Consider the following 110,285-nt stretch of genomic DNA (forward strand, 5'->3'; position numbering starts at 1 on the left):
CGACACCGCGATGCGGGTGCTGTCCTACCTGCCGTTCTCGTCGCCCACGGCCATGCCGCTGCGACTGTTCACCGGTGACGCGGCCGGTTGGGAACCGATCGTCTCGCTGGTCATCCTGCTGCTCGCCGCCGGCGCGTTCGTGGTCGCCGGGGCCCGGGTGTACGAGGGGTCGCTGCTGCGCACCAACGGCCGAACCTCCCTGCGTACCGCCTGGCGGGAACGGGAGACCATCGGCTGAGCAGTACGGTTCGCCGGTGCGGGCGTCGGTGTCCTGATCGGATGCCGGCGCCCGTCGCCGTGCGACACCGGCCTGACCGGCCGGGCGGGCCGCTCAGTGCGCGGGTGGCACCCGGTCCCAGCCGGCGGGCAGCCGCGGGGCCGACCAGGCGGGGTCGGGCTGCCACCTGGCCCACGCCGGGTCCCACCAGCGCTCACCCGTGTCGAGCAGGGCGGCGATCCGGTCACCCTCGGCCTGGATGGCGTCCCCCATGCCCGGGTAGCGCCCCTCGACGAGGCGCTGGGCGAACATCTCCACGTCCTTCCAGACGTACCGGTCGGCGTCCGCGGCCCACCACAGGTCCAACTCGTGGTCCAGGGTGTCCACCCCGATCGGCGTACGCCGCACCGGGTCCTGAAGGTTGAAGTACCAGCCGGCGAAGTCGCGCCCCGGGCCCGACCAGAACACGTCGATCGAGTGCGCCTCACCGGGGCGTTGCAGCATCAGCTTGCCGTGCCCCGACCAGGAGTGGTGCCCGGCGGCCTCCCACGGGTGCCGCCCGCACGGGAACACCCCGTCGGCCGGGAAGCCGAACTCGGCCCCCGGCGGGAGATAGAGGACGAGCAGGTCGGCGGAGTCCTCGACGCAGATCGTCGGGCAGCCGAACCAGACCTCCCCGCGCAGCACCTCACGCCGGATGACCGTGTCGCCGGCCGCGAACCGCTGCACCACCACGGCACCTCCTCACCGCCCACCAACCCCACCGCGATCGTGCACTCTGGATCAGCGATCTGTCCTGTCCGGCCCGGTCGGGGCAGACAGTGCCCGATCGCGGCGGGCGGAGGCGGGCTCAGGCGTCGACCGCCGCCATCACGTCGTCACTGACGTCGAAGTTGGCGTAGACGTTCTGGACGTCGTCGCAGTCCTCCAGCACGTCGATCAGCTTGAAGATCTTGCGCGCGCCCTCTTCGTCAAGTGGCACGTTGACGCTGGGGATCAGGGAGGACTCGGCCGACTCGTACTCGATGCCGGCGTCCTGCAGGGCCGTCCGCACCGGGATCAGGTCGGTCGGCTCGGAGACCACCTCGTACGCCTCGCCGATGTCGTTGACCTCTTCGGCACCGGCGTCCAGGACGGCGAGCATCACGTCGTCCTCGGTGGTGCCCTCCTTGGGGACGATCACCACGCCCTTGCGGGAGAACATGTACGACACCGAACCGGCGTCGGCGAGCGAGCCGCCGTTGCGGGTCAGCGCGGTCCGTACCTCGGTGGCCGCCCGGTTGCGGTTGTCGGTGAGGCACTCGATGAGCATGGCCACGCCGTTCGGGCCGTACCCCTCATACATGATCGTCTGCCAGTCGGCGCCGCCGGCCTCCAGGCCGGAGCCGCGCTTGACGGCGCGATCGATGTTGTCGTTCGGCACCGAACTCTTCTTCGCCTTCTGGATGGCGTCGAAGAGCGTCGGGTTACCCGAGGGGTCACCGCCGCCGGTGCGCGCGGCCACCTCGACGTTCTTGATCAGCTTGGCGAACATCTTGCCGCGCTTGGCGTCGATGACGGCCTTCTTGTGCTTGGTCGTCGCCCACTTTGAGTGGCCGGACATCTTCTACCTCCGTCTGTCATTGCACGCCTGCGTCGACTGCCGCACCGATTCCGCGCCGCATCCGGCGATCCGGCGGCCGATCGGCCCCGCGGGAAGTGCCCGCGCCGGGCGACGGCCCTGCCGAACCGCGGCAATCTTACCGAGGCCACACCCCGCCATGTCACACCCGGGACTGCCCGGGGCACCGGGTGCGCCTCCAGCGGGGGATGACGACCGGTGCAGACCCCACGCCCAAGATCTTGCTCGAACCAGGAAGTAGTGGCCTCCCCGGCACGCCGACACCACTACATCCATGTTCAAGCACGATCTTGGGATGGGTGCCGGGCGCGCCGGGCGAGGATCCGCTCGGGTTCCGGGAAAGGGCGGGGAAGGGCCGCCGCCCCGGCCGCGGGTCGGCCGCTCAGGCGGTGCGCGCCAGCTCCACGAAGTACGCGTGGACGCGCGGGTCACCCGTCAGCTCGGGGTGGAACGAGGTGGCCAGCAGGTTGCCCTGCCGGACCGCCACGATCCGCTCGGCGGCCGGGCCACCGGTCACCGTGCCGATCACCTCGACGCCCGCGCCGACCCGTTCGACCCACGGCGCGCGAATGAACACCGCGTGGAATCCCCCGCCCGGCACGCCGGTGATCTCCACGGGCGCCTCGAACGAGTCGACCTGCCGGCCGAACGCGTTGCGCCGTACCGTCATGTCGATGCCGGCGAAACCGCGCTGGTCGGCGCGGCCGTCCAGCACCTCGGTGGCCAGCATGATCATGCCGGCGCACGAGCCGTAGACGGGCATGCCGTCGGCGATCCGCTTGTCGATCGGCTCGCGCAGCTCGAAGATGTCGACGAGCTTGCTGATGGTGGTGGACTCCCCGCCGGGGATGACCAGGCCGTCGACCGCGTCCAACTCGCCCGGACGGCGGACCGGGCGGGCGTCCGCGCCCGCCCCGGTCAGCGCCGCCAGATGCTCCCGGACGTCCCCCTGAAGGGCGAGGACACCGATGGTGGGCCGGCTCATCGGCACCGTTCCTTCCGTGGCTGTCGGGCTCGCGGGAGCGCGCTCACCAACCCGTCCTTCCCTCGCGACTGCGGGGCTCGCAAGAACGGCTCACTCCTCGCGCTCACCAACCGCGCTCGGCCAGGCGGTGCGGCTGCGGGATCTCGTCGACGTTGATGCCGACCATCGCCTCGCCGAGCCCCCGGGAGACCTTGGCCAGCACGTCCGGGTCGTCGTGGAAGGTGGTCGCCTTGACGATCGCGGCGGCCCGCTGGGCCGGGTTGCCGGCCTTGAAGATGCCGGAGCCGACGAAGACACCCTCCGCGCCGAGCTGCATCATCATCGCCGCGTCGGCCGGAGTGGCGATCCCGCCCGCGGTGAACAGCACCACCGGCAGCTTGCCGCTCTCGGCGACCTCCTTGACCAGCTCGTACGGGGCCTGCAGCTCCTTGGCCGCGACGTACAGCTCGTCGGCCGGCAGCGAGGAGAGCCGGCGGATCTCCTGGCGGATCTTCCGCATGTGGGTGGTGGCGTTGGAGACGTCACCGGTGCCCGCCTCGCCCTTGGAACGGATCATGGCCGCACCCTCGGTGATCCGGCGCAGCGCCTCGCCCAGGTTCGTCGCGCCACAGACGAAGGGCACCGTGAACGCCCACTTGTCGATGTGGTTCGCGTAGTCGGCCGGGGTCAGCACCTCGGACTCGTCGACGTAGTCCACACCCAGCGACTGGAGGATCTGCGCCTCCACGAAGTGACCGATGCGGGCCTTGGCCATCACCGGGATGGAGACCGCCTCGATGATCCCGTCGATCATGTCGGGGTCGCTCATCCGGGACACCCCGCCCTGCGCGCGGATGTCGGCGGGCACCCGCTCCAGGGCCATCACCGCCACGGCACCGGCGTCCTCAGCGATCTTGGCCTGCTCGGCGTTGACGACATCCATGATCACGCCGCCCTTGAGCATCTCGGCCATGCCGCGCTTCACGCGGGCGGTGCCGACGACGGGGGCGGAACCGGTGTTCGAGGCGGTGTTTTCGGGCACGGGTCATCGCTCCTTGGACCTGCGGTGGGGGTGGCAGCGAAAATGCTACGCGCGGTGCAACGCCGTACCGACAGCCAATCAGACCCCCGGTGGCCTGCACTGTGGCAGTGGTCACCGGGCCGTCGGGGAGCGGCCGACGCCCGCCGGGGATCAGGCGGCGGGGACGTCCGCCGGGACGACGAGGGTCGGGTCGTCGATGTCGAAGTAGCGCGGCCACTCCCGGCCCCGGCCCATCCGCAACAGGCGCACCAGCGGCCGGCTTCGCGCCGAGCGGGCGTCCCGGACCAGGTCGGTGTGCACCTGCCGGGACAACGCGAGCCGACGGCTGGCGGCGATGACCGCGGCGCAGCTCGGATCGTTCGGGTCCAACTGGACGCTCCGCAACTGCCGGGTGAGGTCGTTCTCCGCCGCCTCCCGCTCGTCCGGGCTGGCGTCCAGGGCGATCCGGGCCGCCGCGTACAGCTCGACCCCGAAACGCCGCTCAGCCAGGACCGCGGCTGCCGCCGCGCGGCGCAGCAGGTGGGCGTCGAGGGCCCGGGCCGCCAGCTCCGCCCGGCCCTGCAGCCGCTCGACCCGGCCGGCGGTCCAGATGAGGTACGCCGCGACCAGTCCCACGACCACGCTTCCGGCCACCACCCACCACATGTGCGGCATCGTAGTGCTGCTCCGTTTCGTCCGATTGGGCGCGGCCGGACCGGTCCCACCGGTCACCACCGCACCATCCGTCACACCGGCTCAGCCCAGCCCCACCCACTCCTGGTCGATGACCCGCCCGTCGGTTGCCTCGATCGCCGCTGCGTATACCTCCACAACGCGCCGAGCAACCACCGGCCAGTCGAAATTCGCGACCACCTGATCGCCGCAGGCACTCAGCGTGGCCCGCCCGGCCGGGTCGTCCAGCAGCTCACTCAGCACGTCACGCAGCCCCACCGGGTCGCCCGTGGGGAAGAGGCGACCGGCCCGCCCACCGTCGAGGACCCGCCGGAACGCGTCCAGGTCACTGGCGACCACAGTCGTACCCGCCGCGAGGGCCTCGGTGAGGATCATGCCGAACGACTCGCCGCCGGTGTTCGGTGCGACGTAGAGGTGCGCGCTGCGCAGCATCCGCGCCTTGTCCGCTTCGCTGACCAGGCCGAGGAACGTGATCCGCTCGTGCAGCTCGGCGGGGAACTGGTCGTACAGGTCGTCGGGGTCACCGGGACCGGCGACGAGCAACCGCAGGCCGGGCCGGGTGGCGGCCAACGCCACGAACGCGTCGCGCAGCACCGGGAAGCCCTTGCGAGCCTCGGTGAACCGGCCCAGGAAGCCGAGCGTGCCCCCGGTGCCGGCCGCGCACTCCCCCGGCCAGCCCGGCAACGGCTCGGCGTCGGCGAACTTGGCCACCGCCACCCCGTTGGGAATCTCCACCGCGCCGCCGTCCATGTGCTCGACCTGCACCTTGCGGGCCAACGCGCTCACCGCGATCCGGGCGGTGATCCGCTCCAACACGATCTGGAGCACGCCCTGCGCGGCGGCGAGCACCCGGGAACGGGTCATCGCGGTGTGGAACGTGGCCACCACCGGGCCACGGGCAGAGAGCACGGCCAGCAGCGACAGGCTCAGCGTGAGCGGCTCGTGCACGTGCAACACGTCGAAGTCACCGTTGGTGATCCACCGCCGCACCCGGGCGGTCGACACCGGGCCGAACGCGATCCGGGCCACCGAACCGTTGTACGGCAGCGGAACAGCACGCCCGGCGGACACCACGTACTCCGGCAGCGGCGAATCGTCGTCAGCCGGCGCGAGCACGCTGACCTCGTGGCCCAGCGCGATCAGCGCCTCGGCGAGGTCCATGACATGGTTCTGCACCCCACCGGGCACGTCGAAGGAGTACGGGCACACGATGCCGATCCGCATGTGTCAGCCCACCTCCTCAGGCCTGGCCGGAGGCCGACGAGGGCAGCGCCGCGCCCTCCCCCGACCTTCCCTGGTCCAGCCACATCCGCTGCAACATGTGCCAGTCTTCCGGATGCCGGGCGATACCCGCCGCCAGACGGTCAGCGATCAACTGGGTCAGCGACCGGACCCGCTGGTCCAGGGGACCCACCTCGGGCCCGGGCACCGGCAGCGGGCCATCCAGCGACGCACACGCGGCGTCCGGCTCGTACCACATCGAGGCCACGTAGAGCGGCGCGCCGGTGTGCAGCGCGAGCAGCGCCGGCCCGGCGGGCATCCGGGTCTTCCCGCCGAAGAAGTCCACCTCCACCCCCCGGGCGGAGAGGTCCCGGTCGGCCAGCAACGGCACCACCGCACCGGCGCGGAGCCGGTCCAGCAGCACGTCGAAGGCCGGGCGCGGCCCACCGTGGGTCGGCAGGATCTCCATCCCGAGGACCTTTCGGAAGGCCAGGAAACGCTTGTACACGCCCTCCGGCTTGAGCCGCTCCATCACCGTGGCGAGCGGCCAACCGGTGGCCGCCACCCAGGCGCCGGCGGCATCCCAGTTGCCGGCGTGCGGCAGCGCCACCACCGCGCCCCGGCCGGCCGCCACGTCGGCGGCGAGCAGTTCCGCGCCGTCCAGCCGGAAGGTGGACAGGATCTGCGACCGGCTCAGGCTGGGCAGCCGGAACGCCTCCATCCAGTACCTGGCGTACGAGCGCAGCCCGCGCTTGACGAGATCGTCCAGCTCGGCGTCGGGCACCTCCGGGCCGACCACCCGGCGCAGGTTCGCGCGCAGTCGGGCCGTACCCCCGCTGCCGGTGCGATGGGCGCGGTCCGCGCCCGCCTGGAACGCCGCCGCCACCAACGGCCGGGGTAGCGCGCGGATCACCCGCCAACCGGCGATGTAGCCCAGCTCGGTGAGGTTCACGCGACTCGGCCGCCGGTCTTCCGACGGCGGGTCGCCGGCAGGCCACTCACGCCTGACCGTCCGGCTGGAGCTGCTGGGCCTGGCGGTAGACGTGCGTCATCCGCTGGCCCACCGTGAAGATCGACACGGCGGCGAGCAGCCAGAGCGCGATCTCCAGCGCCGGCTTCACGTTCAGGCCGGTGAGGATCCCGCCGACGCCGACGATCAGCAGCCGCTCGGTGCGTTCGGCGATGCCCACGTTGCAGGTCATGCCCAGCCCCTCGGCGCGGGCCTTCACGTAGGAGACCAGGCTGCCGGCGGCCAGGCAGACCAACGCGGCGGCCACCCCGGAGTAGTTGCCCTGCGTGGCCAGCCAGTACGCGACAGCGCCGAAGACGGCGCTGTCGGCGACCCGGTCCATGCTTGAGTCGAGGAACGCGCCGAACCGGGTGGAGCCACCACTCATCCGGGCCATCGTCCCGTCGAGCAGGTCGGTGAGCGCGAACAGGGTGACGATCAACGCGCCCGCGACCAGATGGCCGCGAGCACCGAAGCCGAGCGCGCCGACGAGCACACCAACGGTGCCCGCGACGGTGACGGCATTGGGGGTGACGCCCGCGCGCAGCAGGGCGCGGGCAATCGGCTCGACGACGCGGGTCATCCCCGCGCGGGCCGACACTTGGAAGATCTTCGCCATGGCGGTCCCCACGATAACGGTCCGCCCAGCTCTGCCGATACGGACGGTACCGCCGACCCGCCCGGGGGAGGCTTGTGCCTGTCCGGCAACGGGTGTGAGATCGAGCCGGGAGGTGAGCCAGCTCACCCGTCCGCCCGTTGAGTTCCCGCTGTGCAGCAGACCACCGGAGGATATCGCCGCGCACTCGCCCCGGGCCGCTTCCCGTCGCGCGGCGGTCGCCACCACCACCGGCTGAGGGAGGTGCGCCCCATGGCGCAGAAGAGTCACGACAAGGGTTCCACCGGCGGCACGCCACTGGTGACCGAGCCCGAGCGGGTTCGCAACGTGGTGCTCGTCGGCCACTCCGGGGCGGGCAAGACCACCCTGGTCGAGGCGCTGCTCGCGGCGACCGGCACGATCGGTCGCGCCGGCACCGTGGTCGACGGCACCACTGTCGGCGACCACGACCCCGCCGCCGTACGCCAGCAACGCTCGGTCAGCCTGTCCTGCGCGCCGCTGCTGCACAACGGCATCAAGGTCAACCTGCTGGACACCCCCGGGTACGCCGACTTCGTCGGTGAGCTGCGCGCCGGGCTGCGGGCCGCCGACGCCGCGCTGTTCGTGGTCTCCGCCGCGGGCGGCATGGACGCGGCCACCGTCGCCCTGTGGGAGGAGTGCGCCGCCGTCGACATGCCCCGGGCTGTCGCGGTGGCCCGACTGGACCAGCCCCGCGCCGACGTCGACGAGACGGTGGCGCTCTGCCAGCGCCTCTTCGGCGACAACGTGATGCCGCTCTACCTGCCGATGCTCGGCGACGACGGGGTGTCCACCGAAGGTCTGCTCGGCCTGATCACCCGCCGGGTCTTCGACTACAGCGCCGGGCTGCCCGCCGACGTCCGCGACCCGGACCCGGAGCACCAGCGGGCCATCGACGAGTCCCGCGACGAGCTGATCGAGGGGATCATCGCCGAGAGCGAGGACGAGACCCTGATGGACCGCTACCTCGACGGCGAGGAGATCAGCGACGAGGTGCTCATCGACGACCTGGAGAAGGCCGTCGCCCGGGGCCACTTCTACCCGGTGGTGCCGGTCTGCGCCCAGACCGGCGTCGGGCTGGACGTGCTGCTGGAGGTGCTGACCGCCGCGTTCCCCTCCCCGCTGGAGCACGAGCTGCCGGCGGTGACCGGCGTGGACGGCTCACCGCGTCCGCCGCTGAGCTGCGATCCGGCCGGGCCGCTCGTCGCCGAGGTCGTCAAGACCACCGTCGACCGCCACGTCGGTCGGGTCTCGCTGGTCCGGGTCTTCTCCGGCACGCTGCGCCCCGACCAGACGGTGCACGTCTCCGGCCACGGCCTGGCCGAACGCGGACACCCCGACCACGACGCCGACGAGCGGGTCGGGCACATCTACACCCCGCTGGGCGCCACCCTGCGGGAGGTGTCGTTCTGCGTGGCCGGTGACATCTGCGCGATCACCAAGTCGGGTAGCGCCGAGACCGGCGACACCATCTCCACCAGGGACGAGCCGCTGCTGATCGCCCCCTGGGAGATGCCGGAGCCGCTGCTGCCGGTGGCGATCGTCGCCCGCAGCCGCGCCGACGAGGACGCCCTGGCCCGCAACCTCGCCCGACTGGTCGCCGGCGACCCCACCCTGCGGCTGGAGCGCAACCCGGAGACCCACCAGCTGGTGCTCTGGTGCATGGGCGAGGCACACGCGGACGTGGTGCTCGACCGGCTGCGTGCCGGCGGCGTCGAGCTGGACACCGAGCCGGTCAGGGTGTCGCTGCGCGAGACGCTGACAGTGCCCGCGAAGGGGCACGGCCGCCACGTCAAGCAGTCCGGCGGCCACGGCCAGTACGCGGTCTGCGACATCGAGGTCGAGCCGCTGCCGCGCGGCAGCGGCTTCGAGTTCGTCGACCGGATCGTCGGCGGCGCGGTGCCGCACAACTACATCCCGTCGGTGGAGAAGGGCGTCCGTGCCCAGCTGGAGCGCGGGCTGGTCGCCGGCCACCCGGTGGTGGACCTGCGGGTGACACTGGTCGACGGCAAGGCACACAGCGTCGACTCCTCCGACGCGGCCTTCCAGACCGCCGGCGCGCTGGCGCTGCGCGACGCCGCCGAGCGTGGTCAGCCGGCCCTGCTGGAGCCGATCGACGAGGTGAGCATCCGGGTTCCGGACGGCTCGGTGGGCACGGTGCTGGGCGACCTGTCCGGCCGGCGCGGCCGGGTGCTCGGCACCGAACCGGACCCGGACTCCGAGGGCCGCACCCTCGTCCGCGCCGAGGTGCCGGCCACCGAACTGCTCCGCTACGCCGTCGAGCTGCGCTCCATGACGGCCGGCACCGGCACCTTCCGCCGGCACTTCGTCCGCCACGACCCCATGCCCACCCACCTGGCCGACCAGGCCCGCAAGGAACAACCCGCGTAACCCGACCCTGCCCCGCCCCGCCCCGGCCCCGGCCCTGCCCCGCCCTGCCCTGCCCTGCCCTGCCCTGCCCTGCGGTGATCTTGCGCTTTCTGTCGTCCTTATGTCGCTGTCGCGGCATATGTCACCGCAGAAAGTGCAAGATCGACGAGGCCAGGGCCAGGACCAGGGCGGGGTGGGGTGGGGTGAGGGTGGGTGGGGTGGGGTTAGGGATGGACTGTGGGGTAGGCCGGGCGGGGCCAGTGAGGGCGGTCGGCGTCGCGTAGGGCGGCCGTGCGCAGGGCCGCCAACTGGCGCTCCACCTCGGCGAACTGGTCGCCCGGCAGCGGGCCCCGGTGCAGGGCGGCGGCGTTCTCCTCGACCTGGGCGACAGTACGGCAGCCCGGGATCGGGATGGTGCGACCGCTGCGCGCCCAGATCCACCCCAGCGCACCCTGGGCGAGGGTGCGCCCGTCAGCGGTGAGCGCGGCGCGGACCGCGCCGACCCGGCGCAGCCACTCGGGCGCCGGCCGGCCACCCCGGAACCACCCCAACCAGCCCGGCGCCAACCCTCGCACGTCGTCGCGGGGCAGCGTCGACGAAGCCGTGTACTTGCCGGTGAGCAGCCCCATCCCGAGCGGCCCCTGGTTGATGCTGGCCAGGTCGTACTTGTCGCACACGGCCAGCAACTCGGGGGCGTCACGCAGCACCGACAGGGCGTGCTGCAGAGCGGTGGCACCGGCGGCGGCCTGCCCGAACGCGGCGGCCCGGTCGGGGCGGTCGGTGCTCCACCCGTACGCCCGGATCAGGCCCTCGGCCACCAGGTCCTCGCAGGTCCCGATCAGCGCCTGCGCCCTCGGCACCGACAGGTCGGCCAGGTGCAGCTGATACAGGTCGATCCGGTCGGTGCCCAACCGGCGCAGCGAGGCGGTCACCGCGCCGCGCAGGTACGCGGGCGACGCGTCCTCACCGGTGGCCTGCCGACTCGCCTCGTCGAACGTGTAACCCCACTTGGTGGCGATCACGGCCTCGTCGCGGCGGCCGGCGAGTGCCCGGCCGAGTACCCGTTCGCCGTGCCCGGCCCCGTACGCGTCGGCGGTGTCGAACAGGGTGACGCCGAGGTCGAGTGCCCGACGGACGGCCCGCACCGACTCGTCGTCGTCGACCGCGCCCCAGCCCAGCGGCTGACTGCCCTCCGCCCAGGGTCCGCCGATCGCCCAGCACCCCATGCCGAGGGCGCTGACCTCGATGCCGCTGCGCCCCAACATCCGTGTCGTGACTGCCATCGGCCGATCGTGCCACCTTCGCCGGGTCGGGGCGTAGCAGATCCGGCGGGCGGACACGCGGGCGCACGGAGACGGTCACCGTACGGCATGATCGCCCGCACGCGACGGGCTGGCCGGAGCCGACCTCGCTGCTGCGCGCCGACCAGTTGGGCCGACGCGGACGCCACCGAGCCAGCCCGACGCGGACGCCACCGAGCCAGCCCGACGCGGCCGGCGACGGTCAGGACGGCCAGGCGCGGGCGAGCAGGTCGCGGGTGTCGCCGAGCAGCTGCGGCAGCACCTTGGTGCGGCCGATCACCGGCATGAAGTTCGCGTCGCCACCCCAGCGCGGCACCACGTGCTGGTGCAGGTGCGCGGCGATGCCGGCGCCGGCCACCCCGCCCTGGTTCATACCCAGGTTGAAGCCGTGGGCGTTGCTGACCTTGCGGATCACCCGCATGGCGGTCTGGGTGTACGAGGCCAGCTCGGCGGTCTCCGGCACGTCCAGGTCGGTGTAGTCGGCGACGTGCCGGTAGGGGCAGACCAGCAGGTGCCCCGGGTTGTACGGGTAGAGGTTGAGCACCACGAACACGTGCTCGCCACGGGCCACCACCAGGCTCTGCTCCGGGGGGAGTTGCGGCCCTCGGCAGAACGGACAGCCGGTGGGCTTCTCGTAGCCCTCGGCCGGGCGGTCCTCGCCGGAGATGTAGGTCATCCGGTGCGGCGTCCAGAGCCGTTCCAGGCCGTCCGCCATGCCGTCGGTGTCCGTGTGCCGCTCCGCCCCTGTCACGAGCCGATCCTACGGAGCCCGGTGGACACGCCGCGACACCGCCGTCGGGAAACCGGGCATTGCAAGTTCTTGACGGATCAACGGCAAGGCATGAAACTTCCATGCACTCAGATACTTCCATGCATTGATGGAGGGCTTCATGTTCCGACGGCTCGGCAGGTTCCTCGCGGCACTTGCGCTGACCGCCACCACCACAGTGGTCGGCGTCACCCTCACCGCCGGCGCGGCCCAGGCGGACGGCTGCTACACCTGGGGCCGCACCCTGGCCCAGGGTGCGTCCGGCGAGGACGTCCGGCAGCTCCAGATCCGGGTCGCCGGCTACCCCGGCTACGGCGCGGTGCTCACCCTGGACGGCGCGTACGGCCCAGCCACCCGATCGGCGGTGATCCGCTTCCAGCAGGCGTACGGGCTGCCCGCCGACGGGATCGCCGGCCCACAGACCTTCAACCGGCTCTACGCCCTCCAGGACGACGACTGCACCCCGGCCAACTTCAGCTACGCCGAGCTGAACAAGTGCAACAGCGACTGGTCCGGCGGTGCGGTGTCGGCGAGCACCGCCCGGTTCAACGCGCTCGTGTCGATGTGGAAACTCCAGGCCATGCGGCACGCACTCGGCGACGTGTCCATCGCGATCAGCAGCAGCTTCCGCAGCTACGCCTGCAACAGCGCGGTCGGTGGCGCGTCGAACAGCCGACACCTGTACGGCGACGGGGTGGACCTGGTCGGGTCCCCGTCGTTCTGCCGACTGGCCCAGCAGGCCCGCTACCACGGCTTCGGGCAGATCCTCGGCCCCGGCTACCCGGACCACAACGACCACACCCACGTGGCGGCGGTCGGCGGCTGGTCGGCGCCGAACTGCGGCATCTGACACCCGAAACCGCCCCCGGCCTCGCACGCCGGCCCCCGGCCTCCGGCCTCCGACCCATGATCGGCGGCCCCCGGCCTCCGGGCCCATGATCGCCGGCCCCGGCCGCCATCCCATGATCGCGCTCGAACAGTGAAGTAGTGGCCTCCCGCACCGGGGAGGCCACTACTTCCTGGATCGAGCACGATCATGCGACGAGCCAGCACCACAAGCGCGGCGAGCCAGCACCCGCGAGCGGGCACCACGAGCGCGGCGAGCGGGCAGGCGCGGCGCACACCGGCGGCACACCGGCCGCGCGGCGGTTGCGCTACTCCGCGGCGGCGGAGGGGCCGATGTTGGTCCGCGAGCTGACCACGTCCAGCACGTGGGTCACCGCCTCGGCGATCGGCACCCCGTTGCGCTGCGAGCCGTCGCGGTAGCGGAAGGAGACCGTGCCGGCGGCCACGTCGTCGTCGCCAGCGATCACCATGAACGGGACCTTCTGCTGCTGGGCCGTCCGGATCTTCTTCTGCATCCGGTCGTCACCCGCGTCCACCTGGGCCCGGATGCCCTCCGCGCGCAGCGCGGCGACGAAGCCGTGCAGGTAGTCCGTGTGGTCCTCGCGGATCGGGATGCCCACCACCTGCACCGGCGCCAGCCAGGCCGGGAAGGCACCCGCGTAGTGCTCGGTGAGCACCCCGAAGAACCGCTCGATCGACCCGAACAGCGCCCGGTGGATCATCACGGGCCGCTGCCGGCTGCCGTCGGCGGCCTGGTACTCCAGCCCGAACCGCTCCGGCTGGTTGAAGTCGACCTGGATGGTGGACATCTGCCAGGTCCGGCCGATCGCGTCGCGGGCCTGCACGGAGATCTTCGGCCCGTAGAACGCCGCGCCGCCCGGGTCGGGCACCAGTTCCAGGCCGGAGGTCGCGGCGGCGGTACGCAGCGCCTCGGTCGCCTCCGCCCAGTCCTCGTCCGCGCCGATGAACTTCGGCGAGTCGTCGCGGGTCGACAGTTCCAGGTAGAAGTCGTCGAGGCCATAGTCGCGCAGCAGGTCGAGCACGAAGCTGAGCAGCGTGGACAGCTCGCCGGCCATCTGCTCGCGGGTGCAGTAGATGTGCGAGTCGTCCTGGGTCAGGCCCCGGACCCGGGTCAGGCCGTGCACCACGCCGGACTTCTCGTACCGGTAGACGGTGCCGAACTCGAACATCCGCAGCGGCAGCTCACGGTACGACCGCCCGCGCGACCTGAAGATCAGGTTGTGCATCGGGCAGTTCATCGCCTTGAGGTAGTAGTCCGCGCCCTCGAGCTGCATGGGCGGGAACATGGTGTCCGCGTAGTACGGCAGGTGACCGGAGGTCTGGAACAGCTGCGCCTTGGTGATGTGCGGGGTGTTGACGAACTCGTACCCGGCGGCCTCGTGCCGCTGCCGGGAGTAGTTCTCCATCTCCCGGCGGATGATGCCGCCCTTGGGGTGGAAGACCGCCAGGCCGGAACCGATCTCGTCGGGGAAGCTGAACAGGTCGAGGTCCGCACCGAGCTTGCGGTGGTCGCGCCGGGCGGCCTCCTCCAACAGCTTCAGGTACGCCTTGAGCTCGTCGCGGGTCGGCCACGCGGTGCCGTACACCCGCTGCAGTTGGGGGTTTTTCTCCGACCCCCGCCAGTACGCGGCGGCGGAGCGCATCAGCTTGAACGCGCCGATCAGCCGGGTGGTCGGCAGGTGCGGGCCACGACACAGGTCCGACCAGCAGACCTTGTCCTCCTTGGCGTCGAGGTTGTCGTAGATGGTCAGCTCGCCGCCGCCCACCTCCATCACCTCGTCGGTGTCCAGGCCCTCGCCCTTGACCTCGATCAACTCCAGCTTGAACGGCTCGTCGGCCAACTCGGAGCGGGCCTCGTCCAGGCTGCCGAAGCGGCGGCGACGGAACCGCTGCCCGGACTTGATGATCTCCTGCATGCGCTTCTCGAGCTTGCTGAGGTCATCGGGCTGGAACGGCTTGTCGACGTCGAAGTCGTAGTAGAAGCCGTTCTCGATGGGCGGGCCGATGCCCAGCTTCGCCTCGGGGAAGACGTCCTGCACGGCCTGGGCGAGCACGTGCGCGGTGGAGTGGCGCAGCACGTTGAGCCCGTCCGGCGAGTCCAGGCTGACCGGCTCGACGACGGTCTCCTCGGCCGGCGACCAGTCCAGGTCGCGCAACTGGCCCTGCGGGTCGCGGACCACGACGATCGCCTTGGGGCCGTTCGCGGGCAGTCCGGCCGCGGCCACCGCGTCGGCCGCCGTGGTCCCGGCGGCGACGACGACGGGGTCGGCCACGGCGGGGGTACGGGGTGCGGACACGGTGACTCCTCCAAGCGGTACGAAACGGTGCCGATCCTCGGCTCCTGCCGATGCTATCGGTCGCCGTGTCCCCGACCGGGAACGGCACCTTCCTTACCGCCGCCGTTGAACCTTTCGCGCCTCGCAGCCGAACTAGAAGGTGTGGCCGGAACCGGTGCCGGCTGCGTCGACACGGATGGGGGCACGAGATGGGGAGCACGCACGGCGACGGCCGTCGGCGGCGGATCGTGGCGGCGACCGCGGTGACCGCCGCCGGGCTGCTGCTCTGGCCTGGCACGGCGTACGCGGCGGACGTGACGATCACCCCGACCGAGGCCCGGCAGGGCGACGCGGTACGGCTGGAGTTCACCGTCCCGGCGGAGCGGGCCGGCACCACCACCAAGCAGATCGAGGTCCGACTGCCGGCCGACGCGCCGGTCGCCGAGGTCTACCCCATGTCGGTGGACGGCTGGGCGCCCCGGATCAGCTCCCGCACCCTGGACAAGCCGCTGGCCGGTATCCACTCCTCCGGGGTGAGCACTGTGACGACGGCGGTGACCTGGGTCCGGGTCGGTGCGGGCGACGCCGGCCCGGCCCGGTTGGCGCTCTCCATGGGGCCGATGCCGCAGGCCGAGCGGCTCACCTTCGAGGTCGTCCAGACGTACGCCGACGGGACCGTGGTCCGGTGGGCGGACGCCGCAGGCGCGCAGCGGGCCCCGGCGCTCACCCTGCTCCCGGCGGCCCCGGGCGCCGCCGGACCGGCCGCGCATGGTGGCGGTCACGGCGCGCCGGCGGCCGGCGCGCCAGCCGCTGGGGGCAACGGTGCCGACGGCGAACCGGGCGGCGACGGCGACCCGGCCACCCGCGCGGGTGGCGCCGGCGAGGAGTCCGGCAACGCCGACGGGATGCTGGCCGCCGGCCTGCTGGCCGGGTTGGGCGGCGGCGCGGCGATCGGCTGGCTGGTCAGCCGGTGGCGCCGACGCGGGCCGGACGAGGCCACCGCGCTCGCCGAGGTGACCGGCGACCCGGACCAGGGCACGAAGCGCGACGAGGCCGCGACCCTGGCCGAGATAACCGGCCGCGCGGAGCCCACCGCGACACGTGGCAGCGCCGAACCCACCGCGACGCGCGGCAGCGCCGAACCCACCGCGACACGTGGCAGCGCGAGCGACGCCACGACGCCCGCCGAGACACCCGGCCACGCAGCCGAGCCCGCAGAGCCCGCCGACCCGACGCGGACCAACCCGCAGCCCGCCGACCCCCAGCCCGCCGTTTCCGCGGCATCGCGGTGATCCACTCGGGTTCCCGGAAACCGCGGCATCCCGACCGCCCGGACAGCCCGATTTGGCGGTGATCCACTCGGCTTTCCGAAAACCGCGGCAACCGGGCCGCGCGGACACCCCGATATACAGGAAGCCGAGTTGATCTTGCGCAGGGCAGCCCGCGCGGGCACGCAGCCCCGGTAAGCAGGGGGCACCGCCCTCGTCAGGGCAACGCCGGTGGGCAGGCAGCCCGCGTCGTCAGAGCGGCCCGCGCGGGCAAGGCGGCCTCGGGTCAGGGGAGCCAGGTGGGTAATGGCTCGCGGGCGGCCAGCCACGACTCGGGCACCCCGCCCGGGGTGCCGACGCCGGTGTACGCCGCCACCACCGATCCCGCGATGGCGGCTGTGGTGTCCATGTCCCCACCGGCCCGGATGCACGTCTCGATGGCCGCCGGATAGTCGTCGAGGTGGGTGGCGGCCACCCAGAGGGTGAACCCGACGGTGTCCTGGGCGGTCACCCGGGAGCCGTTGCCGAGCGCCGCCACCACCCGGGACAGCGGCCGTCCGAGCAGCTCGGCCGCCCGGTGTACGCCCCGATGCACGGCGGTGCCCGGGTCGAGCGCGGCACCGATCCCGGCGAGCAGCCGCTCCGGGGCCGGCCGGTGCCCGTCGAGGCGGGCCCGGGCGGCCAGCGCGGCGGCCACGGCGACGGCGACCGCGCCGGCGATCCCCTCCGGGTGGGCGTGCGTCACCTCCGCACCGGCGCGGGCCTGCGCCGCGGCGCGGGCGCTCGAATCGGCGAAGTACGCGCCGAGCGGGCCGACCCGCATCGCCGCACCGTTGCCGCAGGAGCCCTGCCCGTCGAAGGCCGAGGCGGCGGCGAGCGGCCACGGGGTGCCGGTACGGATCAGCTCCAGGATCAGCATCGCGCCAGCACCGTAGCCTCGGCGCGGGGTGCACCGCTCGGCGAAGGAGAGCGCCAGCCGGTCCCGGTCGATGCCGCCGGAGTCGGCCAACTGGGCGAGGACCGAGCAGGCCATCTCGGTGTCGTCGGTCCATTCCCAGGGCGCCGGCGGCAGGGCGTCGGCGGCGACATCCACCGGCGCCGACCCCGGCAGGAAGTACTGCGCGCCGAGGGCGTCGCCGGTGGAGAGACCGGCGAGGCTGTCCCGGGCGAGGGCCAGGCGGGCATCGGCGAACAGGGTGAACGACATCGTCGTACCAGCTTGCCCGGTCGCCAGGCACGTCGCAACGCGATCAACTTGCCAGGCCAAGTACGGTCTTGTCGTGGCCTCCGTGCTCCTGGTCGAAGACGATCACGTCGTACGCGGCGCGATGCTGCGGTCCCTCACCGACCGGGGGCATGCCGTGCACGCCGTGGGTACGGCGTTGGACGCGCTGCGTCGGGTCGCCGCGGAGACACCCGACCTGGTGGTGCTCGACCTCGGCCTGCCCGACCTGGACGGCTCGGACGCGCTGCGGATGCTGCGCGGCATCACCGACATTCCGATCATCATCGCCACCGCCCGTGACGACGAGCAGTCGGTGGTGAAGCTGCTGCGCGCCGGCGCCGACGACTACATGGTCAAGCCGTTCACCGGGGCGCACCTGGACGCGCGGATCACCACGGTGCTGCGCCGGGCCGGCCGGGCCAGTCGGTCCGTGCAGCCGGCGGTGCACAGCGTCGGCGGGCTGCGGGTGGACGTGGGCGAGCGCAGCGCCCAGCTCGACGGGGAGCCGCTGGCGCTGACCCGTAAGGAATTCGACCTGTTGGCGTATCTCGCCGCACGACCTGGGCGGGTAGTGTCCCGCCGGGAACTCTTGGAGGAGGTATGGCGGCAGCCATCGGTCGGCGAGGATCAGACCATCGACGTTCACCTGTACTGGCTCCGCAGAAAGATGGGCGAGTCCGCGGCGAAGCCGCGCTACCTGCGCACCGTGCGGGGGGTCGGATTCCGGCTGGTGGCACCGGACTGAGGACGGCGCTGGCGGTGCTCACCGCCGGCATGTGCAGCCTGGTGGCGCTCGCGTTCCTGATCCCGCTCGGGCTCAGTCTGCGGGAGCAGAGTCGGGACGAGGCGATCGCCGACGCGGCCCGGCGCAGCGCGCTGGTGACCGGCGCGCTGGCGGTGAGCACCGACCCGGTGGTCGTCGAGCGCGCCGTCGTGGCCAGCGCCGAGGGCGCACCCACCCGACCCGTGGTGCACGGGTTGGGGCTGGACGAGTCCGCCGGCCGGGCCAGCGGCGGTGACCTGGAGCGGGCCCGCTCCGAGCGCCAGTCGGTGGTCGTCGACGTCGACGGCGGGGTGGCCCGGCTCGACCCGGTGGTCCTCGGTGACCGGACGGCAGTGGTCGAGGTGTTCCTTCCGGAGTCCGCGCTGGGCGAGGGCGCCGGTGGCACCTGGCTGCTGCTGTTCGCCGTCGGTGCGGCGATGGTCGGCGCGGCGGTGCTGGTGGTCGACCGGGTCGCCGCCCGCGCGGTGGACTCGACCCGCGGCCTGGTCAAGGCGGCACTCTCCATCGGCGACGGCGACCTCGGCGTCCGCGTCGAGCCGACCGGTCCGCGCGAGCTGGCCGAGGCCGGGTACGCCTTCAACCGGATGGCGGACCGGCTGGACGCCGCCCGCACCGACGAGCGGGAGCTGGTGGCCGACCTGTCGCACCGGCTGCGTACCCCGTTGACGGTGCTGCGGTTGGACGCGGAGGCGTTGGAGTCCGACGACACCAGCGTGGGTTCGTTCAGCCAGGCCGAGTTGGACCGGCTGCGCGGGATCCGGCGGATCCGGCAGGCGATCGTCACCCTGGAGGGTGAGATCGACGTATTGATCAAGACGACCCGCAAGGCGGTGGCGCACGAGGCCGGGCCGGCGATGTGCGACGTCAGCGAGGTGGTCCGGGACCGGATGGTGTTCTGGGCGGCGTTGGCCGGTGACCAGAACCGGCCGCACCGGGTCACCGGCGCGCAGCTGCGCATCCCGGCGCCGGTGCCGCGCGCCGAGCTGGCCGCGGCGCTGGACGCGGTCATCGGCAATGTCTTCCGTTACACGCCGCAGGGCACCGCGTTCGAGGTGGCGGTGTCCCGGCGCGACGGTTACGTGGCGATCCGGATCGACGACGCCGGCCCCGGCATCGCCAACCCGGACCGGGCACTGCGCCGGGGCGCCAGTGACCAGGGCTCGACCGGGCTCGGCCTGGACATCGCCAAGCGGGTGGCGTTGCAGGCCAACGGCTCGGTGAGCATCGACCGCGCCCGGCTGGGCGGGGCCAGCGTGGTGATGCTGCTCGCCGACCCGGAGGCGACACCCCGGCAGGTCAGCCGCTTCGGTCTGGTCGGCCGGATGGCCCGCGACGCGCGGGACACGAAGGCCAGCGGACGCCGGTGGCCCCGCCAGCGCCCCACCGACGACTGACCCGGGCGGCACCCGGGCTGTGCGCCGGTGCAAGTCTTCCTTAGATCGCGGTTAACGACGGCCTCACGTCGGTCGCGGGCTGACAGGATCACAGCACGAACCCACCAGTTCCACCGGCCGAGCGCAGCACGCACCCACTGCCGGTGGAGCCGCGCGCGCGGCGGGAGCCACAGGTCCCCCCACACCCACGCTCCCGCCGCGCGCCCTGCTCGCCACCGCCGGCCCGGCCGGCCACCGAGTGGCGACCGGGTCAGCCGGCGGTGACGAGGTACGCGTCGATCTCGGCGAGGATCCGCTGCTTACCGGCGGGGTCGAGGAAGGACGCGGTGACCGCGTTGCGGGCCAGCCCGGCCAGGCCCTCGGCGCCGATCCCGAGCAGCCGGGCCGCCACCGCGTACTCGTCGTTGAGGGTGGTGCCGAACATCGGCGGGTCGTCGGAGTTGATGGTGACCAGCAGCCCGGCCTCGACCAGTTGGGGCAGCGGGTGCTCGTCGAGGGTGGCCACCGCCCGGGTACGGACGTTGGACGTCGGGCAGACCTCCATGCCGATCTGCCGTTCGGCCAGGTACGCCAGCAGCTGTGGGTCCTGGGCGGCGGAGATGCCGTGCCCGATGCGCTCGGCGCCCAGCTCGTTCAGCGCGTCCCAGACGGTCTGCGGTCCGGTGGTCTCCCCGGCGTGCGGCACCGAGCGCAACCCGGCGGCGCGGGCCTGGTCGAAGTACGGCCGGAACTGCGGTCGGGGCACGCCGATCTCCGGGCCGCCCAGGCCGAAACTGACCAGCCCGTCCGGGCGCTCGTCCAGCGCGATGCGCAGCGTCTCCTCGGCTGCCGGCAGGCCGGCCTCGCCGGGGATGTCGAAGCACCACTGCAGCTCGATGCCGAAGTCGGCCTGGGCGCGCTTGCGGGCGTCCTCGATGGCCTCGCAGAACGCCGGGGCGGGAATGCCCCGCCGGACGTGCGAGTACGGGGTGATGGTCAGCTCCGCGTACCGGACCTGTTGGCGGGCCAGCTCCCGGGCCACCTCGTGGGTGAGGATCCAGACGTCCTCCGGGTCCCGGATGAGGTCCACGACGCTCAGGTACACCTCGATGAAGTGCGCGAAGTCGCGGAACTCGAAGTAGGCGGCCAGCGCGTCCGGGTCGGTCGGCACGGGGGTGCGTCCCTCGTGGCGGGCGGCCAGCTCGGCGACGATCCGGGGCGAGGCGGAGCCGACGTGGTGCACGTGCAGCTCCGCCTTGGGCAGGCCGGCGATGAAGGTGGGCAGGTCGGTCACGAGTTCTCCTGAACATGGTCGCCGGTGCGGGCGACGACGAAGACGCGGCGGAACGGGAAGTACACCTGACCCTGCCGCACCGGGTACGCCGCGGCGAGCCGTACCCCCAGCTCGGCCCGGAAGGCGGACCAGCCGGCGGCGTCCAGCGCGGCCCGGACCGGGCGCAGCGCGGTGCCCTCCATCCAGACCAGCACCGGGTGCTCGGCCGCGGGTCGGGCCGGTAGCAGGTGCACGTAGGTAGTCTCCCAGGCGTCCACGGCGCAGCCGGCGGCGGTCAGCAGCGCCGCGTAGTCGGCCGGATCGTCGACCGGGTCGGCGCGCAGCAGCGGGGCGACGACGGCCCGCCAGGTCGGCCGGTCGGCGACCTCCCGCAGGGCGCGATGCGAGTCGGCGTCGAAGTTGCCGGGGACCTGCATGGCGAGCCACGCCCCGGCGGGCAGCTCGGCGGCCCACCGGCGCAGCAGCTCCTGGTGGCCGGGGACCCACTGCAGCGCCGCGTTGCTGACCACCACGTCCTCGTCGCCGGCCGGACGCCAGTCGCGCAGGTCGGCCACCGCGAAGTCGACCGGCGCGCCGAGGGCCGCGGCCCGTTCGATCATGTCGGGTGAGGAGTCCAGGCCGAGCACGCGGCTCGTCGGCCAGCGCTCGGCGAGGGTGGCGGTGAGCTGGCCGGGGCCGCAGCCGAGGTCGACCACCGCCCGGGGTCGCCCGGCCGGGATCCGGGCGACGAGGTCGTGAAACGGCCGCGACCGCTCGTCGCCGAAGCGCAGGTAGGCCGTCGGATCCCACATGATCGCCTCCTAAACCGTACGTTCGTACTGTTTACGGTACGGCTCGCCTGGCACCGTGGCAACCCGATCACTAGGCTCGGGGCATGGAACAGCGCAGCTTCAACCGGCTCGGCCGGACCGTTGGCGCGGTCGGCCTGGGCGCGTGGCAACTCGGGGCCGACTGGGGCACCGTCAGCGAGGACGACGCGATGGCGGTGCTCGCCGCCGCCGTGGACGCCGGGGTCACCTTCCTCGACACCGCCGACGTGTACGGCGACGGCCGCAGCGAGCAGCTGATCGGCCGCTTCCTGCGCACCCGACCCGACGCCGGGCTGACCGTCGCCACCAAGATGGGCCGCCGCGTCGAGCAGCGGCCCGAGGCGTACACCCTGGCCAACTTCCGGCAGTGGACCGACCGCTCCCGGGCCAACCTGGGCATGGACACCCTCGACCTGGTCCAGTTGCACTGCCCGCCCACCGCGGTCTTCTCCTCCGACGAGGTCTTCGACGGCCTGGACACCCTGGTCGCCGAGAAGGCCATCGCCGGGTACGGGGTCAGCGTCGAGACCTGCGACCAGGCCCTCACCGCGATCGCCCGACCGGGGGTGGCGAGCGTCCAGATCATCCTCAACGCGGTCCGCCACAAGCCCCTGGAGCGGGTGCTGCCCGCCGCGGCGGCAGCCGGCGTCGGCATCATCGCCCGCGTGCCGCTCGCCAGCGGCCTGCTCTCCGGCCGCTACGACGAGCACACCGAGTTCCCCGCCGACGACCACCGCAACTTCAACCGGCACGGCGCGGCCTTCGACGTCGGGGAGACGTTCTCCGGAGTCGACTTCGACCGGGGTCTGGCCGCCGTACGCCGGCTGGCCCCGCTGGTCGACGCGGACCGCACGATGGCGCAGTTCGCACTGCGCTGGGTGCTGGACCAGGCGGGCGTCACAGTGGTCATCCCCGGTGCCCGCGACGCCGACCAGGCCCGACGCAACGCCGCGGCGGCCGCCCTGTCCCCGCTCACCGACGAGCAGTTGACAGCCGTCCGCGAGACCTACGACGAGCTGATCCGCCCGCAGGTGCACGACCGGTGGTGACCCGCGCGCCCGGGATGCTCGCGTCGCACCGTCCGGCCGGCGATGCTGGACGGCGGCGTGCCGCCCCGGGCGGCGGAGAGGGGACGCGATGAGGGGCTGGCTTCCGCTCACCCTCGGCCTGCTGGCCGTGGTGATCGGCGCGGTGTGGACGGTCCAGGGCCTCGGCTACGTCGACGGCAGCGTGATGACCGACCAGAAGATCTGGGCGGTGGTCGGTCCGCTCGTGGCGTTGGCCGGGCTGGTGGTGCTCTGGCTCGGTCTGCGCTCGCGTCGACGCTGAGCGCCCGCTCCACTGGGGAGCCCGAACACGTGTGCAGCCCCGCATCCCGATGGGATGCGGGGCTGCACAGTTACCCTTGGGCCGGATCGTCCCACTGGCCGGCGGGGCCGGCCATCCTACTCAGATGGGACGGACCTGCTCGGCCTGCGGGCCCTTCTGACCCTGCGCGATCTCGAACTCCACCCGCTGGTTCTCCTCCAGCGAGCGGTAGCCGCTGGTCTGGATGGCCGAGAAGTGGACGAACACGTCAGCACCCCCACCATCGACGGTGATGAAGCCGAAGCCCTTGTCAGCGTTGAACCACTTCACGGTTCCCTGAGCCATGTGTATCTCCCTCTAAAAACTGGCGGCCGTGCACGCCGTCCGGCCGATTGGCCGTTTTTGAGCAGCGGTGCCTGAGGCGGCCCCACGAAGGAGACTTCTCTCAACCCACGCCATCTCGCAACAGCGGGGACCAGCAAATCACGGACGCAAAAAGTCTGTCACGACCTCTCCGACGAATTTCTCCGACATGTGACCTGACGGATGCCTCAGGCGTGCCGGGTGGCGGGTGATGCCATGCGAAAGCCCCCTTCCCATCGATGCGGGAAGGGGGCTGACGTCGCTGTCTGGTCAGTCCGGCCAGCTGCCGGTCATCCGGCGTACGCCGACCGCGCCGCCCCGGTCCACGGCGGCCCGGACGACCGCGAAGATGGCGCCCTGCAATGCCGCGGCCGCCAGGATCTCGCCCCAGCCGCGATCCTCGTCGGTCGCGTTGGGCGCCTCACCGTCGCCCGCGGTGACCTTCCAGACCTGCCGGAAGATCGCCCCGGCCACCGCCCCCGCGGCGATGCCCATCAACACGCCGACCGGCCGGTACGCGACCCTGCCGATGCTCTTACTCACCTACGCCTCCCCCGCACGATCATCAACACCACAACGGTGGCCACCGCACCGGCCGCGATGGCCGCCCACGGCATCGGGTTGCGGCGCACCAACTCGCCCTTGTCGTACGCCTGTGCGCGTACCAACTCGCTTTTCTCGTGGGCCCGCGCCCGCGCCATCCCCGCGCCCCGCACGGCCTGCCCGCGGACCCGGGCGACGGTCTGTGCCGCCTGCTCACGCATCCGCTCCTTGGCCTGCTCGGCGGACTCCCTGAGACGCGCCTTGACGTCGGCCTTGGCGGCCAACGCCTCCATCGTCTCGCCCAGCTCGACCCTGGTGCGACGAATCTCCTCGCGCAGCGCCTCCGTGTCGCCGGTCCCGTTGCCGGTCATTGCCGCCCCCTGTCCTTCACCGCGGCGGTGACGGTGTCCATGTCTGCCCGGAGGCTGCGGACCGTGGCCGCCGGGACCGGCGGGACGGCACGACTGACCTGCTTCTTGCCCACCAGGGCGAGGATGCCGGCCACCAGGAAGCAGGCCACCGCCACGATCAGCGCCGCGGCCCAGGCGGGCAACACCAGGTCGAGCAGCAGGATCGCCGTGGCGACCAGCGCACCCAGGCCGAAGAACGCGAGCGCGCCGCCGCCGCCGAACAGGCCGATCCCGATGCCCGCGTGCTTACCCTTCTGGGTCAACTCCGCTCGGGCCAGCGTCAGTTCGTCCCGCACGAGGCGGGAGATCTGCTCGGTGGCTCGTTGCACCAACTCGGCGGTGGAGGGCTCGCTCCCATTCTGGGATGTGCGGGCTTTCGCCACGTCAGCCATGCTGTCCTCCTTTCCTCATCACCGCGCTGTATGCCCGGAGTCGCCGCTCGTCAATCCTAAAGCGCGCCAAGTGGCGCACCGTCGGTGTTGTCCGCACGCCGCGCCGCCGATACGCGGCCACAGCCGCCGCGATCACGCCAGAGACGTCCGGCAGCACATCCCCCACCCAAGCCCGACCAAACCTCCCCGAACGGACCCCTCACCCGGCGCGCTCCCCGCCCCCGCCCCGCCCCCGCACCGCCCCGGCCCCGCCCCCGCCCCCGCCCCGCAGCGGCGATCATGAGGTTGGCGGGGACAAATCAGGCGTACGCACCCGTCAGTCCCATGATCGTCGGGGTCTGCCGGGCAAGATCGCGCTTGATCCTGGTTGTAGGGGCCTCGACCGCTGTGGAGGCCACTACAACCAGGAAGTTGCACGATCTTCCGGGGCGCGCGGGGCGCGGGCGGGGCGCGCGGGCGGGGCGGGGTGCTACTGGCGGGATTCGTCGGGGCCCACGAAGGCTTCGCTGCGGGCGTCGCCGTCGTCGCTGCCGCCGAAGACCCGGGCGTCGTCGGGCGCCTCGGTATCGGAGGGACGCCGGGCCGGGCGCCGCGGCTGCACCCACTGCCAGGACAGGTTGCTGGTGGAGTCGCCCAGCTCGGTGCGCAGCCGGGGCATCGCGGTCGGGCGGTTGTCCCGGATCCAGGCGACCAGGTGCTCCCGCACGAGGCAGCGCAGGTCCCACAGACTGCCCGCGTCGGCGGCGCTGACCAGCGCGCGCAACCGCACCGTCCCGCCGGTGGCGTCGGTGACCTGGAGGACGCAGACCCGCCCGTCCCACAGCTCGGTGCCCTCGACGAGTCGGCGCAGCTCCTCACGCATGGTCTGCACCGGCACCGCCCAGTCCACGTCGAACTCGGCGGTGCCGAGCACCGCCGCCTCGGTCCGGGTCCAGTTCTGGAACGGCTTGCTGGTGAAGTACGAGGTGGGCAGGATCAACCGTCGGTCGTCCCAGATCTGCACCACCACGTAGCTGAGGGTCAGCTCCTCGATGCGCCCCCACTCCCCCTCCACGACGACCACGTCGTCGAGCCGGACGGCGTCGCTGAAGGCGAGCTGGAGGCCGGCGAAGACGTTGCCGAGCAGGCTCTGTGCGGCGAGCGCGGCCACCACACCGACCACACCGGCGGAGGTCAGCACACCGGCGCCGATGCCCCGCACGCTGGGGAAGGTCATCAGCATCACGCCGACGGTCAGGATGACGATCACCGCGATGGTCAGTCGGCGCAGCATCACCACCTGGGTCCGTACCCGCCGGGCGTGCCGGTTGTCGGGCACGTCGACCCGGAACCGGGCCAGCGCGGTGTCCTCCACGACGACCAGCAGGCAGGCGACCAGCCAGGCCAGTGTGGCGATGACACCGAGGATGAGCAGGTGCAGCAGGAGCCGCCGCCAGCCCTCGCCCACCGCGTACCCCGTGGTGAAGCGGACGGCGAACTGCACGGCGAGGACCGTCGCGGCGACCTGGAACGGGCGGTGCGCGTGCTCGGTCAACTCGGTCAACAGCAGTGACCGGCGACCGAAACGCCGGGTCAACCGGTGGACGACCTCGACCAGGAACAGGGCGACCGCCGCCGCGACGAGCGCGGCGACGGCCGTTTCGAGATAGTTCTGCACGGCTTCGGTGCTCCCCTTCAACCAGACGTCGGGCACTCCGGGCAAAAGCCCAAGAGTGCCCGACGGCCTAGGAATCGACCAGTTCAGACCTTGCGGTACCGGGACTGGAGGAAGCAGTAGACGCCGAAGGCGGCGATGCCCAGGGCGACCAGGGTCAGCAGGAACGTGCCGTACGACTGCTCACGCAGGGTGTGCAGCGCGGCGTCCAGACCACGGGCCTTCTCCGGGTCGTAGTTCACCGCGGCCACGATGACCAGCAGACCGGCGATGCCGTACGCGACACCCTTGGCCACATACCCGGCCATGCCCAGCCGGCGGGCCAGCTGGCGGGTCTTCGGGTTCATCTCGCCGGTCTTCAGGTGCTTCTCGAACTTCTTGAGCGCGCCGTAGATCACCAGGCCGACACCGATCGCGGCGAGCACCAGCCCGGCCAGGCCGACGAGCCAGCGGCCACCGCTGGAGGTCATCAGTTTGCCGGTCAGCGCCTCCTGCTGGTCGGCGCTGTTCGACCCGGCGTCGGAGAAGACCTTGAAGGCGGTCCAGGCGAAGTAGAGGTAGACGATGGTCCGGCCGGCCGACGCGAGCCGTTCCATGACCCGTTCCTTGCCGCGCTCGGCGCGGTGCCCGACCGCCGCCTCCAGCCCCTGCCAGATCGCCATCGCGAGCAGGCCGATCGCGACGGCGATGACGAGGAACTTGCCGAGGGGCTGTTGGGAGAGGGTACGCAGCGCGCCGGACTGGTCGCCGTCGTCGGACGACGTGCCGAACGCGATCTGCAACGCCAGCCAGGCGAAGAGCAGGTGCACGATGCCGTAGCCGATGAAGCCGGCCCGGGCGAGGAGTTCCAGCCACCGGCTGTCCGCCGTACGGGAGGCGGTGGCTTCGGCGTTACGGGTAAGTGACATGGCGCCACAATCTCCGTTTACGAAGATTTCCAAACGTCGGCCACCGCCGCCCGCCCGGGTCAGCTCCCCGGGTTACGCGATACGCGGATCTTGATCTGCTGGTCGGTGACGCTGTCCAGGGTCACCGCGAAGCCGCCGGCCTCGGTGGCCTGCTGCCCGGTGGTGAGGGTGAGCTGCTCGCCGGCGACCTCGACGGTCACCTGGTCGCCCTCGGCGCCGACCAGCTTGGCCTCGACACCGAGGATGGTGGCGCTCGCGTCGACACCCCGCTCGAAGGTGACGGTGCAGGCGTCCAGCCCGCAGTCGGTGGAGGCGCCCTGGGAGCTGCACCCGGCGAGCACGGCGAGGCCGAGCGCCACACCGGCGAAGAGACCGGCGGCGCGGCGGACGGAGGGCATGGGCATGGTGGCGGGTTGGTTCGTCACCTCGCCAAGAGTACGAGACGCCCGCGATGTCACAGTCGATCGGTGATCACCCGGTGGCCGGACGGTGTCGCGGGAGCACCGGCTAGGGTCCGGGACATGCCGTTCGACATCGCCCGTACCCGGGCCGCGTACCCCGCCCTGACCGAGGGCTTCGTCCACTTCGACGGTGCCGGCGGCACCCAGACCGCGGCCGGTGTGATCGACGCGGTCACCGCTGCCATGCGGATGGCGGTCGGCAACCGCAGCGCCGCCAACGTGGCTGGCCGCCGGTCGTTGGAGCTGGTGGCCGAGGCCCGTTCGGCGGTGGCCGACCTGCTCGGCGCCGACCCGGCCGGGGTGGTGCTCGGCCCGAGTGCCACAGCGTTGACGTACACCATGGCCCGCACGCTCGGCGCGACCTGGCGCCGGGGTGACGAGGTGGTGGTCTCCCGGCTCGACCACGACGCGAACGTGCGGCCGTGGGTGCAGGCGGCCGAGGCGGCCGGCGCGACGGTGCGCTGGGCGGAGATCGACCGGCAGACCGGCGAGCTGCCCGCCGCCCAGTACGCCGACCTGGTCGGCGAGCGGACCCGGCTGGTGGCGGTGACCGCCGCCAGCAACGCCATCGGCACCATGCCGGACGTGCCGGCGATCGCCAAGACCGCGCACGCGGTCGGCGCGTTGGTCTACGTCGACGGGGTGCACTCGGTGCCGCACGTCCCGACCGACCTGACCTCGCTCGGTGCCGATGTGCTGGTCACCAGCGCGTACAAGTGGTCCGGGCCGCACCTGGCGGCGATGGTGGCGGACCCCGCTCTCTGGGCGACGCTGCGCCCGGCGAAGCTGCTGCCGTCCTCCGACGCGGTGCCGGAGCGCTTCGAGTACGGCACGCCGAGCTTCCCGCTGCTGGCCGGGGTGGCCGCCGCGGTGGATCACCTGGCCGGGCTGGATCCGGACGCGGTCGGGGACCGGCGGGCCCGGCTGCGGGCCGGGCTGGCCGCCGCCCAGGCCCACGAGGAGGCGCTGCTGGACCGGCTGCTCGCCGGGCTGGCGCAGCGCCCGGCAATCACCGTCTACGGCTCGCCGGCCCGGCGCTGCCCGACGGTCTCGTTCCGGGTCGCCGGGATGTCACCAGCGGCCGTCCAGGAGGCGTTGGGCGCCGCCGGGCTCTGTCTCTCCGTCGGCGACTACTACGCCTACGAGTACTTCCAGCTGATGGGTCTGCGCGACAGCGGCGGCGCGGTGCGGGCCAGCATCTACCACTACAACACCGCCGACGAGGTGGACCGGTTGCTGGGCGAACTCGACGTGCTGGCCGACGCGGCGGGGAGAATGGCCGGATGAGCACCCTGGTCGAGGACAACCCGGCGAAGCACCGTTTCGAGATCCTGGTCGACGACGCGCTGGCCGGCTACACCGCGTACCTGATGCGCGGTGAGGTCCTGGTCTTCACCCACACCGAGGTGGACCGGGGCTTTCAGGGCAAGGGGGTCGGCGGCGCGCTGATCCGCGGCACGCTGGACCAGCTCCGGGCGCGCGGTGCCACGGTGGTGCCGCAGTGCCCCTTCATGGCCGCGTTCATCGACAAGCACCCCGAGTACGCCGACCTGGTCGCCGACCTCCCGTAGCCGGGCGGGTCAGCGGGCGCCGCTGAGCACCTCGGCGGCGGCCCGTCCGCTGGCCCGGGTGGCGCTGTGGGTGGCCAGGTGCACCGCCCCGGTGACCAGCTCGGGCACGCCCAACTCGACCACCACCGCGTCCGGGCGGACGGCCAACGCGCGGTGCACGGCGGCGCGCATCCAGTCGTGGCGGTGCAGGTCCCGGACGACCAGGACCAGCGGCCGGGTGCCCGCCCCGGCGCCCGGGTCCGCCGGCACGTCGGGTTCGGCGTAGCGGACGGTGCTGGTGCCGGGCAGCAGCTCGCCCAGCGGCCCGCCGATGCCCCAGGGGGTCTCGGCGCCGATGGCGATGTTGCGCAGCGGCTCGAACTCGACGACGTGTGCGGCGCTGGTCAGTGGCAGCGCGCCCGTCGCGCCCGGGGCGGCGGTGACCCGGACGGCCCGGCGGGCGGCGACCAGCCCGACGTCGGCAGCGCGCGCCGCGGCGGAGCCGGTGCCCCGGGCGGCCACCGTCCAGGCGGCGAGTTGACCGACGCGCTTGGCGGCCTCGGCGAGCCGTTCCTCGGGCAACTCGCCGGAGATGACGGCGGCCACGATGGCGTCGCGCAGCTCGCGGGCGGCCTGCTCGTCGGCCCGTTCGCCACCGATGCAGATCGCGTCGGCACCGGCGGCGAGGGCGCGGACCGTCGCACCGGCGAAGCCGTACCGGTCGGCGACCGCGCGCATCTCCATCGCGTCGGTGACCACCACGCCGGAGAAGCCCAGCTCGTCGCGGAGCAGGCCACCGAGGATGCGCTGACTCAGCGTCGCCGGCAGCTGCGGGTCGAGCGCGGGCACCAGCAGGTGACCGGTCATCACCGCCTGCACACCGGCGGCCACGGCGGCGCGGAACGGGGCCAGTTCGCAGGCGTCCAGCCGGGCCCGGTCGGCGGTGATCCGGGGCAGGTCGTGGTGTGAGTCGACGCGGGTGTCGCCGTGCCCGGGGAAGTGCTTGGCGCAGGCCGCGACGCCGCCGGCCTGGAGCCCGCGGACCCAGGCGGCGGTGTGTCGCGCGACCAGCGTCGGGTCGGTGCCGAAGGAGCGGACACCGATCACCGGGTTCGCCGGATTGGAGTTGACGTCGGCGTCCGGGGCGTAGTTGAGGGTGACACCGGCCGCGGCCAGTTCGACGCCGAGGTCCCGGGCGACGGCCTCGGTCAGCGCCGGGTCGTCGACAGCGCCGAGGGCGAAGTTGCCGGGCCGGGAGCTGCCGTGGACCGACTCCAGCCGGGTGACGTCGCCGGCCTCCTCGTCGATCGCCACGATGACGTCCGGCCGTTCCGCGCGCAGCGTCGCGGTGAGCGCGGCCACCTGCTCGGTGTCGACGACGTTGCGGGCGAAGAGCACCACCGAGCCGAGGCCGTCGCCGAGCCAGCGGCACACCCACGGCGGCGGGGTCGTGCCGACGAAGCCGGGTTGCAGGACGGCGGCGGCGAGCGCCCGGAGGTGCCCGGTGGTCGTGGTCACCGCGCCCCCTCGCAGTGGCCGACGTCGATCGCCGACGACGGTGCGCCCCCGTCGACCCGCTGGTTGCGCTCGCTCATGCGGCCCCCGTACCCCATCTCTCACGCGCCCTCGGCGCACCGCCACCGGCAGGCGGTCCTGCCATGGTCACACTGAGCGATTCAATAGTCAATAAACCTTACAGTTGCCTGGCGGCCCGCTCCCCGGGGAGAGTGCGGGGATGGATCCCGTCCCGCTGGCCGACGCGACAAGCCCGGCCGACATCCCCGGCGTACGCCTGCTCGGCCTGGTGGTCGGCGCTCTGCTGCTGCTCGCCGCGATCCGGGCGATGTTCGGTCGACGCTGACCCGACCCACGGCGAGCACCGGTGTGACCCGGCCCCACCGGGGTACGGCTCTGCCCATCAGCAGTCCGCGCGCCGAAGGGGTAGGCCATGAAGATCGGATATTTTCTGTCCAGTGAGGAGCTCACGCCAGCCGAGTTGCTGGAGCAGGCACGCGGTGCCGAACGGGCCGGCTTCGAGGCGCTGTGGATCTCCGACCACTACCACCCCTGGGTGGACGCCCAGGGCCAGAGCCCGTTCGTCTGGTCGATGATCGGGGCGCTCAGCCAGGTCTGCTCGCTGCCGGTGACCACGGCGGTGACCTGCCCGACGGTGCGGATCCACCCGGCCGTGATCGCCCAGGCGGCGGCGACCAGCGCGGTGCTGCACGGCGGACGGTTCGTACTCGGCGTCGGCACCGGCGAGGCACTCAACGAACACATCTTCGGCGACGCCTGGCCGCAGGCCGACGTCCGGCTGGAGATGCTGGAGGAGGCCGTCGAGGTGCTGCGCGCGCTGTGGGGCGGCGACTTCGTCAGCCACCACGGCAAGCACTACACAGTGGAACAGGCCCGGATCTACACGCTGCCCGACACTCCCCCGCCGATCTACGTCTCCGGCTTTGGACCGAAGGCCATCGACCTGGCCGCCCGGATCGGCGACGGCTACGTGAGCACCATGCCCGACGGCGAGATGGTCCGGCGCTTCCGCGAGAACGGCGGCGGCGACAAGCCGTGCCAGGCCGGCTTCAAGGCGGCGTACGCCGACAGCGAGGACGAGGGGATGCGGATCGCGTACGAGCGCTGGCCCAACGCCGGGGTGCCGGGTGAGCTGTCCCAGGTGCTGCCCTCGCCGCGGCACTTCGAGCAGGCCAGCGAGCTGGTCAGGCCGGAGATGCTGAAGGAGGCGTTCGTCTGCGGCAACAGCGCCGACGCGCACCTCGAAATGATCGACAAGTACGCCAAGGCCGGCTTCGACGAGGTCTACGTGGCCAACACCGGCCCGCACCACCAGGGACTGTTCGACCTCTACGAGCGCGAGGTCCTGCCCCGGCTGCGCTGAGCTGCGGGAGGCAGCCGAGCCCATGATCGCCCGAAGGCGTTTCGGCGGTCAGGGGCTCGGGTACCTCCGGCCCTCGATGAAACTGTCCACGCACTCGATGACGTTGCGCCGCGCGGCCCGCAGTCTTTTCGGCTGGAAGGCGCTGCGGCCCAACCAACTGGCCGCCATGCGCGCGGTGATGAAGCGGCGCGACGCCCTGGTGGTGTTGCCCACCGGCGCCGGCAAGTCGGCGATCTACCAGATCCCGGCCAGCCTGATCCCCGGCCCCACGGTGGTGATCTCCCCCCTGCTGGCCCTCCAACAGGACCAGATCGCCTCCCTCAACGAGCGGCAACGCCCGGAGCTGCGGGCGGTGCGGATCAGCTCGAACGAGTCGCCCACCCAGCAGGCGGAGGCGATCACCGAGGTCCGCGAGGGCCGGGCGGAGTTCCTCTTCATCACCCCGGAACAGCTCAGCAACCCGGAACGAATGGCCGAGGTCGCGGCGCTGAAGCCGGCGCTGGTGGCGATCGACGAGGCGCACTGCATCTCGGCGTGGGGCCACGACTTCCGCCCCGACTACCTGGCGCTCGGGCACCTCATCGACGGCATCGGCCGACCGCCGGTGGTCGCGTTGACCGCCACCGCCTCCCCTCCGGTCCGCGACGACATCATCGCCCGGCTGCGGCTGCGCGAGCCGGAGGTGGTGGTCTCCGGGCTGGACCGGCCGAACCTGTTCGTCGAGGTCGCGCACTGCCCCACCGAGGACTACCGGTGGCGGCGGCTGATCGCGCTGCTCCAGGACGACGAGCGGCCCGGGATCATCTACGTGCCGACCCGTCGCGCCGCCGAGGAGTTGGCCACCCGGTTGACCGACGCCGGCTTCCCGGCGCAGTTCTACCACGGTGGGATGGCGGCCGGCGCGCGCGCCGAACTGCACGAGGCGTTCCTCGCCGACCAGGTCCCCATCATGGTGGCGACGTCGGCGTTCGGCATGGGCATCGACAAGCCGAACATCGCCTGGGTGGTGCACATGGCGCTGCCGGACTCACCGGACAGCTACTTCCAGGAGATCGGCCGGGCCGGGCGCGACGGGCAACCGGCCCGGGTGCTGCTGCTGTGGCAGGCCGAGGACGTGGGCCTGCAACGGTTCTTCAGCGGCGGCCTGCCCGACGTCGACGAGCTGCGCGACCTCGCCGCGCTGCTGCGCAAGAAGGCGGCCACCAAGACCGAACTGCGCGAGAGCACCGGCCTCGGGCCGCGCAAGCTGGGCCAGTACCTCTCCCTGCTGGAGCAGATCGGCGCGGCCGAGCCCCGCGCCCGGCAGCGCATCGGCGCGCCCCGGTACTCCCCCACCCCGGCCGACGCCGCGGCGGCGGCGCTGGCCGAGGCGGAGCGCCAGCAGACGGTGACCCGGTCCCGCACCGACATGATGCGCGCCTTCGCCGAGACCCTGGCCTGCCGCGGGCAGACCCTGCTGGCGTACTTCGGTGAGCAGATGACGCAGGTCTGCGGGCACTGCGACAACTGCCACAACGGCACCAGCGTGGCCGACCAGGGCGCGGTCGGGCCGTTCCCGGTGCACAGCCAGGTGCGTCACCCCGAGTGGGGCCCCGGCCTGGTGCTCTCCTACGAGGACGACAAGATGACGGTTCTCTTCGATGAGGTCGGGTACAAGACGTTGTCGGTGCGCGTGGTGTCCGAACAGGGCCTGCTGACCCTGGACTAGCCTGACCCGGGCACCGGTGTCGGGCCCGGTGGATCGACCAAGCAGAGCACCGATTGATCAAGCAGAGCAGGGCGGAAGGGGCGTTGCCGTGATCGAGCAGCCGGCGTACACCGGGTTCGGGTTCTCCGACGAGGAGTGGGGGCTGCTGGTCGGCCTCCCGCAGTCGGTGCTGACCGCGGCGAGCGCCGCCGAGTCCGACGGCACCCGCCGGACCATGGCGGAGAACGCGGCCGGGCTGGAGACCATCGCCGCCGGCCGGGAGTCGGCCAGCCCGCTGGTCGCCGCCGTGGCCGGTGAGATCGTCACCCGGGTCGGCGACCCGGAGACCGGTGAGGAGCTGCCGGTCATCGCGCCCGCCGACCCCGGGGCCTACCTCGACGACGTGCTGCTGCGGGCCGGCCAGGCGGCCGAACTGCTGGCCGCGCGGGTCGACGAGGGTGAGGCCGGCGCGTACAAGCACTGGCTCGTGAAGATCGCCGAGCAGGTGGTGGGCGCCGCGTCCAGCGGTGGGTTGCTGGGCATCGGCGGCGAGTCGGTCAGCGACTCCGAGCGGCGTTTCCGCGACCGGCTCGCGCACGTGCTCATCGACTGACCGACGACAACGAGGTGTCGGCCGGACCGGTCGGCTCGGCGGCCAACGCCGCGGAGTCGGCCGGTCGGACGCCGCGCAGCGCGGCCAGCGCGGTGACGGCGCCCAGCAGCATCACCGCCATGGCGGCGTACGCGGCCAGGTGCAATCCGTCGGTGAACGCGACCCGGGCGGCGTGCAGCAGCGCGTCGGCCAGTTCCGCCGGCAACCCCTGGGCGACCGCGAGCGCACCGCCCAGGGTCTCCTGGGCCGCGTCGCCGGCGTCGGTGGGCAGCCCGGCGGGCAGGCCGTCGACGATCTCGCGGCGGTAGACTGCCGCGCCGACGCTGCCCAGGATCGCCATTCCCAGCGCGCCGCCCAGCTCACTGCTGGACTCGGTCAGCGCCGACGCGACACCGGCCTGCTCGGGCGGCGCCGCGCCGAGGACCAGCTCGGTGACGAGAGACATCACCATCACCAGGCCGCCCGCGTAGACGCTGGCGCCGACGAGCAGCAGCCACAGCGGCGTCTCCGGCGTGACCCGGGTCAGCACCACGAAGCCGACCACGGCGATGCCGAAGCCCGCGCCGATCAGGTACGCCCGCTCGACGCGCTGGGCGAGGGCTGCGGCTGCCGGCGCGACCCCGCCCACCGCGAGCGACGGCACCAGGCTCCACAGTGCCGCCCGCAGCGGGCTCAGGCCGAGCACCAACTGGAGGTGCTGGGTGGTGAAGATGGCGAATCCGACCAGGGCGAACATCGCCAGCAGGTTGACCGCGAGCGACCCGGCGAAGCCGCGTCGGCGGAACAACGCGAGGTCGACCATCGGGTACGCCCGGGTCCGCTGCCGGTGCAGGAAGAGCGCGCCCACCAGCACACCGCCGACGATGGCGAGCACCCGCAGCGGGCTGACGCCGTCGCGGGCCATCTCCTTGATGCCGTAGATCACCGGCAGCAGCGCGCCGAGCGACAGCGCCGCGCTGATCAGGTCGAACCGCCCGGTCGCCGGGTTGCGGAACTCGGGCACCAGCAGCGGGGCGAGCAGGAGCAGCATCAGCATCGCCGGGATGTTGATCAGGAAGATCGAGCCCCACCAGAAGTGCTCCAGCAGGATGCCGCTGAGCACCGGGCCGAGGGCGATGCCGCCGGTCAGGGTGGCGGTCCAGACGCCGATGGCGGTGCCGCGCTGCTTGGCGTCGTGGAACATGTTGCGCACCAGGGCCAGCGTCGAGGGCATCAGGGTGGCGCCACCGACGCCGAGGAGGGCGCGGGCGGCGATCAGCGTCGCGGTGCTGTCGGCGTACGCGGCCAGCAGCGACGCCGCCCCGAACGCGGTGGCACCGATCAGCAGGAGCCGGCGTCGGCCGATCCGGTCACCCAGAGCGCCCATCGTGATCAGCAGCCCGGCCAGCACGAAACCGTAGATGTCGAAGATCCAGAGCTGCTCGGTGGCGCTGGGGCGCAGCTCCGCGCTGATGAACGGGACGGCGAAGTAGAGCACCGACACGTCCATCGAGACCAGGAGCAGCGCCAGCATCAGCACCGCGAACCCGATCCACTCCCTCCGGCCGGCGCGCGCTGCCGGTGTGGTGGTGGTCTTCATGATCATCCTTCTTTCTGCGTATGCCATACGCTGTTATGCGTAGACCATACGCAGAACTAGGATGGCGAGGCAAGGGAGGAAATGTGGCGGCGAAGACAGACGACAGCGGGCCCGTACTCCCGCCGGCCATCGAGAGCGCCTGGGGGCTGCGGGAGCGACCACCCAAGGGGCCCCGGCCGGGAATGAGCGTGCCCACCATCGTGGACGCCGCGGTCCGGGTGGCCGACGCCGACGGCCTGGCCGCCGTGTCGATGAGCCGGGTGGCCAAGGAGCTGGGCGCCGCGACCATGGCCCTCTACCGGTACGTCGGCTCGAAGGACGAACTGCTGATGCTCATGGTGGACTCCGGGTACGGCCCCTCCCCCGGCCCGCCCGGCCCGCGCGACGACTGGCGTACCGGCCTCACCCGGTGGGCCTGGGCCGAACACGAGGTGCTGCGGCGACGGTCCTGGCTGCTGCACGTCCCGATCAGCGGCCCACCGATCACCCCGCAGCAGCTCGGCTGGATGGAGGACGGGCTGCGCTGCCTCGACGGCACCGCGCTCGGCGAGAACGAGAAGATGTCGGTGCTGCTGCTGATCACCGGGTACGTCCGCAACGAGGCAACCCTCACGTCGCAGATCGCCGAGGGCAGCCGGGCGGCCGGCGTCGAGCCCGCCGAGATGATGCCCGGGTACGCCCGGCTGGTGGGCCGGCTCATCGACCCGGCCCGCTTCCCCGCGCTGCACCGGGTGCTCAGCGCCGGCGTGCTCAGCCAGGACGACCACCCCGACGACGAGTTCGCCTTCGGTCTGGACCGGATCCTCGACGGCGTCGAGGCGCTGATCCAGCGCCGAGCGGGCTAGGGCGCCCGATGCTGGCGAGAGACACCATCGACACCACGGTTCTGCCGCCGCGCGAACGGTTCGGCATGTGGCTGGACCTGGTGGCGCGCACCTCAGCGCCGCTGCGCATCCGGTCCGCGCACAGCGACGACTTCGCCGCCCGCGCCGACTTCACCGACCTCGGCCCGGTCCAGCTGGTGCAGTACGAATACCCGTCGCTGGACGCCACCCGGACCCGCAAGCTGGTCCGCCAGTCCGACCCGGAGCTGTACATCCTCGCCCTCACCACCGGCGGCATCGGCACCTCCAGCCAGGACGGTCGCCGCAGCGAGATCCTGGCCGGCGAGTTCACCTTCTACGACGGGTCCCGGCCGCACGACGTCTGCCACCACGCCACCGAGCCCGAGCGGGACCAGGCCACCTCGATCATCACGCTGATCCCGCACGCCGCCCTGCCGCTACCGCCACAGCGGATGGCCGCGCTCTACGGCGGCCGGATGTCCGGCAGCGAGGGGATCGGGGCGCTGCTGGCGCAGTTCCTGCTCCAGGTGACCGGGCACCCCGAGCAGTACCACGCCGCCGACGCCGGACGGCTCGGCGCGGTCGGGCTCGACCTGGCCACCACCATGCTCGGCCGGCACCTCGTCGCCGAGGACGCCGTGCCCACCGAGGTCCGCCGCCGGGCGCTGCTCACCCAGGTGCAGGCGTACATCCACCGCCACCTCGGCGAGGTGACCCTCGACCCCCAGGTCGTCGCCGACGCCCACCACATCTCGGTGCGGTCCCTGCACCGCCTGTTCGAGGGCGAGGACGCCACAGTGGCGTCGTACATCAGGGACCTGCGACTGGCCCGGTGCCAACGCGACCTGACCGACCCGGCGCTGCGCAACCAGCCCGTGCAGACCATCGCGGCGCGGTGGGGGTTTCCCCACAAGGCCCACTTCAGCCGGGCGTTCAAGGCCGCCTACGGAACGACCCCGCAGGAACACCGCGACAACGCCTCGGATCTGGCGCGGATCGTCAACCGTCAGGCGTCCACCGTCAACTCGGGACCGGCAGACTGACACCGGCGCGGCCGACCATCGCCTGGTGGGCCGCAACGGGGGCCGTGGCGAGGCGCCCGCCGCGCGAGCGGCGGGCGGCCGCCCGGTGGCACCCTGCTCAAGCCCGAGGCTCCGACCCCGTCGCGCCTCCCCAGAATCGCCGGCGGGGCCGGTCAGGCCCCCTCCAGCAGCTTCAGGACGACCCGCTCCGCCTCCTCGCGAGGCGCCAGCGGATCCACCGCCGCCACCACCCCCTCGTGGTAGAGGTCGACCACCCGAGGGTCCACGTACGACGCCCGCGCCACCGTCGGCGTGTTGCCCAGCAGCTCCGCCACCTCCCGCATCACGGCGACCACCGCCTTGCGCCGGGCCGTCACCGAACGGGCCGGGCCGGCGGTGGCCAACTCGGTGGCCGCCAGCACCGTGGCGTGCCAGGTGCGGAAGTCCTTCGCGGTCATCTCCCCACCGCTGGCGTCGCGCAGGTAACCGTTGACCTCGTCGCTGCGCACGTCGCGCCACTCCCGGCCGTCCCAGTAGCCGAACAGCCGCTCCGCCCGGCGCCGGCGACGGCGCAGATTGACGAGCACCTGGCACAGCTCCGGGTCCTCGATCCGGCGTACCTGCTCGATGCCCCCCTTCGCGGGGAACACGAACACCACGCAGCCGCGCCGGGACCGGGCGTGCTCGGGGCGCAGGGTGGACACCCCGTAGGTCGGGTCGTCGCCGTTCGCGTACTGGTCGCTGCCGACCCGGAACATCCCCATGTCGAGCAGCCGGGCCACCGTCGCCAGCACCCGGTCCCGGCCCAGTCCACGGCCGTCCAGGTCGCGCCCCACCCGCTCCCGCAGCGCCGGCAACCGCCGGGCCACCTCCAGCATGTGGTCGAACTTCGCCTCGTCCTGCTTCTCCCGCCACCGGGGGTGGTAGACGTACTGCTTGCGCCCGGCCGCGTCGATCCCGATCGCCTGGATGTGCCCGTTGGGATGCGGCGCGATCCAGACGTCCTGCCAGGCCGGCGGGATGACCAGCTCCCGCAGCCGGGCCAGCACCTCCGGATCCCGCACCGGCGCCCCGGACGGATCGACGAACAGCCAGCCCCGTCCGCGACGACGCCGTCCGTACCCCGGTCGACCCGGGTCGCTACGCCGCAACCGCACCGGAGACCCGCACCACCCTCTCCACCTCGGCCACCGCGGCCAGCACCTCGTCGAGGTGCAGAGCCGCCATCGTCGGGTGGCTTCCTACCCCGTCCCACCTGGGCCAATCCCCCGCACCGGCCCACAACACCCGGTGCCGTGGCCGGTCCGGTGGTGGCCCCCAGTGCGCCGGTGGCACCGGCCCGAAGAGAATCACCGACGCGGTGCCGTACCCGGTGGCCAGATGGGCGACGCCGGTGTCCCCGCTGACCACCAACCGGGCGTCGGCCACCAGCGCGGCGAGCCCGCCGAGGTCGGTCCGGCCGGCCAGAACCGCGTCCGAGGTCAGGCCGGCCGCCTCGGCCACCCGGGTTGCCAACTCCCGTTCGTCGGCCGAGCCGGTGAGCAGCACCCGGTGCCCCTGGTCGGTGAGCGTCCGGGCCAGCGCGGCGAACCGCTCGGCCGGCCACCGTTTGGCCGGGATCTTGCTGCCCGGGTGCAGCACCGTGGCACCGCTGGGCAGCCCCGCCGACCCGGGCCGGCGCAGGCTGAGGTCGGCCCGGTCGGCCGGGATGTCGTACCAGGACAGCAGCCGGCACCACCGGTCCACCTCGTGCTCGTCGGCGGCCCAACGCGGGCCGTCGGCACAGCCGGCGTCCGCGTTGGCGAAGGCGAGCAGCCGACCGGGTCGGGTGGCCGCGAGCAGCCGGTGCGACTGCGGACCGCGGCCGTGCAGGTTGACCGCGACCCGCGGGGCCGACCCGACCCGCAGGGGTCGGTCCAGCCCGGTGGTGTCCACCAGCCGGTCCACCCCGCCGACCAGGTCGACCAGCGGAGCCAGCCCGGCCGGCGCGGCGAGCGCCAGCTCCCGCGAGGGGTACGCGGCCCGCAGCGCCCGCAGCGCGGGCACCGCGGTCACCAGATCGCCGACGCCGAGGGCGCGCAGCACGAGGATCACGGGTACGAGGTCTCCTGCTCGGCGCAGACCACCATCTCGCGCACCGCGCAACCGGCCGGCTGGCTGAGCGCGAACATGATCGCGGCGGCGGTGTCGGCGGGCTCGTTGAGGATCGCGTCCGGCCCCGGCTTGTACTGCGGGTCACGTTCGTCGAAGAACGCGGTGCGCATCCCACCCGGGATGAGCAGGGTGACGCCGACCTGACCGGCCAGCTCGGCGGCGAGGGCTCGGGTGAACCCCACCACCCCGAACTTCGCCGCGCAGTACGCGGTGGCGTCGCTGACCGCCTTGACGCCCAGGGTGGAGGCGACGGTGACGACGCGCCCCCGAGAGGTCAGCAGGAACGGCAGCGCGGCCCGGATCACCGCCGCGGTGGCCAGCAGGTCCACGGCGACGATCCGGTCCCAGGTCTCGCCCGGCAGGTCGGCGAGCCGGCCCGGCACGTCGGTGCCGGCGGCGGTGACCACGGCGTCCAGGCCACCGGCCTGCTCGGCGAGATGCCGGGTGGCCGCCTCGGCGGCGCGCGTGTCGGCCAGGTCGCACTCGGTCCAGGACACCCCGTCGACCGGCGGCTGCCGGTCCAGCACGAGCGGTCGGCCACCGGAGGCGGCCACCGCGGCGACCACGGCGGCACCGAGCCCGCTGGACCCGCCGGTGACCAGGACGGTGGGCCCGGCACCGGGCCGCGTGCCGGTCATCGGGTCCGCTCCGCGAGGGTGCGGACGATCAGGTCGGTGGTGGACCGACCGTCCAGGTAGGGCACCACCACCGTGTTCCCACCCCACCGGCGTACGACCTGCGCCTCGGGCAGGACGGCGGAGGCGTCCCCACCACCGGTGGCGTAGTCGCCGCCCTTGACCCAGACGTCGGGGCGTATCCAGGACAGCGCCGCGTCCGGGGTCGGCTCGTCGAAGATGAGGACCGCGTCGACGCAGCTCAGCGCGGCCAGCAGCCGGCCGCGGTCACCTTCGGACTGCACCGGCCGGTCCGGCCCCTTCAACCCGGTCACGCTGGCGTCGGAGTTCAGGCAGACGATCAGGCAGTCACCGAGCTGCCGGGCGGCCTCCAGGGTGGCCACGTGCCCGGCGTGCAGCAGGTCGAAGCACCCGCCGGTGGCCACCACGGTGCCGCCAGCGGCGCGTACCTCGTTGAGGAGCGTGGCGACGGCGGCGACCCCCACCCGGTCAGCCACCGCACCACCTCGTGGTCCGCTCTGGAGAACGCGCGGCCCCGACGTGCTCCCGGCCCGCACCTCGGGCCCCGACGGCGGCAGCGCCGCCGCCACTCCCCCACCCGCCACGTACGCGGACGCCTCGGCGACCGCCACCTGCACCGCCTCGGAGACCAGCGCCCCCTGGGCCAACGCGAGGCTGGCGGCCGCCGCGAACCGGTCGCCGGCACCGCAGGTGTCCCCCTCGGCGCTACCCGGCGTCGGCACCACCAGCGGCGTCGACCCCGCGTGGCAGAGCAGCGCGCCGTCACCGCCCAACGTCACCGCGACCGCGCCGGCCCGCCAGCGTCGCCGCAGCCCCTGTGCGCCGCGCGACGCGGTGGCCAGTCGGGAGGCGCCGGGCAGCGCGGGGACCAGCTCGCGCACCTCGGACTCGTTCGGGGTGGCCAGGTGGACGCCGGGCACCGCCGCCGGGCCGCGCGGATGCGGGTCCCACACCACCGGCGCGCGGGTGGCGGCCAACGCGTCGCGCAAGGCGAGCTGCCGGGCCACCCCCCGGCCGTAGTCGCTGACCAGCACCGCCGACGCCGACGCGATCACCCGCAGCACCTCGTCGGAGGGCTGACCCGGCTCCCCGGACGTGCCGCCCCGGTCGTGACGCAGCAGCACCCGTCCCCGGGCCCGCAGCCGGATCTTCTCCGGCGTCGCGCCGGAGAGGGCCAGGGGGTACACCTGCACGCCGGCGGCGGTGAGCAGAGCGCTCAGCCGAGCCCCACCGGCGTCGTCGGCGAGCGCGGTCACCAGCACCACCTCGGCGCCCTGCGCGGCGGCGAACACCGCCGCCAGCCCGGCGCCCCCCGGCCGGTCGGTGGCCGCTGTCTCGTCGAGCACCGGCACCGGGGAGTCCGGGCAGAGCCGGTTCACCACGCCTTCCACGTCCCGGTCGAGCAGGGTGTCCCCCAGCACCACCACCGGTCCCCTCACGCCTGCCTCCTCATCCTCACGCGTCGACCTGCTGTCCGGTTCCGCCGTCGAGCACCACCTCGACCCCGGTACGCACGGGCGCCGGCGCCCCGGGCCCGGGGTGCACGACCGCCGGGTCGCCGGCTGCGGCCAGCGCGGCCGGCAACTCCTGTTCGAGGTACTCGCAGAGCAGATGACTGGTCACGAGGTGCAGCTCCTGGACGACCTGGGTGTCCGGGGACGCGACGGCCAGCACGTCGTCGCAGGCGTCGGCGAGCGGATTGGGAGCGACGCCGGTGAGCGCCCAGGAGGTCACCCCGACGTCGCGGGCGGCCCGCGCGGCGGCCACCAGGTTGGCGCTGGTCCCACTGGTGCTCAGCAGCAGCAGGATGTCGCCGGGGCGGCCGTGGGCGCGCACCTGGCGGGCGTACACGTCGGTGTAGCCGTAGTCGTTGGCGATGGCGGTGAGCGCGCTCGTCTCGGCGTGCAGCGCGATCGCCGACAACGGCCGACGATCGTCGCGCAGCTTGCCGACCAGCTCGGCGGTGAGGTGCTGGGCCTCGGCGGCGCTGCCGCCGTTGCCGGCGACCAGCAGGCGACCCCCGGCGGCCAGCCGGTGGGCCAGGTCCGCGCCCCAGCGCGTCAGCTGCCGCTCACACCGCCGGTACGGCACCAGCGCCGCCGCGAGATTCGTCAGGTGGGTGTCGAGCAGGCTGCCCGTCGGCATCAGGCCACCACCCGGGTCGGCCGGCGCACGGCGGCCACCTCGCTGTAGACCTCGACCAGCCGCTCGGCGGTCGCCGCCCACGAGTACCGCGCCCGGGCCCGCTCGCGGGCCGCCGTCGCGTACGCGAAGCGCCTGATCCGGTCGTCGAGCAACCCCTGGATCGCGGTGGCCAGGGCCTGCGGATCCCGGGCCGGCACGAGATCACCGGTCGTCCCGTCGACAACGGTGTCCCGGATGCCACCCACGGCCGTGCCGACGACCGGCACCCCGCACGCCATCGCCTCCAACGGGGTCAGCCCGAACGGCTCGTACCAGGGCGCCGCGACCAGCAGGTCCGCCGAGCGGTACCAGCGGCCCATCTCCTCCCGGGGCACCGCCCCGACCAGGTGCACCCGGTCGGCCACCCCGCACGACTCGGCGAGGGCCCGCAGCCGGCGGGCGTACGGGTCGGTCTCCAACAGCCCCTCGGGTGGGCCGCCGACGACCACGCACTCGGCGTCCGGCACCAACGCCATCGCACGGACCACCGTCTGGAAGCCCTTGCGCTCGACCAACCGGCCCACGGTGAGGATCCGGGCCCGTCCCGGTTCCCTCTCGGCGGCCGGTCCGAGCGGGGCGAAGGTGGCGAGGTTGACCCCGGACGGCACCACCGTCATCCGGGACCGGGGCACCCCCATCCGGACCAGCTCGCCCACCTCGTCGCGGCACTGCGCGACGACCCGGTCGACCGAGCGGCCCAGCTCCCGCTCGTAGGAGATCCGTCGGGCCGGGCTGGTGTCCTGCACCCCCTGGTAGCGGCGCTTCACGGTGCCCAACGCGTGGTACGTCTGCACCACCGGCACCCCGGTCTGCCGGCCGGCGGTCAGCCCGGCCAGACCACTCATCCAGAAGTGCGCGTGGATCACCTCGGGCACCCAGTCGCCGCCGCGCCAGCGTTCGATCAGCCAGGCGCTGAACTCCCGCATGTGCGGCAGCAGGGCGTCCTTGGCCACCGGCTCGGCCGGGCCGGCCGGCACGTGCACCACGTCGTACCCGTCCGGGCTGCGGACGGTCACCGGCAGGTCGGGCGCGTCGCGGCGGGTGTAGACCCGCACCTCGTGCCCGGCGGCGGCGAGCGCGGCGGACAGCTCCGCGACGTGCGTGTTCTGGCCGCCGGCATCCTCCCCTCCGAGGACGGCGAGCGGGCTGGCGTGCTCCGAGATCATCGCGATCCGCATACTTCCTCCTCCAGCAGCCGGTCCCAGTCAGCGAGGAAACGGTCGAGGCCGTACCTGTCGCGTGCGGCGGTTCGCGCCGCCGCCCCGGCCTGGCGCGCGGTCGCCGGTTCGGTGATGAACCGGCGGGCGGCGTCGAGCAGGGTGTCGGTCCGGGTGGCCAGCGCCCCCGCCTGCGGGGGCACCGCCATCACCGCCTCGGTGGTGGCGAGCGCGACGACCGGCATGCCGATCGCCATCGCCTCGATGAGGCTCAGCCCGAGGGAGGTCCACCGGCACAGGTGCAGGTACGCCCGCCGCCGGGCCAGTTCGACGTGCATCCGCTCCTGGGGCACGTCGTCGTGGCTGGTGAGCCGGTCGGCGGGCAGCCCCAGGTGGTCGGCCAGGCCGGCGACCCCCATGCCGAACACGTCCAGCGGCGCGATCTCGGCGAACTGGGGCAGCAGGTCGGTGCCGGTGACCCGGCCTCGGCGTACCGGCTCGTTGATCACCACGGCGAGCCGGTCCAACTCGCCCGTGTAGGACGCCGAGGGGGCGACGATGCCGTGGTCGACAACAGTGGTGCGGGTGGCGCCGGTGTCCCAGAAGATCTGGTTGAACCCGGTGACGTGGGCGATGAGCAGGTCGTCGCGGTCGGCCATCGGGTGGCGGGTGTTGGGCACGTCGCCCTTGGGTGTGTTGTGTTCGACGTAGATCGCCGGAAGGTCGCGGCCCGGGCGGCGCCGAAGCCACTCCTCGGCCCGGTCGAGCTCCTCGGGGCGTTGCAGGATCACCAGGTCCACGTCGGCGCCCGGCAGTTCCTGCGGGCTGACCTCGACCGCGTTGTCCGGCCACGGGTAGGTGCGGGCCCGGCCGAGGCCGTACGGGCCGCGGTCGGGTGTGGTGGGAATCAGGTAGCGGTGGCTGCCGTGCACGAACGACGTGGTCCAGGAGCCGTGCACGTGCCAGAGCAGGATGTTCATCGGCCGCCACCACCGCTGATCGCGAGCGTCCGGAGCGCGTCGACCACCTGCTCCGGGTCGATGCCGCTGAGGCAGGGGTGCCCGGGGACCGGGCAGCTGGCGGCCCGGGTGTCCCGGCAGGGCCCGGCGGCGTCGCCGAGCCGGACGGCGGGCACCCGGTAGGGCCCCCACTGTCCGAACGGAACCGTCGGCGCGAAGAGACTCACCACCGGCACTCCGGTGGCGGCCGCCAGGTGCGCGGGCCCGGTGTTGCCGACCACGACCGCGCTGGCGTGCGCGACGATCGCGGCCAGCCCGGCCAGGTCGGTGCGACCGCCCAGGTCGGTGCCGCCGGCCGCGGCGACCCGGGCGGTGACAGCGCGTTCGTCCGGGCCGCCGGTGACCAGCACCCGGTGCCCGGCGTCGGTCAACGCCCCGGCGATCCGGGTCGCCAGCTCGGGCGGGCAGGCCCGGCTCGACGCGGCCGACCCGGGGTGCAGCACCACGTACCCCGGGTCGCCGAGGTCGGCCGGGCGCGGCGGCACGGCGTCCCGGCGCAGCCGGAGCACGGGTTCGTCGCCGTCGGGCAGCCGGTGGCCGGCGGCGGCGGCCAGGGAGAGGGCGCGTTCGGGTTCGGGGACGCCGACCGGCACCCGGTGCCGGACGTCCAGCAGCGAGCCCGGGTAGTCGTCGCTGATCGCCGCGATCCGGTCGATCCCCGCCATCCGCAGCAGCAGCGCCAACGGCAGGGCGGACTGGTGGAACGAGGTGAACACCACCGCCTGGTCCGCGCCGATCGCGCCCAGCCGCGCGGTCAGGTCCCGGATGGCCTGCGGATCGACCGGCCCCGGCGTGGGGTCGATCCACGGCAGCGGGTGCTCGATGATCTCGTCGACGCCGGGCAGCAGGTTGGCGGCGGCGCGACCGCGCGGCCCGCACAACAGCACCACCCGCTGCGCTCCGGCCGCCACGGCGCGGATCGCCGGACCGGTGACCAGCACGTCACCCGCCGAGTCCGAGCGGACCACCAGCGCCGTCCGTACCGGTTCGGTGGGCGGGGTCGCCGGCTGCACGGCCTGTTGCCGGCGCAGGATCTCGTGCACCGCCGACGGCAGGTCGGAGGCCACCCACCCGGCGGCGGCGATCTCCTCCGGTCGGGTCACCGGGGTGGGCACCAACACGCCCGCCGCCCCGGCGGCCAGCGCCGCGGCGACGTCCCGGCCGATGTCGCCCACCAGCACGCACCGGGACGTGGTGGTTCCCAGCTCGCGGGCGGCGGCGTGCACCAGACCGGGTGCCGGCTTGCGGCAGTCACAACCGTCGGCGTCGTCGTGCGGGCAGACCAGCCACGCGTCGAACCGGCCCAGCAGCTCCTCGACGCGGGCGTGCACCGCCCGCATCTGCTCCCCGGTGAAGTAACCCCGGGCCAGACCCGACTGGTTCGTGACGACCGCCAGCCGCAGCCCGGCCGCGCGCAGCCGGTCCAGCGCCGCCCGGGCGCCCGGCACCGGGCGCACCTTCTCCGGGTCGCCGTTGTACGGCACGTCCTCGATCAGGGTGCCGTCCCGGTCCAGCAGCACCGCGTCGTACAGGACGGGCCGGGGGCTTGCGACAGACCCGGAACCGGCGCGGTCAGCAGCGGCGTACACCTGGGCTGACCTGCGCTGATACGGATCCTCCTGGTCCTGTCGCACAGGCGGCGGGTTCCCTGCGCCCCGAGGAGTAAACGTCGTCGTCGAGGCGGTGGGCCAGCGCGCCGCGGTGCCCCGGGTCGGCCTTACCCGCCGTGCCGGAGAAGCTAACCCCGCCGGCCGTTAGCCAGTGCCGTGCCCCGGGTATGGAATCCCGGTGGCGATTGTGGAGAAAGTGATCGACGCTCCCCCGCAGCGGGTGTTCGACGTGCTCGCTGACGGATGGACGTACAGCGACTGGGTGGTCGGCACCGCGCACATGCGCGACGTGGACGACGCCTGGCCCCGGGTCGGCAGCCAACTGCACCACCGTGCCGGGCCCTGGCCGTTCTCCCTGCAGGACGCCTCGACGGTGCTGGTCTGCGAACCGCCGCACCGGCTCGTGCTCAAGGCCGGTCTTTGGCCGGCGGGCGAGGCGATCGTGGCCTTCACCCTGGAGCCGGTGGGCGGGGGAGCCACCCGGGTCCGCCTCGGGGAGGACTTCGCCGCCGGACCGCTGCGCTGGGTCCACAACAAGATCAACGATCTGGTGTTGCACCGGCGCAACCGGGAGACGTTGGCCCGGCTCTCCGACATCGCCACCCGGCAGAAGGGGTGAGCGTGACGCGGACCGTGGTGGTGACCGGCGCGAGCGCCGGCGTCGGCCGGGCCGTCGCCCACGCGTACGCGGCGCGCGGCGCCCGGCTGGCGCTGCTGGCCCGGGGCGAGGCGGGCCTGGCCGCCGCCGAGCGGGAGTGCCGGCTGCGCGGCGCGACCGACGTGCGCGTGTACCGGGTCGACGTGTCCGACGCGGGCGCGGTGCAGCAGGCCGCCGACGACGTGGTGCACCGGTGGGGCGGCATCGACGTGTGGGTCAACAACGCGATGGTGTCGGTGTTCGCGTCCGCCTGGGAGATTCCGGCGCGGGAGTTCCACCGGGTCACCGCTGTCACCTACCTGGGCACTGTGCACGGCACGCTCGCCGCGCTGCGGCACATGCGGGCGCACGGGCGGGGCACGATCGTGCAGGTGGGCTCGGCGTTGGCCTACCGGGGCATCCCGCTGCAGTCGGCGTACTGCGCGAGCAAGCACGCCGTGCAGGGGTTCAACGACTCGCTGCGCGCCGAGCTGCTGCACGACTGCCCGGGGGTGAAGGTGTCGATGGTGCAACTGCCGGCGATCAACACGCCGCAGTTCTCCTGGGTCCGTACCCGGCTGCCCCGGCATCCGCAGCCGGTGCCGCCGATCTTCACTCCGGAGCTGGCCGCCCGGGCCATCGTGTGGGCGGCGGACCACGGCACCCGGGAGTTGAACGTGGGTGGCCCGACCTGGCAGGCCCGGCTGGCCGACGCGCTGTTCCCCGGCCTGCTCGACCGGAAGCTGGCCCGCGACGGGTACGACAGCCAGCAGACCGGCGCCACTATCGATCCGGCGACCTGGCGTGACAATCTGGACCACCCCGGCGACGCGGACACCGACCGGGGCGCGGCCGGGGTGTTCCGCCACCAGGCACGTGACCGTTCCGCGGCGTTGTGGGTGAGCACGCACAAGCCGGCACTCTCCGGTGTCGCGCTCGCCGTCGCGACGCTCGCCCTCGGCGCTGTCGCTCGCCGTCGGCGCTGACCAACACAAGCCCCTTGACCAGGGCTGTTACCCCGGAGCGCGGTGGACGACGACGGTCCGCAACGCCCGGGAGGGGTGCCCCCTCGGTGCGAATGCGGCAACTGGATACCCTTTCCATGACCCATGTCCGCAAACCGAGGATGACCGACATGATCCAGCCGGTGCAGTTGCCGTCGCCGTGGCGGGACGCACGCCTGACCGTCGTCGTGCCCACGTACAACGAGGCGGGCAACCTCCCGGCGCTGGTCGAGCGGCTGCTCGCGCTGCCGCTGCCGGGGTTGCGCATCCTCGTCGCCGACGACAACTCCCCCGACGGCACCGGGGAGGTGGCCGACAAGCTGGCCATCGAGAACCCCGACCGGATCGAGGTCGTGCACCGCGCTGGCAAGGAAGGCCTCGGCCGGGCGTACGTGGACGGGATGAGCCGGGCGGTCGCGGGCGGCGCCGAGTACGTGGCGCAGATGGACGCCGACCTCTCGCACCCGCCGGAGGCGCTGCCGGGGATGCTGGGCGCGCTGCTGTCCACCCAGGCCAGCGTGGTGATCGGTTCCCGGTACGTGCCCGGTGGCGAGCTGGACGAGAACTGGCCGCTCTACCGCCGGGCGCTCAGCGGCTGGGCGAACCTCTACGTGCACACGCTGCTGCGGGTGCGCATCCGGGACCTCACCGCCGGCTTCAAGATCTGGCGGGCCGACGCCCTGCGCGACATCGACCTGGAGCGGGTGCAGTCCAACGGCTACAGCTTCCAGGTGGAGATGCACTACCTCGCCACCAAGCTGGGGCACACCATCCTGGAGGTGCCGATCCGCTTCGAGGAGCGGCGCGACGGCGTCTCCAAGATGACCACCGCGACCAAGGTGGAGAGCGCCCTCATGCCCTTCCGCCTCCGCAGCAAACACCGCAACGTAACCCGCTGACCCCCACCCCCACCCCGTCCTGCTGGGTGATCAGGAGGCTCGCGTCGCCGACGGTGGCGAATCTGACGCGAACCTCTTGATCACCGGGACGCGGGAAGGGTGGCGGTCAGGGGGCGGTGGGGTAGATGGCGTTGTGGGCGGTGGCGATGGCTGCGGCGTAGGCGCGGCCGGTGAGCGCACGGTCGCGCGCCAGCGCCGCGCGGGCCGCGTTCGCACCCGGCGCACCGTGCACCCCGCCGCCCGGGTGCGCCGACGAGCTGGCCAGGAAGAGCCGGTCCACCGGGGTGTCCGCCCGCCCCAGGCCAGGGATCGGGCGCAGGAAGAGCTGCTGGTACGCGGCAGCGGTCCCGCCGCCGAGCGCGCCGCCGACCAGGCTGGGGTTGCCCTCCTCCAGATCGACCGGCGAGGCCACGTGCCGGCCCACGATCAGGCGCCGGAAACCCGGTGCCGCGGCCTCCAGCACGTCCTCCATCCGCTGCACGTGCCCGGCCACGTCGTCGGCCCGCCAGGTCCGCCGGAACGGCAGATGGGTGTACGACCAGAGCGACTCGGTGCCCGGCGGGGAGTGGCTCGGGTCCGCCACCGACATCTGCCCGACCAGCAGGAACGGGTCGCGGGGCAGCTCACCACGGGCCAACTCGCTGGCGTAGTGGGTGAGCCCGTTCAGGTCCGCGCCGAGGTGCACGGTGCCGGCGCCGGCCACCTGCCGGTTCGTCCACGGCACCGGCGCGGAGAGCGCCCAGTCCACCTTCAGCGTGGAGCCGTCCCACCGGAAGTGCGCCAGGTCCTCCACCAGCCGCGACGGCAGCGCCGCCGGGCCGACCAGGTCGAGGTAGAGCGCCGGCGCCGGAACGTCGGCGAGCACGGCCCGCCGGGCCCGCCACAGCGCGCCACCGACGGTGCGGACTCCCATCGCCCGGCCCCGGGCGGTGAGCACCCGTTCGGCCCGCGCGCCGTAGATGATCGTCCCGCCGCGCCCCTGTAGCCGATCCACCAGCGCGTCGGTGATCCGCTGCGCGCCGCCGTCGGGCACCGGCCAGCCGACCTGCTGGCCGAGCATGGCCAGCAGCCAGCCGTAGACCCCGGAGCCGGCCTCCTCCGGGGAGAGGTCGGTGTGCAGGGCGCAGCCGGCCAGCAGGGCCGGCCCGCCGGGGCCGTCGAAGAGTTCGTCGCCAAGCTTGCGGACCGGCACGACAAGCCGGCGGGCGAGTCGCAGCGCGCCAGCGACCCGCAACCGCCGCAGCAGGCCGAGGCCTCCGCGTACCGGGGGGAACGGCGCGGTGATCGCGTCCAGCATCGGCTCGGCCACGTCGAGCCACTCGGCGTACGCGTTCAGCCACCGCTTGCCGTCACCGGGAGCGAACTGCTCCAGCGACGCGGCGGTGACGTCCGGGTCCCGGTTGATCACCGCGGCCCGACCGTCGGGCAGCAGGTGGGCCAGCACGTCCGGGGCGTGTCGCCACGACAACCCGTGTCGATCCAGGCCGAGGGCGCCCAGCACCGGTGAGGCGTACCCGAGGGGGTAGAACGAGCTGTAGAGGTCGCTCAGGTAGCCGGGCGCGGTGACCTCGGCGGAGCGGACGGCGCCGCCGGGCGTCGCGGTCGCCTCCAGCACCACCACGTCCCAGCCGGCGTCGGCCAGCAGGTTGGCCGCCACCAGGCCGTTGTGCCCGGCACCGATGATGACGGCGTCCGCGCTCTGCGCGACGGTGGTTGTCATCGGATCCGCCTACCCGGCGCGCAACCGGGCGAAACGCGTTTGCCTCGCCGGGGCCGGGGCATCCAGCGCCGCATGTACACGGTTGCGCAGCTGGTGGGCGGGGTGTGGGGTGCGGGCGGCGACGGCGGCGAACTGGTCGTGCGTGATCCGGCGGACGACCAGCCGGTGAGCACGGTGCCGGTGGCCACCGCCGACGAGGTGGGCAAGGCGACCCAGGCGGCCCGCAACGTGGCGGCCCAGTGGGCGGCGACCGCGCCGGCGGAACGGGCGGCGGCGCTGCACCGGGCCGCGGACGCGGTGGAGGCGGTCGTCGAGGAGTTGGCGGCGGCGGTCACCGCGGAGATGGGCAAGCCGTTGGCGGACGCCCGTGGCGGCGTCGAGGCGGGGATCGGCACCCTGCGACAGTATGCGGAGCTGGCGCCGCTGCGCGGCGGGCGCACCCTCAATGGCGACCCCGACGCGCTGGACTTCCTGACGCCGCAGCCCCGGGGGGTGGTCGCGGCGATCACCCCCTGGAACGACCCGGTGGCGGTCTCCTGTGGGCTGCTCGGCGCGGCTCTGGTGACCGGGAACGTGGTGCTCTACAAGCCGAGCGAACGGACCCCGGCGACGGGTTGGCTGCTGGCCCGCGCGCTGGACCAGGCGCTGCCGGCCGGGGTGTTGTCGCTGCTCACCGGCGGCCCGGAGGTGGGTGCGGCGCTGGCGGCGCAGGAGGTCGACGTGGTGGCCCACGTCGGCGCGACAGCGACCGGCCGGGCGATCGCCACCGCCGCGGCCCGCACCGGCGCGAAGGTGCTCCTGGAGAACGGGGGCAGTGACCCGTTGGTGGTGGACGCGGGCGTCGACCCGCAGTGGGCGGCGGAGCAGGCCGCGCTCGGCGCGTTCGCCAACGCCGGGCAGATCTGCGTGGCGGTCGAGCGGCTCTACGTGCACCGGGAGGTGGCCGACGACTTCGTGGCCGCGCTGGTACGACGCGCCGAGGCGCTGCGGGTCGGGCCGGGCCGGGACCCGGGCACCGAGCTGGGCCCGCTGGTCGACCGACGGCACCGGGACCACGTGCACGGGCAGGTGGCGGCGGCGGTGGCCGACGGGGCGCGGGTGCGCACCGGCGGCGAGGTGCCGCCCGGCCCGGGGGCGTTCTATCCGGCGACCGTCGTCACGGACTGCCGGCACGACACGGCGCTGGTCCGCGAGGAGACGTTCGGGCCGGTCGCACCGGTGGTGGTCGTCGACTCGTTCGACGAGGCGTTGCGTTGCGCGGCGGACTCCCCGTACGGGCTGGCGGCCACCGTGTTGACCCCGTCGATGAGTCACGCGCAGCGGGCCTGGCGAGAGCTGCCGGTCGGCACCGTCAAGATCAACGCGGTGTTCGGGGGCGCGCCGGGCGGTGCCGCGCATCCGCGCCGGGCCAGTGGGCAGGGCTTCGGGTACGGCCCGGAGCTGCTGGACGAGTTCACCGCCACCAAGGCCGTGCACATCGAGGCGCCGGGCGGCGGGCACTGGTAGGACAGCACGGGCGGACGCAGGGGTGGCGCGTCCGCCCGTACCGCGTCGGTGGTGCTCCGGTGCGGCGCGGTCAGTTCCCGCGGGCCTTGCGGGTGGCGCGGTCGTTGGCTTTCTCGATGGCCGTGACCAGCTCCGGCTTGGTCATGCCCGACCGGCCGGGTACGTCGAGTTTGCGGGCCACCGACATCAGGTGGTCCTTGGTGGCGTTGGCGTCCACGCCACCCGCCGTGGGGGCCCGTCGTTCCGGCCCGCCACCGGCGGCCTGCTGGTCGCTGGGACCCTTGCGGCCCTTCGGCTCCCAGTGGTCGCCCACCTTCTCGAACTGGTGCTTCACCGCGGCGAAGGCGGTGCGGTGCGCCCGCTCCCCCTCACCGTAGGTCTCGACCGCCGAGTCGTGCGTCTTCTCCCAGGTGCGCTGCGCCTTATCCGGGGAGCGCCGCAGCGTGCTGGGCAGGTCTTCGCGCCCGGGCATCTCGTCCTCCTCCGTGTCGACAGGGTCACTGTGACCGTTCCCCGGTGACGCGGCGGCAAACCATAGCGGCGTCGGCCGGCCCGGGGGTGGGGTTTGTCGATTTACCCATCCGGGTACCGCCGGGCCAGGCCAGACCGGACGACCGGTCATCCGGCGGCCGGGGCGCAGGGAGCGGGCAATGACGACCACGGAGCCCGGTACCACCCTCGACGGCACAGCGGGCCGCCGGGTGCCGCGACGGATACGGCAGCTGAGCTGGCGGACCTGGCGTGGGGTGCTGGTCCGCAGTGTGCAGAACTTCGTCACCGACAACTGCTCCGACTGGGCCGCCGCGCTCACCTACTACGGCGTCCTGGCGCTCTTCCCGTCCGCCATCGTGGTGGTGGCGCTGGTCGGCCTGGTCTCCAGCGGCGAGCAGACCGTCGACACCGTTGTCGACCTGGCCAACCAGGTGGGCGCCGGGGCGGTGCTGACCGACGACAAGGACGGCGTGATCGGGGTGATCCGCGCCGTGGTGCTCGACCAGAGCAACCCGAAGCTGCTGCTGAGTTTCGGCCTGCTCGGCGCGCTCTGGTCCGCGTCGGGCTTCATCGGCGCGTTCACCAGGGCCTCGAACGCGGTGTACGGGGTGACCGAGGGCCGCCCGGTCTGGAAGCTCCGGCCGCTGCAGATCGGCCTGGCGGCGATCACGCTGGTGCTGCTCGCGGTGGTCGCTCTCGGCCTGATCGTCAGCGGGCCGGTCACCGACGCGGTCGGCGACCTGATCAACGCCGGCGGCCTGGCCCGCACCACGTGGAGCGTGGCGAAGTGGCCGGTCCTCGCCATGATCATGATGGTGCTGCTGTCCCTGCTGTTCTGGATCGCGCCGAACGTGCGCCAGCCCCGGTTCCGCTGGCTCACCCCGGGCGGCGCGGTGGCCCTGCTCTCCTGGGCGGCGGCCTCCTTCGGCTTCGGCCTCTACGTGGCCAACTTCGGCTCCTACGACACCACCTACGGCAGCCTCGGCGCGGCCATCGCGTTCCTGGTCTGGCTCTACCTGTCGAACTCGGCGCTGATGCTGGGCGTGCAGATCAACGCCGAGGTGCAGCGCGGGCGGCAGTTGCAGGGCGGCGACCCGGACCCGGAGGAGCCGGTGCTGCCGCCGCGCCGGCCGGCCGACGAGTGAGGTCCGTTCGGCGATGGTGTCCGGTTCGGCGCCGGGCCGAGGGCCGGTTCGTGGCCCGGTGCCGGTTTAGCGGGCGGGGTGCCGGGTAGCGCAGAAGGCATGGAGCGTGGCAACAGCAAGCACGGACCGAGGATCGACGAACAGATGAGTCAGGAGGTCAGCGGCCTGGTACAGGGGCCGGGGACCGGTGGCTCTCGAGTCGACGAGTTCCGGGTTCCGGAACCGGCCGGTGAGGACCAACCGGAGGCGACCACCGCCCCGGCCGGCGATACGCGCACCGGCGCCCCACAGGGGATGAGCTCGACGGACGTCGAGCAGCGCAGCCGGCTCGGCCGGTTCATCTCGATGAGCGCGCTGCCGGGTGACCGCCTGGTGCTCATCGCCAGCGCCCGCGAGAACGAGGCGCCCGACGACATCGTGGCGGCGCTGGAACGGCTGCCCGAGGGCACCGTCTACCAGACGGTCTCCGAGGTGTGGGCCGCGCTCGGCAACAAGAACGAGACGACTCGCTGGTGAGACGGATCGCCCCCGATCCACCAACCCACCAGCGGCTGAAGGAGGTTCCCCGATGAGTGGCGTTACCGAACACGTAGACGTTTCCGTGCCCGTCCGCACCGCGTACGACCAGTGGACGCAGTTCGAGGAGTTTCCCGAGTTCATGGAGGGCGTGCAGGAGGTCCGGCAGCTCTCCGACACGATGACCCACTGGACCGTGGACATCGCCGGGGTGAAGCGCGAGTTCGACGCGGAGATCACCGAGCAGCTCCCCGACGAGCGGGTCGCCTGGCGGTCCACCGGCGGCACCCAGCAGGCCGGTGTGGTGACCTTCCACCGCCTGGACGAGGACAAGACCCGGGTCACCCTGCAACTCGAGTTCGAGCCGCATGGTGTCGTCGAGCAGGCCGGCGACAAGCTCGGCATCGTCGACCGGCGGGCCAAGGGCGACCTGGAACGGTTCAAGACCTACATCGAACGGCGTGGTCAGGAGACCGGCGCCTGGCGCGGGCAGGTGGACCGCCCGCAGCCGTGACGCTGAGCGGTGACCGAGATGGCCGTCGGGGTTTCCCGGCGGCCATCGCCGCGTCCGAGCCTGTTTGCGATCATCGTGCCCGGGTACGGCTGGAGGTATGACCGACGACAGCATCAGGGTGTGGCGGGACGAGGAGCGGCTTCCGTTGGAGGAGTTGGAGCGCGCCGTGTCGGGCTCCAGCCTCGACGGGCAGGCCGACGACGTGACGGGCAACGACGCCGGCGAGGAAGCCGCGTTCGGGCACGGGGCGGCCGCGTCGGACCGCGAGGGGCAGGCCCGGGGCAACAGCCGGGAGGCCACCGACCCGCAGCGCGCCTACCGCCCGTCCACCACCGGCAGGACCGGGCCGGACGTCTGACCCGCGTTCCCGGGCCGGTCGGGCGCGGGCGGCTCGACGGCGGGTCGGCGCGTACCCCACTCGTGCAGCGCGATCAGTGCCAGCGCGAGCACCAGCAGCGCCGAGCCCAGCACCTGCACCGACGTGTTGCCGATCAGCACGCCCAGCCCGGCCGGGACGAGCGCCGCGCCGATGCCAGCGGCACCGATCTGCAGCCCGATGGCCCGGTCCGCGTGCGCCACCCCGACCCGTTCGGCGGTGGTGAGGGTGAGCAGCGGAAACACCGGCGCGGCGGCGAAACCGACAACGACCAGGCCGAGCACCGCCAGGACAGCCGGCCCGGGTACCGCGATCAGCGCCGCGCCGACCGCCATTCCGGCCAGGCTGACGCGCAGCACCAGCCCCGCCCCCAGGCGCTCGGCGACCAGACCCTGCACGACCCGGCCGACGAAGAGACTGCCCCAGTACGCGGAGACGCAGCCGCCGGCCACCGCCGCGCTCAGCCCGCGTCCCTCGGTGAGCAGCAGGAACGCCCACAGCCCGGCGGACACCTCGATCGCCACGTACAGCACGAAGGCGAGCGTCCCGGACCAGACCGCCGGCAGCCGCAGCGTCTCCCCGATCGGAACCCGGACGACCGGTGCCGACCCGCCATCGGTGGCGGAGAGCCCGGCCTGGACGGTCGTGCCCGCCTCGGTGCCGGCCGGGACGCCACGGTGCCAGGCCCGCACGGTGAGCGCGAACGCGGCGGCGAGGACGAGTTGGGCGGCGGCGATGATGCCGTACCCCCAGCGCCAGCCGAGCCCGGTGCTCAACACCGCGGTCATGATCAGCGGACCGATCGCCACGCCCAGGCCGAAGAAGGCGTGCAACCAGTTCATGTGGCGCGGCCCGAAGGCCCCGGCGGCGTACGCGTTGAGCCCGGAGTCGACAGCGCCGGAGCCGAGCCCGAGCAGCAGCGCACAGCCCACCAGCACCACCAGCACGGGGCTGGTCGCATAGCCGGTCAGCGCCAGGCTGGCCAGCAGGGTGCTGCCCGCGAGCAGCGCGCCCACGCCGACCCGGGCCAGCGTGAAGCCGGCCAGCACGCTGGAGGTGAGGTAGCCGACGGTGCCGGCGGTGAGCACCCACCCGACCGCCTCCGTCGGCACGTCGAAGTCGGCCCGGATCGAGGGCCAACCGACGCCGAGCAGACCGTCGGGCAGGCCGAGACTGACGAACGCGAGGTACGCGAGCAGGAGCAGTGCGGCGCGGGGGCGCGCGGGCGGGGTGGACACGACTCACCATCCTGCCGCAGGGGCACCCTAGCGCTGTCGGCACCCGACCGCTCGTGGCGCAAAGAAGTCGTGTCCGTACGGTTGGGAAAACGGACAGCTCATCCAGAATCGGCCGATCGGAGGACGGCAAACCGGCGGGTTCGCGTAAGAATTTCGGGATGCATCAAGGCTCCGGAATCCTCTCCACGCGTCAGCGCCGGCTCGCCTGGCTCGGCTTCCTGCTCGCCGCGCTCCAGGCCCCCGTGTCCGCCTGGCTCGTCACCGACGAGTCGTGGCTGTTCAGCCTCTGCGTCGCGCTGATGGTGGCCACCGTGATCATCGCCGACGACGCGGCGCGGCGACGCCCCGCCGACGCGACCAGCGACTAGGCCCCACCGCCCGGCCGGGCCTCGTGGCCTGGCTGGCCCCGGCTGCGGCGGCGTTCCTTCATCTCCGCCTCGTACAGGTGGCGCCGCCCGCCCACCAGTTCGTCGCGGGCCTGCTGATCCAGCTCCCGGAACAACGCGTGGTAGCCGTCGTCGAAGTCCTCGACGATCTGGAACGTCCATCGTCCGGCGATGACGTTGCGGCCGCGCAGTTCCGTGCCGATCCGGTCGGCGAGGTGCGGGTGACCGGCGGCGCGGAACTGCTCCACCGCGTCGTCGAGCATCAGGTCGGCATGGCCGATCAACTGGTGCATCGAGTAGAGGTGCCCCCGGGCCCGCTCCACACACTCCAACGCCTCACTCAGCTTGCCGAGCGCCGCGACGGTGGCGTCGCTGACCCCGTCCGGCCGCTGGTGCCGCTCGTCGGGTCCGTCCGTCCGCTGTCCCATCCGTGCCTCCGTGCCGTGTGCCGCTGTCTGTGGGTGGTTCTCCTGCTGCCCCGTCTGTGCCGGATCAACCCCCCAGGTCAGCGGCGATCGCCCCAGTGGCGCAGGCGACATCCACCGAGCGGACGAGGCCGACGTGGTGACCGGTCGGTTAGCCTCGGTCACCATGCGTGTGCCGTTCAACCGGGTCGCCTCCCGTACCGCCGTCGACTCGGCGCGGTCCACCCTGGCCGCCCTCACCGTCTCCGTGGGCACTGTCGGGCTCGCCGCCGCCGCCACGCGACCGGGGCTGCTGGCCCAGGTCGACCAGCACGCGGCGGCCGTTCGGGACAGCCTCGACGGTGACCGCACGCCGCTGACCTCTGCGGCGCTCGCCGGCTACGCCGAGGGCGTGCGCGCCGCCGCCCTGGAGCACGGGTGGACGCCGCCCAACGGGCCGGTGGACTGGAGCCACCCGGAGTGGCTGCTCACCCGCCTGCTCGCGGTCTGCGCGCTGGCGCGCGCACTCGACCGGGACTGACCCGACCCGCGAAGGGAGGGCGTCCCGCGTCGTACGCGGAACACCCTCCCCACCGTCGTGCCGTTACGCTCCGTTACGAACGGTACTGCTGGGCTTCGTCCACCCGAGGCATGGCCTGGGTGCGGTCACCCCCGCGGTCGGCCATCTGCCGCTCCACGTCACTACGCCCGGCCGACGCGGCCTGACGCTGCTGTTGCACCGCCCGGGCCTCCTGGGCCGCCCGGTGCAGCCAGCCGTCCCAGCGGTTCTGCATCGGCTTCACGAGACCACCGCCGACGCCGACGATCAGGATGCCGGCCACCGTGGCGAGCACCGCGATCAGCACCGGAGTGGTCACCGTGGTGGCGATACCCACCTGGTTCAGGGCGGCGATCACGCCGAGCGCGATGATGAAGATCGCCGTCAGATCGGCCAGGACCTTGCCGTACGAGAGCCCGCCCAGCGCCCCGGTGACCAGATCCCGCACCGCGTTGGCGATCGCCGCCGCCACCACCACGATGACGATCGCGATGAACGCACGCGGCAGCCAGGCCACCACGCCGCTGATCAGGTCACTGATCGCGTTGGGCCCCCAGACTCCGAAGGCGAACTGCAGCGTGAACAGCAGTACGGCGTAGTACGCCAGTCTGGCCAGAATGTCGCTGGCGTCGTACTTCGTTCTCTCCAGGGCCCGTTTGATGCCACCGCGTTCGACCGCCTGGTCGAAGCGCACCCGTTCCAGCACCGTATCCACGATCTTGAGGACGGCTCTGGCGATGAGCCAGCCGACCACGAGGATGACGATGAAGGCCACTGCCTTCGGGATGAAGAGCAGCACCGACCTCCAGGTGTCGGCGATGGCATCGCCGATGTCGGCCTGCCGGACCGCGAGGGTTTTCAGCATGATGTCCCTCCTGTCGCATGGACTGCGCCGGGCGCATACCCGGCAACCGGTCCGGCAGTCCGCGCAGCGCGCCGCGTTTTTTGCGACAGACCTCCGGACAGGGGCCCTGAACTGCCCGAACGGCCACCTCGACGGACGCGGCGACGGCCCGCCGCCGTGGTCGGATGCCTTTTCCGTCCGGCCGACTAGGCTGCGAACATGCCAGGAACGGTCGGACGGGTCCCCTCGCCAGCGACTCCGGGCCCGGACGCACCCACCGGGCCCGGCCCGGCTGTCGGCCTGCTGGCCCACGACTGGGCCGACACCCCGCTGGGCCCACCCGACGAGTGGGACGTCGCGGTGCGGGCCGTGGGGGAGATGATCCTCGCCTCGCCGATGCCGATGGCCCTGGCGTACGGCGACGATTTCGTCCTGCTCTACAACGCCGGTTACGCCGAGTTGCTGGGCAGCAAACACCCGAGCGCCTTCGGCCGCCCGGCCGCCGAGGTGTTCGCGGAGATCTGGGCCCTGCCCGGCGTCGGTGCGGTGATCGAGCGCTGCTACCGGCAGGGCGTGCCCTTCCTGGAGAAGGAGTCCACCCTGCCACTGGTGCGTGGGCACTCCGCGACTGTGGAACAGGCGGTCTTCACCAGGGGTTACTCGCCGGTCCGCGACAGCGCCGGGCAGATCGTCGGCGTGTTGACGGTGGCGGCCGAGACCACCCACGTCACCGGGCAGTTGCAGAGCCTCAGCGAGGTGGCCGCCGCGCTCGCCGGCACCCTCACCCTCGACGACGTGGCCCGGGTGGCGCTGCGGTACGCGATCACCACGTTCGACCCCGACCAGGCCGCGTTCGCTGTCGACGAGGGCGGCGGCGGCTGGCGCATGGTGCGTCGGGTCCGTGGCGAGTTGCTGGACGAGGCCGACGAGCGACTTCCCCCGCTCTGGCGGCGCGCGCCGGCGGACTGGCCGGCCCCCGTGGTGCAGGCGGCCCGCTCCGGCGGCCCGTCGTTCACCGGCGACGGGCAACCGCTGCGCGACACCGCCGTGGACCGCCACGACCAGAAGATCCGCGCGATGGCGGCCCTGCCGCTGGGCACCTCGGTGGTTCGCGGCGGGCTGGCGGTCGGCTACCAGGTTCCGCACACCTGGTCACCGGCCGAGCGGGCGCTGCTGGCCGCCTCGGCCGAGCTGATCGGTCAGGCCGCGGAGCGGGCCCGCCGGTTCGAGACCCAGCACGGCACGGCCCAACTGTTGCAGCGCAGCATGTTGCCGGAGCACCTGCCGGATCTGCCTCGGCTGCGGATCGCGGCCCGCTACGACCCGGGCGTGGACGGCAACGCGGCCGGCGGCGACTTCTACGACGCGTTCCTGCTGCCCAACGGCTCGCTCGGCGTGGTGCTGGGCGACGTCGCCGGGCACGACGTGCAGGCCGCCGCGCGGATGGGCCAGGTCCGGGCCGCGCTGCGCGCCCTGGCCCTGGCCGACCCGGCGCCCGACGTGGTCCTGGCCGGCCTGGACCGGCTGGTGACCAGCCTCGGCGCGGAGGCCGGCACCCACGAGCTGTTCGTGACGGTGGCGTTCGGGGTGATCGACGCGGAGCGGCGGGAGCTGACGCTGTCCAGCGCCGGTCATCCCGCCCCGCTGATCCGCCGCGGCGATCCGGACGGCCGGTTCCACGCCGAGTACGTCGACGTGCCCGCCGGGCCGCCGCTGGGGCTGGGCGGTCGGCCGGGCACCACGACCGTGGCGTTCCGTCCCGGTGACACTCTGCTGCTGTTCAGCGACGGGGTGGTGGAGCGTCGCCGGCAGAGCCTGACCGTCGGGCTGACCACGCTGAGCGACGCCGTCGCCAAGGCCGGCAGTGGTGACCCGCGCGCGCTCTGCGCGGTGGCCACCGCTGCCCTCCCCGGTGGCACCGAGGACGACGTGGCCGTCCTGGCTGTCGAACACGCCCTCAAGCCGAGTCGTTCGGCGAGCATGGAGGTGCCGGCCGAACCGACCGCGCCCAGCCGGGTGCGGCACTGGCTGACCGGCCAGCTCACCGAGTGGCAGGTGCCCGAGTCGGTGATCGGGGCGGCGGTGCTCTGCACCAGCGAGCTGACCACCAACGCGTTGCTGCACGCCGGCACTGCCGCCCGGGTGGAGATCGACCTCAGCGCCGAGCGGTTGCTCGTCTCGGTCGCCGACTCCGGCACCCGGGGCACCGTGACCCGGGCCCGTACCGACACGTTGAGCAGTCGTGGCCGCGGCCTCGGCCTGATCGAGGAGCTCAGCGACGCCTGGGGCACCGACCCGTCGGTGCGCGGTTCCACCGTCTGGTTCGAGATCCTCACGCCGCAGCCCTGAGACCAGCCCCGGGAGGGGCAGGAGGACGCCCATGGCCACCGATCGCCTCGCCGGAGTCCTCTTCGATGTCGACGGCACCCTGGTCGACACCACCTACCTGCACACGGTGAGCTGGTGGGAGGCGTTACGGCAGACCGACCAGCCGGTGCCGATGGCGGTGGTGCACCGCTCGATCGGGATGGGTTCGGACAAACTCCTCGACCACCTCCTCGGCCCGGAGCGGGACCGCGACGCCGACCAGAAGCTGCGCGACGCGCACGACACCCTCTACGCCGAGTACTGGGAACGGCTCACGCCGCTGCCCCGGGCGGCCGACCTGTTGCGGGCCTGCGCCGAGCGGGGGTTGCGGGTGGTGCTGGCCACCTCCGCCGCCGAGCACGAGGTGACGGCGTTGCGCCGGGCGCTGAACGCCGACGACGTGGTGGACACCGTCACCTCCTCGGCGGACGCGCGGGAGAGCAAGCCGGCACCAGACATTCTGGAGGCGGCGCTGGCGCAGTCCGGGTTGACCGCCGAGCGGGTGGTCTTCGTCGGCGACTCGGTCTGGGACGTCGCCGCGGCCGGCAAGTTGAACATCCCCTGTGTCGGGTTGACCTGCGGCGGCACCAGCCGCGGCGAGCTGGCCGGCGCGGGTGCCGTGGCGGTGTACGACGACCCGGCCGCGCTGCTGTCCGAACTGGCGGACTCGCCGCTCACCCGACCCCGGTGAGGATCGTTCCGGTTCACCGGCACCGACGCGCATAGCCGGAGCCCTTGCGGGGCAAGGTGTGTCACCACCTGCCCGCGCCTCGCGGGTGCGGCGGAGGGGTGGTGCCGTGGAGCCAGTTGATGTGGCGTTCGCGCTGGTGGGTGTGGGCGCTCTGCTCGCGGGCGTCCTGCCGCGGGTGCTGGAGCGCCGCCCACTGTCCATGCCGATCGCCTTTCTCGCCCTGGGCATGCTGGTGTTCCTGCTGCCTGTCGGGCTGCCGTCACCGGACCCGCTGGCCCACCCGGAGCTGGCCACCCACCTCACCGAGATCGGGGTGATCGTCGCGCTGATGGGCGCCGGCTTGAAGATCGACCGGCCGTTGAGTTGGCGGCGGTGGTCGTCCACCTGGCGGCTGCTGGTGATCGCGATGCCGCTGTGCATCGCGGCGGTGGCGGTGCTCGGCTGGTGGTGGGCGGGGCTGATGCCGGCCGCCGCGCTGCTGCTGGGTGCCGCGCTGGCCCCCACCGATCCGGTGCTCGCCGCCGATGTGCAGGTCGGCGAGCCGACCGACGTGGAGGATTCCGAGGACGAGGTCCGCTTCGCGTTGACCTCCGAGGCCGGCCTCAACGACGGTCTGGCGTTCCCGTTCGTATACGCCGCCATCGCCATCGCCTCGACCAGTCTCGCCCCGGGTGACTGGTTGGCCGAATGGTTCACGGTGGACGTCCTCTGGAAGGTCGGCATCGGCGTCGGCGGTGGGCTGCTGATCGGCTGGCTGCTCGGCAAGCTGTTCTTCCGCGCGCCCAGCGAGCTGCGGTTGGCCCGGCACGCCGAGGGCTTTTTGGCGCTGGCTGCCACGTTTCTGGCGTACGGGCTGGTGGAGGTGGTCGGTGGGTACGGCTTCCTGGCGGTGTTCGTGGCCGCCCGGGCGATCCGGGCCGCCGAGCGGACCCACGAGTTCCACTCGGTCCTGCACGACTTCGCCGAGCAGGTCGAACGGCTGCTCACCCTGGTGCTGTTGCTGCTGCTGGGCGGCGCGATCGTGGGTGGTCTGCTGGGCCCGCTGACCTGGCCGGCGGCCGCCGTCGGGCTGGCCCTGGTGTTCCTGGTGCGGCCGCTGATCGGCTGGTTGTCGCTGCGCGGCGCCCCGGGACGCCCGGCCGAGCACTGGGTCATCTCGTTGTTCGGCATTCGTGGCGTCGGCTCGTTCTACTACCTCGCGTACGCCACCACCAAGGCCGACTTCCCGCAGGCCGAGCTGCTCTGGGCGACCGTCGGGCTGGTGGTGCTCGTCTCCGTCGTGGTGCACGGCGTGACGGCGACCCCGGTCATGCAACTGCTCGACCGGGAGGGAGAGCGGACCTCCGACCCGGCCGAGCGGGACGCCGACGCCCGGCCGGTCGCCGCGGCCGGGCACGCCTGAGCAGGCACCTCAGGCCCGCCGCCCACGCCGGCTCAGCCCAGCCTGAGCGCTGCTTCAGCCCAGCCGGGCGGCCAGCGCGCGGCCGAGGTCCCGGCCGGAGCGCCAGGCGCTCTGCACCCGGGGCTTGCCGAACGCGTCACCGGCCAGGCCGATCCCGTCGGCGTCGAGGTGGTAGGTGGCGTCGGCGGTGGCGTGGGTCGGCTTCGCGTACGTCCAGCGGTGCACGTGCACGTCGACGGCCTGTTCGGGCAGCCCGAGCAGGTCCCGGACGGCCTGCTCGATCGCCGGCCCGGCCCCGGTGGGTTGGGCCAAATGCCCGGCCGCGAACTCCGGCACCGTGTGCGCGACCAGCACCGGCGCGCCGTCACCTCGTCGGTCGCCGTCGTCGCAGACAAGGTTGAGGACCGGGTGCTCGTTGACGAACGCCCCCCGGAAGTCCGGCCAGCGCCGGTGCGGGAACCGCAGCACCGCGGCCAGGGTCGGCGACCACCGCTGCGCCTGCACCACCCGGGTGGCGTCGGTCAGGGCCGGGTCGAGCAGCAGGGCGGCCTGCGGGCCCGGCATGGCCAGGACGACCGCCGCGCACGACTCGCCGTCCACGACCGGGCCGGGCTCCACGCCGAGCACCAACCGGTCGACGGTCACCGGCACCGCGCCGGCCAGGTGCTCGACCAGCGACCGCAGCCCACCGGGGGCGGCGAAGCGCATCGGCCCGGTCACCTCGTGGTTCCCGCTCCGGTCGTACGCCCGGAAGGTGTCGGTCCACTCGCGGACCAGCCCGGCGGCGCGCCACCGCTCGACCAGTGCGACGAAGTCCGGGTCGGTGGCGGTGAAGTAGGCGGCGCCGATGTCCGCAGGACGCCCCTGGAAGCGTTTGCTGGCCATCCGGCCGCCGCGGACGTGCCCCCGCTCCCTGACCCGCACGGGCACCCGGGCCCGGGTCAACTCGACAGCACAGGCCACCCCGGCGATGCCCGCCCCGACCACCACGACGCCCGACCGGTCCATCCGATGATCGTAGGCGGTGACCGACGGGCATGAACCACGACGATCGGGGTACTGGCACACCTGTTCGAAGAAAGGGTGATGATGATGACCGACCGCCGTAGCGAGGCCGACCAGAACGCCGCGATCAAGGACCCGGACGAGTGGGTCACCGGCGACGAACCGCCAACCGCCGCCCAGGAGTCCTACCTGAGCACGCTGGCCCGGGAGGCCCATGCCGACCTCCCGGACGACCTGACCAAGGCCGAGGCGTCCAAGCGCATCGACGAACTCCAGGCCGAGACGGGCCGGGGCCGGTAACCGGGGCGGTCAGGGGCGGGGCAGCGGGTGGAGCTGCACCTCGCTCAGCTCGCCCCTGTGCACGGTGGCCGTCAGGTAGGTGGCCTGGGGTTGGGCGCGGCGGTCGGTGGGTGAGCCCGGGTTGAGCAGGCGCAGCCCACCGGGCGCCACGCTGTCCCAGGGGATGTGCGAATGCCCGAAGACCAGCAGATCGATGTCGGGAAAGCGGGCCGCGCACCGCTTCTCCCGGCCGGTCCGTGGCCCGGTCTCGTGCACCACCGCGACCCGCAGACCGTCGAGCTCGACCCGGGCCACCTCGGGCAGCCGGGCGCGCAGCGCCGGGCCGTCGTTGTTGCCGTACACCCCGATCAGTCGGCGCGAGCGCGCGGTCATGGCGTCGAGCAGTGTCTCGTCCACCCAGTCACCGGCGTGCACCACCACGTCGGCCGCCTCGATGGCCGCCCAGAGGGGACCGGGTAGGTCCCGGGCCCGCTTCGGTACGTGGGTGTCCGCCGTGAGCACCAGCCGCATACCCGCATTGTCCCCCGGGCCCTGACCGTCCACCCGGCGACACGGACGCACCGGCGCCACCAGGAGCGCCGGGCGGCAGCAGCGACAGACCGGTGACGGCGCGGCTCAGCGGTCCACCGGGGAGAAGTACGCCGGGGGCATGCCGGTCTGCCGCACCGTCGGGTCCCGCTCGACGTCGGTCAGCACACCGGCCGCGTTGATCAGGCCGATGTGCGAGAACGCCTGGGGGAAGTTGCCCAGCTGCTCCCCGGTCAACGGGTCGATCTGCTCGGCGAACAGGCCGAGGTCGTTGACCCGCTCCGCCAGCCGCCGGAACAACTCGTGCGCCCGGTCCCGCTCACCGGCCAGCGCCAGGCAGCACACCAGCCAGAACGAGCAGATCAGAAACCCCGCCGGGTCGCCGTCCCAGCGCCGCAGCAGGCCGTCGTGGGACAGCCGCCGCTCCACCGCGCGGATCGTCGAGCGCATCCGCGGGTCGTCGGCCCGCAGAAACCCGACCAGCGGCATCACCAACACCGACGCGTCCAGGTCGTCGGTCTCGAAACTCCCGGTGTACGACTGGAGCCGCTCGTTCCAGCCCCGCTCGAGCACCTCCGCGCGCACCGCGTCACGGGCGGCCGCCCAGCGGGCCACGTCCTGCGGCTCGCCGAGCGTGTCACCGAAGCGGACCGCCCGATCCAGGGCGACCCAGCACTGCACCTTCGAGGACACGTGGTGGTGCTGGATGCCACGCTCCTCCCACATGCCCGCGTCGGGCAACGACCAGTCCCGCTCGGCCTGGTCGGCGAGCACCCGGAGCACGTGCCGCACCTCCGGGTCGAACGGCTCCAGCTTGTCGCGCATCAACCAGGCGGCGTCCATCGCCTCGCCGAAGATGTCGGTCTGCCGCTGTTGCCACGCGTCGTTGCCGATCACCACCGGTGGGCTGTCGCGGTAGCCGCCGAGCTGTTCCAGTCGGTGCTCGGTGAGGTCCCGCTCCCCCAGCACCCCGTACATGATGGGCACCGGCCGGTCGTCGACGCGACCCATCGCCCGGCCCAACCAGGCGAACTGCCGCTGCACCTCGTCCAGGCACGCGGTCCGCCACAGCGCCCGCAGGGTCAGGCTGAAGTCCCGCACCCAGACGTAGCGGTAGTCGTAGTTGCGGTCCCCGCCGAGCTTCTCCGGCAGCGACGTGGTCACCGAGGCCACCACCGCGCCGCTGGGCCGGTACGTCATGCCCTGCACCACCAGCCGGCTGCGCCGCACCTGGTCGGCGTAGAGCCCGTCGTACGGGTGCTCGTCCGACCAGGAGCGCCAGCCGGCGACGGTGTCGGCGATGGTCTGGTCGGCATCCGGCACCTCGGGCAGCGGGGCGTCGTAGGTCGGGGCGTACCCGAGGGTGAAGGTGTGTTTCGTGCCGGCGCGGGCGGTGAACGTCCCGGTGGCCTCGCCGTCGCCGGCGGTCAACCGCACGCTGCCGCGCAGGGTGAGTCGGGCGGCCCCGGCGATGGCCTCCAGCATGTCCTCCCGCTCGATCAGGTACGCGACGGTGCGGCCGTACTCGAAGCGCGGCCGGTAGTGCACCCGCATCGGCACCGAACCGGACAGCCCCTCCACCGAACGGACCAGCACCTGCGGCGAGTGCAGGCCGATGTCGTGACCGCGCGAGCCGGGCTCGAAGGCCAGCGCGTCGGTGAGCGCGACTTCCCCCTTCGCGGTGCGGAAGACCGTTCGCAGGACCAGGGTGTCGTCGAGGTAGCTGCGGTCGACGCGGTAGTCGCCCTCGGGCTGGATGGACCAGTGCCCGGCGTTGTCGTCGAGCAGCCGCGCGAACACCGACGGGGCGTCGAACCGGCCCGGGCACCACCAGTTCACCGAGCCCGCGGGGTCCACCAGCGCCGCGCTGCGCCCGTCGGCGAGGAAACCGTAGTCGCTGATCTGTCCGCTCTCCACCTGACTGCCTACCCGGGCAGTCAGGTGGCATTCCCCTGCCGCCGGGACGGCGCCGGCCGCGTTACCGGTCGGCCTGGCGGGGAACCCGGGGAGCTGACGAGGGAGGATGCTCATGACGTCAGCTTCGGGGCCGGCCGCCGCCTGGCGGCCCGGCACACAGGGTGGCGACCTGCTTCCATCCGGGCCGGCCGGCCGCCTGTCGACACCGGCCGGGGACGGCCACGGGCCGCAGACCGGCCCGCCGACCGTGACGATCGGCTCGTACCCGGACTATCCGAGCGCGCAGCGGGTCGTCGACTATCTGGCCGACAACCGCTTTCCGGTGGAGCACAGCGCCATCGTCGGCACCAACCTCACCCTGGTGGAGACGGTGCTCGGGCGGATGACCACCGGTCGGGCCGCTCTGCTCGGCGCGGGCACCGGCGCCTGGTTCGGGCTCTTCATCGGCCTGTTGTTCGGCATCTTCACCGTCGGCAACTGGCTGGCGGTGATCCTGGTCGGGCTGGTCATCGGTGCGATCTGGGGTGCCGTGTTCGGCGCTGTCGCGCATGCCATGACGGGCGGGCAGCGGGACTTCACCTCGGCCAGCTCACTGCGGGCCGGCCAGTACGCGGTGACCGTCGACGCCCAGCTCGCCGACCAGGCGCGACAGCTGCTCGGTCGGATGCAGATGCCCGGTTCGGCGGCGAACGCCCGCTGAGCGAACGATCGACCGGCCGTCCCGGCAGCACGCCGGGGGCGGCCGGTCAGTCGTGGTACGCCATCTCGCCGGCGCGCAGTGGCACGTCGACCCGGTTCTCCGGGGGCGCCAGCGGGCAGGCCCAACGGTCGTCGTAGGCGCAGCTGGGGTTGTAGAGGTAGTTCGCGTCGAGCCGGACCCGGTCGCCGGGCAGCAGCTCGACACCCCGGCCGAAGGTGCCCTTCACCGTGTCGGTGAGGTACCGCCCACCCCCGTAGCTCTCCCGCCCGCAGGTGCCGTCGCGCAGCGGAACGAACAGCCCACCCCCGTACGCCTCGATCCACCAGAGGGTCAGCGACCCCCACGTCGTCTCGGCCACCGCGACCCGCCGGTACGCGACCACCCCGTCCGGGCCGCCGGTGTCGATGCGCAGCTCGCCGCTGGCCGGGCGCAGCGGCGCCTCGACCACGGCCTCGGGATTGGGTGGGAAGTAACGCACCCCGGGAAAGCCGGGCCGCTGCGCCACGGGGATCGGGCTCTGCGGGTGGGTGGCGAAGAGTTCGTCGCGGCCGGCCCGGAAGCCGATCAGGTCGACGTCGGACAGGTACAGCCGGGCGACCCGCTCCCGCCAGTCGGCCAACTCCAGATCATCCACAGCACCGAGCCTATGCCGTGCCGCAACGGCAGCTCAGCGCGGTGGCCAGTTGGTGAGCACGGCGTCGAGGGCGTCCAGGGCGCGCGACCACGAGTCGTCGGTGGGGCGCGGGGTGTGCCGGAACCCGCCGGTCCGCTCCAGGCTCACGAACCCGTGGAACGTGCTGTGCATCATCCGCACCGCGTCGGTCTGGTCGGGCTCGGAGAGTCGGTAGCCGCGCAGGATCGCCCGGGTCATCTCGGCGTGCCGGACGCCCGCGCTCGCGGCGGCGGTCTCCGGGTCGAGGTCGATCTGCATGGCGGCGTACCGGCCCGGGTGCTCGCGCGCATAGTCGCGGTACGCGTTGGCGAAGGCCACCAGCGCGTCCTTGCCGGCCCGGCCGGCGAGCGCGTCGGCGACCCGGTCGGCCAGCTCCGCCAGCGCCAGCAGAGCGATCCTGACCCGCAGCTCGTGCGCGTTCCTCAGGTGGAAGTACAGGCTGGCGTCCTTCACCCCGAACTGGCGGGCGAGCGCGGCGACAGTCACGTTCTCCACGCCCACCTCGTCGGCCAGCTCGGCTGCGGCCAGCGTCAGGCGCTCGGCGGTCACTCCGGCACGTGCCATCCAACACACCCCTCTAGTTTTTTGCCTAGGAGGACTAGGCTGGCACCTATGTTAGCCCCAACCGAGTCCGCCATCCGCGCGTCGTTCGTCAACACCACCCAGGGCGAGGCGAAGCGGCTGGCCCTACCACATGATCTTGACGCGCGATCCTGGAGCGACCTCGACTTCCTCGGCTGGCGGGACCCCGCCGCGCCGCAGCGGGCCTATCTCGTCACCGAGACCGACGGCGAGCTGGTCGGCGTCGCGCTGCGGGTCGCACCGCAGCAGACCGGGCGGGTGCGACGCAGCATGTGCTCGCTCTGCCTGACCACGCACACCGGCGACGGCGTCTCGCTGATGACCGCGCGCAAGGCCGGTTCCGGCGGACGGCAGGGCAACTCGGTGGGCGTGTACGTCTGCTCCGACCTGGCCTGCTCGCTCTACCTGCGGGGCAAGAAGCACGCCGGGCCCCGCATGCACGAGACGCTGACAGTGGCGGAGAAGATCGACCGCACCACTGCCACCCTCACGGCGTTCCTCCGCAAGGTCACCGAGTGACGGTTTCGCGCCGACGGCGGTCGCCCGTCCCCGGTTAGCGGTCGGCGGCCGTCCGTCCCGGTTAGCGGTCGGTGGCGAGGCGGGCGTGCAGGTGCTCGTCGTAGCGGCGGCCGTCGCCGTACCGGTACGACTCGCGCAGGGTCCCCTCGGCCGGGTAGCCGGCCCGCTCCGCGACCCGGCAGGACGCCGGGTTGGCCACCGCGTGGCAGAGCTCCACCCGGTGTAGCCCGAGGTCCGCGAACGCCCAGTCGGTGAGCCGGACGACGGCGCGCAGCGCCACGTGACGCCCGCGCGCCGCCGGCGTCGTCCAGTAGCCGATGGAGGCGTCGCCGTGCCGGATGTGGTGCAGCGACACCGAACCCAGCAGGCCGCCGTCGACCGCCGAGGTCACCGCCAGGGAGGCGTGGTCCCCGGCGGACCAGTCGGCGCGGCGGCGCACCCAGAGCAGCGCCACCTCGTCGTCGATCAGGCCGTCACCCTGCGGGTTCCACTGGGCGATGGCCGGGTCACGAAGGGCGTCGCGCACCGCCGGAGCGTCCTCGTCCCGCCAGGGCCGCAGCAACAGCTCGCCGGCAGCGAGTTCCACGTGTTCCACGAGGCCGGAGTCTGGCACACCGCACGGCCTTCGCGCCGCCGGATTACCCCACCTTTACTTCAAAACTGCACGAGCCACCCGTGGGACGCGAGGAAAGTGACCCAGACAACGCCCAACCGCAGTAGTTAAATTTTGAAGTAGTGCTATCGTCGTGGGCATGACCGAGAGCCTGGACAGCACCCGAGAGGCCGCCTGGCGCGCCTACATCGAGGCCAGCCAGCGTCTCTACACCCAGTTGGAAGAGGAGCTGCGGGCCGACTGCGACCTCAGCTTCGCCGACTACCACGTGCTGGTCCTGCTCTCCGAGGCACCGGCGCAGCGGCTCCGGATGGGCGAGCTGGCCAGCCGGTTGATCTTCTCGCCCAGCCGCCTCACCTATCAGGTCTCCTCCATGCAGCGTCGTGGCCTGGTCAGCAAGGAGCCCTGCCCGGACGACCGGCGCGGCAGCGAGGCGGTGCTCACCGCGGCCGGGCTGCTCGCGCTACGGGAAGCCGCACCCCACCATCTGGCGTCGGTGCGCACCCATCTGATGGACGACCTCGACGACGCCGAGGTCGCCTGCCTCACCCGGGTCTTCGATCGGCTCGGCGAGCGCCTGCGGGCATCGCGGGACGGCTCGACCACCCCTGCCCCACGTTAGGAGCCTTCGACATGCCCGCGATCACCGTTGACAATGTTCTCGTCCTGCCCCGCCTGCCTCGACTCGACGAGGCCACCACGATCCGACCGGTCCGCACGGTGACCACCGCGCCCAGCGGCTTCGAGGGTGAGGGCTTCCCGGTCCGCCGTGCCTTCGCCGGGGTGTCGACCGCCGACCTGGACCCGTTCATCCACCTCGACCAGATGGGCGAGGTCGACTACGCGCCGGGCGAGCCCAAGGGAACACCGTGGCACCCGCACCGCGGCTTCGAAACCGTCACGTACATCATCGACGGCGTCTTCGACCACCAGGACTCCAACGGCGGTGGCGGCACCATCACCGACGGCGACACCCAGTGGATGACGGCGGGCAGCGGCCTGCTGCACATCGAGGCCCCACCGGAGCACCTGGTGGTCAGCGGCGGGCTCTTCCACGGCACCCAACTGTGGGTCAACCTGCCCCGCTCGGCCAAGATGAACCCGCCCCGCTACCAGGACATCCGGGGGCGCGAGTCGGCGCTGCTCACCACGCCTGACGGCGGCGCGCTGATCCGGGTCATCGCCGGCGAGGTCGCCGGGCACCGCGGCCCGGGTTCGACCTTCACCCCGATCACCATCACGCACGTCACCGTGCAGCCGGGCGCGCAGGTCGACCTGCCCTGGCGCCCCGACTTCAACGCCCTGGTGTACGTGCTGGGCGGTCGCGGCACCGTCGGCGCCGACCGGCGGCCGGTGCGTACCGGCCAGCTCGCGGTGCACGGCCCGGGTGACGCGCTGCGGTTCGGCGCCAACACCACGCAGGACAGCAACACCCCGGCGCTGGACCTCTACATCATGGGTGGTCAGCCGATCCGGGAGCCGGTGGCACAGTACGGCCCGTTCGTGATGAACACCCGCGACGAGCTGCTCAAGGCGTTCGAGGACTTCCAGGCCGGCCGCCTCGGCGTTATCCCCACCGAGCGGCTCCCGCACACCGGCGGCCAGGGCGCCCGGCCCTGACCACGATCGACCACTGAGATCGGCGCCGACGCCTCCGGTTCACCCCGGGGGCGTCGGCGCCGCCTCAGGAGACCGCAAAAATCCCGGCGACACCCAGAATCACCATCACCAACACCGCTACCAGCGCACCCCGCTCGCTCTCCACCGCCGGCTCGCGGTTCTCGGTCATGGGGTTCGTCGTGTCGCGGGGCATCGTGTGGCCTCCTCGGCTGTTGTCGCGTCACTTGCGATGGCGTTGGCCAGGTCACCGCTCGGTTCGCCTGGCGTGCGGACCCGCGGCGGGGGTCCTACCGTGAGGACGTTGCCGACCTCCAGGAGGGCTGGACGGTGCCGTTGCAGGACTGGTTTCTCACCGCTGAGGAACGCGCCAACCCGGTCTCTGGCATACCCGTGTGGACCACGGGAAACCTCGCTGAGCCGTTGATTCACGGTGCCGCCTACTTCGACCGGCTGGTCGACGAGGTCGAGGCGCTGGGCGCCGGGGACCACCTGTTCTTCACCGACTGGCGGGGTGACCCGGACCAGCGGCTGCGCCCGGACGGCCCGACCGTGGCCCAGCTCTTCGCGCAGGCCGCCCAACGCGGCGTGGTGGTCAAGGGGTTGATCTGGCGGTCGCACCTCGATGTCCTGGCGTACAGCGAGGCGGAGAACCGCGACCTCAGCGAGACGATCTCGGCCGCCGGCGGGGAGGTGCTGCTGGACCAACGGGTCCGGCGCGGCGGCTCGCACCACCAGAAGCTCGTGGTGCTGCGACACCCGGGCGCACCCGAGCGGGACATCGCCTTTGCCGGCGGGATCGACCTGTGCCACAGCCGCCGCGATGACGCCGCGCACCACGGGGATCCGCAGCCGGTGCAGATGTCCCAGCGGTACGGGCCCAATCCGCCCTGGCACGACGTGCAGCTCGCGGTGCGCGGTCCGGTGGTCGGCGCGTTGGACACCCTGTTCCGGGAACGCTGGACCGACCCGATGCCGCTGGACTCGGAGAACCCGATGGCCTACCTGCGGGATCGGCTGCGCGGCTCGGACCTGCGCCCCGACCCGCTGCCCGAGCAGCCGGCGGATCCGCCGCCCTGCGGTCCGCACCAGATCCAGGTGCTGCGCACCTATCCGGCCGTCCGTCCCCGTTACTCGTTCGCACCGGACGGGGAGCGGACCGTGGCCCGGGGTTACACCAAGGCGGTCCGTCGTGCCCGCCGACTCATCTACCTGGAGGACCAGTACCTCTGGTCGGCCGAGGTCGCCGACCTGTTCGCGCACGCGCTGCGGGACAACCCGGAACTGCACCTGATCGCCGTCGTTCCCCGCCACCCGGACGTGGACGGCAAACTGGCGTTGCCACCGAACATGGTCGGGCGCGAGCAGGCGCTGTCGCTGTGTGAACGGGCCGCACCGGACCGGGTGCACGTGTTCGACGTGGAGAACCAGGCCGGCGGCCCGGTCTACGTCCACGCGAAGGTGTGTGTGGTCGACGACGTGTGGGCCAGTGTCGGCAGCGACAACTTCAACCGGCGGTCCTGGACGCACGACAGTGAGTTGTCCTGTGCGGTGCTCGACGAGACGCCGGACCAGCGGGAGCCCACCGACCCGGCGGGGCGGGGCGACGGCGCGCGCAGCTTCGCCCGGGACCTGCGACTGCGGCTGTGGCGCGAGCACCTGGACCGTGACCCGGACGGCCGGGACGACGCGGACCTGCTGGACCCGGCGGACGCCGTCGCGGCTGTCACCGCCGCCGCCGACGCGCTACAGCAGTGGTACGACGACGGCCAGGTGGGTGACCGGCCGCCCGGGCGACTGCGCCCGCACCGCCCCGAACGGCTGCCGTGGTACACCAGGGCGTGGGCGCTGCCGATGTACCGGTTGGTCTACGACCCGGACGGCAGGCCGCTGCGCGCGAGACTGGCCGGCACCTGGTGAAGCGGCCGGGTGGGCTCGGGCGCGGGGGCCCGGTACACGTTCAACCCACCGGGGTAGGCGAACGACGAGCGGGGTGAGTAGTAGCCGAAGCCGATGGTCAGCGGGTTGGCCGGGCGCAGCGCGTACATCGGGTGGCCGCGCTGGAGGAACTCCACCGACTCGATCTCGAACGGGGCGACCGGCTCGGCGACGAACGGGTAGGCCGAGCTGAGCAGTTGGCCGTCGCGTCGGGTGAAGTAGCGGTGGTGCCCGCTGCTGATCGCGTGCCCGGTCTCCCCCACCCGGCACCGCGCCTGGATCACCGTCGTGCCGTCGATCTCCGTCTCGGCGAGCAGGTCCTCTCCGGTCACCTCGATCCGGGTGCGCCCGGCGAACACCGGCGCGCCGCGGGCGACGGCGTACTCACGGACCAGTCGGCTGGAGGCCACGTAGTGGGTCCACCAGCCACCCGCGTTGAGGCCGCCGGGCGCGTCGACGCCCAGCAGCGAGACACCGAGGTAGGTCAGCGAGTACGCGCCGAAGCCGGAGGTCTGCGTCTCGTCGTCGACGACGTACTGATTGAGGAAGACCTGCCGGTCGGGGCGGGGGCTGAGCCCCGGCGGGACCAGGGCGGCGACGGCGTCGGGATCCGCCGGCAGCCAGCTGAAGTAGAGGGTGCGGCTGTTCACGACGAGCTGGGGAGCGGTTGGATCGAGCACGGTGCCTCCGAACCGGGTGTGTACAGGCGACGCTACGGCCGGTCCCGCCAGCGGGACAAGGACGGATAGTCGACACTCCGGCCGACTTGTCGGATTTCGTGTTGACCAGTCGCCGAGGCCCGGGGGCCGATCGGTGGAGCCGGTCGGACGACCGGGCAGCGCTTCTGCGGCGAGAAAGCGGGTAAGGCTCCTCACAGCGACCTCAACTTCCCGCCTGTTTGCCTGTTTTGTTACTCGACATCCCTTAAGTACATCAACCTTTCGGCTAGATTTCGGGGAGACGATCAGGTTAAGGTGACTCCCGAACGGCCCATTGGAACTTAAACCAAAGCGTCACGTCTCTTTGTCCGTGGACGAGGTGCAGGGAGGACCACCCATGACCGCGCCAACGATCACCGAGCAGCCGAGCACCGCCGCCAAGGCGAGCGCCAAGCTCGACCCGCGCGCTCTCACCGACAGCGCTGCCGACGTGCTCAACGCGATGGCGGCGCTGCCCGCCAACCACCCGTCGCGCCCCGCGCTGCGAGACCGGGCGATCGAGGCGTGGCTGCCGCTCGCCAACCACCTGGCCCACCGCTACAGCGGGCGCGGCGAGCCGAACGACGACCTGGCGCAGACCGCCGCGATCGGCCTGATCAAGGCCATCGACAAGTTCGACCCCTCGCGCGGTGTCGACTTCGCCGGTTACGCGATCCCCACCATCATCGGCGAGCTCAAGCGCCACTTCCGCGACCGCACCTGGGACATCCGGGTGCCCCGCCGGCTCCAGGAGCTGCGGCTGGCCATCTCCGACGCCAACAGCTCGCTCCTGCAGACCCTCGGCCGCTCGCCGACGGTCGCCGACATCGCCGCGCACCTCAAGCTCACCGAGGAAGAGGTGCTGGAGGGCCTGGAGGGCGCCCGCGCGTACAACGCGGTGTCGCTGTCCACCCCGACCGGCGACGGCGAGCGCGCCACCGAGCTGGGCGACATGCTCGGCGGCGAGGACAGCGAGTTCGAGCTGGCTGAGCTGCGGGTCGCCCTCGGCCCGGCACTGGCCACCCTCGACGAGCGCGAGCAGAAGATCCTCACCCTGCGCTTCTACGGCAACCTGACCCAGTCGCAGATCGCCGACCAGATCGGCGTCTCGCAGATGCACGTCTCGCGGCTGCTGACCCGGGCGCTGACCAAGCTGCGCGGCCAGCTCGACGGCACGTACTGACCAGCTGACGGGAGGGGAGGGCCGGGTCCGTGGACCCGGCCCTCCCCTCTGCCCGCTCCTGTCACGCGTGCGTGACAGTTCGACCGCGGGGCGTAGCGGTGAACCCCGTCAGGGCGCGACCGGCTCCCGCCACATCGGCCAGAACGGCGTGCCGTCGGGCACCCGGAACGGCTCGCCGGCCAGATAGCCGTGCTTCGCGTACAGGTCCCGGCTGCGCGGGCTGCTCGCCTCCAGGTACGCCGGCATCCCGTTGGCGTCCAGCCAGGCGTGGTGGTGGCGCATCAACGCGCTACCCAACCCCTGCCCCTGCCGGTCCGGCCGGGTCGCCAGGAAGGCGAGGTGGTGGTGATCCGGATGCGGATGGTTCGCCGCGAACAGCTCGTCGAGGTGCTGGAACCGGTCGGTCCACTCGCCGCAGGCGGCAGCCAGTCGGGCGTCGTAGTCCGCCGGCGGCGGCGCCGGCTCGCCGACCGACGGAAACCAGACGGCGACCGAGGCGCGATCCGCCGTGGCGTGCACCATGCCGTGCCGCATCGCGTGCCCGACCAGGATCTCGAAGTCCCCGGCCAGCACGGCCTCCCGCTTACTCGCGTCCGGGACCAGCCACGTCGTCACCTCCAGGACGGTGAACGCCTCGGCGATCCGACCCGCCACGAGGCTGGTCTCCTCCGGTCCGAGCCGCTCGATGACCACGCTCATCGGGTCACCTCCACGGCGGCCGGCGGCGGCGACGTGACGGCGGCGGCGGCGCTCGCCGCGCCCAGGCCGATCCGGGCGTACGTGTCCGGACGGTTGCTGCGCAGCAGCAGGGCCCAGCCGATGCCCAGCAGGGCCGCCACCGGGTACGCGGCGGGCAGCGCCCAGCGCAGGGTGGAGTCCGGGGAGACGCCGAGCAGGTTGGCGAAGTTCGACACGGCCAACCAGATGATCACGAAGAGCGCGATGGTGGCCAGGCCGGGCGCGATGGCCCGCCGCCAGAGGTTCTCACCGCTGGCCGAGCGGGCGAAGTAGGCGATCACCGCCACCGAGGTGGTGGCGATCAACAGCAGGACGCCGAAACCGCCAGTGGTGCCGACCCAGAAGAACAACTGGACCACCGGGTCCCAGTCGTTGATCGCGTACAGCAGGATGACCAGCAGCCCGAGGACGCTCTGTGCCACCGAGGCGGCCCGCGGTGCCCCGGTCCGGGCCGAGGTCTGCCCGAACACCGCCGGCAGCACCCGCTCCCGACCGAGTGCGAACGTGTAGCGGGCCGTGGTGTTGTGGAACGAGATCATCGCGGCCAGCACCGAGGTCAGGAAGAGCACCTGCCCGATGGTGACCACGGTGTCGCCGAGCTGCGCGGCGGCCAGGTTGAAGATCAGCTCGATGCTCTGCTCGCCGGCCGCGGCGACGATCTGGTCCTGCCCGACGGCGACCGTCATGGTCCAGGACGACAGCGCGTACAGCCCGGCGATGATCGCCACCGAGAGGTAGGTGGCCAGCGGCACCGTCCGCTTCGGGTCCTTGCTCTCCTCGCTGAAGACCACCGCCGACTCGAAGCCGACGAAGCCGAGGATGGCCAGCACCAGCACCGCGCCGACGCCGGGCACGAAGAGGTTGTCCGGCGAGAACGAGGCGAAGCCGACCTGACCGTCGGCCGGGTTGCTGATCTGTCCGAGGTCGAAGACGAGGACCACCACGATCTCGGCGACCAGCAGCGCGGCCAGGACCATGCCGTTGAGGTCGACCCGGAGCAGGCCGAGCAGGCCGACCAACGCCCAGGCCACCAGGGCCACGACGGCCCAGTGCGGGTGCCCCCCGAAGAGCCGGTCCAGCACCGGCTGGGCCGCCGCCCCGATGGTGCCGTACAGCCCGACCTGCAATGCGTTGTACGCGATCAGCGCGACCCAGGCGGCGCCCACGCCGGCCGGTCGGCCGAGACCCCGGGAGATGTAGGCGTAGAAGGCGCCGGCGTTCTCCACCCGGCGCGACATCGCCACGTAACCCACCGAGAAGAGCGCGAGCACCGCGGCGATCAGCAGGAAGGCCAGCGGGATTCCGGTCACCCCGATGACGCCGTAGCCGGTGGTGACGACGCCGGCCACCACGGTCAGCGGCGCCGCGGCGGAGAGGACGAAGAAGATGACCGACGGGATGCCGAGGCGACCTCGGGCCAGGGCTTCGGAGACGTTGCTGGGTCGGTCGACTGTCGATGTCGGGGGCATACGACTACTCCGGTTGTCGAGGGGAGGGTTGGGGGTTACCGGGACGGGTCAGGGGATGCCGCGCAGCACGGCGGCGCCGACGGCGGCCTCGGTGTGCCCGACGAGTTCCTTGAGCGGGGCCGGCAGCGCGGGGATGAGGACGTTCAACCGGTGGTGGGCCCGGGGGCCGGCGCTCCACAGCACCTCGCGGGTCAGCCCGGCGGCCACGACCAGGCCGAGCAGCAGCGCGTCCGGCACGCCCGGCGGGTCCGGCCGGTCCAGCAGGGCCCGCAGCCGGGTGGCCGGCCAGGCCACCGCGTTGAGGTCGATCGGCAGGTAGGTGACTGTGGTACGCAGCAGCCGGCGGCTCTCCTGCCGGCGCAGCACCCCGGCGCGGGCCAGCCGCTCCCCCACCGAGGTCGTCGCGCTCTGCGCCAGGAAGCTCAGCCAGGTGTTCAGTTCCCGGTGCTGCGACTCGCCGACCAGCTGGTCCAGCACGGTGTGCGCCAGCGCGTCGGCCGGCGGGCGACGGTCGATGACGGTGACCTGCCCGCCCAGCACGGTGATGTGTCCATACAGGATCAGCTCGCCGAGCAGCCCGCCGGCGAGCCCGAGCCCCGTCGCCGCCGGGTGCAGTTTGGCCTTGCCGCGACTGTCGTTGTGTGCGATCAGGAAGAACTCGTCGGCGATGAGCAACGGTCCTCCCGCACAGGTGTGTCCACAGTGATCGCGACCGGGAAAGGATGCACCGACAGCTACTGCAACGCAACTCCCAGATTTGAAAGTTGCACTCCGTGCAGGCGCGACCTGCGAATCTGTCGTGGCAGACTCGGACGGTGACCGCCACCCCCGCCATCCGACCCGCTGCCAGCCCGACCGTCCGGCGACGCCGCATCGCGCGGGAACTCCGCCAACTTCGGGAACGCGCGGGCATGACCCTCGATGTGGCCGCCCGTCAGCTCGACATGTCGAAGAGCAACCTCTCCCGGATCGAAACCGCGCAGATCGGCATCAAGCCACGCGACGTCCGGGCCGCCCTCGCGCTCTACGAGGTGACCGGTTCGGATGCCGAGGCGCTCATCGAGATCGCCCGAGGTGCCCAACAGCGGGGCTGGTGGCAGAACTACAGCGACGTGCTCCCCGAGTGGTTCGAGTTCTACGTCGGGCTGGAGGCCGAGGCGGCGACGCTGCGCACGTACGAGGCCGAGTCGGTGCCCGGACTGCTGCAGACCGAGGCGTACGCCCGGGAGATCTTCCGGCGTACCGCTGGTGAGGACGGGTTGGAGCGCAAGGTCGCCGCCCGACTGCGCCGGCAGGAGGTGCTGCGCCGCGACGACCCGGTCGACCTGTCGGTGGTGATCAATGAGGCGGTGCTGCTGCGCCCGGTCGGCGGCACCGCGGTGATGGCCGAACAACTGGTCCACATGAGCCGGATCGCACAACTACCCAACGTGACAATTCAGGTACTTCCGTTCGCGGCCGGCGGACATCCGGCGATGAGCACCCCGTACGTGATCCTCCACTTTGCCGACGCCGGCGACGCGTCAGTGGTTTACCTGGATAACCTCACGATGGGGCTGGCTCTGGAGGAAGCCGATCATGTGCTCGGGTATAGCCTTCTGCACGAGGAGCTGTGCCGGATGGCGCTCGATCCGGCGGCGTCGTTGACCCGTCTTGAGCATGCTTCTCGTAACTTTGCGTGACCGCTCCTGCGGCACGCCGACGCAGACGAGAGGTACCGCGGATGACGGCGTACGACCTGACCCGAGCGGACTGGCGCACCAGCACGCGCAGCAGCGGCAACGGCAACTGCGTGGAGGTCGCGACAGTCGACGGTCAGGTCGCCGTCCGGGACAGCAAGGACCGCTCCGGCCCGGTGCTCGCCTTCGGTGCGGCGCCCTGGCAGGCCTTCGTACGCGGCGTCGGCGAGGTCCGTCGCCCCTGACCCACCCGGGCCGGTGCGAGACTGGGCCGTGCTCTCCGACGTAACCCTCGATCTGCCGGTCCGTCCGGTGCTGCCGGCGCTGGTCGCGGCACTGGACGAGGCCGGCGCCGGCGTGCTGGTGGCCCCGCCGGGCACCGGCAAGACCACCCTCGCGCCGCTGGCGGTGGCCGACCGGGTGACCGGTCGGGTGGTGATCGCCCAGCCTCGCCGGGTGGCGGCGCGGGCCGCTGCCCGGCGGATGGCCGAGCTGCTCGGCGAACGGGTCGGTGAGCGGGTCGGCTACGCGGTACGCGGCGAACGCCGGGTCGGCCCGGCCACCCGGATCGAGGTGGTCACCACCGGCCTGCTGGTCCGCCGGCTGCACCACGACCCGGAGTTGCCCGGCACGGGTGCCGTGCTGCTCGACGAGTGCCACGAACGCCAACTCGACGCCGACCTCGCGCTGGCCTTCACCGTGGAGGCGCGCGCCACCCTCCGGCCGGATCTGTGGCTGCTGGCGATGTCGGCGACCCCGGACACCGACCGGTTCGCCGCGCTGCTGGGCGGGCCCACCCCGGCCCCGGTGGTCCGCGCCGACTCAGCATTGCATCCGGTGCAGCGGGTCTGGGCGCCCCCGGCCCGCCCGATCGCCGCGCCCGGGGCCGGGCCGGTGGACCGGGCCCTGCTCGACCACGTCGCCGCCACCGTCCGGCGGGCGCTGCGCGAGCACGACGGCGACGTGCTGGTCTTCCTGCCCGGGGCCGGCGAGATCGCGGCGGTCACCGGCCGACTGACCGACCTGCGGGACACTGTCGCGCTCCTGCCCCTGCACGGCCGTCAACGCGGCGCCGAGCAGGACGCCGCCCTGCGCCGCGCGGACCGACGGCGGGTCGTCCTGGCCACCGCGTTGGCCGAGACCAGTCTGACCGTCCCGGGCGTGCGGATCGTGGTGGACGCCGGGCTCTCCCGGGTGCCCCGGATCGACCTGGCCCGTGGGTTGGGCGCGCTGGTCACCGTGCCGGTCTCCCGGGCCGCCGCCACCCAACGGGCCGGCCGGGCCGGCCGGGAGGCCCCCGGGTACGTCTACCGCTGCTGGTCGGCGGCGACCCACGAGCGGCTGCCCGCCCGCGCCGAACCGGAGATCGCCACCGCCGACCTGACCGGTTTCGCGCTGGAGCTGGCCGCCTGGGGCCGACCGGACGGCGTCGGGCTCGCGCTGCCCGACGCGCCGCCGGCCGCCGCGATGACTGTCGCCCGGGACACCCTGCGGACCCTGGGCGCCGTCGACACCGACGGTCGGATCACGGCACGGGGGCGGTCGATCGCCGCCGCCGGGGCGCATCCGCGGCTGGCCCGGGCGCTGCTCGACGGTGCCGGCCGGGTCGGCGCCGACCGGGCCGCCGAGGTGGTGGCGGTGCTCGCCGAGGAGAGCGCGGCCGGCCCCGGTGACGATCTGGTCGCCGGTTGGCGTCGGCTGCGCACCGGCGTGGACGCGGGCGCGACGGCCCGCTGGCGTGCCGAGGTACGCCGGCTGCGCGCCGCGCTGCCGACCGGTGCCCCGGCGACGGGTCGCGTCGACGGCACCGGCGACCGCGGCGCGGGTGGGCTGAGCGACGACCTCGCCGCCGGGCTGCTCGTCGGTCTGGCGTACCCGGAACGGTTGGCCCGGGTGCGGCGGCCGGGCGGTTCGGCGTACCTGATGACCGGCGGGACCGCAGCGGAGCTGGCCGCCGGCTCGGGGCTGGCCGGGTCCGACTGGCTGGCGGTCGCGGTCGCGGACCGCACCCCCGGCGCGCCGTCGGCCCGCATCCGCCGGGCCTGCCCGGTGGACGAGGCGACGGCCCGGGAGGCGGCCGGCCCGCTGCTGCGCACCGACCGCGAGGTCGGCTGGTTCGACGGGGACGTGGTGGCCCGGGAGGTGACCCGGCTGGGCGCTATCGAGCTGGTCCAGAAACGGCTGGACCGGCCGGACCGGGCGGAGGTGGCCGCCGCGCTGCTCGCCGGCCTGCGTCAGGACGGCCTCGGGCTGCTGCAGTGGACGCCGGCGGCGCGGGCGCTGCGGGAGCGGCTCGCGTTCCTGCGGCACCACCTGGGTGATCCGTGGCCGGAGGTCGACGACACCTCGCTGCTCGACGCCGCGCCGAGCTGGCTGGGCCCGGAGCTGGCCGCCGCGCGACGCCGGGCCGACCTGGCCCGGGTGGACGTGCCGTCGGCGCTGCGCCGGCTGCTGCCCTGGGCGCAGGCCGCCCGCCTGGACGAGCTGGCCCCGGAACGGATCGACGTCCCCAGCGGCTCCCGGATCCGGCTGGACTACGGCGACCCGGCCGCGCCGGTGCTCGCCGTGAAACTGCAGGAGACGTTCGGCTGGCCGGCGGCCCCCCGCATCGCCGACGGTCGGGTGCCGGTGCTGCTGCACCTGCTCTCCCCCGCCGGCCGGCCGGTGGCGGTCACCGCCGATCTGGCGTCGTTCTGGCGCACCGGCTACCCGCAGGTCCGCTCGGAGCTGCGCGGGCGCTATCCCCGGCACCCGTGGCCGGAGGACCCGGCCACGGCGACGCCCACCCGGCACGCCACGCCACGTCGGCGCTGAGCGCCGGCCTACTCCTCGACCACGTCGGCCACCACGACGGTGACGTTGTCCGGCGCGCCGGCGTGCAGGGCCAGGTCGATCAGTTTGCTGGCGCAGGCGCCCCGGTCCGGATAGCCGCCGAGCACCTCGGTGAGGGTGTCCGGGCGGACCACGTTGGAGAGGCCGTCGCTGCACAACAGCCACCGGTCGCCGGCCCGGGGCACCATCGTCGCGTACGACGGGGAGACCTCGTCACCCTGCAGGGCCTGGGTGACCACTGCGCGGCGCGGGTGGCTGCTGGCCTGGTCGGCGGTGATCACACCCTGGTCCACCAGCATCTGGACGAACGTGTCGTCCCGGGTCACCTGCTTGAGCACGCCCTCACGGAACAGGTAGGCGCGGGAGTCGCCGACGTGCGCGAGGGCCAGGCAGCTGCCGGTACGGGCGAAGAGCAGGGCGGTCAGCGTGGTGCCCATGCCCTGGCGCTCAGGATCCTCGGCGACCGCCTGCCGGATCCGGGAGGTGGCCAGCGCGATGCCGCCTTCCAGCGCGGCCACCAGGGCGTCCTCGGGTGTCTCGACGTCCAGCGGGGCGACCGCGTCGATGGTGAGGGCGCTGGCCAGGTCGCCGGCGGCCATCCCGCCCATGCCGTCGGCGACGGCGACGAGCCAGGTGCCGGCGTGCAGGGCGTCCTGGTTTCCGCTGCGGATCAGCCCACGGTCGCTCGTTCCTACGGAACGCAGCTTCAGGGTCATGGGAGGCAGCCTGCCAGGCGAAGGGCGCAGTTGTCTCTAGGAGATCAGGACGACGGCGCGTGGCGCGGCCAATCTCACGTTCGGGTGGCAGCGCGTCGCGGAGCACCCGCCGGGGTGACCGCCCTCGTCGCACGGCGGAACCCATCCAATCAGATCAATTGACATGAGGTACCGACGCTGGAAACATCGAGCCGACAACTGGGAGCGCTCCCAGGATTCGTCGCCCCACAGTGCCACCACCACGTCCCACTTCCCGTCCCGGAAGGACTCCCCGTGACGCCATCCCGACGCCGCCTCCTGTTGGCTGCGGCGACCACTCTGGCCCTCACCGGCGCGGGCGCCGGCGCGGCCCACGCCGACCCACCACCGGACGCCCCCGAGCAGATCGACAACGGCGACTTCAGCGCCGGGGTGAGCCCCTGGTTCTCCTTCGGCACCGGCCCGCTGGCGGTCACCGACGGCCGGCTCTGCACCACCGTGGCGGGCGGGCTGGCCAACCCGTGGGACGCCGGCATCGGCCAGGACGGCGTACCGCTGATCGCCGGCGCCGAATACACCCTCGGCTTCGATGTCTCCGCCACCCCCGGCGCCGCGGTCAAGGCCGTGTTGCAGCTCGGCAGCGCCCCCTACACCACGTACGCGGCGGTGGACGCCACGGCGACCGGCACCGCCCAGCGGGTCGAGCAGACCTTCACCGTCCCGGACACCAACCCCAACGCCCAACTGATCTTCCAGGTCGGCGGTGCCGCCCAGGCGCAGACGATCTGCCTGGACGACGTCTCGCTGCGCGGCGGCGAGCCGCCCGAGCCGTACGTGCCGGACACCGGGCCACGGGTGCGCGTCAACCAGGTCGGCTACCTGCCTGGCGGCCCGAAGAACGCCACAGTCGTCACCGAGGCCACCGAAGCGCTGCCCTGGCAGCTGCGCAGCGCCGCCGGCGCCGTCGTGGCCAGTGGCACCACCACCGCTCGCGGTGTCGACGCCGCCTCCGGGCAGAACGTGCACACCGTCGACTTCTCCAGCTACCGCACCCCGGGCACCGGGCTCACGCTCACCGTGGACGGCGAGACCAGCCACCCGTTCGACGTCTCCGGCGCCCTCTACGACCAGCTGCGCTCCGACTCGTTGCAGTTCTTCTACGCCCAGCGCAGCGGCATCGCCATCGACGGCGACCTGATCGGCGACGAGTACGCCCGACCCGCCGGCCACCTCGGCGTCGCACCCAACCAGGGCGACACCAACGTGCCCTGCCAGCCGGGGGTCTGCGACTACTCGCTGGACGTGCGCGGCGGCTGGTACGACGCCGGCGACCACGGCAAGTACGTGGTCAACGGCGGCATCGCCACCTACCAGCTGTTGAACACCTTCGAGCGGACCAAGACGGCGGCCACCGCCAACGGCGGCGCCGAACTCGCCGACGGCACGCTGCGGGTGCCCGAGCGCGACAACGGGGTGCCGGACATCCTCGACGAGGCCCGCTGGGAGCTGGAGTTCCTGCTGCGCATGCAGGTGCCCGCCGGCAAGCCGCTCGCCGGCATGGTCCACCACAAGATCCACGACCAGAACTGGACCGGGCTGCCACTCGCCCCGCAGGACGACCCGCAGCCGCGCGAGCTGCACGCACCGTCGACGGCGGCCACCCTCAACCTCGCCGCCACCGCCGCCCAGTGCGCCCGGCTCTTCGCCCCGTACGACGCGACCTTCGCGGCCCGCTGCGACACCGCCGCGAAGACGGCCTACGCCGCCGCCAAGGCCCACCCCGCGGTGTACGCCAGCCCGACCGACGGCACCGGCGGCGGCGCGTACGACGACAGCAACGTCACCGACGAGTTCTACTGGGCGGCGGCCGAGCTGTACCTGACCACCGGCGCGCAGACCTACCTGGCCGACCTGACCGCCTCACCGCACCACACCGGCAACGTGTTCGACCCGCGGGGCTTCGGCTGGCAGAGCGTCGCCGCGCTGGGCCGCCTCGACCTGGCCACCGTGCCGAACGGGCTGCCCGCCGCCGATCTGGCCCGGGTCCGCGCGTCGGTCACGGCCGCGGCCGACACGTACCTGGCCGAGCTGCGCCGCCAGGCGTACGGGCTGCCGATGCCCGGTGACGCCAACAGCTACTTCTGGGGCGGCAACAGCAACGTCATCAACAACGCCGTGGTGCTGGCCACCGCGTTCGACCTGACCCGCAACGCCGCCTACCGCGACGGTGCCGTGCAGGCGATGGACTACATCCTCGGTCGCAACGCCCTGAACATCTCCTACGTCACCGGGTGGGGCGAGCACGCCGCGGAGAACCAGCACAGTCGGATCTTCGGCCACCAGCTCGACCCGAGCCTGCCCCGACCGCCGGCCGGTTCCCTCGCCGGTGGCCCGAACGCGGCCCTCCAGGACCCGTTCGTGGCGCAGTTGCTGGCTGGCTGTGAGCCGATGTTCTGCTACGTCGACGACATCAACTCGTACTCGACCAACGAGGTGGCGATCAACTGGAACTCGGCGCTGACCTGGATCGCCTCGTTCCTGGCCGACCAGGGTGACGCCGGCGCGGTACCGGCCACCACCTGCTCGGTGGCGTACACCAACTACGGCGCCTGGCAGGGCGGCACCGGGTTCACCGCCCAGCTGACCATCCGCAACACCGGGTCCAGCGCCGTCAACGGCTGGAACGTGCGCTTCGCGTTCACCGGCAGTCAGCGGGTCCGCGAGGCGTGGCTGGCGAAGGTCACCCAGTCCGGCGCGACGGTGACCGCGCGCAACGAGTCGCACAACGCCAAGATCGCGCCTGGCGGCTCGGTGATGTTCGGCTTCAATGCGACGACCAGCGGCGGCGCCAACCCGAGCCCCGGCCTGATCACCGTCAACGGCGCGGCCTGCTCGCTGACCTGATCCCCGTCCTGGTGGCCGCCCGGGGAAGGCGGCCACCAGGACGGCACGAACACGCGGTCGGCGGGTCAACCGCCGGCCGCGTTGTGCGTCGCGACGAGGCTCGGCAACTCGACAAGCGAGTCGATCCGGAACAGGCACCGCTCGGCCACCTCGGAGGGGTCGAGGATGTACCCCCACGGACCCCGGCGGATCAGGCACGCCTTCATGCCAACCTCCAGGGCCGGGCGGACGTCGTTGTCGGGTCGGTCCCCGACGTACAGGATCGACGACGCGACCCCGCCGCCCGCGTCGACGACCCGCTCGAAGAACGCCGGTGCCGGCTTCGCCACGCCCCACCGGTGCGACGTGCCGATCACGTCCACGGGAAGGTCGAGATCGCGCAGGGTCGCCTCCGCGTGAGCCGGCTGGTTGCCGGCCAGGCCGACAAACAGGCCCTGGTCCTTCAAGGACGTCAGGCACTCACGCGCGTCCGGGTACAGGTCCTCCTCGGCGAACGACTCCGGCCGGCCGGCGGCCTCCCGACGGGCCAGCTCGGTGGTGAGATCGAAGTCGGGCCGGAAGACCCGGAACACCTCCTGATAGTCCAGACCCCTGGCGATCACCGTGCCGAAGACCGCCGAGAACGTGTGCCGGGGTACGCCGAGCCAGTCGGCCCAGTCGGCGAACTCGCGGGACTCGTCGAGAATGGTGCCGCCCACATCGAAGAAGACTGCGCTGATCATCTCTGTCCCCGTTCCTCGTCGCGGTCGCTGAGGCGCGGCCGCTGTCGCTGTCGGTCGCCGCTGTCGCTGTCGTGTCGCCGCCGCCGCTGTCGTGTCGCCGCGGTGTCGCTGGAGCCTAGGTGGGGTTGCCGGCAGTCGGCGTCCCTCCCGGCAACGCTGTCGAGCTGATGACGTGGACGAATTACTGGCACCGGCGGCAAAAGCGGTGGAGCGGTAGTGCCGCGTCAGCCAAGGTGAGGCCCATGGATGGCGACGATCTGGCCGGCGCGGAGCGTCGGGTGTGGACGGCGATGCCGACGGGGACGCGGGCCGCTCTGGCCGGGCTGTCCGGGGCAGACCTACGTACTCTTCTGCTGGGTGTGGCCCGCGACCGGGCGGCGACCGTACGTCCGCCCGAGGTGGTACGCCGCTGGCGCGAGGACCGCTTCGTCCGTCCGGCCCGTGCCGACCCGCGCCTGCTCGCTCAGGTGGAGGCCCGGATGTGGCAGCTGCTGCCCGCCGACGTGGCCGGGGTGGAGCTGTCGCCGGTCGTACCGGTCGGCACCTGCTCGGTCGTCGCACCGGTCAGCCAGAACAGGATCCTCACCACGATGCGCGCCAGCGAGGTGCTGAGCGATCCCACCAACGCCCTCGCCGTTGAGGCAGCCGTGCGTCGCCGTCGGCAGGACGAGGTGCACCTGGCCGCCGCCCACCGGGTGCTGCGGGCCCAGGATTTCGGCAGCGACGCGTCGGCACATTTCCGGCTCTTCGCCCTCGTGTCCAGCGCCCGGGACACCGGCGCCGGCGGCACCGAGGCCCGGCTGCTGGTCCGGCACCTCACCTACTGGCGGACCGTCCTCGCCGAGCTGGCCCCGGCGGCCGTCCCGCAGTTGCACGTCACCCACTTCGACGACCAGGCCGTCCGGGAACGGCTGGCCGACACCGTCCGACCGGCGCTCGCCGGGGGTGCGGTGCCGCTCGTGGACGAGCCGGAGCGCACCCGTGGTCGTGGCTACTACACCGGGTGCGCCCTACGGATCAGCCTCCTCGGTGGCGACCTGGAGATCGGTGATGGTGGCCTCACCGACTGGACCGCCCGGCTGACCGGCGACGCGAAGGAACGCTGCCTCGTCTCCTGCCTCGCCACCGAGCGCCTCGCCGACCACGTGGCCCGCTGACAGGCTTGCGCGATGCTCGAATTCTCCGGCCGACCTCCGCACTCCGAACTGGCCGCTTGGTCGACCGACACCGTTCCGGTCGGCGCGGGTAGGTCTGGGCTGGGTCGAGCTGGGCCTTGGAGTTGGGGAGTAGCAGGGTGCGGTCGGGCTAAACTGTCGTACACCTGTTCTATTTTCGGTCCATGGTGGAGGAGTTGGCGCAGGCGGAGGCGGCGCTCGCCGACTGCCTCGGCGCCCCGGTGTGGGCTCTTCCGGAGCAGGACCTCGTCGCGGCGCTCGACGCCGCGCACCGGCTCGCGCAGCGCCTGGCGGCCGTGCAACTGGTCCTGGTGCGCGAGCTCGACGGTCGTGGCACGGCCAGGACGCAGGGCGCGTCATCGACGGCCGTGTGGTTGCGCGACCGGTTGCGGCTGAGCATTCCCGCCGCCCGCCGACTGGTCGATCTCGCCGGCGCGTTGGACGCCGGAACGTCCGGGGTGGGGGCTGCTCTGGCCAGCGGAGCCATCACCGTGGAGCAGGCCCGGGTCATCAGCGACACGGTCCGCACAGTGCACACGGCCGCCGGCGCCGAGGCGGCCGAGAAGGCGGTCGGCGTGCTTGTCGAGTGGGCCGGGCAGTTCGAGCCGGCGCTGCTGCGCAAGCTGGGCAGCAGAGTCCTCGACCATGTCGCCCCGGAGGTCGCCGACGCCGCGGCGCGGGCGGCACTCGACACCGAGGCGCGTCGAGCCGACCGGGACCGTCACGTCACGCTGTCCGAGCTGCGCGACGGCCGGCTACGGCTGTCCGGCAACCTAGATGCGGAGGCGGCCGGGCTGCTGCGCGCGGCGCTCGACCCACTGACCGCACCGTCCGGTCCGGACGACCCGCGTTCTCCAGGGCAACGCCGCCACGACGCGCTCGCCGACCTCTGTCGGCTCGCCCTGCGCACCGGTGAGCTACCCGAGCACGGCGGCGAGCCCGCCCAGATCGTCGTCACGACCAGCTTCGACGTGTTGACCCGGCAACTCGACGCCGGCACCCTCGACACCGGGCCACGGGTGACCTCGGAGGCGGTACGCCGTCTCGCCTGCGACGCGGCGATCCTGCCGGCCGTCCTCGACGGCAGCGGCCAGACGCTCGACGTGGGCAGGCAACGCAGACTGGTCACCGGCCCCCTGCGACGCGCCCTGGTCCTGCGCGACCGCGGCTGCGCCTTCCCGGGCTGTGACCGCCCGCCCCGCTGGTGCGACGCCCACCACATCCGCCATTGGGCCGACGGCGGCAGCACCAGCCTGGCCAACTCTGTACTGCTCTGTGCCCACCATCACCGACATCTCCATCATGGCGACTGGACGGTTCGGCTCGGCGGCGACGGTCACCCGGAGTTCGTCCCGCCGGCCTGGCTCGACCCGGACCGACTCCCTCGCCGCAACCAGTACCACCGGCGGACGTAACGTCCCCCGTTCGCGTCCAGGCGGTGAGGCTGCCGGGCGGTGACCGGCCGCCGTGGCTGGGTAGGGACGGTGGCGATCGTGAACCTGGTCGAGAAGTTCGGCGTGGACGGCTTCCTGGAGGGTTCGTGGGTCCTGCCACCGGAGGCTGTTGAAACACTGCGCGCACACGTCGACCTCACACCAAAGGGGCGGCTCGTGGACGCATGGCCGGTGGCCTCGGACGTCGCCGTCATCGTGCAGGCCTGGGTCGATGACCCTGTCGATGTCAGGTCGGGCGCCTGGTTCGTCAGTTCCGTTCCGGCAGCTGCGTAGGAGGCCGCCACCGCTCACGGGAGCCAGACGTTCTGGGCACGGGCTGTGACGGGCACCGCACCGCGCGGGGCATCGATGAGCAGGCGGCGACCCTAGGGTCGGTGGATGGGCACCACGGCGGAGGTCCGCGGCCGCTGGCGATCACTGTCGCCGCTGCCGCCGCCTGGTCGGCTGCGCACCCTGTCGTTGGCCACTATGGCCAACACGGTCGGCACCGGGCTGTGGGTAACCGGCGCGGCGCTCTATCTCACCCGTTCGGTGGGGCTGACACCGACCGAAGTGGGGCTGGGGCTCACTATCGCGGGTCTGGTCGGGCTGACCGCGAGCGTGCCGCTCGGTGGGCTCGCCGACCGGCGTGATCCCCGGGCGCTACGCGCGGTGCTGCAACTGGCCCAGGCCGTTGTCGCCGCCGCGTACCTGCTGGTCGGCTCGTTCCCGGTTTTCCTGCTGGTGGCCACTCTGGACGCGTTGCTGGTCTCCGGCAACCTGGCGGTCCGCGCCGCGCTGGTCGCTGCGGTCGCTGGCCCGCAGGGCCGGGTGCACGCGTTCGCCACCCTGCGCGCTGTGGCGAACCTGGGCGTGACGTTCGGCGCGGGGCTGGCCGCGTTCGCGTTGGTGGCGGACACCGGGTGGGCGTACCGGCTGCTGGTGCTCGGCAACGTCGCGACCTACCTGGTCTCGGCGGCGCTGATCATGCGACTGCCGTCGTATCCGCCGGTGCGGCGGGCGGTCCGGCCGCGTCCGGCACGTGCGTTGCGCGACTGGCGCTTCCTCGCGGTGGCCGGCGCTTCGGCGGTGCTCTCCGTGCACGGGGTGGTGCTGTCGCTGATCCTGCCGCTGTGGGTGGTCAGCCGCACCGACGCGCCGACGGTGACGGTCGCCGCCGCGCTGCTGGTCAACACGCTGCTCACAGTGCTGCTCGCCGTACGCCTCAGCGAAAGCTCCCGGCACGCGGTGCCGGCGGCGGCGACGATGCGCCGGGCCGGGCTGGTGCTCGCGGCCGGGATGCTGCTCTGGGCCGCGACCGCCGTCGTGCCCACCGCTGCGGCGATCGGCCTGCTGCTGGCCGCGACGGTGATCTACACCATGGGCGACCTGTGGCATGCCGGGGCCGGGGCGGCGCTGGCCTACGACCTCGCCGCCCCGGACGCCCTCGGCGCCTACCAGGGGGTCGACGGACTGCTCGCCGGGCTGGCCCGCGCGGCCGGCCCTGCCCTGCTGACCTGGTTGATCATCGACGGCGGCCCGATCGGTTGGCTGGCGCTGGCGGGGTTGCTCGCACTCACCGGCCTCGCCGTGCCGCCACTCACCCGCCGCGCCCTGGCCAGCCGGTCACCGCACCCAGGCTGACCGTCAGCCGATCTCCTCGTCGACGAAACACCAGCGCCAGGCCTCGCCCGGCTGGGCCGAGCGGATCACCGGGTGGCCGGTGGACGCGTAGTGCTTGCTCGCGTGCTGATTGGGCGACGAGTCACAGCAGCCGACCTGCCCGCAGCTGAGGCAGGTGCGCAGGTGCACCCAGTAGGTGTCGCCGATGGCGACGCAGTCGGCGCACTCGTCGGGGGTGCGTGGTGCGGCGGCACCGGCCTCGGTCAGGTGCTGACAGCTCACTTCTCAACCTCTCGCAGCAACGACTCTTCCAGGTCCAGGTCGCGGTAGGCCTGCACCAGCACTTCCTCAGGGATCCGACCGGAGTCCCGGGCAGCCCGGAACACCTCCCGCTCGGCGTCGATCATCTCCTGTCGCAGCCGACCGTACGCCTGCGACGGGGTCTCCCGCTCGTCGCCGCCGAGTCGTTCCCACGCCATGTTGGTGCGGTCCTCCACCGCTCGGCGCAGCCGGGCCACCACCGGGTCCGGGGCGGTGTCGGCCAACTCGTCCAGGCGGTCCTGGGCGGCCCTGCTGGCCTGCTGCTGCACCCCGGCCGCGGAGAGCGCGTCCTGCACCGCGTCGTCCGGCGGCAGCTTCAACCGGCGTGCGACGAGTGGCAGGGTGGCACCCTGGCCGACCAGGGTGAAAACAATCACGGCGAAGGCCAGCCAGATGAACAACGCTCTGGGGTACGGCTCGTCGCCGGCCAGGGTCAGCGGCAGCGCGAGCGCGGCGGCCAGGGTGACCACGCCGCGCATGCCGGCCCAGCCGATGATGATCGGGACCTTCGGCGACGGACGGGCGTCACGGCGGCGGACCCGGGGGACCAACCGGGCCAGGTAGGTGGCCGGGAAGAGCCAGACGAACCGGGTCAGGAAGACGGTGGCGAGCACCGCGAGGGTGATCAGGGTGAGCGAGCCGATCGGCTCGTCGAGTTCGCGTAGCACGTCCCGCAGTTGGAGCCCGACCAGCAGGAAGACCAGGCCCTCCAGCAGGAACCGAACAAGTCGCCAGAACGCGCCGATCTGCAACCGGGACGCCGCCGACAGCAGCTGCGGCAGCTTGTGGCCGAGCACCAGACCGGTGACGACCACCGCGACCACGCCGGAGGCGTGCAGGTGTTCGGCGGTGAACACCACCGCGAACGGAATGATCAGCGACAGCGCGTTGTCCAGCAGCGGGTCGGTGATGCGCCGGTGCAGGAAGCCGAACACCAGCGCCCCGAGCGCCCCGATCAGGATGCCGCCGCCGGTGGCCCGCAGCACCTCGACGGCGACCTCCGCCGTGCCGACGGCCGAGCCGACGGTGGCCATCGTCGCAACCCGCAGCAGCACCAGGGCGGTGGCGTCGTTGACCAGGCTCTCGCCCTCCAGGATGGTGACGACCCGGCGGGGCAGCCCGACCCGGCGGGCGACGGCCGTGGCGGCCACCGCGTCCGGTGGGGCGACCACCGCGCCGAGGGCCAGGCAGATCGCGAACGGCACCTGGGGCAACAGCAGGTGCAGCACCAACCCGACCACGAACGCGGTGAACAACACCAGGCCGACAGCGAGCAGCAGGATCGGCCGGATGTTGTTCTTGAACGCCGGCACCGAGGTCTCCAGCGCGGCCACGTAGAGCAGCGGCGGCAGGATGCCGATCAGCACCAGCTCCGGCTCCAGGTGCACCTGCGGGAAGCCCGGCACGAATGAGAGCGCCAGGCCGAGGACGACCAGCACGATCGGCGCGAGCAGGCCGAGCCGGCGGGCCAACGCGGCGCCCAGGGTGGCGATCGCCAGGAAGACGACGACCGGGAACAGGCTTTCCATGGGGTACGAGCCTAGGGGTACGTGAACACCGCTCTGCTCAGCCGCCCGGGCGCAGCTTCGGCAGCACCTCCGCGCCGAACGCGTCGATGAATCCGCGCTGCTCCTGCCCGACGTGGTGCAGGGCGATCTGGTCGAAGCCGAGTTCCAGGTACTCCTCCAGCCAGCCGACGTGCCGGCCCAGGTCGGAGGAGACGTTCACCACCTCGGCGACGCGCTGCGCCGGCACGTCGGCGGAGACCACGTCGAAGTGCTCGGCGGTCTCCAGGTCCCAGCAGACCGGCGGGGGGAAGACGTTGCTGCGCCACTGGTCGTACGCGATCGCCTCGGCCTGTGCCTGTTCCGGCGCCCAGGAGACGTGCACCTGCAGGTGCAGTGGTCCACGCCCGCCCGCGTCCCGGTACGCGTCGATCATCTCGCGGAGGTGCGCCACCGGGGCGTTCACGGTGATCAGCCCGTCCGCCCATTCGGCGCACCAGCGGGCGGTGGCCACGCTGACGGCGGCGCCGACAAGTGCGGGCGGCTGCTCGGGGCGGGTCCACAGGCGGGCGCGATCCACCCGGACCAGCCCGTCGTGGCTGACCTCCTCGCCGGCCAGCAGGGCGCGGATCACGTCGACGCACTCGCGCAGGCGGGCGGAACGCACGTCCTTGCGTGGCCATGGGTCGCCGGTGATGTGCTCGTTGCTGGCCTCGCCGGTGCCCAGCGCGGCCCAGAACCGGCCCGGGTACATCGCGCCGAGGGTGCCGATCGCCTGCGCGATGATCGCCGGGTGGTAGCGCTGACCGGGTGCGTTGACGACGCCGAACGGCATACCGGTGGCCTGCAACGCCGAGCCGAGCCAGGACCAGGCGAAGCCGGACTCGCCCTGCCGGGCGCTCCACGGGGAGAAGTGGTCGGAGCACATGGCGGCGTCGAAGCCGGCCCGCTCGGCGTGCATCACCGCCTCCAACAGGGCGCGCGGACCGATCTGCTCATGGGAGGCGTGAAACCCGAACGACGTCATGGGCACACTTCCTACCCACGACGGCGCCGGCTGACGCGTGCCGCACCGCGAACTATTCGGCGTGCGCGCCGGCGCCGGCCGATGCGGCGCCCTCGCCCACCCAGACCGTCTTGGTGTTGCAGAACTCCCGCATGCCCAGCGCCGACAACTCCCGCCCGTACCCGGAGTTCTTCACGCCACCGAACGGCAACTCGGGGTAGGAGGTGGTCATCCCGTTGATGAAGACGTTGCCGGCGTCCAGGTCGGTGGCGAAGCGCTCCTGCTCGGCCGGGTCGCGGGTCCAGGCGTTCGAGCCGAGCCCGAAGCTGGTGCCGTTGGCGACAGCGATGGCCTCCTCGTACGACGACACCCGGAACAGGCCGGCGACCGGGCCGAAGACCTCCTCCGACCACATCCGCATCTGCGGGGTGAGGTCGGTGACCACCGTCGGCGGGTAGAACCAGCCGTCACCGGTCGGCCGCTCGCCCCCGCAGAGCACCGTCGCGCCGTTGTCCACCGCGTCGCGGACCTGGGCGTGCACCTCGTCGCGGCCCCGCTCGCTGGCCAGCGGCCCGACGTCGGTGTCCGGGTCCATCGGGTCGCCGACCCGGAGTGCGGCCATGTTCGCGGCGAACTTCTCGGCGAACGCGTCGAAGACGTCGGTGTGCACGATGAACCGCTTCGCGGCGATGCAGGACTGGCCGTTGTTCTGGCAGCGGGCGGTGGTGGCGACCTCGGCGGCCCGGTCCACGTCGGCCGAGGGCATCACCACGAAGGGGTCGCTGCCGCCGAGTTCGAGGACCGTCTTCTTCAGCTCCCGTCCGGCGATCTGGGCGATGGACCGGCCGGCGGGCTCGCTGCCGGTGAGCGTCGCGGCGCGTACCCGGGGGTCGCTGAGGATGCGGTCGACGGCGTCCGAGCCGACCAGCACTGTGGTGAACGCCCCCTCGGGGAAGCCGGCGCGGCGGAACACGTCCTCCAGCAGCAGCGCGGTCTGCGGCACGTTCGAGGCGTGCTTGAGCAGCCCGGTGTTGCCGGCCATCAGCGCTGGCGCGGCGAAGCGCATCACCTGCCAGAGCGGGAAGTTCCACGGCATCACAGCGAGCACCACGCCGATCGGCTGGTAACGGATGAACGCCCGGGTCGCCTTCACCGCGTCGGCGTCGGCCGGCTCGTCGGCGAGGAACGCGGGGGCCTTGTCGGCGTAGAAGCGGGCGGCAGTGGCGCACTTCGTCACCTCGGCCTGCGCCGCGGCGTACGTCTTGCCCATCTCGGTGGTCATGATCCGGGCGATCTCGTCGCGCTCGGCGTCGAGCAGGTCGGCGGCGGCGTTCATCCACCGGGCGCGCTGGTCGACTGTCGTCTCCCGCAACTGCTGGAACGCGAGGTCGGTGCGCTCGATGGCACCGTCGAGCTGCTCGGTGGACATCGCCTCATAGGTCTTGAGCACCTGGCCGGTGGCGGGGTTGGTGGTGGCGATGTGGGGCATCTCGTCCTCCTGTCACTCGAACAGCGAGTGTCGTACGCCCGGCTCCTCGCGGCGGCGGGCGGCGCGGCGGCGCTGGATCACGACCAGGTCGACCACGGCGACCACGGCGAAGATCGCGCAGAGTACGCCGAGCCAGGCGATACCGGCCCAGAACGCCAGCACCGCGAAGACCACCATGATCACCAGACCGAAGCTGGCGAGGGTGAGCCGGAGGTTCAGCGCGCTGTTCGCGTGGCCGACCGTGCCACGGGCGCGCCGAGGCTGCGATCTCGTCATACCCACCGATCTACCCCCGATCGGCCGGCTTAACCGGTACGGCGCGCGGGCGGACCCGGCCGCGCCGGTGTGCTCCGGCACATCCGTTCGCGCCTCGGCCCCGCCGGCCGGAGGATGAGCGCATGTCAATGACCCTCACCGTGCCGGTGACCGTCTCCATCGCCCGCCGCGTCGACCCCGACCGGGCCAGCGAGATGGTGGCCTGGATGCGGGCCGGCACCGCGCTGGCCGAGGCGTTCCCCGGGTTCCTGGGCGCCGGCTGGGTGCAGAGCGGCCCCGGTTCGCCGGAGTGGCACATGCTCTACCGCTTCGCCGACGCCGAGACGCTGCGCCGGTGGGAGGAGTCGCCGCAGCGGCACTGGTGGCTCAGCTCGGCGCAGGGCATCGTCGAGCACACCCGGGTGGAGCGGCGTACCGGGATCGAGGGCTGGTTCGACAGGCCGCTGGAGCACTCGGTGGACCCGGTGGAGCCGGTCGCGCCCGCGTCGCCGCCCCGCTGGAAGCAGGCGGTGACCATCTGGTTGGCGTTCTTCCCGCTGAGCCTGACCGCCACCCTGCTGACGAGCCGCTTCCTCGACGCGGTGCCGCTGGCGGCCCGAGTGCTCCTGATGACGCTCTGCCTGACCCCGCTGATGACCTATCTGGTGCTGCCCCGGATCACCCGGGCGTTGCACTGGTGGCTGCACGGACAGCCGGCACCCTGGCGGGACGCATAGCACCTCGACGGCTTCCGTGTCGGCGCTCTGCCGCATACCCGACAGCAACTTCCCGGCACACCGCGTCCTGCGCATAGAGTTACCGCGCTGTCGCTCTGTGCTGCGGAACGGGAGACGTCATGCCTCGACGCTGGGTTGCCGCCCTGGCCTGTCTCGCGGCGCTGGTCGCGCTGGCCTGCGAGGGTGGCACCTCGGCGACACCCCGCCCCACCACGAGCGCCCCGCCGTCGGGTGGGCCCGGCGGCATCGCCGCCCTCGGCGACTCGATCAGCACCGGTTTCGCCTCCTGCCTGGTGCTCACCTCCTGCGAGCGCAACTCCTGGTCGACCGGGGACGGGCTGCGGGTGCAGAGCCACTACCGACGGCTGCTGGACCAGAACTCGGCGATCCGCGACCGGAGGTACAACCACGCCCGTCCCGGCGCCCGCGCGGACGCTCTCGCCGGTCAGGCCCAGGCGGCGGTACGCGACCGCGCCGACTACGTCACGGTGCTGATCGGCGCCAACGACGTCTGCCGGGGCGGAGTGGACGCGATGACGCCGGTGAAGCAGTTCCGGGCCGACGTCGACCAGGGGCTGCGGGTTCTGCGGACCGGCCGGCCGAAGGCCCGGGTGCTGGTGGTGAGCATCCCCGACCTGTACCGGCTCTGGGAGGTCGGGCACGACGACGCCCGGGCGACCCGCGCGTGGCGGCGGGGCGGCATCTGCCCGGCCCTGCTGGCCGAGGCGACCTCGACCGCCCCCGCCGACCGGGCGCGCCGGGCCGCCGTCCGGGATCGGATCGCCGCCTACAACGCCGAGTTGACGGCGGCCTGCCGGGCGTACGGGTCCCGGTGCCGGCACGACGGCGGCGCGTTGCACAAGGTCCGGTTCACGCTGGATCTGCTCAACCCGCTGGACTGGTTCCACCCCAACGCCACCGGCCAGGGCCGCATCGCCGAGGTCACCTGGCGCTCCTCCGGCCTGGCCAGCTGAGGACCGGGACGCACGTCAGGGCTGGCGCGGCTCCGGGACGGCGCTGCCACGGGAGCGGTAGAGGGCCCGGGACCGCTGGGCGAGATCCTTTGTCGCCGACGAGTTGGCCCAGGTGCCGAGCACGATGGCCGCGCCGGGGACGATCTTGGCAACCATCCGCTTGGCGGCCCGGACGCCGGCCATCTGGGCCAGCCGGACGCCGAGTTGCAGCATGACCCGACCGAGCGGACGCTGGCCGCCCAGGCCGAAGAGCGCGTCGGCGCGTTCCCGGCCGGCGGCCACGCCGAGCGCCAGCCGGGCGCTCTCGGCGACCTTGTGCACCCGCTGAAGCACCAGCAGGTCGGTGGCCCGATCGCTGTGCAGCGGGTCGACGTCGTACGCGGCGGCGATGTGCAGCACCATCCGCGCCTGGGTCCAGGCCAGCACGCCCACGTCGATCACGGCGCCGGGCAGCCCGGCCGCGCCGGAAACCGCGCCGGAGAGCCGGGCCAGGTTGACGAACTTGCGGGCCGCCTGGTCGGCGAGCACATCGGCGGAGACCCCGGGCTGCTCGGCCCGGGCCCGGGCGGCCCACTGCACGGCCTCCGGCCCGAGGCGGCGCACCGCCTCCAGGGCGAGGTGCTCCGGCGCGTACTGCGGGTCGTCACGCATCCGGTCCCAGAGGCGGGCCGGCGGACCCTCGGGGGCGTCCACCGGCCCGGCCGGCAGGTCGACGGACGGTTGCGGAGTCGGAGCGGCGGGCTGACCGCCGACGGGCGGGGTGTCGGTCACCAGGTCTCCCCAGGGGTGGGATCGGTGGACAGGGCGGCCGATGGAGCGGTCAGCGGCGGCGGTTGGACAGCCTGGCCGCCAACCCCTTCAGCTTCTGCTGGTTGCCCGGCTTGGCCATCTCCCGACGACCTCGCTCGACCAACTGCTGCCCCTTCGGTGATCGCAGGAACGTGGTGATCCGCTGCATCAGTGACATGTCGTCCTCCTGTCGACGATCCCGTAGTCATGTTTGTACCCCGTACCCGCAAGACATGTACCCGGGATGCGACAGCCTCAACCCTGACCGTCCATAGTGGGCGGTAGGTTACCGCCCCGCCGGCACGATGGCGTCAACGACCCGGGTCGCCCGCCACTCGTGCTGCTGGTAGTGCTCGGGGTACGCGGAGACCTGCACCGCCTGGGCGGCGTCGGTGAGCCGCATCCCCTGCCAGCCGGGCACCTGCTGCAGCGCGGCGAGGAACTGCCGGGTCGCGAACTCGGGGTCCATCAACCGCCCGACCGGGCCCCAGCCGCTACTGGAGCGCTGCTGGAACAACCCGACCGAGTCGTGGTCCCAGCCGATGCCCTGGTGCGGATAGTCCTGCGACTCGGGCAGCACGCCGCTGGCCACGTTGTAGAGGTTGCTCTCCTGCATGGCGGTGGCCACCGCGATCACCAGACCCCGGCGCGGCACCCCCATCTTGCGGCCGGTGCGGACGATCGCCTCGGCGTTCTCCATCTGGTCCTCGTCCAGCCCGGCGACGGGCGCCGGGTCGGTCGGGCGGGCCGGGGCGACCTTGCGGGCCGACGCGGTGGTGTCCGGGTCGGCAGGGCTCGCCGTGGGGGCGGCAGCGGACGCGCTCGGGGCGGCCGTGCGGTCCAGGGAGCGGGAGGCGCCCTGCTGCTCGGCGCGCTGCGCCAGCTCGGCGCTGGAGGGCGATCCGCCCCGGGTCGCCGCTCCGGCGTCCTCGTCGCGGACCTGGACGACGGCGGTCAGACCGAGGCAGCACACCACGCCCGTCGCCAGCGCCAGCTGTGCCCGGCGTCGACCGGTCAGGTCCCGGGCGTACGCCCGGAGCCGGCTCGCGGCGGTTGTCCGTTCGGTTGAGGTGCCATCCTCCGTATCGGCAGTGGGGGTGCTCGGGGCGTACGTCTCGTCGAGGGTGTCGTCGTCACGCATCAGCCGAGGCTAGGCAGGCCGAGAGCCCGATCACGCACGGTGATCACGTGGCCCTCGACACAGATTCGACGGGTACCGGTGGACGCCCCGGGCGGGTCGAACCGCCCGGGGAACGGACCTCGCGTACCGGATGAAGCGGGTGCCCCGCGCGGACCGCCACAGAAGTCGCAGAGCCGGACATCCCACCACCCAGCCTGACATGATCGACAAACTCGGCCTTTGGGCCGAACCGCCCCTCAACCGATCGGCCAAGCGGCTCAGCCGGCTGGCACAAACAACCGATTGGTCCGGTCATGCCCACCACCCGGCCAACGGATCGCCCGGCGCAGGAATGCACCAGGATGGCGGGTACGTTGCCCGAACGGGTGCCCTCCGTCGCGAGCGCGCCCCGCAGGCACATTTCAGGGAGGTCCGCACCGGTGCTCGACCCACACGAGCTCTACCAGCTCACCGACGATCTGCCCGACCTCGGGCAGCCGGTCCTGATCCAGGCCCTCACCGGGTTCGTGGACGCCGGAAACGCCAGCCGACTGGCGCGTGAGCAGCTGCTCACCTCGCTGGAGGGTCGGCCGATCGCCACCTTCGACGTCGACCAACTCTTCGACTACCGGTCGCGGCGACCGGTGATGACCTTCGTCGAGGACCACTGGGAGAGCGTCGACGCGCCCAAGCTGGAGCTGCACCTGCTGCACGACGACGACGAGACCCCGTTCCTGCTGCTCACCGGCCCCGAGCCGGACCTGCAGTGGGAGCGTTTCGTGGCCGCCGTCGCCGGGCTGGCCGCCCGGCTGGACGTCCGGCTCACCGTGGGACTCAACTCGATCCCGATGGCGGTCCCGCACACCCGCCCGACCGGGGTGACCGCACACGCCACCCGCCCGGAGCTGATCAGCGGTTACGAGCCCTGGCTGCAACGGGTCCAGGTGCCCGGCAGCGTCGGTCACCTGCTGGAGTTCCGCCTCGGCGAGCAGGGCCGCGACGCGCTCGGTTTCGCCGCGCACGTGCCGCACTACGTGGCGCAGACCGAGTACCCGGCCGCCGCCGAGGTGCTGCTCACCTCGGTGTCCCGCAGCACTGGGCTGCTGCTGCCCGGCGACGGGCTGCGCTCGGCCGCCGAGGTCGTCCGGGTCGAGATCGACCGCCAGGTGGCGCAGACCGAGGACGCCGCGGCCCTGGTCCAGGCCCTGGAGGAGCAGTACGACGCGTTCGCCCGGGGTCGGGGCGAGAAGAGCCTGCTCGCCCCGGACGCCGGTCCCCTGCCCACCGCCGACGAACTCGGCGCGGAACTGGAACGGTTCCTGGCCGAACAGACCCGTCCCGGCGACACCCCGGGCAGCTGACCGGGCGTCGCGGCGGCGGATGCGGCAGGCTGGGGGCATGCGCCTGGCGACCTGGAACGTCAACTCGGTGAAGGCCCGCCTACCCCGGCTGCTGCAGTGGCTGGCCGACACCGGGCCGGACGTCGTCTGCCTGCAGGAGACCAAGTGCCCGGACGGCGCCTTCCCGGTGACCGAGGTGGGCGAGCTGGGCTACACCGTGGCGAGCCACAGCGACGGCCGGTGGAACGGGGTCGCCATCCTGTCCCGGGCCGGGCTGAGTGACGTCCGGGTCGGGTTCGCCGACGAGCCCGGCTTCCCCGAGCCCGAGGCCCGAGCCATCTCCGCCACCTGCGACGGGGTGCGGGTCTGGTCGGTGTACGTGCCCAACGGCCGGACGCCGGACGACCCGCACTACGCGTACAAGTTGGCCTGGTTCGCGGCACTGCGTGACGCGCTGGACGCCGAGCTGGCCGCCGGGTTGCCGCTGGCGGTCTGCGGCGACTTCAACGTCGCCCCGACCGACGCCGACGTCTGGGACCCGGCGGTCTTCACCCACTCGACGCACGTCACCCCGGCCGAACGGGCGGCCCTCGCGGCGTTGCGCGACCTCGGCCTCACCGACGTGGTGCCGACCCCGATGAAGGGCCCGCACCCCTTCACCTACTGGGACTACCGCGCCGGCATGTTCCACCAGAACAAGGGCATGAGAATCGACCTGGTGTACGCGTCCGCGCCGTTCGCCCGAGCGGTCCGCTCCGCGTACGTGGACCGCGAGGCCCGCAAGGGCAAGGGCCCCTCCGACCACGCGCCGATCGTTGTCGACGCGGACCTGGTGCCCGCGGTCGAGGCGTTCTGACTGGCTAGGGTGGGCAGATGGCAGTCGTGAAGATCAACGCAATCGACGTCCCGGCCGGCGGCGGCGCGGAGTTGGAGAAGCGGTTCGCCGCCCGAGCCGGCACGGTGGAGAGCTCCCCCGGCTTCCTCGGCTTCGAACTGCTCCGCCCGGTGGCCGGCGAGACCCGCTATTTCGTCTACACGAAGTGGGAGAGCGAAGAGGCGTACCAGGCCTGGGCCGCCGGTCCGTCCCGCGCCGCGCACGCGAGCGCGCCCGGCGACAAGCCCCGCCCCCCGGTCGCCACCGGCGCCAGCCTCCTGGAGTTCGAGGTGGCCCTGCACGTCCCCCAGCCCTAGTTGACCCTCGCGGCGCTTGATCGACTCGGTTTCAGGGAAATCGGGGTGACCGAATCAGTGGGACACTCCGATTTCAAGGATTGACCGAAGCCACCTCGGCAGTCAGCTCGATCGCCCAGTCAAGCTGCGGACAGTTGTTGCGACCTTGGCAACGGTCCGGGTCGCGGGCCACCGCTTCCGACCAACCCGCCTCAGGGAATGAGCAGGGCCTTGCCTGGGATCGAGCGCGCCTCCATCGCGCGGTGAGCGTCGGCCGCGGAGGACAGCGGGTACTCGCGTGCGATGACCGGGCGTATCCGCCCTTGCACCGCCTCGGTCAGAGCCCTGCTCGCGAGCTGCACCATCTTCGGCGCCTTGAACTGGACGTCCGCGATGCCGTGTACGTCGACGCCGCGCGCCTGAGCACTCTGCGGGTCCACCGTGGCGAAGGTGCCACTCGCCGCCCCATGGGCCGAGACCCGCCCGCCGTCGGCCACCAGATGAAAGGCGTCGCTGCCCAGATCTCCCCCGACACCGTCCAGCAGCACGTCGACGGACAGACCACCAAGGGCTTCGCGTACCGCGTCGGCCCACCCCTCCGTGGCGTAGTCGACGACAGCGTCGGCGCCGAGCCGTCGTACAAGTGTGAGCTTGTCCGCGCCACGGGCCGCTCCCACGACCTGCGCACCGAGACCGTGGGCGAGCTGAACGAGCAGCGTTCCCATGCCGCCCGCGGCCCCCAGGATCAGCACCCGGTCGCCAGGCTTGACGCCGAGGCTGTCGATGATGCCCATGGCGGTCACACCGTCGTGTGCGAGACCAGCCGCTTCCCGCAGGCCCAGACCGTCGGGGACCGGCACCAGCCGGTCGACGCTGGTCCGAACCAGTTCAGCGTACGAACCCCGCGTCCCGGCACCCGCGACGACCTGGCGGCCGAGCCAGGACGCGGAGACGCCCGGTCCGGTGGAGACGACCGTTCCGGCCGCTGCGCCGCCCGGCACGTACGGCGGGGTGACGCCGAACCTCTCCCCCCAGCCACTGCGGATCTGAGTCTCCACGTAGATCGTGTCCACGGCTTCGGCCCGAACAATGACCTCCCCCTCCCCGGCCTGCGGATCGGGCAGGTCCACCAGGATCAGAACCTCCGGACCCCCGTACGCAGAGACCTGGATCGCACGCACGTATGTCTCCAATCAGCCGCGGTCCGACGGCTAGGAGCCGCCTCGACACGTCGTCTCAGCGACGCTAGGACTTGAACATTGGTTGAGGTCAAGCCAGAGGTTCGGAGATCGATGGCGGAGTTGACCGGGATGTCGGAACCGCGCCGCCACACCCGCGGAGGTGCTCAGGCCGGCACCACAGTCGAATCGCGCCGGACCGGCTGTCTCCGCTGATAGCGTCGAGGCGGCCCGCGCGGTAGTCGGCCACCAGTCGCCCCGCCAGCCGCGCCACGCCGTTCGCCCGGGGCGCCTGCCAAGGTTCGGGGGATTCTGGCCATGTTCGATGGCTTCGACGTGTTCGACATCGAGACGCCGGGCGCGACGATCCACGGCCGCCGAGGTGGAAGCGGGCCGCCCGTTCTGCTGCTGCACGGCATCCCCGAGACGCACCTCATGTGGCACAAGGTCGCGCCACGGCTCGCCGAGAAGTACACAGTCGTCGCCACCGACCTGCGGGGCTGGGGCGACAGCGGCACACCGCCCAGCACGTCGGATCACGAGCCGTACAGCATGCGCGCCATCGCCCGCGACCAGATCGAGATGATGCGGATTCTGGGTTACCAGCAGTTCCGGCTCGTCGGCCATGATCGTGGGGCCCGCTGCGCGTACCGTCTCGCCCTGGACGAACCGGACGCCGTCACCCGACTGGCCGTCATGGACGTGGTACCCATCGGCGACGTCTACAACCGCGCGGACAGGGCGTTCAGCCTCTCCTACTGGGTCTGGTCCTTCCTGGCGGCACCGGCGCCGGTGCCTGAGCAGTTCATCAAGGCAGCGCCCTCAGTGCTCGTCGACTTCATGCTCGACACCTGGCCCGAGGTCAAAGATGCCTTCCCGCCCGAGGTACGGGCGGCGTACGTCAAGCAGTTCAGCGACCCCGCCAAGGCGCACGCGATCTGTGAGGAGTTCCGCGCCGCCGCGACGGTGGACTACCAGCAGGACGAGGCGGACCGGGGCAACCGGAAGATCGCCTGCCCGGTGTTGTTCCTCTGGAGCCAGCGCGGCCAGGTCGCGAAGCTCTACGACGACCCGATGGCGATCTGGCGGGAGTGGGCCGACGACGTGCGCGGCGAGCCGGTGCCGGTCGGGCATTTCATCCCCGAAGAGGCCCCCGACGAGACCAGCCGTCAACTCCTCGACTTCCTGGGCTGACGGCTGCGCGCCCTGCGGACGCCGCAACTGAAGGGCCGCCGGTGCGATCCCACCGGCGCTTGATCCACTCGGGTTCATTGATGTCGGGGTGTCCGGGCGACGTGGTTACCCCGGTTTCCGTGAAGGCGAGTGGATCAAGCGCCCCGACCGCCGGTCACTGCTTGCGGGTGGACTGGAAGGTGGCGAAGGCGATGACGTTGTCGGCGTAGCCGGTGCGCCCGCCGATGAACTGGCCGCCGCAGGTGATCAACCGCAGCCCGGGTGGCCCGTCGTGGCCGTAGATCCGCTCGGCGGGCAGCTGGTCCTTGGGGAAGTGCTCGACGGTGTCGACCCGGAACACCACCACCGACTCGTCCGCCCGGGCCACCTCGATCAGGTCGCCGGGCTTGAGCTTGCCCAGGTCGTAGAAGACCGACGGGCCGGTCTTCGTGTCCACGTGCCCGACGATCACCGCGGGGCCCGGCTCACCGGGGGTGGGCCCGCGGTCGTACCAACCGGTCTCGTTGTGCCGTTCCAACGGTGGTACGGCGATCGAGCCGTCGCGCGCCTGCCCGACCGGTGCCACCGGCGCGGCCACCTTGATCGCCGGCACCGAGAGGCGCACCGGGCGGCTGGCCGACAACCCGACCGACTCGCTGCGGGCCGGCCGGTCACCGCCGGCGGGGGCGAAGTCGAGCGGGCCGACCGAGCGGCCCAGCCCCGCCCCGGTGGCGAAGACCCCGGCCAACACCAGCACCACTGCCAGCGGTATCGACCACGGGCTACGGCCGGAGGGGCGACTACGCCGAGGGGCGACGGCGGTCGGCGGACGGGCTGCCACAGTCGGGCGTTCGGGGCTCAGCGGACTGTCGTCCAGCGGCAGGCGGCGATCGTCGTCGAAGCGGTCGTCCGTCGGCCACCGGTCGTCCCGGGCGCGGCGGTCGTTGACAGGCGAGCGGTCGTCACGCGGGAGCCGGTCGTCCGTCGGCCACCGGTCGTCTCGGGCGCGGCGGTCCTTGGCAGGCGAGCGGTCGTCACGCGCCGGGCGGGGCCCGGAAGAGGGGCGAGGGCTCGACGACGGGCGGGGGCCGGGAGACGGTCGGGGGCCTGGCGGCGGCGAAGCGGGTCGGAAGATCTCCATGGCCGGCTCAGCGCCCAGCGCCACGGACCAGACGTGGGCGACGCAGCGCCACCACGGCGAGGATCAGCCCGGTGATGGTCAGCGCCGCACCGGCGGGCAACAGCAGCTCGCCGGTCATGCCGCCCGCACCGCCACCGAAGCCGGTGGCGGGACCGCGACTGGGCTGGGGGGACGGCGTCTTCTTGACCACCTGGAGCATGGTCGAGGCGGTCTCGCCGTCGCGGCACTCCAGCTTGACCCGGTAGTTGCCGGGGCGGGTGCGCTCGCGCACCATCGGCGCGGCGGTGAGCACCCCGCGCTGCGGCTGCACGCCGACCGCGCCGAAGGCGTCGGAGACCACGGTGGCGCCCACCGAGTTGTCCCGACAACTGGCCCGGATGCCGACCAGATAGCCGGGCTGCACCGTGCTGGGACTGACCTCGACGAAGATGTCCACCGGCGACGGCGGTTGAGGCGCCCCACCGGGCGGGCCACCGGGCGGCCCTTCCGGCTGCCGGGCCGGCGCAGCGCCGGCGGCGAGCTGGAACACGGCAGGAGCGGCGAGGCCGCGTTCCGGCGCGAATGCCGCGAGGACGGGCGCAGGTGCCGCCAGGGCGGGCACGGACGCCGCGAGCGCCGGCACGGACGCCGCGAGCGCGGGCGCGGACGCCGCGAGCGCGGGCGCGGCGGCCAGCAGAGGGCTGGCGAACACGGTCACCAGCGACAGGGTCACGACGCCGCGGGTCAGTCTCACGATGCCCCCTCTCGACGCCGTGCGGCCGGGTCGGGCAGTGGCGCACCCGACCTGCCGTACCAGTTGGATCCTCTCATTTCCGGTCGCACATCACATCCGATCCGCTGGCGGCGTCGCGTAGGCTCGGGACGCTGTGACCGCCACCGACCATTCTCCCGCCGTCCCGCCCCCGAGCCGGACGATCCGCACGTTCCACCCCCGACGGGGTCGGATGAGCGACCGGCAGACCGACGCGCTGAGCCGGCTCTGGCCCGCGTACGGCCTGGATGTGCCGGACGGACCTGTGGTGCCCGTCGACCTGGCCGACCTGTTCGGTCGCCGGGCGCCCGTGGTGCTGGAGATCGGTTCGGGCATGGGCGACAGCACCGCCGCGATGGCCGCCGCCGACCCGGATCGAGATTATCTGGCGGTCGAGGTGCACACGCCGGGAATCGCCAACCTCCTCGACCTGGTGGAACGCGCTGGCCTGCGCAACGTACGGGTGGCACAGGGCGACGCGTTGTCCCTGGTCAGCGGCTTGCCCGAGGATGTGTTGGACGCCGTGCACGTTTTCTTCCCGGACCCGTGGCCGAAGTCCCGCCACCACAAGCGGCGGATCATCCAGCCGACGCACGTGGCGTTGCTGCGGTCACGATTGCGCCCGGGCGGCGTGTTGCACTGCGCGACCGACTGGGCCGAGTACGCCGAGGCGATGAAGGCAACGCTGGACGCCGATCCGGAGCTGGTGGACGCGTACGGCGGCTTCGCGCCGCGTCCGGCGCACCGCCCGGTGACGAAGTTCGAGCGGCGGGCGATCACCGCCGGTCGGCCGGTCGCCGACCTGCTGTACCGCCGGCGGTGACCGACGAAACGCCCTAACCGCATGCGGCGGGGCGTCTGGGCGGGGTCCGGTGCGGGCCCGGTTGGCGTAGCGGGGCATGATCCAGGCACCATGGACAGGCTATGACGCTCACCGCCGCGCTGCCGACAAGCGCCGACCCCGACACCCTCTTCGACGCGTTCGCCGGCTGGGCGAAGGAGCGCGGCCTCGACCTCTACCCGCATCAGGAAGAGGCGGTCATCGAGATCGTCTCCGGCGCCAACCTGATCATGAACACGCCCACCGGCTCGGGCAAGAGCCTGGTGGCGATCGCGGCCCACTTCGCGGCCCTCGCCGACAGCCGCACGACCTTCTACACCGCGCCGATCAAAGCGTTGGTGTCGGAAAAGTTCTTCGCGCTCTGCGAGGTCTTCGGCGCCGAGAACGTCGGGATGCTCACCGGCGACGCCAGCGTCAACGCCGAAGCCCCGATCATCTGCTGCACCGCGGAGATCCTGGCCAACCTGGCGCTGCGCGAGGGCGACCGGGCCGACGTCGGCCAGGTGATCATGGACGAGTTCCACTTCTACGCCGAGCCCGACCGGGGCTGGGCGTGGCAGGTGCCGATCATCGAGCTGCCGCAGGCCCAGTTCATCCTGATGTCCGCCACCCTGGGGGACACCACCCGCTTCGTCGACGACCTGACCCGGCGCACCGGGCGGCCGACCGCCGTCGTGCGCTCGGCCGAGCGGCCGGTCCCGCTCATCTTCTCGTACGCGATGACGCCGCTGCACGAGACGCTCGAGGAGCTGCTGGAGACCAAGCAGGCCCCGGTGTACGTGGTGCACTTCACCCAGGCCGCCGCGCTGGAACGTGCCCAGGCGCTGACCAGCGTCAACGTCGCGACCCGCGCCGAGAAGGACATGATCGCCCAGGCGATCGGCAACTTCCGGTTCACCGCCGGCTTCGGCAAGACGCTCTCCCGGCTGGTCCGGCACGGCATCGGCGTGCACCACGCCGGCATGCTGCCCAAGTACCGCCGCCTGGTGGAGACCCTCGCCCAGGCCGGTCTACTCAAGGTCATCTGCGGGACCGACACCCTCGGCGTCGGCATCAACGTGCCGATCCGCACCGTGCTGTTCACCGGCCTGTCCAAGTACGACGGGGTACGCACCCGACTGCTCAAGAACCGGGAGTTCCACCAGATCGCCGGGCGGGCCGGTCGGGCCGGTTACGACACCATCGGCCGGGTCGTGGTGCAGGCCCCCGAGCACGTCATCGACAACGAGAAGGCCCTCGCCAAAGCCGGCGACGACCCGAAGAAGCGCCGCAAGGTGGTGCGCAAGAAGCCGCCGGAGGGTTCGATCGGCTGGGGTCAGCCCACCTTCGACCGACTTGTCGACGCCGAGCCGGAGCCGCTGACCTCCAGCTTCCAGGTCAGCCACTCGATGCTGCTCAACGTCATCGGCCGGCCCGGTGACGCGTTCGCCGCGATGCGGCACCTGCTCACCGACAACCACGAGGAGCCGGCCGCACAGCGCCGGCACATCCGCCGGGCGATCGCCATCTACCGGGCGCTGCGGGCCGGTGGGGTCGTCGAGGAGCTGCCCGAACCGGACGAGACCGGCCGCCGGATCCGGCTCACCGTCGACCTCCAGCTCGACTTCGCCCTCAACCAGCCGCTCTCCCCCCTCGCCCTGGCCACCATCGAACTGCTCGACGCCGAGTCCCCGTCGTACGCGCTCGACGTGCTCAGCGTGATCGAGTCGATCCTCGACGACCCCCGGCAGATCCTCTCCGCGCAGCAGTTCAAGGCGCGCGGCGAGGCCGTCGCCGCCATGAAGGCCGAGGGCATCGAGTACGAGGCGCGCCTCGAACTGCTCGAGGACGTGACCCACCCGAAGCCTCTGGCCGAGCTGCTGGAGGCCGCGTACGAGATGTACCGGCAGGGGCACCCCTGGGTCGCCGACCACCAGCTCTCCCCCAAGGCCGTGGTCCGCGACATGTACGAGCGGGCCATGACCTTCACCGAGTACGTGCAGTTCTACGGGCTGACCCGCTCGGAGGGCCTGGTCCTGCGCTACCTGGCCGACGCGTACAAGACGCTGCGGCAGACAGTGCCCGAGGACGCCAAGACCGAGGAGCTGATCGACCTCATCGAGTGGTTGGGCGAGTTGGTCCGCCAGGTCGACTCCAGCCTGATCGACGAGTGGGAGCGGCTGCGTAACCCGTCCGACGTGGCCGAGGTGGCCCAGGCGCACGCCGCCCTCGCCGACCGGCCACCGGCGGTGACCCGCAACGCACGGGCGTTCCGGGTGCTGGTGCGCAACGCGCTGTTCCGCCGCGTCGAGCTGGCCGCGCTGCGCCGCTGGGACCTGCTCGCCGAGTTGGACGCCGAGGACGGCTGGGACTACGACGCCTGGGCCGACGCTCTCGGGCCGTACTTCGAGGCGTACGACTCGATCGGGGTCGGGCCGGACGCCCGCGGCCCGGCGCTGCTCATGATCGAGCAGGGCCGGGAGCGGTGGACCGTACGGCAGATCTTCGACGACCCGGACGGTGACCACGACTGGGGCATCAGCGCCGAGGTCGACCTGGCCGCCTCGGACGAGATCGGTGCGGCGGTCGTCCGGATCACCGACGTCGGCCAGCTCTAACAGGCGTCTCGGCAGGGGGTCGTCCGCACGCCGGACGGCCCCCTTTGTCGCGTTTTCCGCACCCCTTCTTTCGCTGGGCGATGTCAGACCCGTCGATTAGAATGTATGTACTAATCGAGTTCCTGACCTGCAGGATTACGATCGGGAGGACGCCCGTGACCGCGCCCGCCGCCACGCCCCTCACCCCCTACGCCACGTTGCTCGGCTTCACCCGCTACGTCGACCGCACCGGCCCCACCAAGGCGACCTTCGTGGGCGGTCTGCGTAAGCAGCGAGCCAGCCGGTCCGGCTTCAACCCGCACGGGCAGTTCGTCAAGGCACTCAAGGCCGACATCGCCTTCCACACCGGCGGCACCCACCTGACCGGGGTGGTCGACGTGGTCAAGCCTCGCTGGCGCCCGCTCTACCAGGCGCTCGTTCCCGGCGCCACGGCCTGGCTGCACTCCCTCGGCGAGCCGGCCGCCGTCGACCTCGCCCAGACCCGCGACGCCCTGGCCATGCTGGGCGACCTACCCGTCAAGATCAACCCCCATTTCGGTGTACGCCACGCCGACGGCCGCGCCGAAGCGGTCCGCCTGCACTTCGACGAGACCCCGCCGAGCGAGGAATCGGTGCTGGCCACCCTGCACCTGATGGCCCGCCACATGGACGCGGTGCTCCCGCACGCCGAGCCGGTCCTGGTGGATGTCCGCCGTGGCCAGGCCCACCAAATGCCCACCGACGCCAAGCCCGAGCAGATCGAACGCTGGCTGGCCGGCGAAGCCGCCGCCTTCCGCGCCATCTGGTCCACCGCCGCCTAACCCGCCCACACCCCCACCCCCACCCCGCCGCCGTCGCCGCCATCAAGATCCGCGCAACTTCAGGGATGCTGCTGCCTCCCACGATCGGGAAGCAGCAAGAACTCTGACGTTGCGCGGATCTTGTA

General features: G+C 72.7%; 113 protein-coding genes (1 of these 113 running past the window's edge). 53 read left to right on the forward strand and 60 right to left on the reverse strand.

Annotation, left to right across the window (positions count from 1 at the left end; genetic code table 11):
- Positions 1-238 carry the 3' end of an ABC transporter permease gene (locus tag AB0C03_RS21190; RefSeq protein WP_210866835.1) on the forward strand. The gene continues 824 nt to the left of window position 1, outside the view, so only the last 238 of its 1,062 coding nucleotides appear in the window; its start codon lies beyond the left edge, outside the window; its stop codon occupies positions 236-238.
- 93 nt (positions 239-331) lie between these two features.
- On the opposite strand, the gene AB0C03_RS21195 is transcribed toward AB0C03_RS21190, so the two are convergent.
- The 8 genes from AB0C03_RS21195 to pgsA form a co-directional block, all read right to left on the reverse strand.
- Positions 332-952: a ribonuclease FAU-1 family protein gene (locus AB0C03_RS21195; RefSeq protein ID WP_030336893.1), complete on the reverse strand. Its 621-nt coding sequence runs from the start codon at positions 950-952 to the stop codon at positions 332-334.
- Positions 953-1,067: 115 nt separating this feature from the next.
- A complete protein-coding gene (locus tag AB0C03_RS21200) occupies positions 1,068-1,820 on the reverse strand; it encodes a YebC/PmpR family DNA-binding transcriptional regulator (RefSeq protein WP_030336891.1) in 753 nt (250 codons plus the stop codon).
- Between the two features lie 400 nt (positions 1,821-2,220).
- On the reverse strand, positions 2,221-2,823 hold the full coding sequence (pdxT, locus tag AB0C03_RS21205) for a pyridoxal 5'-phosphate synthase glutaminase subunit PdxT (RefSeq protein WP_030336889.1): 603 nt from the start codon (positions 2,821-2,823) through the stop codon (positions 2,221-2,223).
- Positions 2,824-2,926: 103 nt separating this feature from the next.
- Complete coding sequence (gene pdxS, locus AB0C03_RS21210; protein WP_030336887.1) at positions 2,927-3,844, reverse strand: pyridoxal 5'-phosphate synthase lyase subunit PdxS; 918 nt, start codon at positions 3,842-3,844, stop codon at positions 2,927-2,929.
- A 150-nt stretch (positions 3,845-3,994) separates the two neighbouring features.
- Positions 3,995-4,498 carry a hypothetical protein gene (locus AB0C03_RS21215; protein ID WP_036412400.1) on the reverse strand — a complete coding sequence of 168 codons (504 nt, stop codon included), beginning with the start codon at positions 4,496-4,498 and terminating at the stop codon, positions 3,995-3,997.
- 81 nt (positions 4,499-4,579) lie between these two features.
- The gene (locus AB0C03_RS21220; RefSeq protein ID WP_030336883.1) at positions 4,580-5,740 is read right to left on the reverse strand and encodes a glycosyltransferase family 4 protein; all 1,161 of its coding nucleotides are present in this window, start codon (positions 5,738-5,740) and stop codon (positions 4,580-4,582) included.
- 16 nt (positions 5,741-5,756) lie between these two features.
- Positions 5,757-6,689 (reverse strand): phosphatidylinositol mannoside acyltransferase, encoded by a 933-nt coding sequence (locus tag AB0C03_RS21225; protein ID WP_357638500.1) that lies wholly within the window; start codon positions 6,687-6,689, stop codon positions 5,757-5,759.
- 46 nt (positions 6,690-6,735) lie between these two features.
- Positions 6,736-7,365 (reverse strand): phosphatidylinositol phosphate synthase, encoded by a 630-nt coding sequence (gene pgsA, locus AB0C03_RS21230; protein WP_030336879.1) that lies wholly within the window; start codon positions 7,363-7,365, stop codon positions 6,736-6,738.
- Between the two features lie 249 nt (positions 7,366-7,614).
- On the opposite strand from pgsA, the gene AB0C03_RS21235 reads away from it, so the two are divergent.
- Complete coding sequence (locus AB0C03_RS21235) at positions 7,615-9,771, forward strand: elongation factor G-like protein EF-G2 (RefSeq protein ID WP_357638502.1); 2,157 nt, start codon at positions 7,615-7,617, stop codon at positions 9,769-9,771.
- Positions 9,772-9,974: 203 nt separating this feature from the next.
- On the opposite strand, the gene AB0C03_RS21240 is transcribed toward AB0C03_RS21235, so the two are convergent.
- A complete protein-coding gene (locus tag AB0C03_RS21240) occupies positions 9,975-11,033 on the reverse strand; it encodes an aldo/keto reductase (RefSeq protein WP_357638504.1) in 1,059 nt (352 codons plus the stop codon).
- 220 nt (positions 11,034-11,253) lie between these two features.
- Positions 11,254-11,766 (reverse strand): HIT family protein, encoded by a 513-nt coding sequence (locus tag AB0C03_RS21245; protein WP_209444630.1) that lies wholly within the window; start codon positions 11,764-11,766, stop codon positions 11,254-11,256.
- Positions 11,767-11,941: 175 nt separating this feature from the next.
- On the opposite strand from AB0C03_RS21245, the gene AB0C03_RS21250 reads away from it, so the two are divergent.
- Entirely contained in the window at positions 11,942-12,670 is a 729-nt protein-coding gene (locus AB0C03_RS21250; protein WP_030338212.1) for a D-Ala-D-Ala carboxypeptidase family metallohydrolase, read from the forward strand.
- A 304-nt stretch (positions 12,671-12,974) separates the two neighbouring features.
- On the opposite strand, the gene thrS is transcribed toward AB0C03_RS21250, so the two are convergent.
- The gene (gene thrS / locus AB0C03_RS21255; RefSeq protein WP_357638507.1) at positions 12,975-14,984 is read right to left on the reverse strand and encodes a threonine--tRNA ligase; all 2,010 of its coding nucleotides are present in this window, start codon (positions 14,982-14,984) and stop codon (positions 12,975-12,977) included.
- A 188-nt stretch (positions 14,985-15,172) separates the two neighbouring features.
- On the opposite strand from thrS, the gene AB0C03_RS21260 reads away from it, so the two are divergent.
- Positions 15,173-16,255, forward strand: a complete 1,083-nt coding sequence (locus tag AB0C03_RS21260) for a DUF1775 domain-containing protein (RefSeq protein ID WP_357638509.1) — start codon at positions 15,173-15,175, stop codon at positions 16,253-16,255.
- A 262-nt stretch (positions 16,256-16,517) separates the two neighbouring features.
- Here the strand turns inward: AB0C03_RS21260 and AB0C03_RS21265 are convergent, their stop codons facing one another.
- Positions 16,518-17,438 (reverse strand): ADP-ribosylglycohydrolase family protein, encoded by a 921-nt coding sequence (locus AB0C03_RS21265; RefSeq protein WP_357638511.1) that lies wholly within the window; start codon positions 17,436-17,438, stop codon positions 16,518-16,520.
- Positions 17,439-17,511: 73 nt separating this feature from the next.
- Here AB0C03_RS21265 and AB0C03_RS21270 point away from each other — a divergent pair, with 73 nt between their 5' ends.
- Both AB0C03_RS21270 and AB0C03_RS21275 read left to right on the forward strand, forming a co-directional pair.
- A complete protein-coding gene (locus tag AB0C03_RS21270) occupies positions 17,512-18,201 on the forward strand; it encodes a response regulator transcription factor (protein WP_030338220.1) in 690 nt (229 codons plus the stop codon).
- A gap of 29 nt (positions 18,202-18,230) precedes the next feature.
- Complete coding sequence (locus tag AB0C03_RS21275; protein WP_030338223.1) at positions 18,231-19,634, forward strand: HAMP domain-containing sensor histidine kinase; 1,404 nt, start codon at positions 18,231-18,233, stop codon at positions 19,632-19,634.
- Positions 19,635-19,884: 250 nt separating this feature from the next.
- On the opposite strand, the gene AB0C03_RS21280 is transcribed toward AB0C03_RS21275, so the two are convergent.
- Both AB0C03_RS21280 and AB0C03_RS21285 read right to left on the reverse strand, forming a co-directional pair.
- Positions 19,885-20,907 (reverse strand): adenosine deaminase, encoded by a 1,023-nt coding sequence (locus AB0C03_RS21280; protein WP_357638513.1) that lies wholly within the window; start codon positions 20,905-20,907, stop codon positions 19,885-19,887.
- Positions 20,904-21,698 carry a trans-aconitate 2-methyltransferase gene (locus AB0C03_RS21285; protein WP_030338227.1) on the reverse strand — a complete coding sequence of 265 codons (795 nt, stop codon included), beginning with the start codon at positions 21,696-21,698 and terminating at the stop codon, positions 20,904-20,906. The genes AB0C03_RS21280 and AB0C03_RS21285 overlap by 4 nt, the downstream gene beginning before the upstream one ends.
- 83 nt (positions 21,699-21,781) lie before the next feature.
- Between AB0C03_RS21285 and AB0C03_RS21290 the strand changes: the two genes are divergently transcribed.
- Together AB0C03_RS21290 and AB0C03_RS21295 are read left to right on the forward strand one after the other, a co-directional pair.
- A complete protein-coding gene (locus AB0C03_RS21290; RefSeq protein ID WP_030338229.1) occupies positions 21,782-22,765 on the forward strand; it encodes an aldo/keto reductase in 984 nt (327 codons plus the stop codon).
- A gap of 88 nt (positions 22,766-22,853) precedes the next feature.
- Positions 22,854-23,045: a hypothetical protein gene (locus AB0C03_RS21295; protein WP_030338231.1), complete on the forward strand. Its 192-nt coding sequence runs from the start codon at positions 22,854-22,856 to the stop codon at positions 23,043-23,045.
- Positions 23,046-23,165: 120 nt separating this feature from the next.
- On the opposite strand, the gene AB0C03_RS21300 is transcribed toward AB0C03_RS21295, so the two are convergent.
- The 7 genes from AB0C03_RS21300 to AB0C03_RS21330 all read right to left on the reverse strand — a co-directional run bounded on the left by AB0C03_RS21300 (position 23,166) and on the right by AB0C03_RS21330 (position 27,719).
- Positions 23,166-23,369, reverse strand: coding sequence for a cold-shock protein (locus AB0C03_RS21300; protein ID WP_030338233.1), 204 nt, complete (start codon positions 23,367-23,369; stop codon positions 23,166-23,168).
- Between the two features lie 288 nt (positions 23,370-23,657).
- Positions 23,658-23,930: a DUF4235 domain-containing protein gene (locus AB0C03_RS21305; protein ID WP_030338235.1), complete on the reverse strand. Its 273-nt coding sequence runs from the start codon at positions 23,928-23,930 to the stop codon at positions 23,658-23,660.
- Positions 23,927-24,301 carry a DUF3618 domain-containing protein gene (locus AB0C03_RS21310; RefSeq protein WP_030338237.1) on the reverse strand — a complete coding sequence of 125 codons (375 nt, stop codon included), beginning with the start codon at positions 24,299-24,301 and terminating at the stop codon, positions 23,927-23,929. The genes AB0C03_RS21305 and AB0C03_RS21310 overlap by 4 nt, the downstream gene beginning before the upstream one ends.
- Positions 24,298-24,732: a phage holin family protein gene (locus AB0C03_RS21315; RefSeq protein ID WP_030338239.1), complete on the reverse strand. Its 435-nt coding sequence runs from the start codon at positions 24,730-24,732 to the stop codon at positions 24,298-24,300. The genes AB0C03_RS21310 and AB0C03_RS21315 overlap by 4 nt, the downstream gene beginning before the upstream one ends.
- A 469-nt stretch (positions 24,733-25,201) precedes the next feature.
- A complete protein-coding gene (locus AB0C03_RS21320; protein ID WP_210863720.1) occupies positions 25,202-26,389 on the reverse strand; it encodes a mechanosensitive ion channel family protein in 1,188 nt (395 codons plus the stop codon).
- Between the two features lie 83 nt (positions 26,390-26,472).
- Positions 26,473-27,294 carry a DUF1206 domain-containing protein gene (locus tag AB0C03_RS21325; protein ID WP_030334933.1) on the reverse strand — a complete coding sequence of 274 codons (822 nt, stop codon included), beginning with the start codon at positions 27,292-27,294 and terminating at the stop codon, positions 26,473-26,475.
- Positions 27,295-27,353: 59 nt separating this feature from the next.
- Positions 27,354-27,719, reverse strand: a complete 366-nt coding sequence (locus AB0C03_RS21330) for a hypothetical protein (protein WP_210862680.1) — start codon at positions 27,717-27,719, stop codon at positions 27,354-27,356.
- 96 nt (positions 27,720-27,815) lie between these two features.
- Here AB0C03_RS21330 and AB0C03_RS21335 point away from each other — a divergent pair, with 96 nt between their 5' ends.
- Both AB0C03_RS21335 and AB0C03_RS21340 read left to right on the forward strand, forming a co-directional pair.
- Positions 27,816-29,042: a cysteine desulfurase-like protein gene (locus tag AB0C03_RS21335; protein ID WP_357638517.1), complete on the forward strand. Its 1,227-nt coding sequence runs from the start codon at positions 27,816-27,818 to the stop codon at positions 29,040-29,042.
- A complete protein-coding gene (locus AB0C03_RS21340) occupies positions 29,039-29,326 on the forward strand; it encodes a GNAT family N-acetyltransferase (RefSeq protein WP_030334940.1) in 288 nt (95 codons plus the stop codon). Before AB0C03_RS21335 ends, AB0C03_RS21340 begins: the two co-directional genes overlap by 4 nt.
- Before the next feature lie 9 nt (positions 29,327-29,335).
- Here the strand turns inward: AB0C03_RS21340 and AB0C03_RS21345 are convergent, their stop codons facing one another.
- On the reverse strand, positions 29,336-30,823 hold the full coding sequence (locus AB0C03_RS21345) for a glycoside hydrolase family 3 protein (protein ID WP_030334942.1): 1,488 nt from the start codon (positions 30,821-30,823) through the stop codon (positions 29,336-29,338).
- Positions 30,824-31,040: 217 nt separating this feature from the next.
- Between AB0C03_RS21345 and AB0C03_RS21350 the strand changes: the two genes are divergently transcribed.
- The 4 genes from AB0C03_RS21350 (at position 31,041) to AB0C03_RS21365 (ending at position 34,504) form a co-directional block, all read left to right on the forward strand.
- Positions 31,041-31,166, forward strand: a complete 126-nt coding sequence (locus tag AB0C03_RS21350) for a hypothetical protein (RefSeq protein WP_256443624.1) — start codon at positions 31,041-31,043, stop codon at positions 31,164-31,166.
- An 87-nt stretch (positions 31,167-31,253) separates the two neighbouring features.
- A complete protein-coding gene (locus tag AB0C03_RS21355; RefSeq protein WP_357638520.1) occupies positions 31,254-32,204 on the forward strand; it encodes a TIGR03557 family F420-dependent LLM class oxidoreductase in 951 nt (316 codons plus the stop codon).
- A 76-nt stretch (positions 32,205-32,280) separates the two neighbouring features.
- Positions 32,281-33,912 carry a RecQ family ATP-dependent DNA helicase gene (locus AB0C03_RS21360; RefSeq protein WP_210865554.1) on the forward strand — a complete coding sequence of 544 codons (1,632 nt, stop codon included), beginning with the start codon at positions 32,281-32,283 and terminating at the stop codon, positions 33,910-33,912.
- A gap of 88 nt (positions 33,913-34,000) precedes the next feature.
- Positions 34,001-34,504, forward strand: a complete 504-nt coding sequence (locus tag AB0C03_RS21365; protein WP_030334948.1) for a hypothetical protein — start codon at positions 34,001-34,003, stop codon at positions 34,502-34,504.
- Here the strand turns inward: AB0C03_RS21365 and AB0C03_RS21370 are convergent.
- Positions 34,494-36,083, reverse strand: coding sequence for an MFS transporter (locus AB0C03_RS21370; RefSeq protein ID WP_210865552.1), 1,590 nt, complete (start codon positions 36,081-36,083; stop codon positions 34,494-34,496). The genes AB0C03_RS21365 and AB0C03_RS21370 overlap by 11 nt on opposite strands.
- An 83-nt stretch (positions 36,084-36,166) precedes the next feature.
- Between AB0C03_RS21370 and AB0C03_RS21375 the strand changes: the two genes are divergently transcribed.
- Together AB0C03_RS21375 and AB0C03_RS21380 are read left to right on the forward strand one after the other, a co-directional pair.
- A complete protein-coding gene (locus tag AB0C03_RS21375; RefSeq protein ID WP_357638523.1) occupies positions 36,167-36,928 on the forward strand; it encodes a TetR/AcrR family transcriptional regulator in 762 nt (253 codons plus the stop codon).
- An 8-nt stretch (positions 36,929-36,936) separates the two neighbouring features.
- Positions 36,937-37,971: an AraC-like ligand-binding domain-containing protein gene (locus tag AB0C03_RS21380; RefSeq protein ID WP_210865551.1), complete on the forward strand. Its 1,035-nt coding sequence runs from the start codon at positions 36,937-36,939 to the stop codon at positions 37,969-37,971.
- Between the two features lie 152 nt (positions 37,972-38,123).
- Here the strand turns inward: AB0C03_RS21380 and AB0C03_RS21385 are convergent, their stop codons facing one another.
- Genes AB0C03_RS21385 through AB0C03_RS21420 form a run of 8 tightly spaced genes read right to left on the reverse strand, consistent with a single transcriptional unit; the run spans position 38,124 to position 46,754 of the window.
- Complete coding sequence (locus tag AB0C03_RS21385; protein ID WP_030334955.1) at positions 38,124-39,107, reverse strand: DNA topoisomerase IB; 984 nt, start codon at positions 39,105-39,107, stop codon at positions 38,124-38,126.
- On the reverse strand, positions 39,091-40,044 hold the full coding sequence (locus tag AB0C03_RS21390; protein ID WP_030334956.1) for a glycosyltransferase family 9 protein: 954 nt from the start codon (positions 40,042-40,044) through the stop codon (positions 39,091-39,093). Before AB0C03_RS21390 ends, AB0C03_RS21385 begins: the two co-directional genes overlap by 17 nt.
- Complete coding sequence (locus tag AB0C03_RS21395; protein WP_030334959.1) at positions 40,041-40,742, reverse strand: SDR family oxidoreductase; 702 nt, start codon at positions 40,740-40,742, stop codon at positions 40,041-40,043. Before AB0C03_RS21395 ends, AB0C03_RS21390 begins: the two co-directional genes overlap by 4 nt.
- A complete protein-coding gene (locus tag AB0C03_RS21400) occupies positions 40,739-42,199 on the reverse strand; it encodes a PfkB family carbohydrate kinase (RefSeq protein ID WP_036412071.1) in 1,461 nt (486 codons plus the stop codon). Before AB0C03_RS21400 ends, AB0C03_RS21395 begins: the two co-directional genes overlap by 4 nt.
- Positions 42,200-42,215: 16 nt before the next feature.
- Positions 42,216-42,908 (reverse strand): D-sedoheptulose-7-phosphate isomerase, encoded by a 693-nt coding sequence (locus AB0C03_RS21405; protein ID WP_030334963.1) that lies wholly within the window; start codon positions 42,906-42,908, stop codon positions 42,216-42,218.
- Positions 42,905-44,122 carry a glycosyltransferase gene (locus AB0C03_RS21410; protein ID WP_030334965.1) on the reverse strand — a complete coding sequence of 406 codons (1,218 nt, stop codon included), beginning with the start codon at positions 44,120-44,122 and terminating at the stop codon, positions 42,905-42,907. The genes AB0C03_RS21405 and AB0C03_RS21410 overlap by 4 nt, the downstream gene beginning before the upstream one ends.
- On the reverse strand, positions 44,107-45,081 hold the full coding sequence (locus AB0C03_RS21415; protein WP_030334967.1) for a glycosyltransferase: 975 nt from the start codon (positions 45,079-45,081) through the stop codon (positions 44,107-44,109). Before AB0C03_RS21415 ends, AB0C03_RS21410 begins: the two co-directional genes overlap by 16 nt.
- Positions 45,078-46,754 carry an HAD-IIIA family hydrolase gene (locus AB0C03_RS21420; RefSeq protein ID WP_357638526.1) on the reverse strand — a complete coding sequence of 559 codons (1,677 nt, stop codon included), beginning with the start codon at positions 46,752-46,754 and terminating at the stop codon, positions 45,078-45,080. Before AB0C03_RS21420 ends, AB0C03_RS21415 begins: the two co-directional genes overlap by 4 nt.
- 154 nt (positions 46,755-46,908) lie before the next feature.
- Here AB0C03_RS21420 and AB0C03_RS21425 point away from each other — a divergent pair, with 154 nt between their 5' ends.
- The 3 genes from AB0C03_RS21425 (at position 46,909) to AB0C03_RS21435 (ending at position 49,270) form a co-directional block, all read left to right on the forward strand.
- The gene (locus tag AB0C03_RS21425; protein ID WP_030334971.1) at positions 46,909-47,349 is read left to right on the forward strand and encodes an SRPBCC family protein; all 441 of its coding nucleotides are present in this window, start codon (positions 46,909-46,911) and stop codon (positions 47,347-47,349) included.
- Positions 47,350-47,351: 2 nt separating this feature from the next.
- The gene (locus AB0C03_RS21430) at positions 47,352-48,353 is read left to right on the forward strand and encodes an SDR family oxidoreductase (RefSeq protein WP_030334972.1); all 1,002 of its coding nucleotides are present in this window, start codon (positions 47,352-47,354) and stop codon (positions 48,351-48,353) included.
- A 149-nt stretch (positions 48,354-48,502) separates the two neighbouring features.
- Positions 48,503-49,270 (forward strand): polyprenol monophosphomannose synthase, encoded by a 768-nt coding sequence (locus AB0C03_RS21435; protein ID WP_030334974.1) that lies wholly within the window; start codon positions 48,503-48,505, stop codon positions 49,268-49,270.
- Between the two features lie 106 nt (positions 49,271-49,376).
- Here the strand turns inward: AB0C03_RS21435 and AB0C03_RS21440 are convergent, their stop codons facing one another.
- Positions 49,377-50,990 carry a phytoene desaturase family protein gene (locus AB0C03_RS21440; protein ID WP_030334975.1) on the reverse strand — a complete coding sequence of 538 codons (1,614 nt, stop codon included), beginning with the start codon at positions 50,988-50,990 and terminating at the stop codon, positions 49,377-49,379.
- Between the two features lie 72 nt (positions 50,991-51,062).
- Here AB0C03_RS21440 and AB0C03_RS21445 point away from each other — a divergent pair, with 72 nt between their 5' ends.
- Positions 51,063-52,496 (forward strand): aldehyde dehydrogenase family protein, encoded by a 1,434-nt coding sequence (locus AB0C03_RS21445; RefSeq protein ID WP_030334977.1) that lies wholly within the window; start codon positions 51,063-51,065, stop codon positions 52,494-52,496.
- Between the two features lie 70 nt (positions 52,497-52,566).
- On the opposite strand, the gene AB0C03_RS21450 is transcribed toward AB0C03_RS21445, so the two are convergent.
- The gene (locus AB0C03_RS21450; RefSeq protein WP_030334978.1) at positions 52,567-52,968 is read right to left on the reverse strand and encodes a ChaB family protein; all 402 of its coding nucleotides are present in this window, start codon (positions 52,966-52,968) and stop codon (positions 52,567-52,569) included.
- 178 nt (positions 52,969-53,146) lie between these two features.
- On the opposite strand from AB0C03_RS21450, the gene AB0C03_RS21455 reads away from it, so the two are divergent.
- The 4 genes from AB0C03_RS21455 to AB0C03_RS21470 all read left to right on the forward strand — a co-directional run bounded on the left by AB0C03_RS21455 (position 53,147) and on the right by AB0C03_RS21470 (position 55,521).
- Positions 53,147-54,133 (forward strand): YihY/virulence factor BrkB family protein, encoded by a 987-nt coding sequence (locus AB0C03_RS21455; protein ID WP_030334980.1) that lies wholly within the window; start codon positions 53,147-53,149, stop codon positions 54,131-54,133.
- A gap of 99 nt (positions 54,134-54,232) precedes the next feature.
- The gene (locus AB0C03_RS21460; protein WP_030334982.1) at positions 54,233-54,649 is read left to right on the forward strand and encodes a DUF2795 domain-containing protein; all 417 of its coding nucleotides are present in this window, start codon (positions 54,233-54,235) and stop codon (positions 54,647-54,649) included.
- A gap of 52 nt (positions 54,650-54,701) precedes the next feature.
- Positions 54,702-55,163, forward strand: coding sequence for an SRPBCC family protein (locus AB0C03_RS21465; RefSeq protein WP_030334984.1), 462 nt, complete (start codon positions 54,702-54,704; stop codon positions 55,161-55,163).
- Between the two features lie 97 nt (positions 55,164-55,260).
- The gene (locus AB0C03_RS21470) at positions 55,261-55,521 is read left to right on the forward strand and encodes a hypothetical protein (RefSeq protein ID WP_030334986.1); all 261 of its coding nucleotides are present in this window, start codon (positions 55,261-55,263) and stop codon (positions 55,519-55,521) included.
- Here AB0C03_RS21470 and AB0C03_RS21475 read toward each other — a convergent pair.
- The gene (locus AB0C03_RS21475; RefSeq protein WP_357638530.1) at positions 55,479-56,777 is read right to left on the reverse strand and encodes an MFS transporter; all 1,299 of its coding nucleotides are present in this window, start codon (positions 56,775-56,777) and stop codon (positions 55,479-55,481) included. The two genes, AB0C03_RS21470 and AB0C03_RS21475, sit on opposite strands and share 43 nt — an antisense overlap.
- A gap of 158 nt (positions 56,778-56,935) precedes the next feature.
- Here AB0C03_RS21475 and AB0C03_RS21480 point away from each other — a divergent pair, with 158 nt between their 5' ends.
- Entirely contained in the window at positions 56,936-57,145 is a 210-nt protein-coding gene (locus tag AB0C03_RS21480) for a hypothetical protein (protein ID WP_030334989.1), read from the forward strand.
- Here AB0C03_RS21480 and AB0C03_RS21485 read toward each other — a convergent pair.
- Entirely contained in the window at positions 57,142-57,591 is a 450-nt protein-coding gene (locus AB0C03_RS21485) for a hypothetical protein (RefSeq protein ID WP_030334992.1), read from the reverse strand. The genes AB0C03_RS21480 and AB0C03_RS21485 overlap by 4 nt on opposite strands.
- Before the next feature lie 163 nt (positions 57,592-57,754).
- Here AB0C03_RS21485 and AB0C03_RS21490 point away from each other — a divergent pair, with 163 nt between their 5' ends.
- Entirely contained in the window at positions 57,755-58,108 is a 354-nt protein-coding gene (locus AB0C03_RS21490) for a DUF6401 family natural product biosynthesis protein (protein ID WP_030334993.1), read from the forward strand.
- 73 nt (positions 58,109-58,181) lie between these two features.
- Here AB0C03_RS21490 and AB0C03_RS21495 read toward each other — a convergent pair whose 3' ends face one another.
- Positions 58,182-58,991: a mechanosensitive ion channel family protein gene (locus AB0C03_RS21495; protein WP_051708712.1), complete on the reverse strand. Its 810-nt coding sequence runs from the start codon at positions 58,989-58,991 to the stop codon at positions 58,182-58,184.
- 198 nt (positions 58,992-59,189) lie between these two features.
- Here AB0C03_RS21495 and AB0C03_RS21500 point away from each other — a divergent pair, with 198 nt between their 5' ends.
- The 3 genes from AB0C03_RS21500 to AB0C03_RS21510 all read left to right on the forward strand — a co-directional run bounded on the left by AB0C03_RS21500 (position 59,190) and on the right by AB0C03_RS21510 (position 63,430).
- The gene (locus AB0C03_RS21500) at positions 59,190-61,319 is read left to right on the forward strand and encodes an ATP-binding SpoIIE family protein phosphatase (RefSeq protein WP_210860688.1); all 2,130 of its coding nucleotides are present in this window, start codon (positions 59,190-59,192) and stop codon (positions 61,317-61,319) included.
- Positions 61,320-61,350: 31 nt separating this feature from the next.
- Positions 61,351-62,028, forward strand: a complete 678-nt coding sequence (locus AB0C03_RS21505; RefSeq protein ID WP_210860687.1) for an HAD family hydrolase — start codon at positions 61,351-61,353, stop codon at positions 62,026-62,028.
- Between the two features lie 106 nt (positions 62,029-62,134).
- Entirely contained in the window at positions 62,135-63,430 is a 1,296-nt protein-coding gene (locus AB0C03_RS21510; protein WP_357638534.1) for a cation:proton antiporter domain-containing protein, read from the forward strand.
- A 54-nt stretch (positions 63,431-63,484) separates the two neighbouring features.
- Here the strand turns inward: AB0C03_RS21510 and AB0C03_RS21515 are convergent, their stop codons facing one another.
- A complete protein-coding gene (locus AB0C03_RS21515; protein WP_357638536.1) occupies positions 63,485-64,438 on the reverse strand; it encodes an NAD(P)/FAD-dependent oxidoreductase in 954 nt (317 codons plus the stop codon).
- Positions 64,439-64,522: 84 nt separating this feature from the next.
- On the opposite strand from AB0C03_RS21515, the gene AB0C03_RS21520 reads away from it, so the two are divergent.
- Positions 64,523-64,735: a DUF3072 domain-containing protein gene (locus tag AB0C03_RS21520; RefSeq protein ID WP_030335005.1), complete on the forward strand. Its 213-nt coding sequence runs from the start codon at positions 64,523-64,525 to the stop codon at positions 64,733-64,735.
- A gap of 9 nt (positions 64,736-64,744) precedes the next feature.
- Here AB0C03_RS21520 and AB0C03_RS21525 read toward each other — a convergent pair whose 3' ends face one another.
- Positions 64,745-65,245, reverse strand: coding sequence for a metallophosphoesterase family protein (locus tag AB0C03_RS21525; protein WP_210865539.1), 501 nt, complete (start codon positions 65,243-65,245; stop codon positions 64,745-64,747).
- Positions 65,246-65,350: 105 nt separating this feature from the next.
- Positions 65,351-67,180: a glycoside hydrolase family 15 protein gene (locus AB0C03_RS21530; RefSeq protein ID WP_357638538.1), complete on the reverse strand. Its 1,830-nt coding sequence runs from the start codon at positions 67,178-67,180 to the stop codon at positions 65,351-65,353.
- A 112-nt stretch (positions 67,181-67,292) separates the two neighbouring features.
- Between AB0C03_RS21530 and AB0C03_RS21535 the strand changes: the two genes are divergently transcribed.
- A complete protein-coding gene (locus tag AB0C03_RS21535; protein WP_030335011.1) occupies positions 67,293-67,880 on the forward strand; it encodes a YflT domain-containing protein in 588 nt (195 codons plus the stop codon).
- A 46-nt stretch (positions 67,881-67,926) separates the two neighbouring features.
- On the opposite strand, the gene AB0C03_RS21540 is transcribed toward AB0C03_RS21535, so the two are convergent.
- Positions 67,927-68,514, reverse strand: coding sequence for a DUF1684 domain-containing protein (locus tag AB0C03_RS21540; RefSeq protein WP_030335013.1), 588 nt, complete (start codon positions 68,512-68,514; stop codon positions 67,927-67,929).
- Positions 68,515-68,547: 33 nt separating this feature from the next.
- The gene (locus AB0C03_RS21545; RefSeq protein ID WP_030335014.1) at positions 68,548-69,117 is read right to left on the reverse strand and encodes a TetR/AcrR family transcriptional regulator; all 570 of its coding nucleotides are present in this window, start codon (positions 69,115-69,117) and stop codon (positions 68,548-68,550) included.
- A gap of 48 nt (positions 69,118-69,165) precedes the next feature.
- On the opposite strand from AB0C03_RS21545, the gene AB0C03_RS21550 reads away from it, so the two are divergent.
- On the forward strand, positions 69,166-69,654 hold the full coding sequence (locus tag AB0C03_RS21550; protein WP_030335017.1) for an FBP domain-containing protein: 489 nt from the start codon (positions 69,166-69,168) through the stop codon (positions 69,652-69,654).
- A gap of 61 nt (positions 69,655-69,715) precedes the next feature.
- On the opposite strand, the gene AB0C03_RS21555 is transcribed toward AB0C03_RS21550, so the two are convergent.
- Complete coding sequence (locus AB0C03_RS21555; protein ID WP_030335019.1) at positions 69,716-70,249, reverse strand: GNAT family N-acetyltransferase; 534 nt, start codon at positions 70,247-70,249, stop codon at positions 69,716-69,718.
- Positions 70,250-70,406: 157 nt separating this feature from the next.
- Between AB0C03_RS21555 and AB0C03_RS21560 the strand changes: the two genes are divergently transcribed.
- Both AB0C03_RS21560 and AB0C03_RS21565 read left to right on the forward strand, forming a co-directional pair.
- Entirely contained in the window at positions 70,407-70,889 is a 483-nt protein-coding gene (locus tag AB0C03_RS21560) for a MarR family winged helix-turn-helix transcriptional regulator (RefSeq protein ID WP_030335021.1), read from the forward strand.
- Between the two features lie 11 nt (positions 70,890-70,900).
- Entirely contained in the window at positions 70,901-71,887 is a 987-nt protein-coding gene (locus AB0C03_RS21565; RefSeq protein WP_030335023.1) for a pirin family protein, read from the forward strand.
- A 64-nt stretch (positions 71,888-71,951) separates the two neighbouring features.
- Here AB0C03_RS21565 and AB0C03_RS21570 read toward each other — a convergent pair whose 3' ends face one another.
- The gene (locus AB0C03_RS21570; RefSeq protein WP_256443318.1) at positions 71,952-72,080 is read right to left on the reverse strand and encodes a hypothetical protein; all 129 of its coding nucleotides are present in this window, start codon (positions 72,078-72,080) and stop codon (positions 71,952-71,954) included.
- Positions 72,081-72,214: 134 nt separating this feature from the next.
- Here AB0C03_RS21570 and AB0C03_RS21575 point away from each other — a divergent pair, with 134 nt between their 5' ends.
- Positions 72,215-73,804 (forward strand): phospholipase D family protein, encoded by a 1,590-nt coding sequence (locus AB0C03_RS21575; protein ID WP_030335024.1) that lies wholly within the window; start codon positions 72,215-72,217, stop codon positions 73,802-73,804.
- Here the strand turns inward: AB0C03_RS21575 and AB0C03_RS21580 are convergent.
- Positions 73,753-74,502: an acetoacetate decarboxylase family protein gene (locus AB0C03_RS21580; protein ID WP_030335025.1), complete on the reverse strand. Its 750-nt coding sequence runs from the start codon at positions 74,500-74,502 to the stop codon at positions 73,753-73,755. The two genes, AB0C03_RS21575 and AB0C03_RS21580, sit on opposite strands and share 52 nt — an antisense overlap.
- A gap of 376 nt (positions 74,503-74,878) precedes the next feature.
- Between AB0C03_RS21580 and AB0C03_RS21585 the strand changes: the two genes are divergently transcribed.
- Positions 74,879-75,703, forward strand: coding sequence for a SigB/SigF/SigG family RNA polymerase sigma factor (locus tag AB0C03_RS21585; RefSeq protein WP_030335027.1), 825 nt, complete (start codon positions 74,879-74,881; stop codon positions 75,701-75,703).
- Positions 75,704-75,811: 108 nt separating this feature from the next.
- On the opposite strand, the gene AB0C03_RS21590 is transcribed toward AB0C03_RS21585, so the two are convergent.
- From AB0C03_RS21590 to AB0C03_RS21600, 3 genes are read right to left on the reverse strand one after another with little or no spacing between them, the layout of a single operon-like run.
- Entirely contained in the window at positions 75,812-76,402 is a 591-nt protein-coding gene (locus AB0C03_RS21590; protein WP_357638544.1) for a GNAT family N-acetyltransferase, read from the reverse strand.
- On the reverse strand, positions 76,399-77,910 hold the full coding sequence (locus AB0C03_RS21595) for an APC family permease (protein WP_210865535.1): 1,512 nt from the start codon (positions 77,908-77,910) through the stop codon (positions 76,399-76,401). Before AB0C03_RS21595 ends, AB0C03_RS21590 begins: the two co-directional genes overlap by 4 nt.
- 48 nt (positions 77,911-77,958) lie before the next feature.
- Positions 77,959-78,585, reverse strand: coding sequence for a GOLPH3/VPS74 family protein (locus tag AB0C03_RS21600; RefSeq protein ID WP_279517368.1), 627 nt, complete (start codon positions 78,583-78,585; stop codon positions 77,959-77,961).
- A gap of 140 nt (positions 78,586-78,725) precedes the next feature.
- Between AB0C03_RS21600 and AB0C03_RS21605 the strand changes: the two genes are divergently transcribed.
- Genes AB0C03_RS21605 through hrpB form a run of 3 tightly spaced genes read left to right on the forward strand, consistent with a single transcriptional unit; the run spans position 78,726 to position 82,403 of the window.
- Positions 78,726-79,592 (forward strand): helix-turn-helix domain-containing protein, encoded by an 867-nt coding sequence (locus AB0C03_RS21605; protein ID WP_357638547.1) that lies wholly within the window; start codon positions 78,726-78,728, stop codon positions 79,590-79,592.
- 41 nt (positions 79,593-79,633) lie between these two features.
- Positions 79,634-79,834 (forward strand): DUF397 domain-containing protein, encoded by a 201-nt coding sequence (locus AB0C03_RS21610; RefSeq protein ID WP_210863774.1) that lies wholly within the window; start codon positions 79,634-79,636, stop codon positions 79,832-79,834.
- Between the two features lie 28 nt (positions 79,835-79,862).
- On the forward strand, positions 79,863-82,403 hold the full coding sequence (gene hrpB / locus AB0C03_RS21615) for an ATP-dependent helicase HrpB (RefSeq protein ID WP_357638549.1): 2,541 nt from the start codon (positions 79,863-79,865) through the stop codon (positions 82,401-82,403).
- Positions 82,404-82,411: 8 nt separating this feature from the next.
- On the opposite strand, the gene AB0C03_RS21620 is transcribed toward hrpB, so the two are convergent.
- Complete coding sequence (locus tag AB0C03_RS21620; RefSeq protein WP_030335040.1) at positions 82,412-83,137, reverse strand: PP2C family protein-serine/threonine phosphatase; 726 nt, start codon at positions 83,135-83,137, stop codon at positions 82,412-82,414.
- Positions 83,138-83,410: 273 nt separating this feature from the next.
- Between AB0C03_RS21620 and AB0C03_RS21625 the strand changes: the two genes are divergently transcribed.
- Positions 83,411-86,020: a glycoside hydrolase family 9 protein gene (locus AB0C03_RS21625; protein ID WP_357638552.1), complete on the forward strand. Its 2,610-nt coding sequence runs from the start codon at positions 83,411-83,413 to the stop codon at positions 86,018-86,020.
- A 65-nt stretch (positions 86,021-86,085) separates the two neighbouring features.
- On the opposite strand, the gene AB0C03_RS21630 is transcribed toward AB0C03_RS21625, so the two are convergent.
- Positions 86,086-86,742 carry an HAD family hydrolase gene (locus AB0C03_RS21630; protein ID WP_357638554.1) on the reverse strand — a complete coding sequence of 219 codons (657 nt, stop codon included), beginning with the start codon at positions 86,740-86,742 and terminating at the stop codon, positions 86,086-86,088.
- Positions 86,743-86,984: 242 nt separating this feature from the next.
- Between AB0C03_RS21630 and AB0C03_RS21635 the strand changes: the two genes are divergently transcribed.
- The 4 genes from AB0C03_RS21635 (at position 86,985) to AB0C03_RS21650 (ending at position 90,994) form a co-directional block, all read left to right on the forward strand.
- A complete protein-coding gene (locus AB0C03_RS21635; protein ID WP_210860170.1) occupies positions 86,985-87,899 on the forward strand; it encodes a hypothetical protein in 915 nt (304 codons plus the stop codon).
- Positions 87,900-88,081: 182 nt separating this feature from the next.
- Positions 88,082-89,332: an HNH endonuclease signature motif containing protein gene (locus AB0C03_RS21640; protein ID WP_357638557.1), complete on the forward strand. Its 1,251-nt coding sequence runs from the start codon at positions 88,082-88,084 to the stop codon at positions 89,330-89,332.
- A gap of 78 nt (positions 89,333-89,410) precedes the next feature.
- Entirely contained in the window at positions 89,411-89,644 is a 234-nt protein-coding gene (locus AB0C03_RS21645; RefSeq protein WP_357638559.1) for a hypothetical protein, read from the forward strand.
- Positions 89,645-89,749: 105 nt separating this feature from the next.
- Complete coding sequence (locus tag AB0C03_RS21650) at positions 89,750-90,994, forward strand: MFS transporter (protein WP_357638561.1); 1,245 nt, start codon at positions 89,750-89,752, stop codon at positions 90,992-90,994.
- A gap of 3 nt (positions 90,995-90,997) precedes the next feature.
- Here AB0C03_RS21650 and AB0C03_RS21655 read toward each other — a convergent pair whose 3' ends face one another.
- Genes AB0C03_RS21655 through AB0C03_RS21675 form a run of 5 tightly spaced genes read right to left on the reverse strand, consistent with a single transcriptional unit; the run spans position 90,998 to position 95,570 of the window.
- Positions 90,998-91,255 (reverse strand): UBP-type zinc finger domain-containing protein, encoded by a 258-nt coding sequence (locus tag AB0C03_RS21655; RefSeq protein WP_210864001.1) that lies wholly within the window; start codon positions 91,253-91,255, stop codon positions 90,998-91,000.
- A complete protein-coding gene (locus AB0C03_RS21660; protein WP_357638563.1) occupies positions 91,252-92,823 on the reverse strand; it encodes a Na+/H+ antiporter in 1,572 nt (523 codons plus the stop codon). Before AB0C03_RS21660 ends, AB0C03_RS21655 begins: the two co-directional genes overlap by 4 nt.
- Before the next feature lie 37 nt (positions 92,824-92,860).
- Positions 92,861-93,826, reverse strand: a complete 966-nt coding sequence (locus tag AB0C03_RS21665; protein WP_030335052.1) for a TIGR03885 family FMN-dependent LLM class oxidoreductase — start codon at positions 93,824-93,826, stop codon at positions 92,861-92,863.
- Positions 93,827-93,878: 52 nt separating this feature from the next.
- Positions 93,879-95,294, reverse strand: coding sequence for an NADP-dependent succinic semialdehyde dehydrogenase (locus AB0C03_RS21670; protein WP_357638565.1), 1,416 nt, complete (start codon positions 95,292-95,294; stop codon positions 93,879-93,881).
- A 12-nt stretch (positions 95,295-95,306) separates the two neighbouring features.
- Complete coding sequence (locus AB0C03_RS21675) at positions 95,307-95,570, reverse strand: DUF6343 family protein (protein WP_030335057.1); 264 nt, start codon at positions 95,568-95,570, stop codon at positions 95,307-95,309.
- A gap of 122 nt (positions 95,571-95,692) precedes the next feature.
- Between AB0C03_RS21675 and AB0C03_RS21680 the strand changes: the two genes are divergently transcribed.
- Positions 95,693-96,286, forward strand: a complete 594-nt coding sequence (locus tag AB0C03_RS21680) for an antibiotic biosynthesis monooxygenase (protein WP_030335059.1) — start codon at positions 95,693-95,695, stop codon at positions 96,284-96,286.
- Positions 96,287-96,405: 119 nt separating this feature from the next.
- Positions 96,406-97,260: a GDSL-type esterase/lipase family protein gene (locus AB0C03_RS21685; protein ID WP_030335062.1), complete on the forward strand. Its 855-nt coding sequence runs from the start codon at positions 96,406-96,408 to the stop codon at positions 97,258-97,260.
- A 15-nt stretch (positions 97,261-97,275) separates the two neighbouring features.
- Here the strand turns inward: AB0C03_RS21685 and AB0C03_RS21690 are convergent, their stop codons facing one another.
- From AB0C03_RS21690 to AB0C03_RS21700, 3 genes are all read right to left on the reverse strand, one after another.
- The gene (locus tag AB0C03_RS21690; RefSeq protein WP_357638568.1) at positions 97,276-98,031 is read right to left on the reverse strand and encodes an EcsC family protein; all 756 of its coding nucleotides are present in this window, start codon (positions 98,029-98,031) and stop codon (positions 97,276-97,278) included.
- Between the two features lie 49 nt (positions 98,032-98,080).
- Positions 98,081-98,227 carry a hypothetical protein gene (locus AB0C03_RS21695; RefSeq protein ID WP_167457721.1) on the reverse strand — a complete coding sequence of 49 codons (147 nt, stop codon included), beginning with the start codon at positions 98,225-98,227 and terminating at the stop codon, positions 98,081-98,083.
- A 108-nt stretch (positions 98,228-98,335) separates the two neighbouring features.
- On the reverse strand, positions 98,336-99,190 hold the full coding sequence (locus AB0C03_RS21700; RefSeq protein WP_210865527.1) for a peptidase M23: 855 nt from the start codon (positions 99,188-99,190) through the stop codon (positions 98,336-98,338).
- 419 nt (positions 99,191-99,609) lie between these two features.
- Between AB0C03_RS21700 and AB0C03_RS21705 the strand changes: the two genes are divergently transcribed.
- From AB0C03_RS21705 to AB0C03_RS21715, 3 genes are read left to right on the forward strand one after another with little or no spacing between them, the layout of a single operon-like run.
- Positions 99,610-100,530 (forward strand): proteasome assembly chaperone family protein, encoded by a 921-nt coding sequence (locus AB0C03_RS21705; protein WP_030335067.1) that lies wholly within the window; start codon positions 99,610-99,612, stop codon positions 100,528-100,530.
- 37 nt (positions 100,531-100,567) lie between these two features.
- The gene (locus AB0C03_RS21710) at positions 100,568-101,365 is read left to right on the forward strand and encodes an exodeoxyribonuclease III (RefSeq protein ID WP_030335068.1); all 798 of its coding nucleotides are present in this window, start codon (positions 100,568-100,570) and stop codon (positions 101,363-101,365) included.
- Positions 101,366-101,382: 17 nt separating this feature from the next.
- The gene (locus tag AB0C03_RS21715; RefSeq protein ID WP_030335071.1) at positions 101,383-101,700 is read left to right on the forward strand and encodes an antibiotic biosynthesis monooxygenase family protein; all 318 of its coding nucleotides are present in this window, start codon (positions 101,383-101,385) and stop codon (positions 101,698-101,700) included.
- Between the two features lie 191 nt (positions 101,701-101,891).
- On the opposite strand, the gene AB0C03_RS21720 is transcribed toward AB0C03_RS21715, so the two are convergent.
- Positions 101,892-102,860, reverse strand: a complete 969-nt coding sequence (locus AB0C03_RS21720) for a zinc-binding dehydrogenase (protein ID WP_210865526.1) — start codon at positions 102,858-102,860, stop codon at positions 101,892-101,894.
- 315 nt (positions 102,861-103,175) lie between these two features.
- Here AB0C03_RS21720 and AB0C03_RS21725 point away from each other — a divergent pair, with 315 nt between their 5' ends.
- The gene (locus AB0C03_RS21725) at positions 103,176-104,051 is read left to right on the forward strand and encodes an alpha/beta fold hydrolase (protein WP_357638571.1); all 876 of its coding nucleotides are present in this window, start codon (positions 103,176-103,178) and stop codon (positions 104,049-104,051) included.
- A gap of 154 nt (positions 104,052-104,205) precedes the next feature.
- Here the strand turns inward: AB0C03_RS21725 and AB0C03_RS21730 are convergent, their stop codons facing one another.
- Positions 104,206-104,871, reverse strand: a complete 666-nt coding sequence (locus tag AB0C03_RS21730) for a class F sortase (protein WP_307857808.1) — start codon at positions 104,869-104,871, stop codon at positions 104,206-104,208.
- Between the two features lie 307 nt (positions 104,872-105,178).
- Entirely contained in the window at positions 105,179-105,907 is a 729-nt protein-coding gene (locus AB0C03_RS21735) for a hypothetical protein (RefSeq protein ID WP_435823378.1), read from the reverse strand.
- Positions 105,908-106,037: 130 nt separating this feature from the next.
- On the opposite strand from AB0C03_RS21735, the gene trmB reads away from it, so the two are divergent.
- The 3 genes from trmB (at position 106,038) to AB0C03_RS21750 (ending at position 110,160) form a co-directional block, all read left to right on the forward strand.
- Complete coding sequence (trmB, locus tag AB0C03_RS21740; RefSeq protein ID WP_030335080.1) at positions 106,038-106,745, forward strand: tRNA (guanosine(46)-N7)-methyltransferase TrmB; 708 nt, start codon at positions 106,038-106,040, stop codon at positions 106,743-106,745.
- A 101-nt stretch (positions 106,746-106,846) separates the two neighbouring features.
- The gene (locus AB0C03_RS21745; RefSeq protein WP_357638576.1) at positions 106,847-109,360 is read left to right on the forward strand and encodes a DEAD/DEAH box helicase; all 2,514 of its coding nucleotides are present in this window, start codon (positions 106,847-106,849) and stop codon (positions 109,358-109,360) included.
- 155 nt (positions 109,361-109,515) lie between these two features.
- Positions 109,516-110,160, forward strand: coding sequence for a hypothetical protein (locus AB0C03_RS21750; RefSeq protein ID WP_357638578.1), 645 nt, complete (start codon positions 109,516-109,518; stop codon positions 110,158-110,160).
- Positions 110,161-110,285: the final 125 nt, after the last annotated feature.

It is taken from the genome of Micromonospora parva (assembly GCF_040649675.1).
Taxonomy (GTDB): domain Bacteria; phylum Actinomycetota; class Actinomycetes; order Mycobacteriales; family Micromonosporaceae; genus Micromonospora; species Micromonospora parva.

What these genes read in the sequence shown, in the direction of transcription:
- AB0C03_RS21200 (WP_030336891.1), bottom strand. Translation starts at nt 1,820, where the DNA reads ATGTCCGGCCACTCAAAGTGGGCGACGACCAAGCACAAGAAGGCCGTC.
- pdxT (WP_030336889.1), bottom strand. Translation starts at nt 2,823, where the DNA reads ATGAGCCGGCCCACCATCGGTGTCCTCGCCCTTCAGGGGGACGTCCGG.
- AB0C03_RS21215 (WP_036412400.1), bottom strand. Translation starts at nt 4,498, where the DNA reads ATGCCGCACATGTGGTGGGTGGTGGCCGGAAGCGTGGTCGTGGGACTG.
- AB0C03_RS21220 (WP_030336883.1), bottom strand. Translation starts at nt 5,740, where the DNA reads ATGCGGATCGGCATCGTGTGCCCGTACTCCTTCGACGTGCCCGGTGGG.
- pgsA (WP_030336879.1), bottom strand. Translation starts at nt 7,365, where the DNA reads ATGGCGAAGATCTTCCAAGTGTCGGCCCGCGCGGGGATGACCCGCGTC.
- AB0C03_RS21235 (WP_357638502.1), top strand. Translation starts at nt 7,615, where the DNA reads ATGGCGCAGAAGAGTCACGACAAGGGTTCCACCGGCGGCACGCCACTG.
- AB0C03_RS21240 (WP_357638504.1), bottom strand. Translation starts at nt 11,033, where the DNA reads ATGGCAGTCACGACACGGATGTTGGGGCGCAGCGGCATCGAGGTCAGC.
- AB0C03_RS21245 (WP_209444630.1), bottom strand. Translation starts at nt 11,766, where the DNA reads ATGGCGGACGGCCTGGAACGGCTCTGGACGCCGCACCGGATGACCTAC.
- AB0C03_RS21250 (WP_030338212.1), top strand. Translation starts at nt 11,942, where the DNA reads ATGTTCCGACGGCTCGGCAGGTTCCTCGCGGCACTTGCGCTGACCGCC.
- AB0C03_RS21260 (WP_357638509.1), top strand. Translation starts at nt 15,173, where the DNA reads ATGGGGAGCACGCACGGCGACGGCCGTCGGCGGCGGATCGTGGCGGCG.
- AB0C03_RS21265 (WP_357638511.1), bottom strand. Translation starts at nt 17,438, where the DNA reads ATGTCGTTCACCCTGTTCGCCGATGCCCGCCTGGCCCTCGCCCGGGAC.
- AB0C03_RS21275 (WP_030338223.1), top strand. Translation starts at nt 18,231, where the DNA reads ATGTGCAGCCTGGTGGCGCTCGCGTTCCTGATCCCGCTCGGGCTCAGT.
- AB0C03_RS21285 (WP_030338227.1), bottom strand. Translation starts at nt 21,698, where the DNA reads ATGTGGGATCCGACGGCCTACCTGCGCTTCGGCGACGAGCGGTCGCGG.
- AB0C03_RS21290 (WP_030338229.1), top strand. Translation starts at nt 21,782, where the DNA reads ATGGAACAGCGCAGCTTCAACCGGCTCGGCCGGACCGTTGGCGCGGTC.
- AB0C03_RS21295 (WP_030338231.1), top strand. Translation starts at nt 22,854, where the DNA reads ATGAGGGGCTGGCTTCCGCTCACCCTCGGCCTGCTGGCCGTGGTGATC.
- AB0C03_RS21300 (WP_030338233.1), bottom strand. Translation starts at nt 23,369, where the DNA reads ATGGCTCAGGGAACCGTGAAGTGGTTCAACGCTGACAAGGGCTTCGGC.
- AB0C03_RS21310 (WP_030338237.1), bottom strand. Translation starts at nt 24,301, where the DNA reads ATGACCGGCAACGGGACCGGCGACACGGAGGCGCTGCGCGAGGAGATT.
- AB0C03_RS21315 (WP_030338239.1), bottom strand. Translation starts at nt 24,732, where the DNA reads ATGGCTGACGTGGCGAAAGCCCGCACATCCCAGAATGGGAGCGAGCCC.
- AB0C03_RS21325 (WP_030334933.1), bottom strand. Translation starts at nt 27,294, where the DNA reads ATGTCACTTACCCGTAACGCCGAAGCCACCGCCTCCCGTACGGCGGAC.
- AB0C03_RS21335 (WP_357638517.1), top strand. Translation starts at nt 27,816, where the DNA reads ATGCCGTTCGACATCGCCCGTACCCGGGCCGCGTACCCCGCCCTGACC.
- AB0C03_RS21340 (WP_030334940.1), top strand. Translation starts at nt 29,039, where the DNA reads ATGAGCACCCTGGTCGAGGACAACCCGGCGAAGCACCGTTTCGAGATC.
- AB0C03_RS21350 (WP_256443624.1), top strand. Translation starts at nt 31,041, where the DNA reads ATGGATCCCGTCCCGCTGGCCGACGCGACAAGCCCGGCCGACATCCCC.
- AB0C03_RS21355 (WP_357638520.1), top strand. Translation starts at nt 31,254, where the DNA reads ATGAAGATCGGATATTTTCTGTCCAGTGAGGAGCTCACGCCAGCCGAG.
- AB0C03_RS21360 (WP_210865554.1), top strand. Translation starts at nt 32,281, where the DNA reads ATGAAACTGTCCACGCACTCGATGACGTTGCGCCGCGCGGCCCGCAGT.
- AB0C03_RS21370 (WP_210865552.1), bottom strand. Translation starts at nt 36,083, where the DNA reads ATGAAGACCACCACCACACCGGCAGCGCGCGCCGGCCGGAGGGAGTGG.
- AB0C03_RS21380 (WP_210865551.1), top strand. Translation starts at nt 36,937, where the DNA reads ATGCTGGCGAGAGACACCATCGACACCACGGTTCTGCCGCCGCGCGAA.
- AB0C03_RS21395 (WP_030334959.1), bottom strand. Translation starts at nt 40,742, where the DNA reads ATGACCGGCACGCGGCCCGGTGCCGGGCCCACCGTCCTGGTCACCGGC.
- AB0C03_RS21410 (WP_030334965.1), bottom strand. Translation starts at nt 44,122, where the DNA reads ATGCGGATCGCGATGATCTCGGAGCACGCCAGCCCGCTCGCCGTCCTC.
- AB0C03_RS21415 (WP_030334967.1), bottom strand. Translation starts at nt 45,081, where the DNA reads ATGAACATCCTGCTCTGGCACGTGCACGGCTCCTGGACCACGTCGTTC.
- AB0C03_RS21435 (WP_030334974.1), top strand. Translation starts at nt 48,503, where the DNA reads ATGATCCAGCCGGTGCAGTTGCCGTCGCCGTGGCGGGACGCACGCCTG.
- AB0C03_RS21440 (WP_030334975.1), bottom strand. Translation starts at nt 50,990, where the DNA reads ATGACAACCACCGTCGCGCAGAGCGCGGACGCCGTCATCATCGGTGCC.
- AB0C03_RS21445 (WP_030334977.1), top strand. Translation starts at nt 51,063, where the DNA reads ATGTACACGGTTGCGCAGCTGGTGGGCGGGGTGTGGGGTGCGGGCGGC.
- AB0C03_RS21450 (WP_030334978.1), bottom strand. Translation starts at nt 52,968, where the DNA reads ATGCCCGGGCGCGAAGACCTGCCCAGCACGCTGCGGCGCTCCCCGGAT.
- AB0C03_RS21455 (WP_030334980.1), top strand. Translation starts at nt 53,147, where the DNA reads ATGACGACCACGGAGCCCGGTACCACCCTCGACGGCACAGCGGGCCGC.
- AB0C03_RS21460 (WP_030334982.1), top strand. Translation starts at nt 54,233, where the DNA reads ATGGAGCGTGGCAACAGCAAGCACGGACCGAGGATCGACGAACAGATG.
- AB0C03_RS21465 (WP_030334984.1), top strand. Translation starts at nt 54,702, where the DNA reads ATGAGTGGCGTTACCGAACACGTAGACGTTTCCGTGCCCGTCCGCACC.
- AB0C03_RS21470 (WP_030334986.1), top strand. Translation starts at nt 55,261, where the DNA reads ATGACCGACGACAGCATCAGGGTGTGGCGGGACGAGGAGCGGCTTCCG.
- AB0C03_RS21480 (WP_030334989.1), top strand. Translation starts at nt 56,936, where the DNA reads ATGCATCAAGGCTCCGGAATCCTCTCCACGCGTCAGCGCCGGCTCGCC.
- AB0C03_RS21485 (WP_030334992.1), bottom strand. Translation starts at nt 57,591, where the DNA reads ATGGGACAGCGGACGGACGGACCCGACGAGCGGCACCAGCGGCCGGAC.
- AB0C03_RS21490 (WP_030334993.1), top strand. Translation starts at nt 57,755, where the DNA reads ATGCGTGTGCCGTTCAACCGGGTCGCCTCCCGTACCGCCGTCGACTCG.
- AB0C03_RS21495 (WP_051708712.1), bottom strand. Translation starts at nt 58,991, where the DNA reads ATGCTGAAAACCCTCGCGGTCCGGCAGGCCGACATCGGCGATGCCATC.
- AB0C03_RS21500 (WP_210860688.1), top strand. Translation starts at nt 59,190, where the DNA reads ATGCCAGGAACGGTCGGACGGGTCCCCTCGCCAGCGACTCCGGGCCCG.
- AB0C03_RS21505 (WP_210860687.1), top strand. Translation starts at nt 61,351, where the DNA reads ATGGCCACCGATCGCCTCGCCGGAGTCCTCTTCGATGTCGACGGCACC.
- AB0C03_RS21515 (WP_357638536.1), bottom strand. Translation starts at nt 64,438, where the DNA reads ATGGACCGGTCGGGCGTCGTGGTGGTCGGGGCGGGCATCGCCGGGGTG.
- AB0C03_RS21520 (WP_030335005.1), top strand. Translation starts at nt 64,523, where the DNA reads ATGACCGACCGCCGTAGCGAGGCCGACCAGAACGCCGCGATCAAGGAC.
- AB0C03_RS21525 (WP_210865539.1), bottom strand. Translation starts at nt 65,245, where the DNA reads ATGCGGCTGGTGCTCACGGCGGACACCCACGTACCGAAGCGGGCCCGG.
- AB0C03_RS21535 (WP_030335011.1), top strand. Translation starts at nt 67,293, where the DNA reads ATGACGTCAGCTTCGGGGCCGGCCGCCGCCTGGCGGCCCGGCACACAG.
- AB0C03_RS21545 (WP_030335014.1), bottom strand. Translation starts at nt 69,117, where the DNA reads ATGGCACGTGCCGGAGTGACCGCCGAGCGCCTGACGCTGGCCGCAGCC.
- AB0C03_RS21550 (WP_030335017.1), top strand. Translation starts at nt 69,166, where the DNA reads ATGTTAGCCCCAACCGAGTCCGCCATCCGCGCGTCGTTCGTCAACACC.
- AB0C03_RS21560 (WP_030335021.1), top strand. Translation starts at nt 70,407, where the DNA reads ATGACCGAGAGCCTGGACAGCACCCGAGAGGCCGCCTGGCGCGCCTAC.
- AB0C03_RS21565 (WP_030335023.1), top strand. Translation starts at nt 70,901, where the DNA reads ATGCCCGCGATCACCGTTGACAATGTTCTCGTCCTGCCCCGCCTGCCT.
- AB0C03_RS21570 (WP_256443318.1), bottom strand. Translation starts at nt 72,080, where the DNA reads ATGCCCCGCGACACGACGAACCCCATGACCGAGAACCGCGAGCCGGCG.
- AB0C03_RS21585 (WP_030335027.1), top strand. Translation starts at nt 74,879, where the DNA reads ATGACCGCGCCAACGATCACCGAGCAGCCGAGCACCGCCGCCAAGGCG.
- AB0C03_RS21590 (WP_357638544.1), bottom strand. Translation starts at nt 76,402, where the DNA reads ATGAGCGTGGTCATCGAGCGGCTCGGACCGGAGGAGACCAGCCTCGTG.
- AB0C03_RS21595 (WP_210865535.1), bottom strand. Translation starts at nt 77,910, where the DNA reads ATGCCCCCGACATCGACAGTCGACCGACCCAGCAACGTCTCCGAAGCC.
- AB0C03_RS21610 (WP_210863774.1), top strand. Translation starts at nt 79,634, where the DNA reads ATGACGGCGTACGACCTGACCCGAGCGGACTGGCGCACCAGCACGCGC.
- AB0C03_RS21620 (WP_030335040.1), bottom strand. Translation starts at nt 83,137, where the DNA reads ATGACCCTGAAGCTGCGTTCCGTAGGAACGAGCGACCGTGGGCTGATC.
- AB0C03_RS21630 (WP_357638554.1), bottom strand. Translation starts at nt 86,742, where the DNA reads ATGATCAGCGCAGTCTTCTTCGATGTGGGCGGCACCATTCTCGACGAG.
- AB0C03_RS21635 (WP_210860170.1), top strand. Translation starts at nt 86,985, where the DNA reads ATGGATGGCGACGATCTGGCCGGCGCGGAGCGTCGGGTGTGGACGGCG.
- AB0C03_RS21640 (WP_357638557.1), top strand. Translation starts at nt 88,082, where the DNA reads ATGGTGGAGGAGTTGGCGCAGGCGGAGGCGGCGCTCGCCGACTGCCTC.
- AB0C03_RS21650 (WP_357638561.1), top strand. Translation starts at nt 89,750, where the DNA reads ATGGGCACCACGGCGGAGGTCCGCGGCCGCTGGCGATCACTGTCGCCG.
- AB0C03_RS21660 (WP_357638563.1), bottom strand. Translation starts at nt 92,823, where the DNA reads ATGGAAAGCCTGTTCCCGGTCGTCGTCTTCCTGGCGATCGCCACCCTG.
- AB0C03_RS21665 (WP_030335052.1), bottom strand. Translation starts at nt 93,826, where the DNA reads ATGACGTCGTTCGGGTTTCACGCCTCCCATGAGCAGATCGGTCCGCGC.
- AB0C03_RS21670 (WP_357638565.1), bottom strand. Translation starts at nt 95,294, where the DNA reads ATGCCCCACATCGCCACCACCAACCCCGCCACCGGCCAGGTGCTCAAG.
- AB0C03_RS21675 (WP_030335057.1), bottom strand. Translation starts at nt 95,570, where the DNA reads ATGACGAGATCGCAGCCTCGGCGCGCCCGTGGCACGGTCGGCCACGCG.
- AB0C03_RS21680 (WP_030335059.1), top strand. Translation starts at nt 95,693, where the DNA reads ATGTCAATGACCCTCACCGTGCCGGTGACCGTCTCCATCGCCCGCCGC.
- AB0C03_RS21685 (WP_030335062.1), top strand. Translation starts at nt 96,406, where the DNA reads ATGCCTCGACGCTGGGTTGCCGCCCTGGCCTGTCTCGCGGCGCTGGTC.
- AB0C03_RS21695 (WP_167457721.1), bottom strand. Translation starts at nt 98,227, where the DNA reads ATGTCACTGATGCAGCGGATCACCACGTTCCTGCGATCACCGAAGGGG.
- AB0C03_RS21700 (WP_210865527.1), bottom strand. Translation starts at nt 99,190, where the DNA reads ATGCGTGACGACGACACCCTCGACGAGACGTACGCCCCGAGCACCCCC.
- AB0C03_RS21710 (WP_030335068.1), top strand. Translation starts at nt 100,568, where the DNA reads ATGCGCCTGGCGACCTGGAACGTCAACTCGGTGAAGGCCCGCCTACCC.
- AB0C03_RS21715 (WP_030335071.1), top strand. Translation starts at nt 101,383, where the DNA reads ATGGCAGTCGTGAAGATCAACGCAATCGACGTCCCGGCCGGCGGCGGC.
- AB0C03_RS21725 (WP_357638571.1), top strand. Translation starts at nt 103,176, where the DNA reads ATGTTCGATGGCTTCGACGTGTTCGACATCGAGACGCCGGGCGCGACG.
- AB0C03_RS21745 (WP_357638576.1), top strand. Translation starts at nt 106,847, where the DNA reads ATGACGCTCACCGCCGCGCTGCCGACAAGCGCCGACCCCGACACCCTC.